Raw genomic sequence first — 114780 nt, forward strand, 5'->3', positions numbered from 1 at the left:
CCCCAGAGCCTTTCGGCCAGCGCTCGCGTACCCGGCGTGGTATGCACGCGCGTCAGCGGCAGCCACAGCACCACCGTCAGCCAGGCGCCCACCAGACCGCAGCCGGCAAATATGGCCATCTGACGCAGCCCCGGCATGGGCGTGAAGGCCTGCACCACGTAGGCCATGACGCTGGTCACCAGCCCGAGTGCCAGCCCCGGCAGCATGCGGCGCAGCCGGAACTCTCGGCCTGCCAGCGTGCGGGCGCACTGCAGGTGCAGCGCATAATCGATCGCCACCCCGATCAGACTGCTGCCAAAGGCAATGGTCAACAGATGAATGCCCTGAAACCACCACAGCGTGATCGCCAGGGCAAACACGCCGCCGGCGACCAGCGGCAGCAGCAGGGTGGCGATCGTGACCGGCGAGCGAAAGACCACCAGCAAAATCAACAGCACGCCGATCAGCGAGCCCAGCCCGATGGTGCTGATCTCGCTTTTGGCCTGATGGGCGCCATCGGCGGCGTGAAAGACCATGCCGGAGCGCCATAGCTGCGCGTCGGGGTGCGCCCCCTGGAAGTCGTTGATGGCGTCGGTCAGGCGATCCTGCAGGCCGGTGTCCCAGGCATTGCCTGAAAGCGTTGCGGTCATGACCACCAGCGACCGGCCGTCCACCTCGAGCGTGACCAGATCGCCCCGGGTATCGAAACGGGTGGAGAGCTGACTGTCGAGCCAGCGATCCAGCAGCCCGAAGGGGTCGCGTACCGGATGCTGATCAAGCCCGGTGGGCATGATCAGTGAGGCCAGCGCCTGACGGCGCAGATCGTCGGTGTCACCACTGTCGATGGTGGCGCGCAGATTCTCGCCCAGCAGGCGATAGCGCGACGGGCCCAGCACCTCCAGCAGATTGTCGAGCTGATAATCGCCGGGGCGATAGCGCAGTTCACTGACTACGTCGGCGTCTTCGAGCGTCTGTGCCAGCGCACCCGATGCCTCGTTCGGCTGCTCGGCCTCCAGCAGCAGCACGAAGCGATGGGTGAAAGGGGCGCTGAGCTGATCGTTGGCGCGATCGACCCCGGGAGACTGGTGGGTCTCGGGCAACAGCGCTGTAATGCGGGTATCAAGGCTTGCCCCACGCAGCAGTTGAACGCTGCTGAAGGCCAGACAGGCCGTCAGGACCATCAGCCACAAAAGGGCTGGCAGGCGCGTGGCGCGCATCATGGTTATGGCGCCTGTCGTGAGGAGGTATCAGCGGTGCCGGGGTCTTCCTCGGGGGGCAGCAGATGGATGTTGAGCCGATCCCCGTCAGCCATGGCCATGTTGATCTGCTCGAGGCGGTTATCGCCGCGCATGTCGATACTGTCGAGATACTCTGCCAGGCCCTGCTGACGCGGCACCAGGGTGGCGTGCCATGCCTGCTGGTTACCTTCAAGCGTGACCTCGAAACGATCTGCCAGCGTCGAGAGCTGACCATTGAGCAGCTGCATGATCAGGGTGGCCACGCCCGCCGGATCATCGTCGAGGCGCTCGCCGTTGCGACGGATGCCGGCTTCGGAAAGCTCCATGGTCTCTTCCACCGGTGATTCCAGCGACCAGGTCACGCGATTGCCCTGCTCGAAGCGGTAGCGACCGCGGCCATCAATCTGCGTATCCAGATCGGCCAGATAACGGGTCTGCTCGAAGCGACCGGCCACGTCGCCCTGGGCGGCCAGATGGTCTGCCAGCGACTCAAGGCTCATGGCGTGGGCCGGCAGGGCCGCAAGCCACAATGGAAGCGTGGCAAGGACAAGGGACAGTGATCGTAAGCGCTTGCGACAAGACATGTAACTCAAGCTCCTGAGCCGACAGGACAGCGGGTGTCCGGGGGTTAACGGGGTGGGCGTGCGTCTGGTTTCTCGGACTGCCAGAACGGGTAAAAGTTGAACCACTGTAGCGGATAACGACAGCAGAAATGCTCAAGGCGGCTGACAAAGTGCGCCATGGTTTCCTGCATCCAGGCATCGCGCTCCCGGCGCGACAGCGCCCCGGCGTCCCCCAGCGATTCGAAGTGCACGTGATGGGTCTGCCCCTCACGCGCGCAGACCAGCAGATAGAGCGGGCAGCGCAATAGCATGGCAAGCCAGAAGGCCCCCTCGGGGAAGGGCGCCTTTTGTCCGAGAAAGTCGATCCAGCGGCGCCTGGCACCTGCTTCAACGGGTTCGCGGTCGGCGGCGATGACCACAAAGCCGCCTTCGGCCACGCGGGCCTGAAGCCGCTGGGCCGTGGCGGGGCCCATGTCGCTGACCTCGATCATCTCCACCGGCATGGGACGGTCAATCCCGGCAAACAGGGAATTAAAGCGTTGCGCATGCTGCGTATGCATGACCACGCTCATCTTCAGGTCGCGGCGCAGGCGGCCCAGCGCCTGACAGACCTCGTGGCTGCCCAGATGCGTGACCACGATAATGCCGCCCCGGCCGGCATCGATGGCGGCTCTGAGTGTCTCGCGCTGTTCGATATGGATGGATTCGGGCGTAATGCGCCCGTAGAGCGCCAGCACCTTGTCCAGAATGGCCGTACCGAAGGTCGTGAAGTGGCGCACGGTGGTCAGGCGCGGCAGCGCCACCGACGGGCAGAAGGCCTTCAGGCGCTGCTGGTACTCCCTGGAGGCGTGCCGCGCGATCGGTCGGCGCAGCCAATAGTAGAGCCCGACCAGAAACAGGACCCCCTGATAGGCGCGCGCGCCGAAGCGGTCGTAAATGGCCAGCATCAGACGAATACCCCTGAGCGAGCCGGATTCGCTGATGGCCGACCAGTGGCGTTTGGCGCGTCTGCGTTGCAGTGATGTCATGAGGAACTCTTGTCTTGCACGTTGTGCGGATGCCGCCAGCGTCTGAGCAGCAGCGTCGGCAGTCGTATCAACATCCCCAGCGTCAGGCGCAGATGCATGCGTGCCATCAGGACGTTGTCGCGAAACATTCGGAAATGGGACACGCCATCCGTGGGATAGGTGACCCGCACCGGCAGATTGTCGACCGGCTGGCCGGTCCAGAACCAGCGCACCAGCACCTCGGTATCAAACTCCATGCGATCGCCACAGCCGTGGCGTGCCAGCAGGGTATTAACCGGGGCCAGCGGGTAAAGGCGCACGCCACACATGGTGTCGCGTAGCGCCGTGGAGAGCGTATTGCACCACACCCACACATGGGTGATATAGCGACTGATAAAGCGGTGCAGCGGCACGCTGTGATCAAAGCGCGGATAGCCAATGAAAAGCCGCTCGGGCTGCTGCCGGGCCGCCTCGATGAAGGGCGGCAGACTCCGGCGATCATGTTGGCCGTCGGCATCCACCTGCAGGGCGTGGGTAAAGCCAAGCGACTGGGCATGGGCAAGTCCGCTGCGCACGGCATGGCCCTTGCCCCGGTTACGCCCAATGCGCAACAGATGTACGTCACTCGCCTGCGCCAGTTGATCAAGCACCGCGGCGCAGGCGGCATGACTGCCATCATCGATGAGCACGATGGGCAGATCCAGCGAGGCCAGCCCTTCGCAGGTCGCCACAATGGCATGTTCATGGTTGTACACCGGCACCAGCACGCAGGGGGAAAACGCAGCGCCGTCGCGGGCATGATTCATGAAGACTCCCGGGGTTCGGTTGCCGGGTCGACACCGAGCAGACGCAGCTGCAGATGCTGACCGCGATGAGATCTGACGCTCACGGTCAGGGCGTCATGCTGGCGACTCAGCGTCATGACGGCGCGATCACCGGGTAAAAGCGGCGCGGGAAAGCGCACTCGTCGCATGTCGCGCCATCGATCCGGCGCGTCGAACAGGCGTTCGGCCTGCTGACGGGCCCAGTGGATGAGCGCGATGCCGGGCACGATCGGCCGTCCCGGAAAGTGGCCCTCCAGCGCTGCCAGACGCTCGGGGATTTCCAGCGTGATCCGGCGCTGATCGGGGTCCGGTGACTCGATGTCCAGCCAGCGCGGCTGGCGGCGATCATCGAGATCATCAAAGAGATGGCGTGCCATGGCCCGGGTCAGCTTGCCCTGGGCGTTGACCGGCAGCCGGTCTACAAAGCGCCAGAAACGCGGCAGCACCACGGGTTCAAAGGCGCCGGCCAGATGGGCGCGCAGGTCACTGATGAGCCGGCGGCGCGTGTCGTGATCATGGGCAATGGCGTCGTGCGCCATGGCGATGACCGCGCCAATACGCCCGCCCGAGTGGTCAATGGTCAGGCAGCGGGCCGCCAGTACGCCGGGGAAGGCTTCAATGTGATGGGCCAGCCCTTCCAGCGACACGCGCTTGCCGGCCACCTTGACGATGCGATCGGCGCGCCCGTGGAGGGTGAAGCGCACCGGGTGCTCGCTGAGCAGCTGGATGTGGTCGGCCTGCTCATGCCACTGTTCGGGCCTGGGCAGCCGCTCTGACTGCAGCAGCGTGCGCGCGCCATCACTACGAAGTCTTACGTCATCAAGCGCCTGCCAGATCGTATCCTGACCGGTCCGGCGCCAGGCGATGGCACCACTTTCCGAGCTGCCGTAGATCTCGATGAGTTCACTGCCCAGCACGGTCTCGGCCTGGGCGGCGGCTTTCTCATCAAGTGGTGCGGCGGCACTGAAGATTCGCCCCGGGCCGCGGCTGGGCATGCCGATGGTGCTGCCGGGCAGGCGTGAGAGCTGCGGCGGTGAGCTGATCAGGGCACTGACCGGCACGTTCGAAAGCCACTCGGCGAGCGTCTCGGGCCAGGTGACGATCTCCAGACCAAAGGGGTGCGAGGTCGCCAGCGCTCTCAAAAGCCCGGCGGTCAGTCCCCAGGTGTGCTGATGGCTGACCTGGCTGATGACGACGCCCTCGGCCAGCGGCCAGTGGCGCTCAAAGGCGGCAACTTCCGCCTCCAGCTGGCCCAGAGTGCGATGGATGGGGGTGGGTTCGCCGCTGGAACCGGAGGTGAACAGCACCACGGCGTCCTGCTCGGGGGAGAGTTCGGGGGCCAGGGTGACGTGCGCGTCAGGCGGCGGTGTCGGCCGAGCGCCCGGCAGCTCGCCGAGCAGAACCAGATGGCGTCGGCGTAGCTGGGCCACGGTCTCGGACAGGGCGTCGCCGGGCAGCCAGACCCGGCGTCCGGCGTGCCAGAGCCCCAGCAGGGCCGCGGTAAAGCGCCAGGGGTCGCTGTCATACAGCGCCACTTCCCGATCCGGTGGCAGGGGCAGATTGGCCCAGGCCCTGATGGCGTCACACAGCTCGCCGCGGGTGCGTCTTTGCTGGCCGGAACGGGCCACGATGTCCGTGGCCTCGCCCGACAGCCACGGGCAGCGCGTCAGCGAGGGCGCAGAGAGAGGGTGAGCGCTCATGCGTTCACCGCCCGGCGCCGGACCCGCTGGCGCACCAGCCACTCACCCGACATCAAAAGGGCCGCCAGGGCGTAGCTGAGGGCGCCGGTCCAGGTCTGCCAGGCGTGTAGTGGCGCATGGAGCGCCAGTACCAGTGCTACCACGGTATTGAAACTCATGAAAATGCCCCACATCCAGGTCACCCGGCGGGTATAACGCACGCCTTCGAGGGGCAGGTCGGGTTCCGACAGGCGTGCCAGACGCTCGATGAGGGGGGTGGTGCGCAGGCTGCCCAGAAAGAGCAGCGCCAGCGACAGGTTGATCATGACCGGGTAAAGGCGCACGCCCAGTTCTGCCTGTCCGCCGGCCAGCAGCGCCAGCAGCGTCAGCACTACCAGCGCCCAGCGCCAACGATGCTCGCCGGCCAGCCACTGGGCGCCTGCCAGTATCACAAATGTGATTAAAAGGGCGTGGGTGCCCCAGAGGGGCAACACAATCCACAGGGCGGCCGGAAACAGCACCATCGACAGCGTCGATGACCAGTGACGTGGGCCGGGGCGTGCGGCTGGCGTGGCTCCCATCATGGACCTCAGTCGCTGCGACGCTCGGCAACCAGTGCGCTGAGCTGTCGCAGACTGGCAAAATGCTCGCGGTTTTCTTCGGCATCGCTGTCCAGGCGGATGCCGTAACGCTTTTGCAGCGCCAGCCCCAGTTCCAGCGCATCGATGGAGTCGAGCCCGAGTCCTTCGCCAAACAGGGGAGCTTCAGGCTCGATATCGTCAGCTGTAATATCTTCAAGCTCCAGCGCTTCGATAATCATGTTGGCGACATCGCGTTCAAGTTCGGTCAATGGGGTATCGGCCATGTGGCGTTCTCCAGGATCCTTGTTGTCGTGCCCGGGCAGACGAGTACGCGGCTGAATCCTCGTCTGCCCCGCAGGTTCGGGCGGCATATGATGCCAGAACCGGACGTTCTTTGGGGCGCTATCCAGCCGGCGTCGTGTCCATCACCTCAAAAGCTTGCCAGCGAAGGACGGGCGTGCGCGCGATCAGATCGCTCCCGCCCATCAGCCAGTCCGTGAGCAGCGGCGGTGTGATGGTCTGCGCCGGTTCGTCGGTCGTGTCGGCAGCGCGGGCCTGTAGACACACGGCATCGGGGGCGGGGGACAGCGACAGCTCCATCAGTATGGCGGAGGGGTGTTGTGGCGCCTGCGTCTGGATGCGATAGCGCTCGGGCACCGGCGAGTCGGTCAAAATCAGCATGACGCTGTCGCATCCCTCCGCCAGATAGCCTCGGGCCTCGCTTAAAAGCGCCTCGAACTCCTCACCGGCGGCGGCCAGCGCGGCCATCGAGGCGTGATTGTCAAAGGCGATCGAGTAGACGCCCAGCACGGCGTTGTGCACCGACAGTCCGAACCGGGCCGGCGAGAGCGGCTCGCCCTCGAACAGCGTGTCGAGCATGTCCAGTGGGCGGTGGCCGTCGCCGTGGCGCGAGGCGTGCAGTATCGGCATGGTGGTGCGCTCATGGGCACTCATCTCGCCCAGCAGCGTGCAGACCGCGCGTCCCAGCGGAGTCAGGCGCCGTCGCAGCAGGGCCGGCACGCTGGGGGCTGGCGGCTTCTCATCGGTGATGACACACGCCGGCACGTCCTCGCCGGCGCGCTCGGGAAGCCAAGCGCGCCAGCGGTTGAGATAGAGCGTGGGTAGTGCGGTATCAGCATGGGGTAAGCAGTCCATGCGAGCCTCCCGGAAAGTGACATCTGATTGTAAGCGGCAGGCGTGGTTTCATAAACCGGGAGTATGACAAACATGACAGACGGTCATGGTAATGCTGCCCGGGCGCTGATCGCCACAATGGCATGGCAGTGTCTGTCCAAAACAGGTGTGATACACCCTGATTCAGGCCTTGTAAGGCTTTATACGGAGTTTTGAATGGCGCTTTCCACAGACGATCGCAATCGCCGACGCTTCATGCGTCGAGCTCTGACCCTGCTGCCTGTTGCCGGCATGGCGAGTGTACTGACGACCCCGGAGCGGGCCCAGGCCAGTGAGTCACGCGAGCGATCCGAAGCGCTCGACATGACCGCCCGCAATAACATTCTTTACTGGGGCGCCGACCCGACCGGCAAGCGTGACAGCTCGGCGGCCTTTATCCATGCCGCGCGCTCCAGCATCGTCAACAGCCTGTACGTGCCGCCGGGAAGCTACGCGATCGGCCAGACGGTCGATCTCAAGGGCAAGAATCTCGTCGGCCCCGGCAGGCGGCGTTTCAAGCACAGCGATCACGCCAGGCTGATGCCGTTTCACTCGCTGGGCGACGGCGTCATGTTCACCAACCATGGCCCGGTGGTGCGTGATCTCAACTTTTCCAATAATCGAGAGGGGCGCTGGAAAGGTACCTTTATCGACAGCAGCGGCTACAACACTGTCATCGAGAACGTCCATTTCACTTCCGCCGAGACGGCCATTCGGGTCAGGGAGATCATGGTCAACTACAACCTGCTGCGCTGTACCTTCATTGGTGTGAGTGTTGGCGTGCAGGTAGACGACGAAAAGGGTGAAAATTCCACCACGGCACGCTTTGTCGGCAACGAGTTCAACTATTCCGATAATGGCATCATTTTCAAGAAAAATGTCTATGGGGCGACCTTTCAGGACAATATCTTCGAGGCCCTGAAAGGGGATGCCATTCGCGCCCGGCTGATCTATCGCTCCAGCTTTATCGGCAACTGGTGGGAAGGCCGCAACGGCGGTGAATCGCCCTGGCCCTGTGTGCGGATCACCGAAAGCCAGCAGTTCATGAACTGCTTCGCCTCGTCCAACACCTGCGTTTACGGCTGGACCAACGTCTTCAAGGACGGCAAGCACAGCGGCAGCATGGGCGGGGTGTCGCTGGATGGCGGTGAGGTGGTGATTCGCAACTCGACCGGCAACGCCCTGCGGCTATCGCCGGATTCGCTGCGCGCCGAGGCGGATGAGTGGAAGCCGGCTACGCCGCTGGTGATTCAGTCGAGCCACTCCGCCAAAACCCGTCAGACCAACCCGATTGTCCTGCGCCACAGCGGCCCCGAGGGCAATGTGGTGTTTGATACCGACACGGAGACCAAAAACAAGGGCGTATGGGACGGTGCCCTGCGCTTTGCCTCCCAGCTCGATGGCGACGACAAACTGTTGTATGACGATTACCGCGTTAATCGTGGTCGCCCGGGCATGGTCGGTAAAACGTCGCTGGTGGACAAGAAGGGAGAGGTGCGTCATGCCCTGACCGGCATCCCGCAGTTTGTCAAATGGCGCAAGGGCGGCGGCCCCGGCTGTGACTTTTTCAGTCGCTGCGAGGCGGTCGATGACGGGAAGGTCGAGTTTTCCTTCCCCGACGGCGAGGTGGAACTGCGTGACCCGATCATTACGGTCACGGTGGAGGATGCCGGCATCGTCCATGACGGCATCGAGTACCTGTCGGCCTATTCCGGGTCGTCCAAATATCAGGCCTGGAAGGGGTTTCGGGTCCGCTTTGTCGAGCGCCAGAGCGGCAAACCAGCGCTGCCCGAGAGCTTCAGCCTGTCGATCTTCCATCCGGGCTGAGGCCCGGCCCGTCCGGCAGCGCCCTTACACACTGTCGCCAACCGGTGCCGGGCGGGGCTGATGACGACGCTCAGGCAGGGCGTCCGGGCGCAGGCGGCGTGAGAGCACATCCACGCCCATGTTGATCAGGGCCGTTATCATCAAAAGGGCGACGGCCTGATCAAACATCAGATACTCAAAGCTTGAGTCAATGTGAAAGCCCAGCGTAACCACGCCCAGCATCCCCAGAAGCGCCGTCTCGCGCATGATGACCTCGGCCCGATAGAACAAAAGCGCCAGAATGCCGGGGTAGATGCGCGGCAGCAGTTCGTGGCTGTACAGATTGATCCCTCGAATGTCGGGCAGTCCCGGCCTTATCTCATCGGCATGGCGGGCGGCCAGAAAGGCGATCAGGGCGCCGTTGTGCAGCGACAGCGCAATCCATGCCGGCAGCAGCGACGGGCCGGTCAGCAGCAGCAGGATAAAGGCCAGCAACAGCTCCGGCGTCGAGCGCATGACAATCAGCGTGCTGCGCCCCAGGGTGCGCGTGGCACGGTTGCCGAAATGGCGGCTGACCAGTGGCCATGCCAGCAGGGCCACCAGCAGTGAGCCGACGGTGCTCATCAGTCCCAGCAGCAGGGTGTTGCCGATGGCAGGCAGCAGATCCGGCAGCCCGGAAAACCACCCCGGAAGCGCAGCGATATCGCCACTCAGCAGCGGCTGGGGCCAGATGTCATGACTTAAAAACTGCCACAAAAGTGTCGGGTTGACGCTGGGCCAGGGCCCGAGCAAAAACGCCGTCCCCAGCAGCCAGGGCACGAGCAGGCGGCGGTGTGCCCACCAGGGCAGCAGTGCAATCAGCAGGTAAAAGGCCCACAGCAGGGCGCCGCCCTCGTGATAACGCCCCTGACGAAAGGCGCTTTCCAGGTAATAACCAAGCGTCGGCAGTCCGACAAACCCCAGCAGCACGCTGGCGCGCAGGGCACATTCAAAGCGATAGCGCGTGTAGCCTGATAGCCTCTGCCAGGCGAGCGGCAGTTCGGTATAGACAAAGCGTGACAGCCGGTCGGTTCTGGATGAGAGCATGCGCGCCGGGCGGCGATCGATCTGGGCCAGGATTTCGGCATAAACCTTGGCAAACGTCGCGGCATAGGGCAGGGCGATGGCGGCCAGTGCCGTAATGGCGGAGAGCCCGAAAACCTGCAGAAACAGCAGCGCCCAGAAGAGCTCGTGGATGGCGCGTACAAAGGCGCACAGCGTGCGCACCAGACGTGAGCGCATGAATATCAGGGCCAGCGGAAATCCGAGCACGATACCCAGCACCACGCCCCACAGGGCAAAGGCGATCGTCAGCAGCAACGCCCGCAGCGGTGATTCGGTGGCCGTGATGTCGGGCAGGAGCATGCCCTTGAGCATACGTCCCAGTTCGCCCCACGGATCGTGGGTGGTGATCGACAGATCTGCCCAGGGCAACAGCAGCAGCGTGATGGCGATCATCGCCAGTGTCAGGCGCAAAAGCCTGGCGCCGACATTGTCGCCTCGAAGCCAGCTGAACCAGCCGGCGGGTGCCTCAGTCCGTGACATAAAGCACGTCAAGATCGCTGGCGCTCAGCTCATTGGCAGGGGCGTCGATAATGATGCGCCCGTCATCCAGACCGATGATGCGATCAAAGTGCGCCAGTGCCAGCTCACGTTGATGCAGGGCCACTACGCAGGTCTGGTGGCGAGCGTTGATCAGGTCAAGAAGACGCACGCCCTGGCGCGGATCAACGCTGGCGACCGGCTCATCGCCGATAAAGACCGGGCGTTTTTGATACAGGGCGCGGGCAATGGCGACACGCTGCTGCTGGCCGCCGGAGAGCTGGTCAACCTGACGCCGCAGTAGTCCGTCAAGGCCCAGCGTATCGGCAAGCTCACTGATCTCCTGCCAGCAGGTTGGGTCGGGTCGCAGCAGATTGATCAGATTCTGCCAGCGTGAAAAATGGGCGAGCCGCCCCATGTAGATGTTGTGATAGGCCGAAAGCGTGGGCACCAGCGCATTGGCCTGCGGGCACCAGGCGCTCTGGTCATCGAGTCGAAGACGCAGGGCCTCCAGCAGGGTCGATTTGCCCACACCACTGCGTCCCAGCAGGGCGATGCGATCGCCCTGCTGGATGCGCAGTGTCAATTCGGGGAAGACAATATGGTCGTCATGGCTCAGGCAGGCGTGATCAAATCCTGCGATCACGCCAGAGGCGCCCGGGTCGACAGTGGCAGTGTCCAGCATGGCCTTATCGCAGCAGCCCCAGCTCCTGACCGACCTTCTCGATGGGCGCATAGTCCTCGTTGGAGGCCGGGATAAAGCCTTCACGCGGGAAACTGGCCAGCAGGTCGGGGGCGGTCATGTTCAGCAGTGCCTTCTGAACGCGTTCCGTGGTGTTATCGCCATAATGGGCATCAACATCACCGCGAATGGTCCACTGGTAGTCCGGATAGGCCGGCGTTGACCAGATCACGTGTACCTTGTCGGTATCCACGCGGCCATCGGCCACGGCGGCTTCCCAGACGGTGTAATTGAGTGCGCCGACATCAAAGGCGCCGGACTCGACCAGCGCCATGGTGCGGGTGTGATCTCCTGAATAGCCCACCCGGGAGAACACCTCTTCGGGCGCTTCGTTGAAACGCTCGCGCAGATAGTAGTCGGGCATCAATCGTCCGGAGGTCGAGGTCTTGGCGCCGAAGGTAAAGGTCCTGCCTTCCAGGGCCTCCGGCAGTTCAGACTGATCCGCTTCAAGCCCCGTATCGGCATTGGCAATGAAGTACGTCTCGAACTCGGCGTCTTCCTTGCCCTGGGCAATCGCCCGGGAGCCCGGCACGATCTGGCGCGCCTGAACGCCGGTCAATCCGCCAAACCAGGCCAGCTGGACCTGATCGTTGCGAAAGGCACTGACTGCAGCGGCATAGGATTTGACCGGGACATACTCGACCTCCAGACCTGTCTGCTCGGAAAGGTAATCAGCGACCTTGTCAAAACGCTCGACCAGCCTTGCTTCGTCTTCATCGGGAATGGCCGTAAACCGGAAGGTGTCGGCAAGGGTGGTGGTGCTGAACAGCACAAGGGAAAGGGCAACGAGCCTGCGCATCGGGGAAACTCCTCAGAAGCGTCGAGTAGGGTTGAACGCGCATGCTAGCACGCCCGAGAACCTATATACGTCACTGCTGATATTTTTATGTTTCTCGTTCGATGCCCTGATGGGTTGGGGCACATGAAAAACCCCTCTCACGGGAGAGGGGTCCTGTTCCAACGAATGGGGCCGATCAGGCGCCAATGTCCTTGAGCGACTTGCCACTCATCAGGTTCTTTTCGATCTTCTCAAGCGAGACACCCTTGGTTTCGGGAATCAGGAGCAGGGTGAAGATGATAAAGACCACGTTGAGTACCGAGAGGATGCCAAACGTCATGGCGCCCCCGATGGCGGCGATCATGACCGGGAAGAACTGGCCGATGGCGAAGTTACCCACCCAGTTGGCGACCGTTGAGCAGCTCAGACCGAAGTCACGGCCGTTGAGCGGCTGGATCTCGGCGCACAGGGTCCAGATCAGCGGGCCTGCAGACATGGCAAAACCGGCCACAAAGATCAGCAGCGAGGCCATGCCGGTATACTGCAGGAAGGTCGTGGTCGGTCCGATGATCAGAATCGAGGACAGGACAGCCATGCTGACGGCCATGACGGTAAAGCCGGCATAGAGGATGGGTTTGCGGCCCAGACGGTCCACAAAGCCGATGGCAATGAAGGTCGCCAGAACGTTGACCAGACCGGTCGCGACCGTGCTCCAGAGCTGGGCGGCGGTGCCTTCAAAGCCCGACATCTGAAAGATCTGCGGGGCGAAGTACATGATGGCATTCATGCCGGTGAACTGCTGTACCAGCTGCAGGCAGATGCCCAGCATCACCGAGCGGCGGAAATTGGGGTTCTCCTTGAACATTTGAAAGCCGCGACTTTGCTGCTCAGCGTTGATGCTCTCCTCGATTTCGCCCATCTCGTAGTCGATTTCGGTCTTGCTGCTGCGCAGTTTGGTGAGCACCTGGCGGGCTTCATCGAAGCGATCGCGCGAGGCCAGCCAGCGAGGGCTGTTGGGCACCATGAGTACCCCGATGAACAGCATGGCGGCCGGAATCATCAGAACGCCGAACATCCAGCGCCAGCTTTCGATATAGCTAAAGGCCAGGTTCGACATGAAGGCCGCCAGAATACCGATGGTCACCATCAGCTGATAAAAGGAGATGGTGGTGCCACGAATACGCTCGGGCGCCACTTCAGAGAGATATAGCGGCGCGGTGAAGGAGGCCACGCCCACGGCCAGGCCCAGCAGGATACGGGCAGCGACCAGCATGTGCGGGCTGGTCGACATGACGGCCACCAGAGCACCGACAAAAAACAGCATCGAGCTGTACATCAGCGCCTTCTTGCGGCCAAAGCGCTGTGACACGGCGCCGGCGCCCATGGCACCCAGAGCCGCACCGACCATCATGGAACTGACGATCCAGCCTTCCATCAGGGTGGAAATCTGAAATTCGTTGACGATAAAGGGCAGGGCACCCGAGATGACGCCGATGTCCATGCCGAACAGCAGGCCGGCCAGTGCGGCCAAGCCACAGCTCAGCCATACCATGGGCACAATATCGGCATTTTTGACGGCGTCCGGTTTCGCCTGAGTGTACTGTGCAGCGCCTGAGCTGCTCCCTGAGTAACCTGCCATGTCATTTCCTTAATACAGCCATGATAAAAGGGGGTTGCTTAATCGTGTCAGCCATAAACTACCAGTGCCCCTGTCGGTGTACTGCGCCATTATGAGCTTTTGTCGCCATGTGCAGAGGGCGGGGCTCGATGAACATGATTCGTTGTCATGAACCCGGGAGATATGGTCACGAAGCGATGATTGGTTGCGTCATGAATCATGCGCACCATAATAAAATTGTTAAGGTAGGGTAAGGCCAGCAAATGTCACGTCTTGTTAGACCAAAGGCCTATGTCCGGGGTGTGGCGTAAGGCGTTTTATCATCCAGGCGTTCTGAAAATCTCATCCCCAAGGCAACAGAGTGCTGATATCATTGAGTCTTCATGCAGCCTCGATGCCGCCGAACTATCCTGTCAAATGACGCATGATCAGGGTTGCGCGCAGCCATGCCTGTGCAACGGTCTGCCCGACATGTCAGATGTATTGGTTCGACAGTGTTTATACCCGCAAGGGCAGACAATGGGGCTGCTACCTGCTGCCCTGATGGAAGCGAAGCAATGTGTTGCGAGGATGATGTCCTGATGTCTAACGTTGTCGGAAATCTACCAAACCGGGAAGGGAGCACGGCATGAGTGTGAATGACGACAACAATACTGCTGTCGATCTGGCGCTTTTCGGTGCGCTGGGCGATCTGGCCCTGCGCAAGCTCTATGTCGCGCTTTACCATCTGGATCGTGAAGCGTTGATGGCGCCGGAAACCCGTATTCTGGGTCTGGCCCGTCAGGAATACGACAATGATGCCTTCCGTGCGCGCGTGCGTGACGCACTGGAAACCCGTGTGCGCCCCGATGAGCGTACCGAGGAGAGCATGAATCGGTTTCTGGCGCGGCTGGACTATATCGAAATCGATTTTGCTGCCCCGGAAAGCTACAACCAGATTGCTCAGTGGCACGGCAACAGCCCGCGGCCGCTGACCATTTATCTGTCGGTGCCAGCCCGTTTGTACGGCGACATCTGCGCCAACCTGTCAACAAGCGGTTGCCTGGACGACGAATCCCGCGTGGTGGTCGAAAAGCCGATCGGCTATTCGCTGCAGACGTCCGAGGAGATCAACGACGCCATAGGTGCCGTTTTTGATGAAAGCCGGATCTATCGCATCGACCACTATCTGGGCAAGGAGACGGTGCAGAACCTGCTGGCCCTGCGTTTTGCCAATCCGCTGTTTGGCAGTCAGTGGAACCAGAGTCATATCTCGCACGTCGAGATTACCGTGGCAGAAACGGTCGGCATCGAGGGGCGCTGGGGGTATTTCGATCAGGCCGGTCAGCTGCGCGACATGGTCCAGAACCATCTGATGCAGCTTCTGTGCATGATCGCCATGGACCCGCCTTCCAACCTTGATGCCGACAGCATTCGCGATGAAAAGGTCAAGGTGCTCAAGGCGCTGCGTCCGTTTGAAGGCGAACGTCTGGATACCGATGTGGTGAGAGGCCAGTACATCGCTGGCACCATTGGCGGCAAGTCGGTACCGGGCTATCTCGAGGAAGAGGGCGCCAATGTCGATTCGCGTACTGAAACCTTCGTGGCCTTCAAGACCGAGATCCAGAACTGGCGCTGGGCGGGCGTACCCTTCTATCTGCGTACCGGCAAGCGCATGCCGGAAAAGCTCTCGCAGATCGTGATTCACTTCCGCCCACAGTCGCACTATATCTTTGATAATGACCAGCGCAGCATGGCGGCCAACAAGCTGATCATCCGGCTGCAGCCCGATGAAGGGATCGCCCTGCAGGTCCTGACCAAGGACAGCGGACTGGACAAGGGTATGCGCCTGCGTACCGGTCCGCTGCATCTGGACTTCCATCAGGCCTTCCCCTCGGCGCGTATTCCCGATGCCTACGAACGCCTGCTGCTCGAGGTCATGAAGGGGCAGCAGTATCTGTTCGTGCGTCGTGACGAGATTGAGTACTCCTGGCGCTGGATTGACCGCCTGATCCAGGGATGGGAAGCACGCGATATCCTGCCCAAGCGCTACCCGGCTGGCTCGTGGGGACCGGTATCCTCCATCGGCATGATCACTCAGGACGGACGCAGCTGGTATGAAGACTACTGAAGCAGGTGATGCGCGCACACGTCTGGCCCAGGATCTGGCCGTCAGTGTGGCCGGTGCGCTCAGAGAGGATCTGGAGCAGCAGGAGCGGGTGACGCTGGTGCTTTCCGGTGGCAGCACGCCGAAACCGTTCATGCAGGCGCTGAGTCAGCTTGAACTGCCGTGGTCACGCGTGGATATTACGCTGGCCGATGAGCGGTGGGTGTCCACCGATCACGACGACAGCAACGATCGCTTCGTGCGTTCCAACATGCTGATCAATGCCGCGGCCGAAGCCCGTTTTCATCCGCTCGTCAATGACGGGAAAACTCCCGAGGAAGGGGCCGAAGAGGTGGAGCAGCGCCTGACCGCGCTTGCCTGGCCTGCCAGTGTCGTGGTACTGGGCATGGGCGGCGATGGTCATACGGCGTCGCTGTTCCCGGACAGTGATCAGCTTGATGACGGGCTTGAAAGCGGGGCGCTGGTCATTGCTGCCCGTGCGCCGAGCGTTGGACAACCGCGCATTTCCCTGACGCGCGATCGCCTCATGCGCTCCCGCCGTCGCTATCTGCATCTCAATGGGGCGGATAAAAAGACCGTGCTGGCCCGGGCCATGGCAGGCAATGATCGTCATGAACTGCCGATTCGGGCTTTTCTTGATGCGCCGCTGGCACTTTACTGGGCGCCATGACACGATAAAGTATGTCCCGGCGCGTCGGAATGCGCCGGGCAAATAACAAGGGGCGGGTCGAGGATGCCTGTTTTCGGCCCGCTTGGTGCGGCGCATACCGCCGGGGTGATGATCAGGAGGTTTCATGGCATCGGACAAGCAGCTACCGTCCACACGTACGACCGAAATTGACAGTATCTGTCAGCGGACCACGGTAATCCCGGTGCTGACCATCCATCGCATTGAAGATGCCGTGCCGCTGTGCCGCGCGCTTTATGAGGGTGGCCTGACCGTACTGGAGATCACCCTGCGAACGGACTGCGCCATGGAAGCGTTGTATCGGCTGCGTGATGAACTGCCCGAGGCCAGTATTGGTGCCGGTACGGTTCTGACGCCGGCCCAGTATCGTCGCGCAGAAGACGCCGGCGTGGATTTCGTGGTCACCCCCGGCACGACCGATCGCCTGTACGAGTACGGTATCCAGAGCCCGGTGCCGCTGCTGCCCGGTATCGCAACCGCGACCGAGCTTCTGACCGGCTGGCAGTACGGCTATCGTCGTTTCAAGTTTTTCCCGGCCGAAGCCAGTGGCGGCGTGTCTGCGCTCAAGGCGCTGGCGGGCCCGCTGGGTGATGTCCAGTTCTGCCCCACCGGTGGCATCACACCCGACAATGCGGAAAACTATCTGCGGCTTCGCAACGTCATGTGCGTGGGTGGTACCTGGGTGGCGCCAAAGGAACTGATCGACAATGAGGACTGGGACGGTATCCGCGCCATCGCTCGCGAGACCGTGGCCACCATCAAGCATTAAGTGATGCGTTCACCGAGTTATCAGACGGCAGGGCATGAATGACCCTGCCGCTACCAGCTCTCTCGGCAGCCTCGGCTGTTGTTTTGCCCGTCTCGTTTTGAGGCGGGCTTTTTTTTGCCTGTGGGTCGAGAAACCGCCTCATGTGATTGATGGGCCGTCGGAGGGCGGCGCTCAGCAGGGCAGGGATGGGATTTGCTGGCCCTGGCCGCCCTGGGCCAACCTGGAGACTAAAAGGGTTGTTGGCGCGTAAAAAAGGCTGCCCATCATGAAACGGGCAGCCTCGGGGGTATCCATGAAGGACAGGGTCAGGGCACGCGACAGGCGCGTACCGCTTCCAGTAGCGCAAACCATTCCGGCCGGCTCAGTGTCAGGCCGGCATCGTGTGCCAGTGACTGTAGCCGTTCGGAGCGCAGTGTCCCCACGACCGCTCTAGGCTGTCCCGGGATGGTGTTGAGCCAGGCCAGAGCGATACCGGCAGGGCTGACCTGGTGCGTGTCGGCCATCGCCTTGAGCACCTGGCCCAGCTGATTTTCAAAGATGCGCCCGCCCCACAGCGGTGAGCCGGCAAGGCCTGCCATGTTGTCCTGCAGCAGGCTGTCCCACATACCGTCAAAAAGCATCTGGCTGCGGGCGATCGACATTTCCATCTGCTGACAGGCCAGCGGGGTCTGCATGGCCCCCTGCAGATGCCGCCACTGGGCCGGCAGAAAATTGGCCACGCCAATCCGGCGCGCCCGACCGCTGTCGATAATGGCATCCAGCGTCCGCCCGGTGGCCTCGACATCCATCAGCGGGTCGGGACGCATGAGCATGAGGGTGTTGAGCTGCGTCAGGCCCAGCTGACTGAGCGCGCGATCCACGACCGCATCAAGATACTCCGGCCGGGTGTCGTAATACTTGGCCCCGAAACGGTCATCATTGTGCTGTGCCGGAACCACGCCGACCCGCATGTCGAACTGCAGCTGTCGTACACGATCATTCGGCAGCTGGTCGATGGCCTGCCCCAGAAGGGTTTCCTGACCCTTCTCGAGATCGCTGTGGTCAAATTCGCAAAGTCCTTCTGCCAGGCGCTGCTGAAACCAGCTCGCCAGGGCCTCGGGCGTTTGCAGGCTGTCATAATACGGTAGCTGACGCAGCCCGATAACGAAGGGCGAAGCTGTCATGCTCATCAGGGTTATTCCTGAGCAGAGGTGTCAAGGCTTACGTGCATCGACAGGACATGCTGCGCCCCGGGGGCGAGCCAGACCGGATCCAGACGTGTACATGCCGGTTCGATGCAGATGAAGTTCAGGCGTTCACGATCGGGAATGTCGCCCGGAAGCTTGTCTCCCGGGTGCCAGACCACGCTAGAGTCGCTGCCCTGCTTGGCGATTCGCAGGCGCCTGTGGCCATCATCGAGCACCAGCGGTCGGCTGGAGTGATGAATGCGATCCAGCGCCCCGCGAACACCCAATGCGCCGGTCTGTTCTGCCTCGGCGTAGTCGGCCAGCTTGTCGAGATAGCGTGCCCCGCCCAGACCTTCTATCCGGCACTGGTGGGTATCCGGCACGGCAAAATAGGCATGTAGTGCCTGGGTCAGACGTATCGGCGTTTCACCGGTGTGCTCGGTGACAAGCTCCATGGCCAGGCGCTGCGCATTGGCATGAATGACCAGGCGAGGTGCCAGCATGTTATGCAACCGCGTTTCGGGGGAAAGATGGATTTCCACCCCGCCTTCCACGTCTTCATCCACGGCGTCGATGCGCCAGTCGGCCGTACGAGCGACACCGTGCATGGGACCATTGCCGTCGTCGGGCTCAGCAAACCAGGGCCAGCACAGCGGGACACCGCCGCGCAGGGCCTCCGGCGGTGCCTTGGGCGTCGAGGTGGTCCAGAGCCAGCCGCGATCACCGGCCGGCGCGTAATGGAGCAGATGGCCGCCATGACGGGAAAGAATCAGCTCACCCCAGTCATCATTGATGACCAGCAGCGAGCGGCCCTCCCAGGTCGCATCACGCTGGCCCTGAGTGGACGACAAAAGCTCGCTCAATGCATCCGGGATCATGTGACTTCCTCATTGTGCAGTGCTTCGGCAGCGCCCAGCAGTCCGGTCCATTTGGCGGTCACTACCCAGGTCGCAATATCGGCATTGTAGGGGCTCATGCGTCCCTTGTCGGCAAAGGCCTTGCGAAAATCACTGATCCGAAGAATATCGAGGATGCGTGGCAGGATGCCTCCACACAGATAAACGCCGCCGCGGGCGCCCAGGGTCAGGGCCGCATCGCCGGTGGCATCCCCGAGGATCTTGCAAAAGCGCAGAACGGCCTGATAGGCGACGGGGTCCTGCTCACCGCGGGCAGCTTCGGTGACGCACGCCGGTGTGGTGAGGGTGCAGTGATGGCCTTCGAATTCACACATGGCCGTATAGATGTCCAGAAGTCCCTGGCCGCACAGAACGCGCTCGATCGAGACGCGGCCGTAGCGGCCTCGAAACCACTGCAGCAGACGAATCTCGAAATCATCGACCGGCGCGAAGCTGGCATGACCGCCTTCGGCCGACAGGGGAATCCAGAAGCGCTGGCTCGGCGCCAGCCCGGCCAGCCCGAGGCCGGTACCCGGCCCAATGACCAGGCGGGCGCGACCGGCTTCGCTGTGGCCGTTGCCCAGATTGACCAGATCCTCATCGGGGATGTGCGGCAGCCCCAACGCCATGGCGGTAAAGTCATTGATGAGCTTGAAATTATCCAGCCCGAGACGCGCTTTCATGGCGGTTTTCGAAAAACGCCATGGATTGTTGGTCATCTTGATTTCGTCATCGTGTACCGGGCAGGCGAAGGCCAGACAGGCTTCGACCGGCCGCTCACCATCGACACTGGCAAGATAGGCGTTGACCGCATCATCAAGGTTGGCGTGATCGGCACAGGCCAGCGTCTGAATATCATGCAGATCGAAGGCGCCGGGGGTCACCAGGGCGAAGCGGGCATTGGTGCCACCGATATCGCCGACCAGGGCGGGGCGTGTCATGGCGAATGATACTCCTGAAGTTCTATAAGTCTTTGAAACATGGCCTTCACATTGATACCGACAGAATATCAGTCATTGTAGCGGCACGCTGATGCGAGGTGTTCACACAGGGTAAAGCATGTCATATAGGCAGGACTTTACCGGGTTGCGCCTGGTTTGACACGATTCACCTGTTTTGCGGAAACAATGCCGGCCGGGCTTTTGGCATGGTCTGCGCTGTCAGGTCAGGGTATGGTCACCCAATGAGGATAGGTTCTGGCGTAATTGTCCGTCCCTGGCCAGACTGGTTCGGGTATCAGGTAACACCAGACAAGCGATATTGATGCACATTTGGTCGATCGGTGACATCAATACAGGCAGTGCTTTACAACAGGCCATTGAGGTCAGGGAAAATGACCCCACGTTAGAAGGTCAGGGGCCGAAAACCGAGAGAATTGCGGCTCATTAACCTGTCGGTGATGAGCTTCATCCAATGTTGCAGGAGGAGAAAACATGACGCTTCGTGTCGCAATCAACGGGTTCGGACGTATCGGACGTAACACCTTTCGCGCACTTTATGAAGGGGGTTATCGTGACCGTATCGAGGTCGTTGCCATCAACGATCTGGGCGACCCGGCGCTGAACGCGCTGCTGCTGGAAAATGACACCACGCACGGCCATTTCAATGCCGACATTACTCATGACGATGAGAGCTTTACCGTCAACGGCGACCGCGTGCGTATCCTCTCCGAAAAGGATCCGGCCAATCTTCCGTGGGGTGACCTGAACGTTGATCTGGTCATGGAATGCACGGGTATCTTCACCAAGCGTGACGCTGCGGCCAAGCATATTGAAGCCGGCGCCAAGCGGGTGTTGATTTCCGGCCCGAGCGGTGATGCCGACGCCACCATCGTCTTTGGCGTCAACGAAAACGTGCTGGAAGCCGGCCACACCGTGGTTTCCAATGCGTCGTGCACCACCAACTGCCTGGCGCCGGTGGCCAAGGCCCTTAACGATACCGTAGGTATCGAGACCGGCCTGATGAACACCATCCACGCCTATACCAACGATCAGAACCTGTCTGACGTCTATCATTCCGACCCGTTCCGTGCGCGCAGTGCGACCCAGTCGATGATTCCGACCAAGACGGGTGCCGCCTCGGCCGTGGCCAAGGTGCTGCCGGAGCTTGACGGCAAGCTGGACGGCTTTGCCATTCGCGTGCCCGTGATCAACGTCTCTGTCGTGGATCTGACCTTTACGGCCTCGCGCGAGACCAGCCGTGACGAGATCAACCAGATCATGCGCGATGCCGCCGAGAAGTCGGGCGTGTTGAACATCAACGAGAAGCCGCTGGTCTCGATTGATTTCAACCACAATCCCAGCTCCTCGACCTTTGACACCAACCATACGCGTGTCAACGGCAAGCTGGTCAAGGTGATGTCCTGGTACGACAATGAATGGGGCTTCTCCAACCGTATGCTGGATACGGCACTGGCCATGGGCAAAACGCTCTAGGTCTCACTTCGTAATATTATTGCGATGATAAAGGGACGCCTTCGGGCGTCCTTTTTTGACGCATTTTTTTGCTACAGCTTTCTCAGGGAGGAGAAATGACACAGACCCTACTGGCCTTTGATGTCTACGGCACACTGATCAACCCGAGCGCCATGGCCGAGGTGCTGCGCCCGACGCTGAATGAGCAGGCAGAGAGCGTTGCCGCCCAGTGGCGTGCCAGTCAGCTGCAGCTGGCCTTTCGCCGCGGCCTGATGGGACGCTATGTCGAGTTCTCGGTCTGTACGCGCGACGCGCTCGACGTTGCCATCGCAGCGCAGGATGTCGAGGTGGATGCCAGCACCCGGGATGAGTGGCTGGCGGCCTATTCCCGACTGCCCGCCTTTGAGGAAGTTGACGCTGCATTGGCCTCACTGGTGGCCTCCGGCTATCGCTGTGTGGCCTTTTCCAATGGCACTGAAAACGCCATGCAGGAGGTGCTGGGCAATGCAGGGCTTGCACATCACTTCGAGGCGCTGGTCAGCGTTGACGACATTAAACGCTTCAAGCCTGACCCGGTGGTCTATCACCATCTGGCGCGGCGCATGAATGTGGCCCATGACAATGCCTGGCTGGTCTCAAGCAATAACTGGGATATTCAGGGGGCTCGCCATGCGGGTTTGAAGGCGGCCTGGATTCATCGAGACAAGACTGCACTGATAGAAGACCCCTCGCTTGCGCCCGATATTGAAGTTGAAAGACTTGACGAGCTGGCGCAGAAGCTGGCCAAAGGGGCCTGATATCGGGTAACGATCAGGGTGTTTATCATGCCTGATTTTCCCGGTTTGACTGGCCTGAAAGGGGCGCTGGTGTCGCATTATGGCGACAATTTAATTGACAAATATCCAGTGTTCTGATCAGTTCGTTATGTTAAGGTTGCGCTTTAAAACGAATGATTTGTCAACCTTGATTTATCCTTTTGCGTGCAGCAATGCACCCGAAATGACTGCCGTTCAATGGCAGCAACAGGTCAGCCAGCCATGCCATATGTATCCAGAAAACAATGTGTCAGCGGTGTGCATCAGCTTCTGGGATCAACACTGAAGGATGCACGTCGGGAGCGGCAGGGGCGTATTGTCGGCATCGATCAGACGCGAGAGCATCCGGTCATTGATGTGATCTGGCAGGGGCAACCCCGCGCAGAACGCATCATCATTACCTGCGACCAGCTTCGTGATCTGGTCCGGGCAAGTCTTGCGCGTGCGGCAGCGCAGACGCAAAAGACGGCATCGACTGACGACTCACAGGAGCAGACGCAGGATGAAAGCCCGGTGCTCCTCGCCGAGCAGCGTCGCGCCTGAGTCATCCCGCCGTTTTCTGTTCGTGAAAGGGGGCTCCGCCATGGCTGGCGGGCCCCCTTTTCGCATGATATGCCTGGACGCAATAATATCGAATTGTGGCAGGTCTTCTTATACTGGCGATAAGCATGGCGCCACCGACATAACGAACAAACAACAGCACAGGGAGCTTTCATGAGAACCATGTTTCTGGGACTCGGCATGGGATTGATGCTGGCCAGCGTCAATACCTGGGGGGAAGAGGGCACACCGGGGCAGATGGGCCCAAGGGTTGAAACGCGGACCCTGACCTACAGTGTGGACGGTGAGCAGTACACCGGTTACCTGGCGCGCGACACGAAAACGGACGGCAAGCGCCCGCTGGTGCTGGTGGTCCACGAGTGGTGGGGGCTGAGCGACTACATTCGCCAGCGCACCGAGCAGCTGGCCGCGCTGGGCTATGTGGCCTTTGCCGTAGACATGTATGGCAGCGGAAAAACGGCCACGCATCCCGATGAGGCCGGCAGCTTTTCAAAGGCCGTGATGAGTGACTGGCCTGGCGCTCAGCACAATCTCGAGACCGCCATCGAGGCGCTCAGGGGCACTCCGGGGGTGGATGAGTCGCGCATGGCGATTATCGGCTACTGCTTCGGGGGTGGTGTGGCGCTCAATGCCGCGCTTGCCGGGATGCCGTTCAAGGCGGCGGTGAGCTTTCACGGCAGTCCCGGGCAGGTGGTCGAAACGCCCGAGCACTTTGATGGACGTGTCATTATCCAGAACGGCCTGAGCGATCAGATGGTAGAGCAGTCAGCGCTCAAGGCTCTGCTGGATACTTATCAGAGTGTGGAGACCAATGCCACGCTGATCCAGTATCCCGATGCCATGCACGCCTTTACCAACCCCTATGTTGACGCGAAGGCCAGCGAATTCGATCTGCCGCTGGCCTACAACGCAGCGGCCGATGCCGCCAGTTGGCAGGTGATGCTCAACGTGTTCAACAAGGTCTTTGCCGCGGCTCCGGCCGCCGCGAAATAGGGCAATGCCTCAGGAAAAGGGGGCCGATGCGGTGTTTACCGCATCGGCCCCTTTGCTTTCGGCCATGTCCCTTACTGAGGCAGGGACAGAATGCGCCGCGCCAGATGAATCATGCCCGGGTCACCGGTGTTCTTGGCCCGAATGTCGGAGAGCTTGACGACCGGCAGCCACTGATCCCCCTCGGGGCGGGTTTCGGTCATCTTGACCACCATGTTCATCGGCTTGAGGCCGACATCGTTGGTGAAGTTGGTACCGATGCCGAACGACATGCCGATGCGGCCTTCACAAAAGCGCGTGATCTTTTCGACCTTGTGGGTGTCCAGCGCATCGGAAAAGATGATGGTCTTGCTGCGCGGGTCGATACCATAGTGCTCGTAGTGGTCGATGGTGGCCTTGGCGAATTCGATGGGATCACCACTGTCGTGACGAATGCCGTCAAACAGCTTGGCAAACATCTTGTCGAAGCTTTCAAAAAAGACCTGGGTGGTAAAGGTATCCGACAGGGCAATGCCCAGATCACCGCGGTAGACCTCCACCCAGTTCTCGAGTGCCAGCGTGTTGGCCATCTTGAAGCCGAAGCGGGCGGCATGGAACATGAACCACTCGTGGGCATGCGTACCCAGCGGCTTGACCCCGTGACGATGGGCCATGTGCACGTTGCTGGTGCCGGTAAAGGTGCTGCCGCCATAGCGCTTGAGGGTGCTCACGACCAGGTCATGCACCTCATAGGAGTGGCGCCTGCGGGTGCCGAACTCGGCAATGCGCACACCCAGCTCGCCGTAGTGCTCGATCTTTTCACGCGTGCGCTGAGTGACCATCTCGTCGCTGTCGCGCTGCTCTTCGAGCATCTCGTACCAGATCTGGCTGATCAGCGTCATTAGGGGCACTTCCCAGAGGATGGTGCGATACCACAGACCCTCGATGGTGACGCTTAACGTCTCGCCGTGCTGCTCGATGGTGACCTCCTGGGGCTTGTAGCGAAAGCCTTCCAGGAAGTCGTGATAGGTCGGGTCGAGATAGGGGCAGGTGACCTCCAGGAAATGACGCTCCTCACCCGTCAGCCGCAGCGCGGCCATGGCGTCTACCTGCTCCCTGAGCCGTTCACCGAAGCCGGGCGGGAAGGCGTGCTCTCCGCGATTGATAAAGCTGTAGCGCGCATAAGCGTTGGGGAACAGTTTCACCACGGCGTTTTGCATGGTGAACTTGTAGAAGTCATTATCAAGGATCGAATGCAGCATTGAGCGAGTCGGCATCTCTGTTGATGGCCATTTAAATAATAGCCTGACAGCATAGCGCAGCAGCTACGCTGACTCCATCCCGAAGCGTAGACACCATCAGGCCTGCCCCGGCACGTCAGTACCTTCTATCCTGTACCCTTATCATGCACCTGGCTGGAGAAGCGCCATGAGTCTCGATATTCGCGATATCGGTGCGATGGCCGATATCGATGCGCAGCAATGGAATGCGCTGGCAGGCTCGGACTACCCCTTTATCCGTCACGAATTTCTCAACGCTCTGGAAGTGACCGGCGCGGTCTCTTCGCACACCGGCTGGACGCCGCATCACCTGACCCTCTGGCAGGGAGACCAGCTGGTAGGCGCCATGCCGCGCTATCTCAAGGATCACTCCTGGGGCGAGTATGTCTTTGACTTTCAGTGGGCCGATGCCTGGGAGCGTGCCGGTGGGGAGTATTATCCCAAGCAGCTCAGCGCCATCCCCTTTACGCCCGCGACCGGCCCACGCCTGTTGCTATCAAGCGAGATTGATGCCGATGAGGCGCTGACGGCCATGGCCGAGCACCTTGAAAGTGCCGGTCTGGTGTCATGGCATCTGCTGTTTCCCGAGGCGGGGCTGGCGCGTCAATGGTGTGAACGCTGGCCCGAACTGCTCCAGCGCAGCGGTATGCAGTATCACTGGTTTGATCGCGGCTATGGTGATTTCGAGGGCTTTCTGGCCGCCATGACCTCAAAGCGGCGCAAGGAAGTGCGTCGTGAACGACGCCGCGTGGCCGAGCAGGGGCTGGTGATGCGCCGCCTGACCGGAGGCGAGATCGACCGGACGGCGATCGAGCACTTTTATCGCTGCTATCAGATCACCTATATGGAGCACGGCCAGCGCGGTTATCTGGAGATCGATTTCTTCTACCAGTTGCTTCAGGACATGCCCGAATCACTGGTGCTGGTTCAGGCGCTGGATGAGACATCGCGACCCGTGGCCGCAGCGCTGTGTCTGCGTGGGTCGACTACGCTCTATGGACGCTACTGGGGCAGTGAGGTCGAGGCCAGCTGTCTGCATTTTGAAGCCTGTTACTATCAGGGCATCGAGCACTGCCTGGCATCGGGTCTGTCCCGTTTTGATCCGGGCACCCAGGGCGAGCACAAGATCGCCCGGGGCTTTGAACCGACGGCCACGCGCTCACTGCACTGGCTGGCTCACGACGGGTTTCGCGAGGCCGTGGCGGACTTTCTGGTGCGCGAGGAGACGGTCATGGCGCAGATGCGTCTTGAGGCGGCGACCATGCTGCCCTTCCGACACGACAGCTGATCCCCGGGTGGCGACCGATTTCCTGTATCCATGTCATGGAGAGATGATGAAAACCTTGTATCGCAGTATGTGGATGGCGGCCTGTCTGGCTCTGGCGGCCGGTGGCATGACGTCGATGGCGCAGGCGCAATCACAGTCGCAGTCGCAGAGTGCGCCTCAGCAGCAGCCGGGCGACCGTACCGATCACGAAGAGCAGACGCTTCTGGAAACGCTCAAGACCAGCGGTGATTTCAACACCCTGGTACAGGCCATCGAGGATGCCGACATGAGCGATATGCTCAGCGACGGCGGTCCCTACACCCTTTTTGCACCGACCGATGAGGCCTTTGCCCGACTGCCGGACAGCGAACGCCAGGCGCTGCTCGGCGGTGAACATGAAGAGTGGCTGAGAAAGGTACTCAAATATCATCTGCTGCCGGGTATTGTGCCGGCCAGCGAGTTCAAGGCGCTGGGGCGCCCCCAGGCACTGGTAGGGCAGCTCAGTCTGCACGTGGACAACGGTCAGTACCGGGTCAACGACATTGCGGTCGACCGCCAGGAAACTCGGGCGAAAAACGGCATTATTCACCCCATCGAAGGCGTGCTGATTCCCTGGGATGCCACCGGTTTGCGGCCGGATTCCTGAGACCCGGCATCTCTAGCCCAGTGGCCCCTGCATCAGCGGTGACAGCGCTGTACCAGGGGTGTTGATCAAAAGGGCAATGCCCAAAAGCGTGATCAGCGCACCGCCCAGCAGGGCAAGAAAATACCCCAGCCCCAGAGGGCGGCGGGCGTCGGCTCGCTGGAAAAGATGCGCCATTCGAACACGGGCCAGTACGGTTAGTGCGGCCAGCAGGGAAGTGGAGAGCGCCGTGCCCACTGACATGGCCAGCACTGCCAGAACCCCGGCCCACCAGAACCCCAGCATGGCCGCCACGCCCAGCACCATGACCGCGCCGCTGCACGGGCGCAGCCCGATCGAGAAGATGGCCGCTGTCATCTCGCGCCAGTGCCTTCCGCTGGTCATGGGGTCGATATGATGCGTCCGGCCGCAGTGACAGGGGCCGCTGGCGACATGATCGAGCGGCGTCACAACACTGGCACCCGTGGAGGGTGCCGGGGTCAGCCGCAGGGCGCCGGGTGATACGCTATTGGCAGGTGAGGGCGACGGAGCCGTCTCGACCCGGAGTCTGCGCAGACCTTGCCCGGCGCGAACCATGAGCCAGATCCCCAGCGCCGTGACGGCGGCAAAGCTTGCCTTCTCGACCCAGGCGGTGCCGGCCATCGCCTCCCGGGTCAGCCAGCCCAGTCCCAGTACCAGTATCGTCACCATGGCAATGGCCACCACACCCTGCAAAAGTGCAGCGCTGGCGGTCATGATCAGCCCGCGGGTCAGGGCGGCGCGGTGGGTGAGCAGATAGGTGGCGACCACGGCCTTGCCATGGCCGGGGCCGAGGGCATGAAAGACGCCGTAGCCCATGCTCAACAGCATCAGATCCAGCCAGTCACCGACCCCTTCGCGCCGGGACAGCGCCATCATGGCGCCGGCCAGACCCCGATGCAGCGTGCGCTGCTGCTGGATAATCCCGGTCACCAGCGAGTGCCAGAGCCCCTGGCCGACAGGGGAGAGCAGCACTGCCGCCAGCAACAGCAGGGCGAGGGCGAGCAGTAGCGGTTTTAGGCGTCCTGACACTTGATCACTCCGGTGTCCGAGAAGAGACGGCCGATGCCCTCGGGCGTCTCGCCGGTAATGTCGATGGCCGAGACTCTGGCCACGACCGCCGGGTCGGGGTCGGCGTGCACTACCTCGCCGTGGCACTGCGGTGGTGCATTGACCAGCTCAACGGGGCGCTCGATCTGATCGTCATACAAAAACTCGATGAAATAGGTGCCATCATAGACCTGCCAGCGCAGCGACTCGCTGAGCGGCTGTGGCTCGGCCAGCGTCACGATAAAGGAGAACTCGACCCGGTTGTCATCCAGGCGGGTGGTGTAGTCCTCGATGCCCCCCAAGGTCAGTTCCTCTTCGCCGTCATACACGTGGGTCAGATAATGCTGGGTCGCCAGATTGGCCGCGATTTCGTGGCCCAGCGCATCCAGGCGCTGCGCCATGCTCTCCTCACCCGTCACGCTTTCCAGACCCTCCACCATGGTCAGGCTCTGAAACGGGTCCATCTTCCATGACTGTTCAAGCGCCGTGACCCGTTGCTGGTCATCGACCATGACGGCAACACGGTAATCGATCCAGCCATGGGGATGCGCCATGGCCGGTAGCGCGACCCATGACATGACAAGCCCTGCCAGCAGGGCCAGACCACGTCTCAAATGTGGAGAATATACGGACACGCGATTGCCTCATCCAGTGATCGACATGGCATGTTGCCCCAGCCCTGCAGGGGTTGCGAGAGGTGCCCATCAAAAGGGCGCATGATTCATCAGCATGAATTAAGCAACTCGGGGTTTCTTTTTTAACCGTGGTTAAATAGGATTTCATGATGATACCACCAGGGGAAGATTCGCCATGAGATCAGGGGTTGCTACAACCATTATCTCGCGTTTTCGCTATCGCATGTCGAGCGCTCGGGCAGTACCGGTCTGGGCTCTTCTGGCGCTGCTTTCGATGCCGGGCACTGTCCAGGCGCAGGAGCGCAAGACCGTGGTGGCAAGCTTCACGATCATGGCGGACATGGCGCGCCAAGTGGCGGGAGAGGCGCTGGACGTGGTGTCCATTGTGCCGCCGGGGGCCGAGATTCATGAGTATGCCCCCACCCCGCGCGATATCCTCAAGGCCCGCCGGGCGGATCTCATCCTGTACAACGGCATGGGACTGGAGCGCTGGTTTCAGCGGTTCTATCAGGGCATGGACAATGTCCCCACGGCCGTTCTGACCGAAGGCATCGAGCCCATCGGACTGAGCGAGGGGCCCTACCAGGGGCGCCCCAATCCGCACGCCTGGATGACCCCTGGCAATGGCCTGATCTATGTCGAAAACATTCGCCAGGCGCTGGTGTCGCTGGACCCCGGGCAGGCGGAAACCTATAACCGCAATGCCAAAGCCTACAGCGAGCGTCTCGAAACTCTGGATCGTGAACTCGGGGACACCTTTGCCCGCATTCCTGACGAGCAGCGAACGCTGGCCACCTGTGAAGGCGCCTTTTCCTATCTGACCCGGGCATATGATTTCCGCGAGCGCTATCTCTGGGCGGTCAACGCCGAGCAGGAAGGCACGCCGCAGCAGGTGCGCCGCCTTATCGATCACCTCAACGCCGATGATATCCCGGTGACCTTCTGTGAAAGCACGGTCAACGACCGAGCCATGAAGCAGGTGACTGCCGAGACCGGCGCGCGCTATGGCGGCACGTTGTATGTCGATTCGCTCACCCGCAGCGACGGTGTGGTGCCCGATTACGAAACACTTTTGCGTTACAACGCCCTGCAGATACAAAAGGGGTTTGACCTTGAGTAACTCTCATCAATACGACGACCCGGTCGTCGACGTGTCGCGCACCAGCGTGCGCTACCCCGATGGCCATCTGGGCATTCGGGATATTTCGCTGACGCTGCCCGCTGGCAGCGTCTGTGCCCTGATCGGCCCCAACGGCAGCGGCAAGTCCACCCTGTGCAAAACCATATTGGGGTTTACGCGTCCCACCAGTGGCCGGGTGCGGCTTATGGGCATGACGGTGCGCCAGGCCCAGAAGCGCAATCTCGTCGCCTATGTGCCCCAGGCCGAGGACGTGGACTGGCAGTTCCCGGTCTCGGTGTGGGATGTGGTGATGATGGGGCGTCAGGGGCAGATGAACTGGCTGCGCATCCCCTCGGCGACCGACCGGCGCTGTGTGGAAGAGGCCATGGCCCGCATGGAGATCACTGACCTGGCCCGCCGCCAGATCGGCATGCTCTCCGGTGGTCAGAAAAAACGGGTGTTTCTGGCTCGCGCGCTGGCGCAGGGCAGCCGTGTTCTGGTGCTCGACGAGCCCTTTACAGGCGTGGATGCCCATACCGAGCAGGGCATCATGGGGCTGATTCGCGGGCTTCGCGACGAGGGCGTGACCGTGTTGATCGTCACCCATGCGTTGTCTAACGTGCCGCAGTACTGTGATCACGTCGCCATGGTCTCACAGCAGCTTGTGGCCTTCGGGCCGGTGGCCACCACCTTTACCCAGCGCCATCTGGCGGCCACCTTCGGCGATGTCATGGCCGACACGGTCCTGTCGGGCGCCGAGACTGCGACGCCTGAGCGCGCCTCGGCATGGAGCCTGTCATGAGTGGTGATCCGATCGCGCTGTTGCTGGCGCCGTTTGATTACGAGTTCATGACGCGCGGCATTCTGGTCGGCACGCTGATCGGCGCCGTGTGTGGCTGGCTCTCCTGCTATGTGGTGCTCAAGGGCTGGTCGCTTTTGGGCGATGCGCTCTCCCACGCCGTGGTGCCGGGTATTGCGATCGCCTACGCGCTCGGCCTGCCGTTCGCGCCGGCCGCCTTTATCAGCGCATTGCTGGCCGTCGGCGGCATCGGCTTGATCAAGGGGCAGGGCGCCCTGAAAAACGATGCCGCCATTGGCGTGGTCTTCTCTGCCTTTCTCGCGCTGGGGCTGGTGCTGATCTCGCTCAACCCGAGCGGTGTGCAGCTCAGCACGATTCTTTTTGGCAACCTGCTGGGCATCGGTAGTGCCGAAACCGTGCAACTGGTCATCATCTCGCTGGTCTGTCTCGTGGCGCTGTCGCTGCGCTGGAAGGATCTGATGCTGTACTGCTTCGATGAGGGGCACGCCCGGGTCATGGGGCTTAACACTGTCTGGCTTAACGCGCTGCTGCTGTCGATGCTTTCGTTGATGACCGTGGGGGCGCTGCAGGCTGTCGGGGCGCTGCTGGTGGTGGCGATGCTGATCACGCCCGGCGCCTGCGCCTGGCTGCTCACCGACCGCTTCGGCCACATGCTGTGGCTGGCGCCGCTGATCGGCGGGGTGTGCGCCTTTATGGGCAGCTGGGCGAGCTACTTCATGGACAGCTCGGTGGGCGGCACCATCGTGCTGCTGCAGACCCTGTGCTTTCTGGTCATTTTCGTGCTGGCACCGCGCCACGGCGTGCTGGCCCGGCGGCGACGTCCAACAGCGGATGTCGCCGGTGAGGAGGGGGCATGAGCGCACTCGACGAATGGCTTGCCGTGCTCTGGCTGCCGCTGACGCTGGATTTCATGCGCCAGGCGCTGTGGATGGGTCTGCTGGTCGGCACGGTCTGCGCCGTCCTGTCCTGTCTGATCGTGCTGAAGGGCTGGTCGCTGGTGGGGGATGCCGCCTCGCATGCCGTGGTGCCCGGCATCGTGCTGGCCTGGCTTGCCGGCATTCCCATGGTGATCGGCGCGCTGGTCAGTGCCCTGTGCTGCCTGCTGGGAGCCGGGCTGATCGAGCGAAACTGTCGCATTCGCCCCGATGCGGTGCTGGGCATCGCCTTTACCGGCTTTCTGGCACTGGGCATGGTACTGGTGGCCATGGTGCCCTCGGATGTGCACTTCATGCATATCCTGCTGGGCAATCTGCTGGGGATCGAGGCCTCAACGCGCTATCAGCTCATCATGACCGGCATTGTCGTGCTGGGCGCTGTGGCGCTGAAATTCAGCGATCTCAGGCTTTACTGCTTTGATCCACAGCAGGCGCAGGTGGTGGGGCTCAATACCCGTCGGCTGCAGCTTTTGCTGACGATCCTTCTGACGTTGACCACCGTGATGGCGCTTCAGGCCGTCGGTGTCGTGCTGGTGATCGCCATGCTGGTCACACCGGGTTGCACGGCCTTTTTGCTGACCCGACGGCTCGCGTCAATGATGATGGTGGCCTCGGCCAGCACCTGGCTTTCAGTGCTCTCGGGCGTCATGGTGAGCTTTCACGTGGATATCGAGACTGGCGGCGTGATCGTGCTCATCCAGGCATTTCTCTTTTTGCTGGCCTTCCTGTTTGCCCCCGGCCGCGGGGTAGTGTTCCAGAAGGTGCGTGTTCGGCGCGCCATTCGCGCCGACCGGGAGGCGGCGCAGGAGCAAGAGGAGGTGTATCGCCGGCATCGTGTCTAGACTGTCACTCCACATGTTCTGCGCTGTACAGGGAGAGTGGCATGCGCTGGTATCCTCTGAAACTGACCTCCTTTTATGCCCCGCACGTGTTTGGCGGGCGGCAGATAGAACAGGTCCTGGGACGTCGTGATCTACCAAAAGGCCGGGTGGCCGAAAGCTGGGAGAGCAGCGATATCGAAGGCAAGGGCGCCAGGGTCACCAACGGTGAGCTGGCAGGCCAATCCCTGCATGCGCTGGTCGAGCAGTACCCCGAGGCGCTGGTAGGTGAGGGCTTTGACGGGCCGCATTTCCCGGTGCTGGCCAAGTTCATTGATGCTACCGGCATGCTGCCCGTCCATCTGCACGCCAACGGCCCCACGGCCCGGCGCAAGCAGACCTGGTCCCATGGCAAGACCGAGGCCTGGCATATCCTGCACGCCGCGCCCGGTGCCACGCTGCTGGCCGGCGTCAGGGACGGCGTGGATCACGACACGCTGCGCACCGCGCTCTGGGAAGAGCGCTTTGATGAGGTGATGCACCGTATCGAGATTCGCCCCGGCGATACGCTTTACGTACAGGCAGGGCTTTTGCACAGCTTTGGCCCGGACACACTGCTGTATGAAGTGCAGCAGCAGGCGGACCATCAGCAGCACGCCATGGCCTGGCAGATGGAGGATGGCAGCGAGATCAGCCATGAGCAGCGCGAAACCAATATCGACGCTCTGCTCGAGGAGATCGATCTGTCGCTGCAGACCGCCCCCTCGACGCCCTTGAGCGTGCACGAGGCGCCGGGCGTGGAGCGACGCTTTTGCTGCGTGGGGCCCTTCTTTGCGCTGGAGCGCGTCGCGATCGACACCACCTATACCCGCACAATCGAGCGCGCCACGCTGGTGTCCAACCTGGGGGCGCCCTTTACCCTTCACGCCAATGGTGAGGCAGTGACCCTTGAGCGCGGTGAATCCGTGCTGCTGCCGGCGGCGCTGGGGGAAGCGACGCTTGAAGGACGCGCCGAGGTACTGATGAGCTATGTCCCCGACCTGGGTGCGGTGAAATCCTTTCTCGAGCATGCCGGTTTTACCGCCGAAGAGCTCGGTCGCCTGGGGGATATCGACGGTGTTGAGTCGTTGTAGGGTCGCCTGAAGCCGGAGGCATGATTGTTTCAACAGACCGGGCAATTGTTCATCAATGGACGGTAAACAGCGTTTTCGTTATCAGAAATTTTAATCCAGATTATCTTGTTTACAGAAGTTACAAAATTGGTGGGCGAGTCCATGAAAGTGCTTTGACGCTGCTTGCCGTTCACGCTATATCTGGCTCATGGTCCGGAATGGTCTTGATGCTCCGGCGCCATTTTTTCTGATGGATTTATCAGTTAGCGGTGGTGCCGGATGCACAGCCGACCATGAGCGATCGTTTATCGATAAGGAATGTCGATAGAAACGATGTTCGTACAGCGTCCATAGGGGTGCCGCCTGCAGGGTCGGCGCCTTACAGGTCTGTCAGCTGTACCGCTTGATGGCTCGAGACACTTCGGCGTCAGCGCACTTCGCGAGGAGGTCGCGCATGTCTCAATCAGCCGTTGATGCCACTTTGGCACACGCCACTCACGCTACAAAAGCGACAACATCCGTTTCACCGGTATCTGCCTCCCTCGCGCACCACGGCGTATCCGCTGGTCAGAGTGAGCCTGCCGACCCCATCCTGTTTGTGACCTCGGAGCTGGCCGATTTCGTCAAGGTCGGTGGTCTGGGCGATGTTTCGGCAGCCCTGCCACGTGCCCTGCTCAATCATTACGACATGCGTGTCCTGATGCCGGCCTACCGTGAGGTCCTTGAAAGCATCTGGCCGGTTCACGTCATTGCCCGACTGCCCGGGCTTGCCGATATTCCTGCCTGCGATCTGGGGCGTATCGAACTGCCCGAAGGGCTGACCGTCTATGTCCTGATCTGTCCGGAGCTCTATGATCGCCCCGGCAGTCCCTATCTTGACGAGCAGGGGCAGGAGTGGGAGGACAACGCCATTCGCTTCGCGCGCCTGTCACTGGCCGCGGCACAGATGGCGATGGTGACGCCCGAAGTGCGTTTTGACGATCAGGGCTGGCACCCGGATCTTTTGCATCTGCATGACTGGCAGACCGGTCTGGCCGCGGGCTATCTGCGCTGGAACAATGATGACACGCCCTGCGTCTATACCATTCACAATCTGGCCTATCAGGGGCTCTACGGCCCTGAATACCTGAGCCGACTGGGCATTCCCGACAGCGCCTTCAATACGAAGGGGCTCGAGTTTTATGACCGGCTTTCCTTCATGAAGGCCGGCATTGTCTACAGCAACCACATCACCACGGTCAGTGAGACCTACGCCCGCGAAATCACCACGCCGGCCTTTGGCTGTGGGCTGGAAGGGCTTTTGTCGGACTGCGCCGGGAAAAAGCGCCTCAGCGGGATCGCCAACGGTATCGATGACAGCTGGGACCCGCAGACGGACGCCTATCTGGCCTGCGCCTTTGCCACCAATGACTGGGCCGGCAAGCGCGCCAATACCGCTCATGTCCGGCGCATGTTCCGTCTGGCGGTGAGCCACGGGCCGCTGTTTGCCGTGGTCTCCCGACTGGTGCATCAAAAGGGGCTGGATCTCACCATCGCGGCGGCCGAATCGATCGTGCGGGCCGGCGGTCAGCTGGTCGTGATCGGCTGCGGTGAGCCCGCCATCGAAAATGCCCTGCGCAATCTGGAAGCACGCTTTCCGGGTGCGATTGGCGTGCACATCGGCTTCAGCGAGCGCGAGGCGCGCTGCATCTTTGCCGGCAGCGACTATCTTTTGATGCCGTCACGCTTTGAACCCTGTGGCCTGTCGCAGATGTATGCCCAGCGCTTCGGGTCCCTGCCGATCGCCCATCGCACCGGCGGGCTGGCGGACACCATCGAGGACGGTGTGACCGGCTTTCTCTTTGATGAGCTCTCGCAGCAGGATTTTCAGAAGGCCATCGATCGCGCCTTTCGCATCTTCGGCTGCACCGAGCTTTTCTATGCCATGCGTCGTGCCGCCATGGCCATCCACTACCAGTGGCGACTGTCAGTTACACCGTATCGACGCCTCTATCATCAGCTGATGGTACCTGCAGGGGTAACGACCCATTCGTTAAGACATGTGAGCATATAATGGTGACAGCACTTTCCAGCGCTTCCCAGGGCGAGCGTGATGCCCTGTCACGCCTTGCGCAGGCGCGACACGACGATCCGTTTCGCTGGCTGGGACCACATGAGCAGGAGGACCAAACGCTGGTACGGCTGCTGTTGCCGGGTGCTGACAGGGTGGAACTGATTGATGTCGTGCATCAGGTGCTGGCCGTGGCCGAACCGGGGGAGAGTGGCATTCACTGTGCGCGTATCCCGACGGGTGCGCGCTATCGCCTGCGTATCACCTGGCCGGATGAGGTGGTACAGATTACCGATGATCCCTACCGGTTTGCGCCGATGCCGGGCGAGCTGGACCTTCATCTTTTCAGTGAGGGCCGTCATCGCGAACTGGCGCGCGTGTTCGGGGCCTGCCCGACGGCGCTCGACGGGGTCGATGGCGTGCGATTTACCCTCTGGGCACCCAATGCTCAGCGTGTCTCGGTCGTGGGCGATTTCAACGTCTGGGACGGGCGTCGACATGCCATGCAGCGCCATGAAGGCAGCGGGATATGGGCCATCTTTGTGCCACATCTCAAGGCCGGCGAACGCTATCGCTTCGAGCTTCTCGACCATGACGGTCAGCTGCGCCACAAGGTGGATCCGCTGGCGCGCCGAACGGAAGCGGCGGCGCTGGACGTCTCCGTCGTGGCCAGCAATCGCGCCTTCAGCTGGCATGACCATGCCTGGCTCAGACGACGCGATGCCAGCAATATGCGCACGGCGCCGCTATCCATCTATGAGCTGCATGTACTCTCCTGGCAGCACGATCACGATGGCAATACGCTGGAGTGGGACGCCCTGGCGTCCCGGCTGATTCCCTGGGTGGCCGATATGGGCTTTACCCATATCGAACTGATGCCCATCAGCGAGCATCCCTTTGTCGGCTCCTGGGGGTATCAGCCCATTGGCATGTTTGCCCCCACGGCACGCATGGGCACGCCCGAGGCCTTTGCCCGTTTCATCAACGCCTGCCACGCCGCCGGCATTGGCGTCATTCTGGACTGGGTGCCGGCGCACTTCCCGGCCGATGAGCACGGGCTGGTGCGCTTTGACGGCACCGCGCTTTATGAGCATGACGACCCGCGGGAAGGGTTTCATCCCGAATGGAACACACTGATCTATAACCTGGGGCGCAATGAGGTCAGAGGCTTTCTGATCGCCAGCGCCCTTGAGTGGCTCGAGCACTTTCATATCGATGGGCTTCGTGTGGACGCCGTCGCCTCGATGCTCTATCGGGATTACAGCCGCAGCGATGATGCCTGGCTGCCCAATATCCATGGCGGGCGCGAAAACCTCGAAGTCGTTGATTTCCTGCGTGAGCTCAACGCCACCATCGCCGAGCGCTGCCCGGGCGTCATGATGATCGCCGAAGAGTCCACTTCCTGGCCGGGTGTTACCGCACCGACTGCTACCGGCGGGCTTGGATTCACCTTCAAGTGGAACATGGGCTGGATGCACGACACGCTGTCCTACATGTCGCGCGACCCGCTGTATCGCGCCTGGCACCACGGCGATCTGACCTTCGGCCTGCAGTACGCCTTCTCCGAGCATTTTGTGCTGCCGCTTTCTCATGACGAGGTGGTCCACGGCAAGGGCTCGCTGCTGTCAAGAATGCCCGGTGACGAAGCGCAAAAGCTGGCCGGGCTGCGCGCCTATCTGGCCTTCATGTGGGCGCATCCGGGCAAGAAGCTTCTGTTCATGGGCACCGAGCTGGGTCAGTGGCGCGAATGGCATCACGACCGTGAGCTCGACTGGGAGCGTCTGGACGAGTCCGGCCCTCGCGGGCTGTCGCGCGCCATTGCCGATCTCAACCGGATCTATGTCGAGGACCCGGCGATGCACGTCTGCGACGGGGAGCCCAACGGCTTTTCATGGGTGGTCGGTGATGACAGCGACAATAGCGTCGTTGCCTTTCTGCGCCATGCTGAAACCGGCCAGGCGCCGCTGCTGGTGGTCTGCAATCTGACGCCGGTGGCTCGTCATCACTATCGTATCGGTGTGCCGGTCATGAGTGTCTGGCGCGAGATATTCAATAGTGACAGTGTCTTCTACGCTGGAAGCAACCAGGGCAACGGCAGCGCCTTGCACGCGCATCCCGACCCCAGCCATGGCCATCCGGCGTCACTGCTGTTGACGCTTCCACCATTAAGTACGCTTTACCTGCGTCAGGGAGACTGGCCGACATGAGTGCTTCCACATCCGACTCCATCAGTGATCGGTTTTCTCACCATTGCCATTACGGTGCGACCGTACTGGATGAGCGGCGCACCCGTTTCACCTTCTGGGCGCCCGGCGTCGAGACGGTCACGCTTGAACTGTCGCGTACTCCCGGTGATGAGCCCGAAAGGCTTGTCATGGAGAAAAGCAGCGACGGCGATTTCACCCTTGAAATCGAGTGCCCGCCGGGCGCGCATTACCGCTATCGCATCAGCGATGAGCTGTCCGTGCCTGACCCGGCGGCGCGCGCTCAGCATGAGGACGTGACCGGGCCCAGCGTGGTGATTGATCCGACCGCGTATGTCTGGGACAACGCGCACTGGCAGGGCCGGCCCTGGCATGAAACCGTCATTCTGGAAATCCATGTCGGCACGCTGGGTGGTTTTGAGGCCATTCGTGAGCGCCTGCAGGACTGGGCCTCCATGGGCATTACCGCCATCGAGCTGATGCCCGTCAACGAGTTTCCCGGTGCGCGCAACTGGGGCTATGACGGCGTGCTGCCCTACGCCGTCGAAGCCTCCTACGGCACGCCGGATCAGCTCAAGGCCATGATTGATCAGGCCCATGGACTGGGCCTGATGGTCTTTCTGGACGTGGTGTACAACCACTTCGGTCCGGACGGCAACTATCTGCCGCACTACGCGGGCGATTTCTTTACCGGCACGAACACGCCCTGGGGGGACGCGATCGATTTCGATCGGTCTCAGGTGAAGGATTTCTTCATCGATAACGCCCAGATGTGGATCGAGGAGTATCGCTTTGATGGTCTGCGCTTTGACGCCGTACATGCCATCAACAACGACGCCTTTCTGCTGGAGATGAGCGAGCGGATCAAGACGCAGGTCAATGACACGCGCCATGTCCACCTGATGCTTGAAAACGAGCGCAATAGCGCCTCGCTGCTGGAAAAGGCCTATACCGCGCAGTGGAATGACGATATCCACAACGTGCTGCATGCGCTGCTGACCGGTGAGCATGAAGGGTATTACGCCGATTACTGTGACCACGCCACCGACAAGCTCGCCAGCGCCCTGCATGGCGGCTTTATCTTTCAGGGGCAGAATGACCGTCGCGGCCATTCGCGCGGCGAGCCCAGCGGCCATCTGCCCACAACGGCCTTTATCGCCTTTTTACAGAACCATGATCAGGTCGGCAATCGGGCGATGGGCGAGCGGCTCATTTCGCTGGTTGATCAGGAGCGTCTCGAGGCGGCAACAGCGCTGTTGCTGCTGTGCCCGATGATCCCGATGCTCTTCATGGGTGAAGAGCGTGGTGAGCGCAATCCGTTTCTCTTCTTTACCGATCACCGCGACGAGCTGGCCGACGCCGTGCGTGAAGGGCGTCGCAGCGAGTTTGCCGACTTTTCTCATTTCAAGGATGAGAAGACACGCGCACAGATTCCCGATCCCAATGCACCGTCCACCCTTGAGCAGTCGCGTTTGAGTACCGGCACGGATGACGAGTCGGAAGCCGCCATGTGGCATACCCGCTACATGACGCTGCTCGATATCCGCCACGCCGAAATCATTCCGCGCCTGCCGGGCACAAGGCCCATGGGTGCCGTGCCCCTGGGGGAAGGCGCGGTGCTGGCGCACTGGCGCATGGGCGATGGCACCGTGCTGGGCATTGCCGTCAACCTGGGCACGCAGCGTGTCAGTATCGACGCCCCGGAAGGGCAACGACTTTATGAACTCGGCGAATCGGACGATGCCAACACGCTGGCACCGGGAGCGATTCGCGCCTGTCTGAGCAGCCATCTATGAACCAGACTCTGAAATCGCTGGCCGAAGCCGCCGGCGTCGTTATCGACTGGCAGGACAGCCAGGACCGTCCGCGCCAGCTGGACGAGGCCACCATCAAGGGCGTGCTGGAAGGACTCGGCTATCGCTGCGACACCTCAAAAGACATCAGGGAGAGTCTGGCCGCCATCGAGCGTCTGCAGGCCCCCGAGAGCGTGGCCGACTGGCCACCGCTGATCGTCGGCGAGATCGAACAGGGCATCGAACTGCCGGGCCCCGTGGACGAAGGCACCGACTACACCCTGACCGATGAAAGCGGGCGCACTCTTGAAGGGCGTGTCGATACCAAAGGCCGGCTGGAAGCCGTGGCCGAGCCCGGCTATTACCAGCTGCAGATCGAGGGAAAAAGGCGACGTCTGGCGGTCGCGCCGCATCGCTGCATGGACGTGGCAACCCTGGCTGGAGACGGTCCACAGTCGATGTCAGGGCTTGGCGTGCAGCTCTACAGTCTGCGCCGTGACAATGACGGCGGGATCGGTGACTGTGAGGCGCTGGGGCGTCTTGCCGAGCGCGCCGGCCAAAACGGGCTGGACGCCATGGCCATCAGCCCGGTGCATGCGCTGTTTCCGCATCAGCCCGAGCGCTTTTCCCCCTATTCGCCCTCGACGCGGCTGGCCTTCAATCCGCTCTATAGCGCCTCGGGTGACAGCGCCCCGGATAACAGCGTATCGGGCAGTACGGCGAGCGGCGATGACGCCACCTCGCTGGTGGATTATGAGCACGTCAGCCGGATGCGCTGGCAGGCGCTCGAGCGCGATTTCGCGGCACTGTCCGAGGCCGGTCGCCAGGCGCTGAACGCCTTTCGCAGGGAAAGCGGCGAGACGCTGGAAAACCATTGCCGTTTCGAGGCCATCAGCGAAGCGCTGGGACCCATGCATACGTGGCCGAGCGACATGCAGGATGTCAAAAGCGAGGCGGTCGCGGATTTCAGTCAGGAACATGGCGACCGCGTGGCTTTTTATGCCTTTGCGCAGTGGCAGATTGCCCTTGAACTGGCCTCCGTGCAGCAGCGCGCTACCGGCGCCGGCCAGCGTATCGGTCTGATTGCCGATATCGCCGTCGGTGTTGACCCGCACGGCAGCCAGGCCTGGAGCCGCCCGGAGGAGATGCTGGGCAAGCTTCGCATCGGCTCGCCGCCGGATGATTTCAATGCCAACGGCCAGGAGTGGGGTGTGACCGGCTTCTCGCCGCAGGGGCTGATCGAGTATGGCTTTGACGGCTTTATCGCCACGCTCAGGGCCTGCCTGCACGGCGCCGGCGGCCTTCGCATTGACCACATCATGGGGCTTTCCCGGCTGTGGCTGATTCCGGAAGGTGCCTCACCGACCGAAGGCGCTTATGTGCGCTACCCCGAGCAGTCGCTGATGCGCCTGATCGCACTCGAGTCCTGGCGCCATCGCGCCCTGATCATCGGTGAAGATCTGGGGACGGTGGAGCCCGCGTTCCGTGAGCGCCTGGATAAAAGCGGCATTCTGGGCATGGGCGTTTTGTGGTTCGAGCGCGAGGAAGAGGACTTCACACCGGCCCGGGACTATCCGGCACGGGCCGTGGCGATGACCAGCACCCATGATCTGCCCACGGTTGCCGGCTGGCGGGTCGGGCGTGATCTGGACTGGCGTATCGAGCTCGACATGCTCGGTGAGGGAGAGACGCCGGAGCAGCAGCGCAAAATGCGCCAGCAGGATATTGCCGCGCTGGCCGACACCTTCGCAATCGCGCCGGATGCTGACCGCGACACCTGGCTTGAGGCCGCGGCACGCCATATCGGCGCCACGCCCTCGCCGCTGGTGCTGCTGCAGCTTGAGGATCTGCTGGGCCTTGAAGAGCAGCCCAATCTGCCGGGGACGCTGGATGAGCATCCCAACTGGCGCCGTCGTCTGCCGCTGAGTGTCGACGAGATGTTTGAAACACCCGGTGTTCTGGCAAGACTCCGGGCCATGACCACCGCACGCGCAGGAGCAGGGCTGCATGAGTGAACTATCCATGGATGCACCATCGAACGTGCCGGGTCAGCAGCCGCTGTTGTCATGTCTGCGCCTGCAGTTTCACCAGGATTTCACACTCGATGATGCCGAGGCACTGGTCGAGTATTTCGCGGGGCTGGGCGTTACCCATCTCTACGCCTCACCGCTGTGGGCGGCACGCAGTGGCTCGACGCACGGCTATGACGGCGTCGACCCCACCCGGCTCAACCCGGAGATCGGTGATGAAGCGGCGCTGACCCGGCTGGTCGGGAAGCTCCGGTCCTTTGGCATGGGGCTGATCGTTGATTTCGTGCCCAACCACCTGGCCGTGGGCGGACGGGAAAACCCCTACTGGCAGGACGTGCTGCGCTGGGGGCCGTCCGGTCGCTTTGCTGACATGTTCGACATCAACTGGCGTGACAACGGCGACCCGACCCTCGAAGGTCGTCTGCTGGTGCCGTTTCTGGGCGAGCCCTACGGGCAGGCGCTGGTGTCGGGCGACATGACGCTGGCGCTGGATGAGACCACCGGGCTGTTTCATGTGGATTATTTCGAGCACTGCTTTCCCATCGACCCGCGCTGCCACGCGCTGATGCTGCTGGAAAACGGCATGGGCGAACAGGCCCGGCTGTTCGAGCAGATCGAAGACGCCGTATCACTGGAAGAGGGCGCCGAACGGGCGGGGCTGGCGCTGGCCGAGCACGTGCGCACCGATGAAGGTCGCGCCGCGCTCAACACCCTGCTGGAGCGTTACAACCCGGAAGAACCGGAAGGCGCCGAGCGCCTGCACGTCCTGCTGGAGCGACAGCACTATCGGCTGGCCTGGTGGCGCACGGCCAATGACAGTCTCAACTGGCGGCGCTTTTTTGATATCACCGAACTCGGCGCCCTGCGCGTGGATGACCCGGCGGTATTTGCCCAGACCCACGTCTATCTGCTGGAGCTGATCGAGCGTGGGCTGGTGGATGGCGTACGCCTTGATCACGTCGATGGACTGGCCGACCCGGCCGGCTACTGCCGCCTGCTGCGCGCTCGTGTTGATGAGGCGGCCACCCGCCGTCCCGGCGGCGCGCCCGAAACGCCAATGCCGATCTTCGTGGAGAAGATTCTGGAGGGCAACGAGTCGCTGCCGCTGGACTGGGGCGTCACCGGCACCACCGGCTACGAGTTCATGAACGCGGTCTCGAAGCTTCAGCATGACCCGGCCGGCGAGGCGCCGCTCAAGGCGTTGTGGCAGTCACTGTCGGGTCGCGAGGACAGCTTTGAAAAGGAGGTGACCCGCGCCCGGCGCGAGATAGCGGATACCGCCCTGGTCACCGAGTTTGAGCGTGCCGTGCGGGCGCTCTGCGATGTGGCACGTCATGACCCCATGACCCGGGACACGACGCCTGAAATGATTCGCCGGGTACTGCGCGCGCTGGCGGTGCAGTTCCCCATCTATCGGACTTATGCCGATGATCAGGGGCTGGCACCGCGGGATGAGAACTTCTTTGCGCACGCCGTGGTGGCGGCACGCGCCGAGCTCACGCCGCCGGATCAGGCGGTGCTGGATCAGGTCTATGACTGGCTGGGCGGTGACGCGCCCGCCAATGATGACGACCTGGGCTGTCGGCTGCGCCGTAACGCCATCATCCGCTTTGCCCAGCTGACCTCGCCGCTGGCGGCCAAGGCCGTGGAGGATACGGCCGGGTACCGCAGCGCCGTGCTGATTTCGCGCAACGATGTCGGCTTTGACGGCGCGCATTTTGCCGCTTCCAGCGAGGACTTCCACCGCTTCAACGCCTGGCAGGCGCGTCACTTCCCCGGCACGCTGGTGACCACGGCGAGCCACGATCACAAGCGCGGTGAAGACGTTCGTGCGCGGCTGGCGGCCCTGTCGGAATGGGGCGATCGCTGGGCGGAGCAGGTGCGCGAGTGGCTGACGACTTCCTCATCACTGCGCCAGCCTGCCCGCGAGGACGGCACGCTTGCCGGCCCTTCCACGGCCGAAGAGATGATTCTCTATCAGATCATCCTGGGGGCCTGGCCGCTGACGCTCTCCCCTGATGACACCCAGGGGCTTGAGCAGTTTGCCAACCGCATCGCCGACTGGCAGGAGAAGGCCCTGCGCGAGGCCAAGCTCAATACGCACTGGCTCTATACCGACGAGGAATACGAGACCCAGTGTCGTGACTTCGTGATGACGCTGCTCACCGATAGCCGCGGCGCGGCCCTGCGTCAGTCGATCTACAACGTCGTGACCACTGTCAGCCCGGCGGGTGCCCTCAATGGTCTGGTACAGACCCTGCTGCGCATGACGGTGCCGGGCGTGCCGGACTGCTATCAGGGCACCGAGCGCTGGGATCTTTCGCTGGTCGATCCTGACAACCGCCGCCCGGTTGACTTCGACGAGCGTCGCGCGCAGCTGGCCGACGATCTGCCGCTCACCGAGCTGATCGAACACTGGCGTGACGGGCGCATCAAACAGGCGCTGATCACCCAGGTGCTGGGGCTGAGACAGCGTCTGCCGGCTGCCTTCCTGCAGGGCGACTATCAGGCGCTCGACTTTGAAGGCGAGCGTGCCGGGCAGCTGATCGGATTCACCCGTGAGCATGAAGGTCAGGCGGTCATGGTCATTGCCGTGCGCCACGCAGGCTCGCTGCTCGACGGTGACACGCTGCAGATCGCCCCGGGACGCTGGGGCAATACCCGCGTGAAAGGCTCAAAAGATGACGCCCGGGGCTGGCAGTCGCTGACCACCGGACAGGCCGTCGACCCGCAGGCGCCGGTAGCTGAGCTCATGGCCTCACTGCCGTTTTGCGTGCTGTTTCGTGACGTCTCCACCGCGACCGCAGACGAACATCAGGCACTGGAAGCCGACATGACACAGGCCGGGGCGAGCCCCGGCGATCGGATGCCGTCGGTATAACCATCACTACAGGCCCCGGGGTACACCGGGGCCTTTCAGATAATACGGGTCTGCCGGGCAACAGGGGCATGGCCCACGCAAGGAGGATGGAATATATGGCAGACGATCAGCTTCGTATTCGCTTGCTGGCCTACCGGATCTGGGAAGCCGAGGACTGCCCTGACGGTCAGGCCGATCGGCACTGGCACATGGCGTGTCGCCTGGTCGCGGCCGAGCGTATTACCGATGTGCCCCAGGATGCGCAGCCGCGAGCAGCGACGCGCAGTACCAGGGCTGCCGAGCCGGCCGCTGATGCCAGCACCAGCGTAGCGTCCGACACAAAGGATGCGCCGGTCGTCGAGGCCGCTGCGCCGACAGCGTCTGAGGCAACGGATGCGCCGGTCGCTGAGGACAGCACCGGGGCAGCGTCCGAGGCGACAGACAAGCCGGCGGCCAAAAAGGCCCCCGCCAAACGCACCAGTACGGCCAAACGGCGCAGCACTGCCGCGAGCGCTGACAAAAAGGCGACGGCTTCCAAAGCCACGGCCTCCAAAACGACAGCCTCCAAAACGACGGCCGGCAAGACAACAGGCACCCGCACGACAGCCGCCAAAAAACAGGGTACTGCCTCGACAGAGACGACGACCAGACGCAAGAAAAGTGACAGCAGCAACGACGATACCTCGAGTCAGTAGTCGTGTTTTGCACGGCCAGCGCTTTTTATTTCCCTTTTGGGAGTGATATATGACGACAACACCGATTCATCCCGGCGCACCAACGCCCGGCATTACCTCGGGTGGGCGTGAAGCCCCGATCAGCTCGTCGACCGGACAGCAAAGCAGCAGGGTTCGTGAAGGTCTGCCCTATCCGCTGGGGTCCACCTGGGACGGACTGGGGGTCAATTTTGCCCTCTTTTCAGCACACGCCACCAAAGTGGAGCTGTGCCTTTTCAGCGACGATGGCCTGGAAGAGGTTGAGCGCATCGAGCTGCCCGAGTTCACCGATGAGGTCTGGCACGGCTATCTGCCCGACGCCCGTCCGGGACAGCTGTATGGTTACCGGGTTCACGGCCCCTACGAGCCGGAAAACGGTCACCGTTTCAACCATAACAAGCTGTTGATCGATCCGTGTGCGCGCCAGCTGGTGGGCGAGCTGCAGTGGGATGATGCCCTGTATGGCTACACCATCGGTCATGAAGATGGCGATCTGAGCTTTGACGAGCGTGACAGTGCGCCGTTTATCCCCAAGTGCCGCGTCATCGATCCGGCCTTTACCTGGGGTCGCTCGCGCGAGATCCACGTGCCCTGGGATCGCACCATCTTCTATGAAGCCCACGTGCGCGGCATGACCATGATGAATCCGAAGGTCAACGAGTCGGTGCGCGGGACCTTCTCGGGCCTGAGTGACCCGGCGGTACTCGATCACCTGCGTACGCTGGGCGTGAGTTCGCTGGAGCTGATGCCGATCCATGCCTTTGCCGATGACCGGCATCTGCAGGAGAAGGGGCTGCACAACTACTGGGGTTACAACACCCTGTCGTTTTTTGCACCACACCCGTCCTACATGGCGACCAACACCATCAGCGAGTTCAAGCAGATGGTGGCCTGCTACCACGCGGTCGGTGTCGAGGTCATTCTGGATGTGGTCTACAACCACACCGCCGAAGGCAACGAGATGGGGCCGACGCTCTCCTGGAAGGGCATCGACAACTTCAGCTATTACCGTCTGATGCCGGAAGAGAAGCGCTACTACATCAACGATACCGGCACCGGTAACACGTTGAACCTGTCGCATCCGCGTGTCCTGCAGATGGTCACCGACTCGCTGCGCTACTGGGCCGACGAGATGCGGGTGGACGGTTTCCGTTTTGACCTGGCCACCATCCTCGGGCGTGAGCCGCACGGCTTTGACGAGGGCGGCGGTTTTCTCGACTCCTGTCGTCAGGACCCGCTGTTGTCGCAGTGCAAGCTGATTGCCGAACCCTGGGACTGCGGCCCCGGCGGCTATCAGGTGGGCGGCTTCCCGCCGGGCTGGGCAGAGTGGAACGACAAGTTCCGCGACAACATGCGCGCCTTCTGGAAGGGGGATGAAGGCCAGCTGGCCGAGTTTGCCACGCGCCTGACAGGCTCTGCGGATCTCTTTAACCACCGCGGACGCAAGCCGTACTCGTCGATCAACTTCATCACCGCGCACGACGGGTTCACCCTGCGCGATCTGGTGACCTACAACGACAAGCACAACGAGGCCAACGGCGAGGACAACAACGACGGTAGCGACGACAACTATTCCTGGAACCATGGGGTAGAAGGCGAGACCGACGATCCGGAGATTCGTGAGCTGCGCCTGCGCCAGATGCGCAACATGCTCGCGACCCTGATGTTCTCCCAGGGCACCCCGATGCTGCTGGCCGGCGACGAGTTCGGACGCACCCAGGGTGGCAACAACAACGCCTACTGCCAGGACAGCGAGATCGGCTGGATCGACTGGGAGTTTTCCCAGGAAGGGCGTGATCTGCTCAACTTCACCCGCCATATCATCGCCCTGCGGCGGCGCTATCCGATGCTGCATCGCAGCCGCTTTCTGACCGGTGAATGGAACGATGAGCTGGAAGTGCGCGATGTCACCTGGCTGACGCCGGAAACCGAAGAGATGGATGTCGGCAACTGGGAGTCGGAACACTCTCGCTCCATCGGGGTACTGCTGGATGGTCGCGCCCAGCCGACCGGCATTCGTCGTGCCGGCTCGCACAGTACGCTGTTGATGATCGTCAACGCCCATCATGAGCCGGTGACCTGGACGCTGCCGGAAGTCTCCTCCGGCAGGCACTGGATCTTCCGGCTCAATACGGCCGAACCTGACAGCAGGGAAGGCGGCCACTACGATTTCAACAGCACCTACGAGGTCGAAAGCCGCTCGATGGTGCTGCTGGAGCTGGTACGTGACGACAGCGGTGCAGGCCGCAACGGGTAGTCCAACCATGCTGCCGATGGCCCGAGGCCATCGGCAGATTGCCGCCAGTCCTGTCCATGAGCGTCAAGGATGAAGGGCTGCGCCCAGGGAAAGGAGCGAGCAGCAATGTCAATGGTGCAACGCAGCACATCCCAACAGAACACGGATACGCAGGAGACACCGGTGATGCAGGCCGCCATGGGCGATCGTATTGCCATCGAGGATATTTACCCGGACGTCGAGCAGGGGCGTTTTGCCGCCAAGGCCATCGCCGGGCAGCCGGTCACCGTCACCGCGGTCATCTTTGCCGATGGCCATGATGTGCTGGCCGCGCGCGTGCGCTGGCGCTGCACGCAGGGCAATGCGCCACACACGGCCGCGGAAGATGACTGGCACAGCGAAACACTGACGCTGGTCAGACCGCTGGGCAACGATCTGTGGGAGGGTACCTTTACGCCCACCGCGACCGGCGCCCACGAGTTCGTGATTGAAGCGTGGTGGGATCTCTACGGCACCTATCACTACGAGCTGAGCAGGAAGCACACCGCCGGCATCTCGATCGCGCTGGAGCTGCGCGAAGGCCACGACCATGTTTCCCGGGCGCTGGAGCGTGTGGCCCCCGGCAGCGAACAGGCCAGTGCGCTTGAAGCACTGCTGGCGCAGCTCAAGGGCGCTGTCGATGAGAGTGAGCAGGTCGCGCTGTTGCTGTCGCGGGATACGCTGTCGCTCATGCAGCAGTGTGATCCGCAGCATCACCTGAGTCGCAGTGCGGCCATGCCGCTGGAAGTTGATCGCGAGCTGGCAGGCTTTGCCAGCTGGTATGAGCTCTTTCCCCGCTCGGAAAGCCCGGAACCCGGTCGCCATGGCACGTTCAACGATGTGCACGCTCGGTTGCCGATGATCCGTGATATGGGCTTTGATGTGCTCTATTTTCCGCCCATTCATCCCATCGGTCACACCCATCGCAAGGGCCCCAACAACACGTTGACCCCCGGCCCCGATGATCCGGGCAGCCCCTATGCCATCGGCAATGAGGACGGCGGTCACGAGGCGATCCATCCACAGCTCGGCGCGGTCGAGGACTTTCGCGCTCTGGTGGCCGCCGCCCGTGAGCATGATCTCGAGATTGCGCTGGATTTTGCCATTCAGTGCTCGCCGGACCACCCCTGGCTTGCCGAACACCCCGGCTGGTTTGCCTGGCGCCCGGACGGCACGATCCGCTACGCCGAAAACCCGCCCAAGAAGTATGAAGACATCGTCAACGTCGACTTCTACGCCGAGGACGCCATCCCCGGGCTGTGGCTGGCGCTGCGCGATGTGGTACAGGGCTGGGTGGATGAAGGCGTGAAGATCTTTCGCGTGGACAATCCGCACACCAAGCCCTTCCCGTTCTGGGAGTGGCTGATCGCCGATATTCGCGGCCGCGACCCGGATGTGATCTTTTTTGCCGAGGCCTTTACCCGCCCGGCCATCATGGCGCGGCTGGGCAAGATCGGCTTCACCATGAGCTACACCTACTTTACCTGGCGCAATACCAAGCCGGAGCTGACCGAATATCTGACCCAGCTCAACGAGTCGCCGCTGCGCGAGTGTTATCGGCCCAACTTCTTCGTCAATACGCCGGACATCAACCCGACCTTCCTGCAGGGCTCGGGGCGCCCGGGCTTTCTGATTCGGGCGGCGCTGGCGACCATGGGGTCGGGGCTCTGGGGCATGTATTCAGGCTTTGAGCTCTGTGAGGCGGCGCCGGTGCCGGGCAAGGAGGAGTATCTCGATTCCGAGAAGTATCAGCTGAAAACGCGAGACTACTTTGCCCCCGGCAACATCAGTGCCGAGATCGCCCGGCTCAACTGGATCCGGCGCCAGAATCCGGCGCTGCAGACCCATCTGGGCATCCGGTTTTACACCATCGACAACGACCGCATTCTTTATTTCGTCAAGTCGACGCCGGACATGAGCAATGTGGTGCTGGTGGCCATAAGCCTTGATCCCTTCCACGAGCAGTCCGGCCATTTCGAACTGCCGCTGTGGGAGCTCGGCCTTGAGGATCATGCCGATGTGCATGGCGAGGATTTGATGACCGGTCATCGATGGACCTGGCACGGCAAGTGGCAGAGCACGCACCTGACGCCGCAAATGCCCTTCGGCATCTGGCGCCTTCGCCCGGCGCAGTAAGTCAGCAGGAGACGCGATGGAGCGCACACCGGTGATCGGTACTTCCGGGATCAACACGGGATAGCCGGTGTCGCTTCTTTCTTCAGGCATGACGCAACACGATCGCCTGCGACCACCGGTCGGGGCGAGGAGGAAAATGTCTCATGATGAATGCCAACAATGTATCCGGTTCGTCCCAGCAGGTCATGGCGGCCGGCGAGGGCGAACCCGCCTTTATCAATGACCCGCTGTGGTACAAGGACGCGGTCATTTATCAGGTACACGTCAAATCCTTTTATGACGCCAACAACGACGGTATCGGTGATTTTCAGGGCCTGATCGAGCGGCTTGATTACATCGCGGGTCTGGGCGTCAATACCATCTGGATACTGCCGTTCTACCCATCGCCGCGCCGCGATGACGGCTATGACATCTCCGAGTACTGCGCGGTGAGCCCGGATTACGGCACGCTGGAGCAGGCGCAGGAGTTTATCAAGGAGGCGCATGCCCGCGGGCTGCGCGTGATCACCGAGCTGGTCATCAACCATACCTCCGACCAGCACCCCTGGTTTCAGCGCGCCCGCCATGCGCCCAAGGGCTCGCCGGAGCGCGAGTTCTACGTCTGGTCGGACAGCGACACGCACTACAGCGACACCCGCATCATCTTTCTGGACACCGAGACCTCCAACTGGACCTGGGACCCGGTGGCCGGGCAGTACTTCTGGCACCGCTTCTACTCGCACCAGCCCGATCTGAACTTCGATAACCCCGTCGTCTTCGACGAGGTCATGAAGGTCATGCACTACTGGCTGGAGATGGGCGTGGATGGCCTGCGCCTGGACGCCATCCCCTATCTGGTCGAACGGGAAGGCACCAACAACGAGAATCTGCCCGAGACCCATGAGGTGCTCAAGCGCATCCGGGCGGTGATTGATGAGCATTTCCCCGACCGCATGCTGCTGGCCGAGGCCAATCAGTGGCCCGAGGACACGCGCCCCTATTTCGGCGAGGGGGATGAATGCCACATGGCGTTTCACTTCCCGCTGATGCCGCGCATGTACATGTCGCTGGCCCAGGAAGATCGCTTTCCGATCACCGATATCCTGCGCCAGACCCCGGAGATTCCCGAAAACTGTCAGTGGGCGGTCTTTTTGCGCAACCATGACGAGCTGACGCTCGAAATGGTCACCGATCGCGAACGCGATTATCTCTGGAACCACTACGCCTCCGACCGGCGCGCGCGCATCAATCTGGGCATTCGACGCCGACTGGCGCCGCTGCTGGAGCGCGACCGCCGTCGCATCGAGCTGCTCAACAGTCTGTTGCTGTCGATGCCGGGCACGCCCACGGTCTATTACGGCGACGAGATCGGCATGGGGGACAACATCCACTTGGGCGATCGCGACGGCGTGCGCACGCCCATGCAGTGGACCATGGACCGCAACGGCGGCTTCTCGCGCGCCGATCCGGCCAGCATGGTGCTGCCGCCGATCATGGACGCGCTGTACGGCTTTCAGACCATCAACGTCGAGGCGCAGACCCGCGACCCGCACTCGCTGCTCAACTGGATGCGGCGCATGCTGGCCGTACGCAGCCAGCAAAAGGCCTTCGGCCGCGGCGTGATGAAGCTTTTGTACCCCGCCAATCGTCGCATTCTGGCCTACGTCCGCGAATATACCCATGAAGAGAGTGGGGAAGTGGATACCATTCTCTGCGTGGCCAACGTGTCGCGTTCGGCGCAGGCGGTGGAGCTGGACCTGTCGAACTGGGAAGGCCATGTGCCGGTGGAAATGCTCGGGGGGAGCACCTTCCCGCCCATCGGGCAGCTCAGCTATCTGCTGACCCTGCCGCCCTATGGCTTTTACTGGTTCCTGCTGGCACCGGAAACCACCATGCCGCACTGGCATGCACCGGCCCAGGAGATGATGCCGGAGCTTTTGACCCTGGTGATCAAGCAGCGCCTGGATGAGATCGGCACCGGCCGGACACGTCGCTCGCTTGAAAACGAGAGCCTGCCGCAATATCTGCCGCGCAGGCGCTGGTTTGCCGCCAAGAACAGCACCATCGATCAGGTCAGGCTGGCCTGGGCGGTGGGCCTGGACAGCGCTGCTGTCGATGAGCGCGCTTCAAGCTCGCCGACGATCCTGCTCGGTGAAATCGAGGTGCAGGCTCGCCAGGAGGGCGCAGAACCGACCTCTCCCGAGCGTTATGTGCTGCCCATGGGGCTGATTGGCGAGGACGAAGGCGCACTGTTGCCCCAGCAGCTGGCCATGGCCCGCATTCGTCGCGGCCGGGACGTCGGGCTTTTGACCGATGCCTTTGCGATGCCGGGCTTCCCCCTGGCGGTGGTACAGGCGCTGCGCATGGGCGTGGTGCTGGATCTGACCCGCAACGCGGTGGAAACGGATGCCGAGGCTGCGCGCCCCGGCGAGCTGCATTTCCGCTCTACCTCGCTTTTAAGCGAGCTGGAGATGGCCCCGCACGAAGCCGAGATGCGCTATCTGAGCGCCGAGCAGTCCAACAGCTCCGTGATCATCGACGATCGCATGGTGCTCAAGCTGATTCGTCGCATCGAAAGCGGCGTCCATCCCGAAGCGGAGATGGGACGGTATCTGACCGAGCGCGGCTTTACCCATATCGCACCCATGCTGGGGGAAGTCACCCGCATCGATGATCAGGGCGTGCCGCACGTGCTGATGGTGCTGCAGGGCTATATCGACAACCAGGGCGATGCCTGGGAGTGGACGCTCAATACGCTCGAACGTGCCATTCGCGATGTCAGCGAAATGGTGCAGGCCGATCAGAATGACGTCTACGACCCGCTGGCCACCATCACTGGTTTTGCCGGTCTGCTGGGGCAGCGGCTGGGTGAAATGCACACCCTGCTGGCCATGGACACGCCGGAGTCCGATTTCGCCCCGGAGATCGCCGATGAGGCCCGAACGCGTGAATGGGCCGACGGCGTGCGCGCCCAGATTGGCCGGGCCATGGAGGTCCTTGAAAGTCACAAGGGCAGCGCCAGCGAAGAGGACCAGCGGCTGGCCGACTGGCTTCTCGAGCGCCGCGAGGCACTTTCGGAGATGGCGGATTCGTTTGCCCATCACGCCCAGGGCAGCCTCTGCACGCGTACCCATGGGGATCTGCACCTCGGTCAGATCCTGGTATCGCATGACGATGCCTACATCATCGACTTTGAAGGCGAACCTGCCCGGCCGCTTGCCGAGCGTCGCATGAAGAGCAGCCCCCTGCGCGATGTGGCAGGCGTGGTGCGCTCCTTTGACTATGCCTCGGCCATGGCACTGGACAACGCTCACCGGGCCGATGTGGCCCATGATCATGAGGCGGTCAGCCAGGAAGTGATCGTCGACTATCGCCACCGGGTCACCCAGTCGTTTTTGCTGGCCTATCGCCAGGCCACGCATCAGGTGGGGCATCAGTGGCAGTTCGAGGATGGTGCCAGTGCGGCGCTGTCGCTCTTCACGCTGGAAAAGGCGGTCTACGAGATTGCCTACGAAGCAGCCAATCGACCGGCCTGGCTGAGCGTTCCCATGCGTGGTCTGGTCGCACTCTTTGACGAACTGAGCACACGCTCGGGCAATGACATGTCCCAATCAGGGGAGGGTCACCATGACGACTCGCAATAAACAGGACGTTCTCGGCGCGTCAACCGACATCACTTTGCTGAACCCTGACGCCGCGCAGGCGCTGGTCGAGGGTTCGCATGGCGACCCCTTTGCCGTGCTCGGGCCACACGAGGAGGATCATGCCATGGTTGTGCGGGCCTTTCTGCCACGCGCCATCGGGGTGGAACTGCTTGAGCGCGACAGTGATCGCGTCCTGACCCGGCTGCAGCCGGGGCAGGTGCCGGATCTTTTCGTCGGCCGCCTTGACCGGCTGGCCCCTTACCGGCTGCGTATTCGCTGGCCGCACGGCGAAGAAATCGTCGAGGACCCCTATGCCTTCGGGCCGCTGCTGGGCGAGCTGGATCTCTATCTGATCGGCGAGGGCAATCATCGCGAGCTGGGCACCTGTCTCGGCGCGCAGATGATGACGGTGGATGGCGTGAAAGGTGTGCGTTTTGCCGTCTGGGCGCCCAATGCCCGCCGCGTCTCGGTGGTCGGCGAGTTCTGCCAGTGGGACGGGCGGCGCTATCCGATGCGCCAGCGCCAGCCCACCGGGGTCTGGGAGATCTTCATTCCCGGGCTGCCCGAAGGCGCCGTCTACAAGTACGAGATTCTGGGGCAGGACGGCCTTCTGCCGCTCAAGGCCGACCCGGTGGCGCGTGCCACCCAGGCGCCACCCGAAACCGGCTCGGTCGTGGCCGCACCGCTGGCCCATGACTGGCAGGACCAGACATGGATGGCCGAGCGCGCCGAGCGTCACGCGGCCGATGCGCCCATTTCGGTCTATGAGGTGCACGCGGCGTCCTGGCGGCGTCACGGGGGCGACGAGGGCGAGCTCTACAGCTGGGATGATATGGCGCAGTGGCTGATCCCCTACGTCAAGGAGATGGGCTTTACCCATATCGAGCTGCTGCCGATCATGGAGCACCCCTTTGGCGGTTCGTGGGGCTATCAGCCGCTGTCGCAGTTCGCGCCCAGCGGCCGATTCGGCAAGCCACAGGATTTCGCTGCCTTTGTGGATGCCTGTCACCAGGCCGGCATTGGCGTCATCCTCGACTGGGTACCGGCGCATTTCCCGACCGACCCGCACGGGCTGGCGCGCTTTGACGGCACGGCGCTCTACGAGTACCAGGACCCCCGTGAAGGCTTCCATCAGGACTGGAACACCTATATCTACAACCTGGGGCGCCACGAGGTGCATGGCTTCATGCTGGCCTCGGCCCTTTACTGGCTCAAGCACTTCCACGTGGATGCCCTGCGTGTGGATGCGGTGGCCTCGATGCTCTATCGCAACTACTCACGCGAGGAAGGCGAGTGGATCCCCAACCGCCACGGCGGCCAGGAAAATCTGGAGACGATCGACTTTCTGACCCATCTCAATGACGTGGTTCATGAAGAGGCGCCCGGCGCCATCATGATTGCCGAGGAGTCCACGGCGTGGCCCGGCGTCAGTCGCCCGGTGTCAGAAGGCGGGCTCGGCTTTGCCTACAAGTGGAACATGGGCTGGATGCACGACACCCTCAACTACATGAGCGAGGACCCGCTGTATCGCAGCTATCATCACGGCGAGCTGACCTTCTCGCTGGTGTATGCCTTCTCCGAGCACTTCATGCTGCCGATCTCGCACGATGAGGTGGTACACGGCAAGGGATCACTGATCAACAAGATGCCCGGTGATCGCTGGCAGCAGTTCGCCAACCTGCGCGCCTGTCTGTCGCTGATGTGGACCCACCCCGGCAAGAAGCTGCTGTTCATGGGCTGTGAGCTGGCACAGTTTCGCGAGTGGAGTCATGACCGCGAGCTGGACTGGTTCCTGCTGGGCCACAGTGAGCATCAGGGCATCTCGGATCTGGTCCGTGATCTCAACGGCATCTATACCCGTGAACCGGCCCTGCATGAGCAGGACTGTGTGCCTGAAGGGTTTGAGTGGGTGGTCGGTGATGATGCCCACAACAGCGTGCTGGCGTGGCTGCGATGGAGCCGCGACGGTCAGCCCGTGCTGGTGGTGATCAATCTCACTCCGCAGGAGATTTCAGGCTATGGCGTCGGCGTGCCCACGGCGGGCCACTGGCAGGAGTGTTTCAACAGCAATGCGCAGCTGTATGGCGGTACCGGCACCGGCAACGATGGCGGACGCGAGGCCGAGGCGCGTGAAAGCCATGGTCATCCGTTTACCCTGTCCCTGCATCTGCCGCCGCTGGGCGCCACTATCCTGAAACCCGGGAATGTAGCGCTGAAGTAGTTTCAAAACGGTGCATATGGCGTAGTGCTGCTACGCCATATGCGACAAAACGTGCATCGCGGCCGAGTTTTAAAACTTCTTTAATATAGGGGCAAGCTTATGAAGACAGGGGCAGCCGCCTTGTAACGTCAGCCGCTGGTGGCTGTGTCCGGTCAATGAGACGGGAGGTCGCCATGCACCATCATCGACATTATCCCCTTGGTGAGATTGCCATCTTCATCCTGGTGATCCTGCTTGCCTTCTTCGTATTGATGGCCGGAGATACTCTGACGCCTGATCGAGGCAGTAGTATGCCCGCCTGGTGCGAGCACCATGACGGGCATTGTCCCGGCGTTTCAGGCGACCCGGCGCGCAGCCTTGATGGCTAGCCGGTACGCCCGGGTTTTCCGGTGAGATCAGTTCTCGAGTGCGTCACCGGCACGCTGCAGCAGATTGGAAGTGGCCTGGCGGGTATCCTGCCAGGCGCTGCTGGCGGCGTCGCTGGTCTGTTGCCAGGTCTGTGAGGCCTGCTGACGCGCATCCTGCCACCAGTCATTGCTCCATGTGGGCTGTTGCTCAAGCGCTTCACGATCGAGATTGACGATAACGCTGTACTCGATCTCGTCGAGATCGGTATCGCTGCTGGTATCGACCGTAAAATCACCGCGCTGGATGACATAGCCATGGTCCTGCGTCGCAGAGCCCTCGTCATCGGCTTCGATCACAATGGCCTGCAGGGTCATGTCATCGCCAAACAGCAGATCTTCCACTTCACCTATGCTCTCTGTGTCACCCTGAAGGTGTACCTGGGCATCCATCAGTCTGTCGGCAGAGTAGAGCCCTTGGGTGGCGGGCTGGTCGTCGGCCTGGGCGATCGCGGCGGCGCTCATCATAACAGCGCCGGCGAGAAGAGAACGTTTAAGCATGGGGGTCATCCTTTTGTCATGTTTGCGTCAGGATCATGGCATCCGGAGGGCGGGCCTGCCTGATGTCCCTACAGGTTGTCAGCTTCTTTTAAGCCGCTACGACGATTTAAGCGGATCGTGCCCCCAGTTCATCAGCGAATAGCGCCAGCGCGAGGTCTTTTTGTCCTCTTTCTGCGGCGGCTGCTTGAGGTGACGGGCCACGTACTGATTGACCTTTTTCATGTGGCTGTAGTCCTCGTCATCAAGCTCGGCCTTGCGCTTTCTCTTGATCTCGACGATGCGCCGGCCGGACTGATGGCCGGTGGATTCTCCCTCGCTGCTGTCACCCACCGATTTTGACTCGTCGCTTTCCAGCCACTCTTCAAGCTCTTTTGGCGCCATATTGACGCTTTCCCTGAAATCCTGGTAGATGGCTTCCCTGTCGTCACTCATGGGGTGCTCCCTGACCCTGATAATGTATCGTCGTCTCTGGCAAGGCTCAGGCCTTGCGCAGTTCCTTGTGCAGCTTGAGCACGCGGTCACCGTCATCCTGCTTGATCATGTAGGCCGGCTCGTCCTCGGTGGCGTTGCGGTTCACGTCGCTGCCCTTGATGCGCCGGGTCACCCTGTCGGTGTATTTGCGGGTGACCTTGCCTTCGGTCCAGTTGTCGCCCCATTTCCATTTCACACGCTGGCGCTGACGGTAGTGTTCGCCCATGAAAACGCTCCCTGTTGAATCATTGCGGTGTGTCCATTCACACACTCTTGAAACGCTGCCCTGCCTGTCTCTGGCTCGGGCAGGGGGAAGGCTCAAGGGGACTAGTCGGTGCGGTCGCTGCGACTGTCGCTTTCCACGCTGCTGGCATCGGTAAAGGCATTCTGGCCGATATCCTTGTCGTCGCGTGCCACGGTGTCGGCCGCCCAGGCGCCGCGCTTGCCCATTGGCCGTGGTTTGCCGGTGGTCGTGTCCTTTTTGGTCTGGCGCTCGAGTTCGCAGTTGAGCGCCGCGCCCAGCAGCACGATAAAGGCCGACAGCCAGAACCACAGCAGCAGTACCATGACCGCGCCGATGGTGCCGTAGGTCTGGTTATAGTTGCCGAAGTTGCGCACGTAAATGGAAAAGCCGATCGAGCCCAGCGCCCAGAGCAGCGTGGCCGTAATGGAGCCGACGCTTAGCCAGCCCACTCGGGAAGGGGCCCGGTCGGGCCCGTAGCGGTAAAGGATGGTGATGGCGCTGATGACCAGCAGCAGCAGGATCGGCCAGCGAATATAGGTTAAAAGGGTGGCCAGGGTGTCACCAAACGGCAGCCAGGCGATCAGCGGCGGCAGTATGGCAATGGTGCCCAGCGTCAGAATGGTCATCACCATCATGGCGCCGGTCAGAAACCAGGTCATCAGGGTGAGCTTGATCAGGCCACGCTCTTCCTTTTCGCCATAGATGATGTTGAGCCCGGCCATCAGCCCGCGCATGCCCTTGGAGGCGCTGTAGACCGTAAAGGCAAGGCCTGCCACGGCCGTAATGCTCATGCCGGCCCCGGCGCTGTTGTTCACCGACAGTGCCTGCTGTCGAATGATGCTGGCGGCGTCTTCGGGGAGCACGCTGCTGAGCATTTCGATCTGGCCCTGCACCTGCTGGGGATCAAAGGCCAGACCCCAGATTGAAATGAAGGCAGCGATGGCCGGAAAGATTCCCAGAAAGGCGTAAAAGGCGATGCTGGCCGCGATCAGGGTGGCGTGATTGGCTTCTACCTGGCGTTTGACGCGAAAGAGCGTGTCCTTCCAGCCGCGCCCCGGCATGGCAAGCGGCGAACCGGAGTCGTGTCCACGGTCCTTGCCGTGAGGCTTGTCGGTGGTGTCCTGCATGATGTGATTACCCCGGTTGAACGATTCAGACAGGCGCTTAATGCTTTCGGGTGCCTGATGTATAAATGAAATACCCTGTGGGGGGCGTCTCCCAGTGTAGTGGCAATAATGCCATCATTGAGATTCGAACCAGGTCGCGATGTGTGAAAAATACATGCGTCAGAAGTGCCGGTGCCTCCGTCATGTCATGCTTCAAGGGTCACGTTCTTGGTCAGTGTAGAGCGCAGGGAAGGTTTCAACATCAAGATCTCGCGCGTGCTCAGGGAGGCTACCGAGCATGGGCTGGATCTGTATCTGTTTGTGCCCGCAGAGATCGATCTGCATCGCAATGTCGTCTCCGAGGGGAGCTTTTATCACAACGCCATACATTTAAAGCGCACCTACTACAGTAACCAGCGCCATCTGCCGCTGGCCCACAGCCGGCTGGCGCGTCGCGATCGTCAGTCGCCCGAGCGTTATCGCCTGAGCCTGAGTCTTTATGCCTATCAGTATGTGGTCGCACTCGAGCGTCTGATCGCCCCGCTGGAAGGGAATCGTGACCGGGTCACCGTAGAGTCACTTGAAGAGGTCGTCGAGCTGGCGCGCAGCGTCCCCAGGCGCATGCGTCGCAATCGTCCCGCTGATGACAGCCAGCTCAAGTACTTCATCAATATCGACAACTATCTCTCCTGGATTACCGAGCAGCGGCTTTTGAAGCTGGTGGCTGCACTGCCCGAGCTCGATGACTCACAGGCCTTCGCGCGCGCCTCGCTGCTGGAGATCTGCCGGTTTGAAAACCGCTACCGCGATGAGCATCAGTACAACTCGACTCGCGCCGCCCAGAGTCCGTCGCGCATTTCCAACAAGATGCGCCTGCTGCGGCGCCTGATCGAATATCCCGTTACCCTCAAGCAGAAAACACGCGAGCTGGGCGCCTGGGAGGAGCGTGGCGTCAAGGCACTGGCGACCGGGGTGGTGATGCTGGTGATTTCGGTGATGATGCTGGAAGCACGCAATCTGGTGGGGGATCTGACCCTGCGCTTTGTGTTGATACTGGCGCTTTTGTACGCCATGCGCGAGGTTTTCAAGGAGGATCTGCGCAACACGCTGTGGCGCTGGCTGCGCCGCGGTCGGGCCAAATGGATGCGCCAGTATTTTGATGTGCACAGCAATGAGATGGTCGGCCAGCAGCGCGAGTGGCTCGACTATGTCCGCTTCAAGCGGCTGGACGACGATATTCGTGTGACCCGGGGGGGCGGCGTCACCCAGCGTGAAGAGGTCATTTTGCAGTATCGAAGCCGCTCGAAAATGTTGCCGACCCGGTTTCTCAGCGGCTATGAAGAGACCCGCGAGATCATGATGCTCGATCTTTCCATGATCGCGAATCTGCTCGAGGACAGCCATCATCATGTCTATCAGCTCAACGATGATGACGTGGAGCGTGAGGTGGTCGAGCGGCGCTATCAGCTCAACCTGGTGGCGCGCGGTATCCGCGGCTCCCAGAAAACGACCGTCCAGCGCTGGAAAATCAACATGAGCCGCTCGGGGATCGTGGACATCGAAGAGTCCACGCCCTGACGCTGACACGCAACCCCGATAAGGAGAACTCGATGCAGGACGATACCGATCAGATGGCCCGAACGCCCGAGGAGCAGGCACAAGTGGATCAACAGTGCCGATCTCTGGCGCTTTACGAGTTTGAAAGCTGCCCCTTTTGCCGTCGCGTACTGCATGAAATCGAGCGGTTGTCGCTCAATATCGAGCTTCGCAACACGCGTGAGGACCCGAGTGCTCGCGAGGAGCTGCTCGAGGGCGGCGGCCGCACCATGGTGCCCTGTCTGCGTATCACTCAGGAGACAGGCGAAACGCACTGGATGTATGAGTCTGCCGATATCGTGGCCTGGCTGCGCCAGCAGTTTGGCTGATATACCGTTAGCGATAACGATAACCTGTGATGAAAACGTTATTCACAATCGTTCACAAAATGATGGCTGACGGCTGGCAGGTAGTGGCTATGCTGTAGATAAGGTACCGATAAACGAGTCAGACAGCATCGGTACACGTCGGACCATCATGCAGAACAGGTCGGACCATCATGCAGAACAGGAGGTTGGCATGTCAGAGTCAAAGGGCGGCAAGGCAGAAGGCATGATCGACAAGCTTGGCGGCAAGATCCAGAAGGAGACCGGCAAGGCTGCAGGCGACAAGGACCAGATCGAAAAGGGTGAAAAGGATCTGGCCAAGGGCGAACGAAAGGCCAACTCCGACAGCAAAAGCAAGGACTGACAAGCGTTTGCCATGTCTTCTGTGCCGATACAGCGATGACATTGGCAAGATGGCATAATCGTCTACACTAATGCATGCGTATCCTGGATACGCAGATATTGCCCGAACAGGCAGATATCATATTTTCTACATGGAGGTAACTGTCATGGCTACAGATTCCAAGTCTGACAAGGCTGAAGGCGCACTCGACAAGGCAAAGGGCAAGGTCAAGGAAGCCGTAGGCAAGGCAACCGACAAGCCTGGCACTGAAGCAGAAGGCAAGGCCCAGCAGTCGAAAGGGCATGCCGAGAGCGCCAAGGGCAACGTCAAGGACGCTGCCAAGAAGTAACGCTTGCACCGTCAAGAGTTAATGAAAGGGCCGCTTTTAAGCGGTCCTTTCTGTGTGTGGTCAGTTTTTGGTATTCAATGTGCTGACGACGCTATGGCCTGCTCCGGCCCCATCGTACAATCACGGTTTTACTCAGGAGAGCCGATCATGGCCCAGGCAAGTGCACGACATATTCTGGTCAACAGCGAAGCCGAGTGCGAAGCACTCAAAAGTGACATCGAGCAGGGCAGGGATTTTGCCGACGTCGCACGCGAACATTCAAAGTGCCCCAGCGGTCGTCAGGGTGGTGATCTGGGTACCTTCGGCCGCGGCCAGATGGTGCGTGAATTTGATGAAGTCGTCTTTACCGGCGATCTCAACAAGGTGCATGGCCCGGTCAAGACCCAGTTTGGCTACCATCTGCTGGAAGTGACCAGCCGCAGCTGAGCGGTGCATGACGGTCACATCAGGGCTGCCTGTCATGGCAGCCCTTTTTCATGTCCGACGCACAAGGGGCTTGCCGATCGGGCGACACTACGCCCCCGCTGGTTTATCCTGCTGGAGCGAAACGACACTGGTCGTATTATTTGATGAATCATCCGGCACTCTGGTGCTGATTGACTGCAGGACTGTGAGGAAGTGCTCATGAAAGACTGGCTACAAACGCTGCCCAAGGCGGAACTGCATCTGCACATCGAGGGCACGCTGGAACCCGAGCTCATGTTCGAGCTGGCCGCCAGAAACGATGTTGCGCTCCCCTATGATTCCATTGAAGAGGTCCGCGCGGCCTATAATTTCGCCAACCTGCAATCCTTTCTCGATCTCTACTATCAGGGCATGAACGTCCTGCATACCGAGCAGGATTTCTTTGACCTGGCGATGGCCTATTTCGAGCGGGCTCACCAGGACGGCGTGGTCCACGTTGAGCTCTCCTTTGATCCGCAACCGCACCTGTCGCGCGGCGTAGCGATGCGCACGCTGTTTGCAGGTCTGGGGCAGGCGCGTGAAGAGGCCTCGCGCCGCTTCGGAATGTCGACGGCCCTGATCATGAGTTTCCTGCGCGATCGCAGCGCTGATGATGCCATGGACGTGCTGGAGCAGGCCGCCCCCTGGTATGACCAGATTGACGCCATCGGCCTGGACAGCGCCGAGCTGGGCAACCCGCCGGAAAAGTTTACTGCCGTATTCGAGCAGGCCCGGATGCTGGGCATCGCAAGGCTTGCTCACGCTGGTGAAGAGGGCCCGGCGGCCTATATCAGTGGGGCACTGGACGCGCTGGACGTGTGTCGTATCGACCACGGCGTGCGCTGTCTGGAAGACGAGGCGCTGACGGCAAGGCTTGCCAACGAACAGATTCCGCTGACGGTCTGCCCGCTGTCCAATGTCTATCTCAAGGTGTTCGAACGCCTTGAGGACCACACCCTGCCGGCGCTTCTGGATCAGGGGCTGTGCGTGACGCTCAATTCTGACGATCCGGCCTATTTTGGCGGCGGCATGCTCAACAACTTCATGGCCTGCCATGACGCCTTTGGCTGGGATGAAGACGCCTTCAGAGTGCTGGCCCGCAACGCCATTGAAGCCGCCTTCATGGACGAAAATCGTCGCGAAACGCTGCTGCAGGCGCTGGCGGACTGCTGATTACGCCCCGCTCTGGTGAATCATCCAGATGGTCGCGCTGATGGTGATAAAGGAGGTGACCGTGGCGGCCAATAGTGCCGCCGCGCAGAGCTTGTCCATCGAAAAGCGCACACCGAAGATGGGGTAAACGCTCAGCATGGGCGCACTGGCAATCAGGAGTGCGCCCGCCATCAGCTCAGTGTTGTCGATGGGAAATATCTGAAAGCACGCCAACACCAGCAGAGGGTGACAGACCAGCTTGGCCAGCGTGATCTGACCGATATCGCGGTACATGCCCTGAACCTTCAGGCCATAAAGCGTCCCCCCGATGACGAACAGGGCGACCGGCGCCGAAGCATCGGCGAGCATGTCCAGTGCCTTGTAGAACGGCGCCGGGATCGACAGCCCCGACAGGGAAATCAGGGCGCCGCTGACGATGGCGATAATGATCGGATTACGCACCAGACGCCTTGCGGTCGTCATGATTGTTTTTCGAATGGAGATGCCCTGCTGGCTGCCCGCTTCCGCCAGCGCCAGTCCCAGCGGGATCATCATCATGTTCTCGATCAGCATGCACAGGGCCAGCGCCACGCCCGCAGTGGGGCCGATCACCATCACCGCAATGGGATAGCCGATAAAACCGCTGTTGGCGGTCGCCATGCCCATCGCCGAGATGGCGGCGTAATCCAGACGATGACGCTGCACGCGCCAGGCCAGAAAAAGCCCTGCTGAAAACGTCAGCAGTGACCCAAGCCCATAGGCCAGCAGATAGTGGGCATCGAACACATCGGCCAGTGCGTTTTCGCTGAGGGCGCGGATAATCAGTGCCGGCAGGGCAAAATTGACCACCAGACGCCCCAGCCCCTGGATATGCTCCCTTGAGACCACGCCCCACATGACGGCAGCGTATCCGAGAGCGATCAGCATGAAGATCGGGGCAGTAATGCTCAGTACATTCAAGAACCTGACTCCAGGGCAAGCGTTTGACCCCGGGTTGTGGGACGTTCACGTTGATCCGTGAGCGGCTGTCGGGGCGTTGAAAGGTTGTATCGAACGGGTGACGGCGTCAAATCAGCGCCATCCATTGTCTAAAGGAGGTTTGCCATGCGCGCACATTCCATCCATCACGGCACACTGCACTGTTTTCCGGCCGGACTGGCCGATGACCGGCAGCAGACGGTTCATGCCGAAGTCTCCGCTGTGGTGTATGACGGTCAGAGGTTAATCCTCGGTAGCGACAAGCCGATTCCCGGCGCCGAACGTTCCTCGGTCTTTGCCGTTGATATCGATGATCAGGGCCATCCGCAGGAAGACACGCTGGCCTACTATACCCAGCCACTGATTCGTCAGGCGATCAAATACGAGGATTTTGCGCTGACCGTGGATGGTCGCCATGTATTGGCCACCACTGGCTTTGATCGCATTCACTCCGAGGATCACTCCCTCAACGATTACAACCATCTGCTGATCTGGCCGCTGGGCGACCCGGACCGGGTGCAGGTCGTTGACCCGGACCCGCGTGACGGTGTGGAAGGTTCACTGGAGCTGCGCCAGCGGCTGACGGCGGCCATCGGCATGCCCTATTACAAGATCGAAGGCCTGGCGGCCATTCCGAGCGATGAAGGCGATGGTCTGCTGCTGTTTGGCGTGCGGGAACAGGGGCAGCATTTTGATGACTTCAACTATGTCTGCCGCGTGGTCGGCGCCCACTACCGGATCAACGAACAGGGGCAACTGGTGTTTCTCGATGAGATGCGCGAGCACTACGCCTTTGATCCGGGTCGGTTTGAGGCCGTTGAGCACCTCTGTGGCCTGTCGAGCCTTGAATATGATCCGTATAACCACCGGCTTTATCTGATGACCAGCTTTGAAAACGAGCAGGGCGGCATCGACAGTATCGGCGGCTATCTCTGGGTGATCAACATGGCCGATTTTGAACGCGGCAGGGCACCCGCGCTGGTGGAAAACGAAGCCGGGGCACCGCTGGTGTTCACCCACAAGGCCGAGGGGCTGGCCGTGCTGGATCACGAGCGCCTGTTCGTCGCCTACGACAATGATCGGGAGCTGGCGCTGGGCGATCATGACCCGGAGCGCGAGCAGAAGTATGCCTGCGAGGCCCCCTGGACGCTTTTACAAATGATCCAGTAACCCCCCGGGGGTCAACCGCGGCGCCCGGGGCTGATATCATGGGCACTGTCCTTTCGTTTTACTTCCCCACGGTGTCGTCATGAAAATACTGGTTCGTTATTTCTTCAAGGGCGTTCGCCTGGTGCTGGCGCCTGTCATGATCGCCCGCGACCGCTTCGGTCGGCCCGAACCGGTCACGCGCACCCAAAGGGCGCAGGCGGAAGTCGACCGCGCCTGCCAGTCGCTGACGCTGTATCAGTTTCGCACCTGTCCCTTCTGCGTGAAGGTCCGCCATGAAATGCATCGTCTGGCCCTGCCGATTGCCCTGCGCGATACCCAGCACGACGATGCTGCCCGGCAGGCATTGAAGGCTGGCGGTGGCCGCGTCAAGGTGCCGTGTCTTGCCATTGAGGAAAATGGCGGGACCGAATGGATGTATGAGTCCGACGCCATCAAGGCCTACCTGCAAAAGCGCTTCGAGCCTGATACCGCGACCGTATGAATGGATGAAACATTTCGCATGAAAGGCCCCGGCTTGCCGGGGCCTTTTGTGTTTGAGGGACACGGGAAATATTACCCTTCATGCGTTTTGACCTTTTCTGCTTCGAGATTTCTGGAGCGTTGCACGGCTCAGGAGTCTGAGTTCAGCAGGATAGAACGTTAGCGATACCTAAAATGTCCGGAATTGTTAGACATTTTATATAAATAGGTAAGACAAATTGCGAATGGTCTCTATCGTTCATGGCGATAGACTCGGTGGCTTCGCGCAAGACCTCTCCGTGTTTCCATAAGGCAACCCCATGAATGCGTTGACCCTGGCCTCGTTTGTCTTTTTTACCGCACTGGTAGCGTTCGTTACCTGGCGCATAACGCGTCACGATGATCATCGCCATTCGAACGGTTATTTTCTGGCAGGGCGCAGTCTGACCTTCCCGATCATTGCGGGCTCTTTGATGATGACCAACCTGTCGACCGAGCAGATGGTCGGGCTCAACGGTGCGGCATTTACCGACGGGCTATCGGTCATGGCCTGGGAGGTGATCGCGGTCGTCACCCTGGTCACCATGGCCATGTTCTTTCTACCGCGCTTTCTTAAAAGTGGTGTCACGACGGTGCCGGAGCTGCTGGCGCTGCGGTTTGATCGCACCACCCGGCTATTGGCCAATATTATTTTCATGGTGGCTTATGCGGCCATTCTTCTTCCCAGCATTCTTTATTCCGGTGCGCTCGGGCTGATGGGACTGCTGGATCTTCAGACGCTGACGGGTATCGAATCCAATGCGGTACTGCTGGTGCTGACCATTGTGGCCGTCGGCGTCGGCGGGTCCATCTACGCCCTGTTTGGCGGGCTGCGCTCGATTGCCATTTCCGACACCATCAACGGCGTAGGACTTTTGATCGGCGGGTTGATGATCGTCTATTTCGGACTCAACGCCATCAGTGATGGCCAGGGCATCCTGGCCGGTTGGGACACGCTCAAGACCAGCCATCCGGAGAAAATGCGCTCCTGGGGGACCGAAGATCAGTCGGTGCCTTTCTCCACCATCTTTACCGGCGTTCTGCTTTTGAACATGTTCTACTGGTGCACCAACCAGCAGATCATTCAGCGTACCTTTGCCGCTAAAACCCTGGCCGAAGGGCAAAAAGGGGTGCTTTTGACCGGGCTGCTCAAGCTGCTTGGACCGCTTTATCTGGTGCTGCCGGGCATTATTGCCTTTCATATGTATGTTGGCGAAGGCGTCAAGGCCGATGCGGCCTATGGACAGCTGGTCCATGACGTTTTGCCGGCGCCGCTGACAGGCTTTTTCGCCGCGGCGATGGTCGGGGCCATCCTGTCGTCTTTCAACTCGGCGCTGAATTCAACGGCAACGCTGTTCAGTCTGGATGTCTATAAGGCGCGACTGAAGCCGAATGCCACGGAAGCTCAGGTGGTGCGAGCTTCCAAGTGGTCGGGCTGGCTGATGGCGATCGCGGCCATGACCATTGCGCCCCTGATGGCCAGTCAGGAGAGCCTCTTTGTCTATGTCCAGAAGGTCAACTCGCTGTATTACGTCCCCCTGCTGTCGGTCATTCTGGTCGGCTTTTTGACCCGGCGTGTGCCGGCGCTTGCCGCCAATCTGGCGCTGGTGCTGGGCTGTGTGGTGATTGCCGCATTTTATTTCGTACCGCCGCTGGCCGGTGTCGTTGATGCCGTGTCCAATTTCCACTTCATTGCGATTGTCATGGTGCTTCTGGTGTTGATGATGCTGGCCATCGGTAAAATGATGCCGCGTGCCGAACCCTGGGTGCAGCAGGATGCCGGGGCCATCGACATGACGCCCTGGAGCAAGGCATGGCCGGCCAGCATTGCACTGCTGGTACTGGTCGTTGCCATCTATCTGGCCTTTATCTAGCCCTTGCCGGTGCCGCGCCTGTGGATCGCAGGCGCTAACCCGCTGTCCATGACGTCCTGTTCATAAAATCGCTGCCCATAACGCACTGTCCCCGCTCGGGAAACCGAAGCGGGGACAGTGCGTTATCCGGTTGTCGAAGCTAGTGCATCATCGACCAGACACTGACCCCGGCAGGAGGCAGTGTCGTGTCACCGATCAGATAGCCTGATGACGGAATCAGGTTGTCCGGCAGGTGACGGGGTTCAGGGGCATAGTTGAAGGCAAAGCAGAGCGCGCCGCGACGGCGCAGCCTGACCCCTTCGGGAAGCGCGGTGGTGGCGATATCGGCTGCGCGACACGCCTCGGCGAATATCGCCATCATGCTGTCCTCATCCAGCCAGGCGGTGAGATAGGCCACGCCCTGATGGTCGGTCACTGCCGGCATGCCGTCCTCGAAGCGGTGCACAACCCGGGCCTTTTGGCGCTTTTCATCCAGCTGTTCGCGCCAGCGCAGGGCATGACCCTGCGGGCTGCCGGGCAGGCTCAGGCGCGGATGGGTGCCCGGGCGCATGCCGTCGATCTGGTCCACCGTCACGCCGGTCAGCGTGGCCAGAGGCCCCGGTGCCAGGTTGGCAGGAATCTGAAAATCGGGGGTGCGTGAGCCGGAGCGCGCGCCGATGATCAATGGGGTGCCCGAGTCGCGGGCGGCCTCAAGCCTTGTCGCAAGGGCGTCGTCGGCAATGACCTGGCAGGGGAGCACGACCAGGGCGTAGCCGTCGAGCTCGGTGGTCGGGGAGACGATGTCGACATCAAGGCCCAGCCGGCGCAGGGCGCTGTACCAGCTCAGGTGCAGCTCCAGCGCATCGAAATCGGCGGCATGGGGCTGAATCTGACAGGCCCAGATGGCGCTGTAGTCAAACATCAGCGCGACCGATGCCGAGGCCGTGGTGATGTTTTCCCGGGCCAGGTCAGGAAGCTCGTCACGCACGGCCAGCAGCTCCGGCCAGGCGTTTGATTCACTGCCGTCGGGGCGCAACAGGCCCGCGTGCATCTGCTCCTGGGCGAAGGGTGCCTGACGCCAGCGGAAATAGGACACTACCTCGGCGCCGTGGGCGAAGGCTTCATGGCTCCATAGGCGCACCATGCCGGGCAGCGGGGCGGCGTTGCTGATCGCCCAGTTGACCGGCCCGGGCTGCTGTTCCATCACCCACCAGCGACCGCGGCACATGGCGCGGTAGAGATCGTGGTGAAAACCGGCAAAATCCGGATGGCCCTGCCGGCGGTAGTGATCACGAGTGGCCTCATCATGGGCGCCGCGTTCCAGAAAGCCCAGCGGATAGCTGTCCCAGCTGGCGATATCGAGATCACGGGCAACATCGAAATGATCGAACTCGGTAAAAAGCCCCATGAAGTTGTGAACGATATCCACGGATACTCCGGCGGTGCGCAGGGTATCGACCTGCAGGCGGTTGTAGGTCACCACCAGATCCGAACAGTAGCGGCGGTAATCGAGCACGATGGCCGGGTGGGGCTCGGTCACGGTGCCAACCGGTGCTTCCACCTGGTCAAACTCGGTGACCTCCATGCTCCAGAACACGCTGCCCCAGGCGTTGTTGAGCGCCTCAACATCGCCGTAGCGCTGCTGGAGCCAGTCGCCGAAGCCGGCGCGCGCCGCCGGCGAGTAGCTGAGAATGGTGTCGTGACAGCCGTATTCGTTGTCGGTCTGCCAGGCGATGATGGCGGGGTGGCCCGCGTAGCGCTCGGCCATCAGCCGGATGATGCGCTCGCTTTGCGTGCGATAGACCGGCGAGGCAAAGCAGTAGTGGCGGCGCGACCCAAAACCTCGTGGTCGACCATGTTCGTCCACGGCGAGAATCTCCGGATGTGTATCGACCAGCCACTTGGGCGGGGTCGCGGTGGGGGTACCCATCACGATGGAAAGGCCGGCCTCGGCCAGTGTTGCCACGGCCTCATCAAGCCAATCAAACTGCAGCTCCCCCGGGCGCGGCTCCAGCCGACTCCAGGCAAATTCACCGATACGCACAACGCTGATGCCGGCCTCGACCATGGCTCGCGCGTCGTCGGCCCAGCGCTCTCGGGGCCAGTGTTCCGGGTAATAACAGACACCTAATTGCATGGCTTGCTCCTGGGGTGTGGGTGTCGAGGGCAGGGCGTGCTCATCATGTATCGCCATGAGGAGCAGTAGGTGACGAGGCGGCAGTGCCTTGTCGGCACAAAATCCGTTCGGGGGTCACCTCACGGGATTCATTCACAGGGGCGTTAGCGGGCCGGGGCGCAGCGCGGTCGGTCTGCCGGAGAGCTCAAGGTCGGCTGCCGTACGGGCCAGAACATGCTCGGTGGCTTCGCGGGCCGCTGCCGGTTGTCGCATCCGGATGGCCTCCAGGACCCGGCGGTGGCGCTCCAGGCTGTCGTCGAGTCGGTCAACACGATGATGAGAGCGCTGGATCAGCGCTACAATCGAGGGGCGAAGCAAAAGCCCCATCTGGCGCCACACCAGGTTATGACCGGCACTGTAGATGGCTTCATGGAAGGCGATGTCGTAATCAATGTGAGCGTTGCGCTGTTCCGGATCATCCGCCGTCTCACACATGCCGTTAAAGGCGCTTTCGATCTTTGCCAGATCCTGGGCCGTGGCGGCCAGTGCTGCCAGCTCGCTGACATAGGGTTCGGCGGCCAGTCGAAAGGCAAACACCTCATGCACCAGCTGGGGGTGTGGTGTGTCCAGTCCGGCAAGCCAGAGGCTCATGTTCGGGTCAAGCAGATGCCAGTCGGCAATATCGCGCACGATGGTGCCACGCCCGGCAGTGCGCTCTATGAGCCCGCAGCTGCTCAGGGTCGCCAGGGCATTGCGTATCCGGTTGCGGCTGGCGTCAAAGTGACGACATAGATCCAGCTCTCGGGGGAAGATGTCACCGCTGGCCCACTGGCCCGACAAAATGGTATGTGCCAGCACCAAGGCAAGCGTATCGGCATCAGCGTCGGCAGCAGCATGAGGTAGATGCTCGAGCTCGGTCACAGGCATGTCTCCAAATATCAGATATAAATATAATAATGTCTGATATTTAGCTCAACGGCTGCCTGACCATCGGCCTATAGACATTGGTCGCGCAGGGGTGGGCCCTTGTCACCGGTGGCGGGAGACGCTACGGCAGGCCCATGAAAGGCCCCGGTTTGCCGGGGCCTTTTGCGTTGGCGGGTCAAACTTCCTTGTAGAGTTCGCTGCCGCTGTCGCGAAACTTCTCCGCCTGCTCGGCCATACCGCGTCGCATGGCGTCTTCATCGCCCTGAAGCCCACGGTCGCGCGCGTATTCACGGACTTCCTGACTGATTTTCATCGAGCAGAACTTCGGCCCGCACATGGAGCAAAAGTGCGCCACCTTGGCCGAGTCCTTGGGCAGGGTTTCGTCGTGGTATTCCCGCGCGGTGTCCGGGTCGAGCCCCAGGTTGAACTGATCCTCCCAGCGAAACTCGAAGCGCGCCTTGGACAACGCGTTGTCGCGTCGCTGCGAGGCGGGGTGGCCCTTGGCGAGATCGGCGGCGTGGGCGGCGATCTTGTAGGTGATGATGCCGGTCTTCACATCGTCGCGGTTGGGCAGGCCCAGATGCTCCTTGGGCGTGACGTAGCAGAGCATCGCGCAGCCGTACCAGCCGATCATCGCCGCGCCGATGCCGGAGGTGATGTGGTCATAGCCCGGCGCGATGTCGGTGGTCAGCGGCCCGAGGGTGTAGAAGGGCGCCTCGTCACAGCACTCGAGCTGCTTGTCCATGTTCTCCTTGATCAGGTGCATCGGCACGTGGCCGGGCCCTTCGATCATCACCTGCACGTCGTGACGCCATGCGATTTGCGTCAGCTCGCCCAGGGTTTCGAGCTCGGCAAACTGGGCGGCGTCGTTGGCATCGGCAATCGATCCCGGGCGCAGGCCGTCGCCCAGCGAGAAGGCGACGTCATAGGCCGTCATGATCTCGCAGATCTCTTCAAAGCGGGTGTAGAGAAAGCTTTCCTCATGATGAGCCAGACACCACTTGGCCATGATCGAGCCGCCACGCGAGACAATGCCGGTGGTGCGTTCAGCGGTCATCGGCACATGGTGCAGCCTGACGCCGGCGTGGATGGTGAAGTAGTCCACGCCCTGTTCGGCCTGCTCGATGAGCGTATCGCGAAAGATCTCCCAGGTGAGGTTTTCGGCCACGCCACCCACCTTTTCCAGCGCCTGATAGAGCGGCACCGTGCCGATCGGCACCGGCGAGTTGCGCAGTATCCACTCGCGGGTCTCGTGAATGTTCTGACCGGTGGAGAGATCCATGATGGTATCGGCGCCCCAGCGGATGCCCCAGGTCATCTTGTCGACCTCTTCCTCGATCGAGGAGGTCACCGCCGAGTTGCCCAGGTTGCCGTTGATCTTCACCAGGAAATTGCGCCCGATGATCATCGGCTCGCTTTCGGGGTGGTTGATGTTGTTGGGAATGATCGCCCGCCCGCGGGCCACTTCCTCGCGCACGAATTCGGCCGTGATCTCCTCCGGCAGGCGGGCGCCAAAGGATTCGCCCGGGTGCTGATGACCCAGAATGCGCTCGACTTCCTCATTGCCGATCTGCTGTCGGCGCTGGTTCTCGCGCAGGGCGATGAATTCCATTTCCGGGGTGATGATCCCCTGTCGGGCGTAGTGCATCTGGGTCACGTTGCGTCCCGGCTTCGCGCGCCGCGGGGTGCGTTTCAAATCAAAACGCAGGGTCGCCAGACGCGGGTCCTCGGAGCGGCGCTTGCCGTATTCAGAGGTGGGGCCGTCCAGCCACTCGGTGTCACCGCGCTCATCGATCCAGGCCCGGCGCAAATCCGCCAGACCGCGGCGGATGTCGATATCGGCGCCCGGGTCGGTGTAGGGGCCGGAAGTGTCATAGACCAGCAGCGGCGGGTTCTCTTCGATGCCATCACGGGTCGTGGTGGGGGAAAGGCTGATTTCGCGCATCGGCACGCGGATGTCCGGGCGCGAGCCTTCAATGAAGACCTTGCGAGACGCGGGCAGTGGCGACACGGAGGCGCTGTCGACGCGGGCACTGTCGGCCAGAAAGGTGGGTTGCTTACTGCCGCGACGCGGGGCGTGCGATTCCTGAGAGATCGTGCTTTCGGTCATGTGTTGTGCTCCAGAGCGTGACGTCAGTCAGCCGGCGCACAGCGTAGGCAGGAAGGGGAGGTGTTGCAGGGCGCCGGAACGGCAGCGCGGACCCTTCGCTTGAATCCCTACGCCGGTATTAGCCGGATCAGGTTCATCGGGATCCACCGTGGTATCGCACAGCGATACAAGGTGATCTCAGCCGGTTCCACCGGCACCCCGTCAAGCAAGCGATGGCCAGGCCATCGCGGGTTCAGTCTGTTCTGTTCGGCGCCAGACGGTCAAGCCCTGTCCGGCGCCTTGCCTCGCAAAAGGGGCATCGAGTGTGAAAGATGTCTGAAAATGCCCATGATCTCTTGATGGAAAAGCTCCCCAAGTAAGCGCTGCGGGCGTTTGGTTCAACTAAAAATGTCAATCTTCCCTAAAGTTTCCTCTAATAAATGGCGATAGAGAAAAAATGATCACGTTCAATGGCTGAATCTACGTGGTTGCTGGCGCGTGCTTTTATCGCCGGATGCTCCAGAAACTGCTACACCTCTACCTCGCATAATGGCGGGGTTATGCATGATATGAGTACGAAGAAAGAATCGAATTCAAGGGCAGCAAACTTTCTCGATGTGTAGGTTGTAGCGCTTTGCCAGTGATGTAGCCTTGAATCGCATGTTTATCGCGATTTTAATCTGGGTATGTGATCACTGTTCTTTGAATTTATGAAATCGGATTTTCTATGTCGGCAAACGATAGAAATAGATATGCTTTCAGTTATGTGAATCACGACGTTCGGGAGAGGAGGTTTATCTACAAAAATTTCAACAGGTCATCAAGTTATCGTTCTAATTTCTCAAGTTCAAGTTTCGTGGGATCATCTTTTGTTGGGGTGAAGTTTAAATTCTGTAGCTTTTATAAAGCAGATTTCAAGGACTGTTTGATACGTGGTACATTGTTCAGAAAGTGCAATTTTCAAATGGCTACATTCACTAACTGTCTGATGGAGGAGAATATATTTAATGGAACGAAATTAGAAAGCTGTAAGTTCGTAAATTGCAAGATTATTGGTTCGCCTAAAATTTTCCAAACTGTTCCCGAGGAAAATTTTGAGCATACAGAAATATTAAACTTCTACTCGAATGAAAAAATTTTTTCTGATGCTCTTGTCCAGAGAGTCGAACAATTAAGATCTCACGATTATATTCGGCGTTCCTCAGTCTTGCACAGGAAAAAGGGGAAAATTAACGCTTTAGCATTAAAGGTGTTGGTTGAGGAGTTTGATGCCGACTTTTTAATTAAAGCTCTTTCAGAGGTAGAAGGGTTAGTGACAAGGGAGTTTTACACTCTGTCATATATTCAGAGCATATTGCGCAAATTGAGTATTGGTGATAAGTTTTAATCCCGCGGTTTTGTCACCCATGGGGCTCTAGAAACTAACGACCATATGCTTGTCTACGGACTGATGCGGGGTTAAGGCTTTAATGGTCACAAAGTTAGTGGAGGTATTGCCTATGGTAATGGATATGTTAACAATCCTATCTTTTGCAGTTTTGATATTGTACAAAGTGGTTTTGGCTATCAGTTCCATGTTTGGTGGCAAGATTCAAAAATTCCCGCAAGATATCGTATCTGATCTACTCCAGCTTGCATCGCCAAGTGCTTTATCGAGTAATAGCGCCTCGCTCGTAAGGTAGCCTTGACGCTGCTCATCAACTCCATCGGGACCTATCGTGATCCCGCTTGGCGATACAGGGTGATCTCGGCTGGTGCCATCGTCACCCCGTCAAATCCTCAGCGCGCCGCATCAAGCCCCATCTGCCAGAAGGCCGCTTCAAGGCGCGTGGCATCACGAAAGGTCGTGGTCAGCTGGGCAAAGCGCTGCGGGGAGAGCTCGGCGAGGCGTTCGTCCAGCCACAGGTGCTCGCGGTGGGCGGCCTGTTGGTACTCCTCGTCGCGATACATGTCGATCCACGCCTGGTAGGGGTTATCCACGCTAACGGTCTGCGACCGCGTGCTAATCCAATCGGCAATCTCGGCGTAGCCGATCAGACACGGGGCCAGCGCCACGTGCAGATCCAGAAGCTCGCCCCGGTGGCCGCAGTCCAGCACGAAGCGGGTGTAGGCCAGCGTTTCCTGCGCTTCAGGCAGATTCTGAAGCTCCTCTTGATCGATGCCCCATGCCCGGCAGTAGTCCACGTGCAGGTCCATCTCGGTGTCCACGATGGTCTTGAGATTGTCCAGCGAGTGGCGAAGTTCACTCATGTCGCGGCTTTTATAGACCGCCAGGCCCCAGGCGCGGGCAAAATGCACCAGAAACAGATAATCCTGCTGCAGGTAGTGGCGAAAGGCCGCTGCGGGCAGCGTCGCCTCGCTGACGCCGGCCACGAAGGGGTGCTGGATGTAGGCCTGCCATTGATCACGGCAGGCCTGTTTGAGGCTGTCGAAATTCTGAGCCATGTCGAAGTCTCCATAGGGGCTGGTCGGGTATCTCCAGGATAAACCATCGATGGGTGTGTCCGACATCAGCAGTCAGGCAGGGATACGTAGGATCTGGCGAGTCGTCTTATAATATGGGCGATAACGATTCACGTTCTGACGCCATCGATCGGCGCCAGAGTCCACAGGGAGACATCATGTCCCGCACAAGTCATCCGGGCAGTGACGCATCAGCCACACCCGGTGAAGAGGTTCCGTTCATCGAGCGCGGGGGCCGCGATTACCGCCCGACCATGCTGGCGCTGTTTCTGGGCGCCTTTTCCACTTTTGCACTGCTCTACTGCGTGCAGCCGATGCTGCCGATCCTGTCCGAGGCCTTCGGGATTGACCCTGCCAGCACCAGCCTGGTGCTGTCGGTCTCGACCGGCATGCTGGCGGTGGGGCTTTTGATGACCGGCCCCATTTCCGATGCCGTTGGGCGCAAGAAGATGATGTCACTGGCGCTTTTGAGCGCCTCTGCGCTGACCATCGGTGCGGCGTTCATGCAGCACTGGGGCGCCATTCTGGTCATGCGCGCGCTGGCCGGGCTTTCGATGGCCGGGCTGTGCGGCGTGGCGATGGCCTATCTCAACGAGGAGATTCACCCGAGCTTTATCGGCGTCTCGATGGGGCTCTATATCGGTGGCAACGCCATCGGCGGCATGAGCGGGCGTTTGATCAGCGGCGTGATGGTGGATTTCGTCCACTGGCGGGTGACGCTGGCCACCATGGGGATCATCTCGTTGATCACGGCGATCGCCTTTATGAAGATGCTGCCGGCCTCACGTCATTTCGAACCGCGCAAGCTCAGTGTGGCCAATCTGGTGGGCGCCTTTCGGCTGCACTTTCGCGATGCCGGACTCCCCTGGCTTTTCCTGGAAGCCTTTTTGCTGATGGGCAGCTTTGTGACGCTGTTCAACTACATCGTCTATCGGCTGCTGGAGGCCCCGTATCACTTCAGCCAGACGGTGATCGGGCTGTTGTCGATTGTCTATCTCTCCGGCATCTACAGCTCGGCCTGGGCGGGTGGGCTTGCCGACCGGCTGGGGCGGCCGCGCGTCTTCTGGGTGTTCATCGTCGTCATGCTTGCAGGGCTTGCCTTGACGCTGGCCTCGCCGGTGGCGCTGATTCTGGCCGGCATGCTGATCTTTACCTTTGGCTTTTTTGCCGCGCATTCGATTGCCAGCGGCTGGGTCGGACAGCGCGCCACCCAGGCGCGGGGGCAGGCCTCGTCGCTGTATCTGTTCAGCTACTATCTCGGCTCGAGTCTGGCCGGTACGCTGGGCGGCGCCTTCTGGGCACTGGGGGGCTGGAACGGCGTGGCGGCCTTTATCGCTGCGCTGCTGGTACTGGCGCTACTGGTGGGACTGCGACTGCGCCGGCTGACCGCTCAGCCCTCGTGAGATCAGAGCGGGCGTTCTTATAATATGTTCACGGCACGCTGCAGGGATGTGTCTTATACTTGTTCGTATCAGTGTTTCATTTGCATACAGGACAAGGCACCGATGACAGCTCGAAAAGTACGGCACTTGCACACCGCCATTCGCGATGACATCGGCGATCTGATTACGCATCGCCCGTTGCCTGGTCCTTCCATCGATTATCTCGACCCTTATCTGTTTCTCAATCACCATGGGCCGCAGGTCTATGAGCGTGATAACAAGGGCCTGCCGTTCGGACCGCATCCGCACCGTGGTTTTGAAACCGTGACCTTCATTCTTGATGGCTCGCTGGCCCACGCCGACAGTGATGATCACAAGAGCATTATCAACACCGGCGGCGTGCAGTGGATGACCGCTGGACGTGGACTGGTGCACTCGGAAGTCTCCCCCGAGGCCTTCCGCCGTGACGGTGGGCGCATGGAGATTCTCCAGCTCTGGATCAATCTGCCTGCCGAACTCAAGATGACCGAGCCCCGCTATACTGGGCTTCAGGCCGATGATCTGGTGCAGGTCGAACTCGATGAAGGGCGCGGTCACCTGACCCTGATTGCCGGCGAGTTTGACCAGCAGGACAGCACCTTCCGCGGCCCCATCGAGACGCCGACGACCAGCTTCATGTCGATCATCACCATCAAGGAAGGGTCACTAATCCAGCTGCCGGTACCCGAGGATCACGAGATATTTTGCTACGTGGTACGCGGTAATATCATGATTTCGGAGCAGGCGATTCGCCCTTGTCACCTGATCGAGTTCGACACCAAAGGCGACTACGTCGAGATTCGCGGCTCGGGTGACGCCACGCTGATTTTCGGCCATTCGCCGCGGCTGAAGGAACCCATGGTCTCCCATGGTCCCTTCGTGATGAATACGCGCGAAGAGATCGATCAGGCCGTCAGCGACTACCAGAACGGCCGGTTTGGCGGGCTTGCCGCCAACTGATGCGCTAAATCCCGAGCGCTCGTAAAAACGCCCGCAGCCATGGCTGCGGGCGTTTTTATGGCCTGAAGGCAACGACAAACGACCAGAGCACTGACAAATGGTCAGGGCACTACCAGGCCCAGTTCATCAGTGGCGAGGGCGTGCGCTGGCGCTCCAGTTCTCGCCAGCCGCGCACGCAGCGTACGATGAGCCACACCGTAATTAACGGAAACAGCAGCACGCCGACGCCCAGCACCGACAGCATCGTCGCCAGCACCATGTAGAGCAGGCCAATCCAGAAGGTGCGAATCAAAAAGGTGTAGTGATCGGCCAGCCATGCCGGCGAGCGGCGGCGGTAGATATAGGCAATGACCAGTCCGGCCAGCGCCGTAATACCGGTCAGAATGCTGCCCAGATAAAGGGCATAGCCGATGCGCACCATCATCGGATCGTCATCGGGGGCCGGGTCTTCATGAACTATCGGGTCCCTGTCGGTCACTCAGTGCTCCTCGGGATAGTGGGATGGTCTCATCATAACCCGACAGGGAAGGGGCTGTCCGCGCCGGTTCGGCTCGGGCAATCCGTGGCGCGAGGATGCCCCGGCCGATATCGCACGCCAGCTCATCGGCGGTCATGGCGTGCGCCGGTGCTATCCATGTCAAAGGCTATCCATGTCGAAGGCGAGAAGAGCGAGGGTGCGCACCGCCAGCGGCAGTACGGCCTCGTTGAAGTCAAAGCACTGGTGGTGGTGGCCGGCGGCAAGCTCCGTGCCGAAGATCATGTAGGTGGCCAGGCCGCCGCGCTCCTGAACCCGACGCATCATGCAGGTGGCATCCTCCGACCCCGATGGCTCGCTGATGCTTGGCGTGACCACGTCAATGCCCGGCAGCCCTTCAATGCGGCGCTGAATGTAGTCGACCAGCGCCGGGCTTGCGGTGCAGGTGTCCGCCTCGCCGGCCAGACTGTATTCGACGCTGACGCCGTGCATCTGTGCGGCACCTTCGATGACCTCGATGGCACGCCGGCGCATCTCCTCGTTGATGGTCGTGTTCTCGCCGCGGGTTTCGATTTTCATGCTGGCACTGGCGGGCACCACATTGCGGCCGCTGCCGGCGTTGAGTACACCCACATTGATGCGTGAGGCACCGCCGCTGTGACGGGGGATGGCGTGCAGCCCCACGGCGGCCTGAGCGGCGGCCAGCAACGCGTTGCGGCCCTCTTCGGGACGGCCGCCGGCGTGGGCCGGCACGCCGGTGTAGCGCACGTCGAGTTTGGTGGTGGCCAGGTAGCCATCCTGGGCGCAGACGACTTCGCCGCAGGGGATGTCCATGCCGATGTGGGTGGCAATAAAGACATCGACGTCATCAAGCACGCCGGCATCCACCATGGAGCGCGCGCCACGCACGCCTTCCTCGGCGGGCTGGAAGATCAGCTTGATGCGACCGGAGAGGTCGGCCTCGAGCGCCTTGAACAGTCGGGCCAGCCCCAGCCCGATGGTGGTGTGCCCGTCGTGGCCGCAGGCGTGCATCATGCCGGCATTTTGTGAGCCAAATCCTTCCTGAGCGGGGCGATGCGTCTGTTCATTGGACTCCTCGAGATCCAGCGCATCCAGGTCGATGCGATAGCCGATGGTCGGCCCGGGGCGGCCGGTATCGAGCACGCCCACCACGCCGGTAAAACCGCCGGAAAGCTGCGGCAGCCAGCGCTCGATGGCCCCCTGGGTTCGGGCGCGCGCCTCTTCGCGCGTCAGGGTGTCGGCGTCCGGTACGCCCATGCGGGCAGCCTCGTCGACGACGTCGCGCCCCAGGGTGACCTGATAGCCCAGCCGGTCGAGCTCCTCGGCCACGATCGAGGCGGTGCGAAACTCGACCCAGCCCGATTCGGCATGACGATGGAAGTCGCGCCGCCAGACCGTCAGCTGTGGCTGGAGTTCTTCAAGATGGCTCTCAAGCGTGTGGGCAGGCATCTGTGACATGACAACACTCCTTTCATGACGGGGCAGATCACGAGCTGCCACCGATAAATTAATCGATTACATCAGGCCGTGAACACCCGGGCCGAAAGGCAGTCCCAGCAGGTAGAAGCTCACCAGCATGATGATCCAGACGGTCAGAAAGGCCAGCGAGTAGGGCAGCATCAGCGAGATCAGCGTGCCCAGACCCGCCTCGCGGTCATATTTTCGAATGAAGGTCAGCACCACCACCATGTAGGGATTGAGCGGTGAAATGATGTTGGTCGAGGAGTCCGCCACGCGATAGGCCATCTGGATGAAACCCGGGTGGTAGCCCAGCTGCATGAACAGCGGCACGAAAATGGGCGCTTCAAGGGCCCATTTGGCCGAGCCCGAGAAGATCAAAAGGTTCATGAACCCGGTAAAGACGATATAGCAGATGATCACCGGCAGCCCGGTGAAGTTGATCGAGGTCAGCATCTCGGCGCCGTTGACCGCCAGCCAGCTGCCGATATGGGTCCAGCCAAACCAGGCAATGAACTGCGAGGCGGCAAAGATCAGCACGATATAGCCGCCCAGATCGCGCATGGCATCGGCCATCTTCTCCGAGATGTCCCGCGAGCTTTTGATTTTGCCGGTGGTCACGCCGTAGGCCACGCTGACCGTAATGAAGAAAAACAGGATGATGGGGATGATGCCGGACAGAAATGGCGAGGGGATCAGGCCGCCGTCGTCATTTTTCAGCGGTGAATCGGGCCAGAAGACCAGCGTGGCGAGCCCACCCACATACAGAAGTGCGGCAATGCCGGCATTGCGCAGGCCACGCCCGGCGTTGGCCGGCTCGTCATGCTCGACCTGTTCGACATCCCCTTCATAGGTGCCCAGGCGGGGCTCGGTAAGGCGCTCGCTGATCTGGGCGGCAAGAATGGTCAGCACCACCACGGAAAGGCAGTTGAAGTACCAGTTGTCGACCGGGGTCACCACCATGGTGGGATCGATCAGGCGGGCGGCTTCCGTGGAAATGCCGGACAGCAGCGCATCGGTGCCCACGATCAGCAGATTGGCGGTAAAGCCGGCACCGGCGCTGGCAAACCCGAGCGCCAGACCTGCCACCGGATGACGCCCCAGCGTGTGATAAACCATCGCGGCCAGCGGTGGCAGCAGAATCAGCGAGGCATCGGAGGCCACGTTCATCATGATGCCGGTAAAGGCGACCGTATAGGTCACCAGCTGCCGCGGGGCCGACATCACCGTGCGCCGGATCAACACATCCAGCAGGCCGATCTTTTCGGCAAGGCCGATGCCCAGCATCATCGACAGTACCAGCCCCAGCGGTGCAAAACCGGTGAAGTTGGTCAGCATGGATTCGAGAATGAAGCGGATACCGTCACCGGAGACCAGACTGCGGATCGGCTGCGCTTCACCGGTGGCGGGCAGCACGACGCTGGCGCCGCTGGCGGCAAAGAGGGTTGAGGCGATCAGGACCACGACGGCGAGCATGACGAACAGCATGAAAGGGTCGGGCAGGCGATTGCCGATGCGCTCGATGGCATTGAGGAGACGTGCCGAACGACGCGGAGATGCCTTCGGGGATTGCGTGGTGGCCACCATGGTGGAGACTCCCGAGTAACGTATTATTGTGTGCCGTCTTGAACCGGCGTTGTTATCGGCTTCCTGGGCCTGACGTGTGCCACTTTTTATTTGTGAGGGTCGGCAACGTCAGGGTAAGCAGGTCATTACACTGTAGAGAAAAGCGGCGCTTGATCAATGGATATCGCTGCGCTGTGTCTGATAATCGCACTGTGATGCCCCTTGAGTACGAAAGCCGCGCCGGATGCATGGGCCTTGCCCCCGGACTCGGCTAGAATCAGCCCTTTTGGTGCATTCAGGAGATCATGCCATGCCCTCTTTCGATATCGTGTCCGAATTCGACAAGCATGAAGCGACCAACGCCGTGGATCAGGCCAACCGCGAGGTGCAGACACGCTTTGACTTTCGCGGCGTGGACGCCAGCTTCACTCTGGAAGGCGAGAAGGTATCGCTGGAAGCCGACGCCGATTTTCAGCTCAAGCAGATGCTCGACATCCTGCGGGCCAAACTGATTGCCCGGGGCATCGATGCGCGCTGCATGGACGAGCAGGAACCCGTGCTGTCCGGCGTCAAGGCGCGTCAGGAAGTGCAGCTCAAGCAGGGTCTGGAGCAGCCCGACTGCAAGGCAATCGTCAAGCAGCTCAAGGAGTCAAAGCTCAAGGTGCAAAGCGCCATTCAGGGCGACAAGGTGCGGGTCACCGGCAAAAAGCGCGATGACCTTCAGCAGGCCATCGCTCTTTTGAAAAGTGAAGAGGGGCCGGACCTGCCGCTGCAGTATGACAATTTCCGCGACTGACCCGGCGTTTGGTACTCAGAGCTTGCGACCGCTGCGGCCCTGCTTGTAAAACCGCCGTTCGCGCCAGCCGGGCACGTTTTCAAGCTGTCCGGGGGTGCGCCGGTAGCGCTTGTATTCCCACTGATACTGCATGGGGTCCAGCGCGATGGCGGCTTCAACGCTTGCATTGACGCCGCGTGCAGACAGGGCCTCATCTTCCTGGGCATAGACCCGCTCATCGGCCTGCAGAAAGTGGATGTCAAAGCCCGTGCGATCCTCACGGCGTTTGGCCACCCCCGTGACCACGCGGGCGTCGGTGCGCGATACCAGCCGCGGCAGCAGGGTGGCGGTATAGGCCGGGTAGCCGAAAAAATCGGCAAACTCGCCGCTGCCCCAGCCAGGTACCTGGTCCGGCAGGATGCCGATCGCTTCGCTGCGCTTGAGCGCCTTCAAAAGCGCCGCCACGCCGCGGGAGGTGGTGGGCACCAGCTGCGCGCCCATGCGCTCGCGGCCGTTTCGAATGATCGGGTCCAGCGCGCTGATCTTGGGCGGCTCATACATGGCGGTGAACGGAAAGTGGCTGGAGAGCCAGAAGTTGAGGATCTCCCAGTTGCCAAAGTGGGGCGCCAGCACAATCACGCCGCGACCATTGGCCCGCGCCTCATCGAGCAGCTCGCGGCCGTGCACCTCAACAATTGAATGCTCTACCGCCTCGGGGTCGCCCTGCCAGGCAAACCCCAGCTCCATCATGGTGGCGATCGAGTGGCGCAGGCTGTCATGAATCTGCGCTCGGCGCGCCTCGTCGCTGACCTCCGGAAAGGCCTGCCGCAGATTCATGCGCGTCACACGGCGTTCGCGCATCCCGATCAGGGTGTAGAAGGGCTCAAGGCGTGAGGCCAGATGCCAGAGCGAGGCCGGCTGGCGGCGTGAGAGCACTTTCCAGAGGCGCGCGATGGCTCGCGCCTGCCAGTTGTCTTTCATCGTCATTGCTGCGCTTTAGTAATGGCAAGATCGACGGGGAGTATACCCGGATGCACCGATGGCTTCATGGTCAGCACTGACTGCGCCTTCCCAAGGACCGGTATTTCAGCCTCGTGATGGATGTCTTTGGTGACGGGCGGGCGTATAGTCCGCACCGCTGGCATCATCGGTACTTGAGTCTGTCGCTGCATTTTTTATGCTCAACGTTATGAGAAAGCGAGGTTACCTGCAGGGTACCCCGTCCTTTGACGTTGATCGATTCGTGAGGAAGGTATGGCACGTCAACTGCTGGCCCTGGTGTTCCCACCGCTGCTGGGGCTTTTCATTCTGGCCCTGGGCAACGGGTTTCTCTCCACACTGGTCACGCTGCGGCTGGATAACGCCGGTGCGTCGGTGGAAACCATCGGCTGGGTGTCGTCGGCCTACTATGTGGGGCTGGCGCTGGGGGCGGTGCTCAATGACCGTCTGCTGCTGCGTATCGGCCACATCCGGGCCTATGCCTGCTTTGCCTCACTGGTGGCGGCGGCCGCACTGGCGCAGGCGCTGTGGCTCGACGCCGGCTGGTGGTTTGCCATGCGTCTGATCGGTGGCTGGGCCACGGTGGGTGTCTATCTGGTGATCGAGAGCTGGCTGTTGACCAGCAGCGATTCGACCCGCCGCGGTCAGATACTGGCCTTCTACATGATCTCGCTCTATGCCGCCCTGGCGCTGGGGCAGCTGTTGCTGGGGCTTTTCGAGGCGCCCTTTGATGCCACGCCCTATGTGGTGATCGGCATGCTGGCCACGCTGTCGGTACTGCCGCTTTGCATCATTCCCCGCGTGACGCCGCTGCTGGAACATGCCGTGCCGCTGTCGCCCTGGCGGCTGGTGCGGGTGACACCGACCGGGGTGATGGGCGTGTTCGGTTCGGGACTGATCGTGGCGGCGCTCTATTCGCTGCTGCCGCTGTATCTGCAGCAGTCGGGACTGTCGGTCGAGCGACTGGGACAGTTCATGGCGGTGGTCATTGTCGGCGGCATGGCATTGCAATACCCCATGGGACGCTGGTCGGATCGCAACGATCGCCAGATCGTGCTGATTGCGCTGGGCATGGCCCTGATTGCGCTGGCACTGGCACTGCCGATGGCGGCGGCCATCAGTGAACTGGCGCTGGGTGGCGTTCTCTTCGTGTTCGGTGGGGTGGCGTTTTCACTTTATCCGGTCGCCATGAGTCACGCCGCCGACCGGGCACCGCCTCAGGCGCTGGTGGGCATGAGCCAGGGGCTGTTGCTGATCAATGCCGTGGGCTGCACGCTCAGCGCGCCGATGCTCACCGGTGTCATGGGCCAGACCGGCGAGAATGGCCTTTTCTATGGCTTTGCGATTATTTCAGCAGTCATGGCGCTTTTCTTCATGTGGCGCCGCAGCGTGCGCCCGGCACCACAACCGCTGGCCCCCTTCGCCGCGCACCCGGTGCAGTCCGTGGTCGGTGCCGAGCTTGAAGTGACCGAAGAGATGGTCGCAGGTGCCGAGACTCAGGCAGAAAAGGAGGAAGCCGAGGAGGCCGCACATCAGGACAACGCGCGCTTTGACAGCGCCGCGCAGGGCGGGGATGAGGCGCGCCCGTCGTCCTGACGCGTGCGGTGATCAGCTCTCGAGCGTGATGTTCGGGTCATGACAGCGCCAGGTGTTACGGCCCTCGCGCTTGGCCCGGTACATCGCCTGATCGGCCAGCTGGATCAGGGTCTGAACATCGCGGGTGTCGCGGCCCAGCACCGCGATGCCGATACTAACGCCCAGGCGCACCTGCTGGCCGCTTGCCAGTATCAGGGGACGGTTGATGCTGTCGATCAACCGCTGCGCCAGCTCGGTCAGATCCGTCAGAGGCGTTCGATGATCAAGCAGCAGCACGAACTCGTCGCCGCCCAGGCGGGCCGGATAGTCATGCTGGCGTGAGGTCGCAAGCAGCATGCCGGCAATCTGTCTGAGCACTTCGTCACCGGCATGGTGGCCATACACGTCATTGACCTGCTTGAAGTGATCGAAGTCGAGCACCATCAGCGCATGCTGACGATCAGGGTGCAGGCGCTGATAGCGCTGGATCACGTCAAGGCGTCGCTCGAACCCCAGCCGGTTGCCCAGCCCCGTCAGGGGATCGGTGACGGCAAGTTTTTCAGCTGCCTCGGCGGCGCGGCGACGCTCGGTAATATCATGCGCCACGCCCTGCAGGCGGCCCTCTTCCAGCCGGCTGACCATGACACTGACCCAGCGACGGTACTTCCCGTCGCCCACGGCCATCTCCCACTGGCGAGGACTGTCCCGGCGTGCCCGACGACTGGTCAGCTCCTGCATCGTGGGGCCGCCTTCACCCGAAAGCGCTGTAAAGGCAATGGGTGGCCCGGCAGGGTCCAGCGGTCTGCCTCCCAAAAACAGGCGACAAAAAGCCGGGTTGGCCGATAGCAGCTGCCCCTGGTCGTCAAGTTCAAAAATGCCGGCCTCGACGTTATCAAAGAGAGTGCGGTAGCGCCGCTCCTCGATTTCCCGCGCCAGCCGCTGTCGGCGCTCTTCGCTCAGGCTGCTGACCAGCCGATCGATCATGGCATTGACGCTCAGCACCAGGCGGCCGATCTCATCCTTGTAGTGCCCGCTGGGCGATGACAGCTTCTGTCCCGTTTCCGCCTCCAGGGCATGGAGCTTTTGGGAGATATCGCTGATGGGGCGGGTGACGAAATAGAACACCACCAGAATGACGCTCACCCCCAGCCCCAAAAGCTGCAGGACAAGGGCGACGGACAAAAACCGTGTAGCGTCATTGACCATGCTGTCAATCCAGTCCTGATCCGGCACCAGCGTCAGCTCACAGACCTGCTGGCCGGGCTCGAAGGGGGACTCGATCGCCCGGGTCAGTGGGGCGCCGCTGTCATGATCGATGGCCGTCACCCGGTCGGCCAGCGCGCTGCCATCGTGGCGAATCAGACGCGCCTCACGGACAATGCGATTGCTCAAAAGCCCTTGGGTGACCTCGCCGGCCAGCTGAGCGTCATCCAGAAAACAGGCGATCTGTGCCGTGCGCTCGACCGTGGCAATCAGGCCTTCAAGGCGCATCTGCTGGACGCTCTTTTCGGATTCGGCGCGCAGGTGTACGGCCGTGAGCAGAAAGGCGATGCCCAGTACACCCACGATGGCCACGATGCTGGCGGCCGCCCGCAGGGCCAGACGACTGCGAAAGCGCGTCATAAGGCTTGCCATGGCTATTCGCTCAGCGTCAGGAGAACACGCATGTGCGGCGGCGTCCGGGCGGCGTCCACGTAGCCGAGCGCATTGTTGTTGTGCGTCATGATGTCGAGGAAATCCTCAGAGTTCCCGGCCTGCTGCGGCGGCGAGGCGCGGCCGGAGAAGACTAGTCTTGCCCAGTAGGAGTTGATCTCGGCCATGTCCTTTTGCACCAGTGCCCTGTAAAAGCGGGCCTTGATAGGCGCCTGGTCGATCGGCAGGGCGACGCTGTCGTTGGGCAGCCGGCGATAGCGCCCCATGAAGATATTGACGGCCTCGCTGTGGCTGATCTGGCGCACCGTACTGGCATCGTTGATGACAATGGCAATATCGGCCCGGGCCGTGGTGCCGATGAATAGCAGAGCTATCGTGGTGACGCGTATCCAACGCGTGAAGCGGGTCATGGACATATCCTTAAAAGATGAAATCCAGCCCGAGGCTGACAAGGTTTGATTGATCGTCCTTCCAGCCGTCATCGATACCGCGCCACAACAGTCCCGGTGAGCGCGTGTGGATACGGTCAAACTGGGCCTTGAGGGCCAGGTGAGTGGTGACGTCGTAGCGAAGGCCCAGCGACCAGGTATTCTGCTCGATATTGGAACCTATCGGGTCCTCGCGACTGTCATGCGTTCTTGTGCCTGATGCCATGGCATAGGGCGTCCAGCGATCCATGCGCCATGCCGCAGAGACGAATCCGGTATCCAGCCAGGTGTCGCCATCGGCAAGGATGTCGCGATTCCAGATCGCCTGCAGCTGCAGCGGACCCGAGCTGTAGGCCGCCCCCAGCGAGTAGACCTGCAGCTCGTCGAAACCGGTCAGATAGTTCAGATAACGATTGGCATCGATGTTAAACATCTGGTCGATCAGGTCAGCATCGCCGCCGCTGAAACTGACCTCTGAGCGAACTCGGGTATAGCCGGCGCGAAACCGCCAGGGGCCGGTCTCATAGTTAAGGTGCCCGCCAAGCACATTGTGGGCATCAAAGTCGGCCTCCAGCGCATCCGACATGAAAAACCGGCTGTCGGAGCGACCGGCAACCAATCGGGCCCAGACCAGATCATCGCCGACCGGCCGGGTAAAGGTCACATCGGCGCCATCGATATAGGTCAGCTGCAGCACGCCAAAGTGGTCCACCGGTGGGCGAATCCAGGGATAGGCGAAGCCGACGTAGCGTGACTCCGAGATCAGATCGACATCCCAGCCCAGACGCCCGACACGTAGCTGAAAGCCCGGATCGGGGGCGTAGCGCACAAAGGCCAGCATCAGTTCGGGGCTGAAGTCCCCCGAGCTGTGATACTGGCTCATGCCCTGTACCACGGTGTCGAGTTCGTCGGTCAGGCGTACACTGGCCTGCAGGCCCAGGCGCGTATCGGTTCGAGCACTCCATCCCTTTTCGGCGCCCTTCGGCTGGCCGGTATCGCGCACAAAATCGGCTCTATCCTGATCGCTGTGGATCAGCCCCAGCGTGCCGAAACCGCTGAGCGTCACCCGGTCATCCAGAAGGCGGGTCTGCGCCTGTGCACCGGCACTGCACGCCAACAGGAGTGCCATGAGCAGAATGGGCAGGGATTTCATCAGGAGGCGATCTCGCGGGGTAAAGGAGGTCGGGCAATCCATTGGGCACCACAGTGCTTTTGGGTTGCGATCACCTCATGATGTCGGCCGCGCGGCGCGAGACTTTAATGACAGGGAGAAGCGGGCAGGGGTAATACGACGCCGGGGCCGCGGACTGAGCGCCGCGGCCGAAGGGAGTGATGGCTCAGCGGGCCGGGTCGACCACGCCGTTGATGGAGGCGTTGCGTCGAAACCAGCCGGCGATACTGGCACGCGGCAGGCGGGTCGGCAGTACTTCATGGGGCACGCTGTCCGACAAAAAGCAGGCCAGGGTGCCGGCCTCGGGCAGTACCCTGGCCATTTCGCGAATGGAGGCATCGGGATTAAACCCGTCCGGGCCCTGCTGCTGGCTCTCAAACAGCACCATCTCGCCGCCACCATCGACGGGCCAGTCGCGATTGAGATAGGTCACCGTCGAGATGATGCGGTTGGCGCGACCCTGAAAGCTGTCCACGTGACGCTTGTAAAAGGCGCCCGGTGGGTAGCGGGCAAAGTGGGCCTCGAACTCGAAAAGGCCGATAAAAAGCGCCCGGTTGATCTGTTCACGCAGCTCCTCCAGACGCTGAAGGTAGACCTGCTGTGCCGGACTCTCCCGGTTCAGCCAGCGAATGGCATCCCCCCTAATGCTGGTGGCCAGCTGATGCTCATTGAGTCGGCCGATGCCGGCGCTGGCCAGGGCGTCACAGGCCTCAAGGCGTTCAAGGTCGGCCAATAAGGCATCAATCAGCGCCGATGAAAAGAAGTCGCGCTGGTAGCTGAAGCCCTGATGGATCAGATCCTCAATCAGGGCGTCGATGCGTTCGGGCGCGAGCGGAGAGGCAGCCAGCAGGGCACGGGCCTCGCGATCGAAATCAGCAGTGACAGAGTTCATGACGGGCGCCTTCGTGACGGTCGAGGGGGCAAATGGCGAAGGGTTGAGGTTTCAGGGTAACGATCCAGTCCGATATCCACCTGAAAGGCCACATTGAGGAGCTCGACGACCATCATTGCCGACAGGCCCCAGAGCGTGTGCTCCAGAATCGTATAGCTGGGCACGTACCAGCGCTCGTCGTCATCCTGGATCACATCGGTGTGCTGGCGTGGGTCGGTCATCAGACGGGCCAGCTCGACCTCGAAAATGGTATCGATCTCGTCGGGGTTGGGGGTGAAGGGCGTGTCGGGTTCGATCAGTCCCACAAAGGGCGTCACGATCATGCCGTTGGCAGAAAAACGATCGGACAGCCGACCCAGCAGACTGACCTGCGCAGGCGGCAGGCCGATCTCCTCCAGGCTTTCACGCAGGGCGCAGGCTTCAAGACTTGCATCATCGGGGTCCAGCTTGCCGCCGGGAAAGGCGACCTGGCCGGCGTGGGAGCTCAGACGGGCATTGCGGCGTGTCAGCAAGAGCGTCGGCGCCTCATGATTGATGATCGGCATCAGCACGGCCGCGCGCGGATGGCTGCCGCCAAGCTGTGCCGGCCGGTAATCCTTGAGTCGATGTTGTGCCTTTAGCAGCATAAGGAGCACGTTCCAGCAGAAAGACCAGGTATCATGGCGAAATCGCCAATCGACACATGAGGTGATCAGACGTAGTGTAAAGCGTTCGGTCACTCGCCGTAAGCGACGAGGAAAGCATGAATTTTTGCAGCCATTGCGGCGCGCCGGTGCGCTTTGCCATTCCATCGGACGATGATCGTCCGCGCTATCTGTGTGATAACTGCGGCACCATCCACTATCAGAATCCACGTATCGTGGCCGGCAGTCTACCGATTCTTGGCGATCGGGTATTGCTGTGCCGCCGTGCCATCGTCCCGCGTGAAGGGTGCTGGACCCTGCCGGCCGGGTTCATGGAAAACGGAGAAACCACGCCCGAGGCGGCCATCCGCGAAACCCGCGAGGAAGCCTGTGCCGAGATCGAGCTGGGCGGGCTCTATACCATGGTCGACCTGCCCCATATCAATCAGGTCTACATGATCTATCTGGCGCGCCTTCGCGATGATGTGGCGCCGGCCTTTTCGGCAGGACCCGAAAGCCTTGAAGTGCGCCTTTTCCGGGAAGAGGACATCCCCTGGTCAGAACTTGCCTTCTCGACCATCACGAAAACCCTTGAATGCTATTTTCGCGATCGTGCGCGTCTTGAAAGGGAAGCACGCGACGTGCAGACCCTGGATCTCTATTCACTGCACTCTGATGTGATCCGCCGCTGGTAGCACGGGGCGAGAGAAGCGCGGGGCGCTCCGTGGCCTTTACGGGGCAGGGGCGCTCCATTTGCTCGCGCCGTGTCTGCTGGACGATCCACTGCCTGGTAATGGCATAATTGTGGCTTTCCCGAGGGCCGGTTCGGCCGACAACGGTATAGATCACGATGCTCAAATGGATTTCAATCGCGCTGGTGGTAGTGCTGGCGGCGCTGCAGTATCAGCTCTGGCTGGGAGAGGGCGGCCTTCTGGAGCACAGCCGCGTCAAGGTGCGGGCCGATGAGCTGCAGGAAAGCAACGAGCTGCTGACCGATCGCAATGACCGTCTTGCCGCCGAGGTTGTGGATCTGAAAAACGGTCTGGATGCGATCGAGGAGCGCGGGCGCAACGATCTGGGCATGGTCCGCAACGACGAACAGTTTTTCTGGGTCCCCAGTGAAAAGGCCAGCCGCAACCCCACCCGGGTGGCCCCGCCGGGTGCCGACCAGAGCGCCGATGAAGCCCGTGATGAACTTGCCGGGAGAGAGCCATGAGCGCCCCGCAGTGGTTGATCGTGCCGGCGGCCGGACGCGGTACCCGCATGCGCGCGGCCTGCCCCAAGCAGTACCTGCTGCTCGATGATCGGGCGGTGCTCGCCTGTACGCTGGCGCGGCTGCATGAGGCCTTTCCCGAGGCGACCCTGCTGCTGTGTCTGGACGCCGAGGATCAGTGGTTTCATGAGTCCATGGTGCCCTTTGCGCGCTGGCAGCGTCTCGATGGCGGCGATGAGCGGGTGGATTCGGTGCGTGCCGGCATCGACTGGCTGGCCGCGCATGCCCACAGCGATGACTGGGTGCTGATCCACGACGTGGCGCGCCCCTGTGTCACCGTGGCGGATCTGCACCATCTGCTGGAAACCATCCGCCATGACCCGGTGGGCGGGCTGCTGGCCGCGCCGGTCACCGACACCCTGAAGCGTCAGGACACCCATCAGCGCGTCGAGGCGACCGTGGCACGTCAGGGGCTCTGGCGGGCGATGACGCCGCAGGGCTTTCGTTACGGCGTTCTGCGCGAGGCCTTTGAACAGGCCGCAAGCGAACACTTTTTGATGACTGACGAGGCCTCGGGCGTCGAGCAGCTCGGTCATGCGCCGCTGCTGGTCACCGGGCGCAGCGACAATCTGAAAATCACCCATCCCGAGGATCTGGCGCTGGTCGCGCAGATTCTGCGTGCCCAGCAGGACACCTCCCGGTTATATCTTTCGGACAAGGAACCCGGCCATGAGCCTATCTGATCCTTCTACCCTGGCTCGGCTGCGTATCGGTCACGGCTTTGACGTTCACCGCTTCGGCGAGGGCGATCATCTGATGCTGGGCGGCGTGCGCGTGGATTTCGATCATGGCTTTGTGGCGCACTCCGATGGCGATGTGGTGCTGCATGCCCTGAGCGATGCCCTGCTGGGCGCGGCGGCGCTGGGCGACATCGGCCAGCACTTCCCGGATACCGATGAGCAGTGGCGCGGCGCCGACAGTCGCGCGCTGCTGCGTCATGTGGTGTCGCTGATCCAGCGCGAAGGCTTTGCCCTGATCAACGTGGATATCACCATTCTGGCCCAGGCCCCCAAAATGGCGCCGCACATTGGCGCCATGCGAGACGTGATCGCCGAGGACATCGGACTGGCGCTGTCGTGTGTCAACGTCAAGGCCACGACCACCGAGAAGCTCGGCTTTACCGGCCGCGGTGAGGGCATTGCCGTGGAAGCCGTGGCGCTGTTGATGCGCCATGACGAGGCGGCATGACACAGGACATGAGCGAGACATCTGGCTCACCGCTGCCTGACTGGGCCAGAAGCCTGGGGACGCCGCCTCACTCAGGGCGGTTTCGTGAATTTCCCGAAGCCTTTCGGGTCGAAGAGCAGATGGCCTTTACCCCGGAGGGGGAGGGCGAGCATCTCTGGCTGCACTGTGAAAAGCGCAATCTGTCCACGGCGCAGCTGATTCGCCATCTATCTCACAGCCTTGAGGTTGCGCCGCGCGATATCGGGGTCAGCGGCCTCAAGGACCACACCGCGCTGACGCGTCAGTGGGTGTCAATTGCTCTGGCAGGCCGCCCCACACCGTTGGGCCTGGCCGAGCAGATCGAGATGGAGGGGGTGCGACTTTTGAGCTTCGGCCGGCATCCGCGCAAGCTGCGTCGCGGCGTGCATCGCGCCAATCGCTTTGCCCTGTATGTCACCGGCGAGGCCGTCACCCAGGGCTCGCTCGAGACGCGCTGGAACGCGCTGGTCACGCACGGGGTGCCGAACTATTTCGGCCCGCAGCGCTTTGGTCATCAGGGCAGCAATCTCACGCGTGCCCGAGCGCTGATGGCACGTGGCTGGAAAAAGAAGCAGGACCGTGACGGTTTCCTGCTGTCGAGCGCGCGCAGTTTCCTGTTCAATCAGGTGCTGAGCGAGCGCATCGAGCAGGACAACTGGGCCAGCGGACTGGCCGGTGATGTGTTCAATCTCGAGGGCAGCGCCAGCCAGTTTGCCGGGCAGGCGCTGGATGAGCAGCTGCGAGCGCGACTGACGGCACTGGATATTCATCCCACCGGCCCGCTATGGGGGCGTGGCGAAAGCGATGTCAGCGGTGAAGCCTGCGCTCTTGAGCAGGCCATCGCCGAGCACGAGCCAGTACTGGTCGAGGGCATCGAAAAGGCGGGCGCTGCGCCCATGCGCCGCGCCCTGCGGCTTTGCCTTCAGGCACCGGCGCTTGAGCGTGAGGGCGAGGGTATCTGGCTGCATTTCTCTCTGGCGCGCGGTGGATTTGCCACGGCCGTGCTGCGCGAGCTGTTTCAACACCCGGCGCTCTAGCGCGTCGGGACAATGGCCTGGATCGGGGTCATTTCATCCATTTTCTTACTGACATGAACAGGGACGTCCAATGCGCAGACTGCTTCTATCCAACGATGACGGCGTTCATGCGCCGGGGCTCAGGGCGCTGCATGACGCGCTGGTGGATCAGGCCAGACTGCGGGTCATTGCTCCGGACCGCGACCGCAGCGGAGCGAGCAACTCGCTGACGCTGTCCTATCCGCTGTCGCTGACGCCGCTGGACAGCGGGTTTTACAGCGTGGATGGCACACCGGCGGACTGTGTCTATCTCGGGGTGAGCGATATCTTCGATGAGACGGTGGATATGGTGATTTCCGGTATCAATCACGGCGCCAATCTGGGCGACGATGTGCTCTATTCCGGCACCGTTGCCGCCGCGATGGAAGGCCGCTCGCTGGGGCTTTCCGCCATTGCCATGTCGCTGGCGGGTCATCAGTATTTTGAGACAGCCGGCCGCGTGGCCGCAACGCTTGTCAGTGCGGTCGAGCAGCTGGCCCTGCCGCCTCGCAGCCTTTTGAACGTCAACGTGCCGGATGTGCCCTGGGAAGAACTCAAGGGGTTTCGGGTGACCCGACAGGGCCAGCGTGGCCAGGGCAGCCAGCCGCTGCGTCTGCAGGATCCGCGGGGGCGTACCCGCTACTGGATTGCGGCCTCCGGTGCCAGCGCCGATATGGGCGAGGACACCGATTTCGCCGCCATCGAGGCCGGTTATGTGTCGATTACACCGTTGCAGACGGATCTTACCCGTCACGCCTCGATCAGCGATGTCCACGGCTGGCTTGAGGCGCTGACCAGTCAGCGCCACCAGTCCGGGGACCTGCTCTGATCCACCCCTGGTGAACACCCCGGGGCAGACAGCTGCAAGGGGCGATGCGATACTCGCGCCCCTCGAATTGACAGGGATATGACAGGCACCGACTCCGGGTCAGTGCCGTTTCCCTGCAAGCATCCCGCGTCGGTCTTTGTACCGCCCATTTATCTGGAGTAGAACAAGTGAAAAGGCATGTAACGCTTTTTCTGAAAGGCATGGGCATGGGGGCTGCGGATTCCGTGCCCGGTGTGTCCGGCGGTACCATCGCGTTTGTGACGGGCATCTATGAAGAGCTGATCGAAACCATTCGCCGGTTTGGTCCGAGTGCCATCGGCGCGCTGCGCGAAAACGGTCTGAAAGGGCTGATCGTCCATCTCAATCTGGGCTTTCTGATCCCGCTGCTGGCCGGTGTGGCCGCCAGCGTACTGAGTCTGGCGCATGTAGTGAGCTATTTGCTGGAACACCAGACCCTGCTGCTCAATGCCTTCTTTTTCGGGCTGGTGGTCGCCTCGGCGATCGTGGTAGCACGGCGGCTGGATCGCTGGCGACTGGTGTTTCTGGTGCCGCTGGCACTGGGCGCGCTGCTGGCCCACTTTCTACCGGCGCTGCTGCCCAGCGGCGGCGGCGCGCTGATGCTGTTCGTGGCAGGCGCCATCGCGATCAGCGCCATGCTGCTGCCCGGCGTCTCCGGCAGCTTTCTGCTGTTGACCATGGGCATGTATCACACCGTGATCGACGCCATCAAAGCGTTTGATCTTGTGACCATGGCGCAGTTTGCGCTGGGCTGTCTACTGGGGCTTTTCACCTTTTCACGCGTGCTGTCGTGGCTTTTCAGGCATCACTACTCCACCACGCTGTATCTTCTGATCGGCTTTATTCTGGGCTCGCTGCCGGTGCTGTGGCCCTGGCGTTCGCTGGAGAGCTACACGATGTCGCCGGATGGCGAAGTGGTGCCGCTGCAGTACCAGCTGCTGTCGCCGGAAGCCTATACGGCCGTGACCGGTGAGCCCTCGCACCTGTGGATGGCGCTGGCACTGGCGCTGATTGGATTTGTGATGGTAGTGGCCGTGGGAGAGCGCTCCGGTGCGGCCTCATCACGGATATCGACAGACAGTCAATCAATGTCAAAGGAGCACGACAGGACATGATTCGATTTCATCCGCGCATGCGCCAGGTCACGCTGGGCAGCAGCGTTGTACTCATGGCGGTTCTGGGAGGCTGTGCCCAGATCAACAATCCTCCTGCCGTGGAGGATGCCTCGTTCAATCAGAGCTCGATGGCCAACGGGATCTATCACGTCCAGCGTGGCGATACGATCTACTCGATCGGCTGGAAAACGGGCATTGATTTTCGTCGGCTGGCGTCACTGAACAATCTCGAGCCGCCCTATGGCCTCGAGCCCGGCCAGGCGCTGCGGCTTAACGACGGCGTTAGTGCGCCCTCGGGCCCGGCATCTTCGCCGGCATCGTCCTCGGGTGGCAGTGGTACGCATGCCACCGCGCTCAGCGGTGCTCAGGGCAGCGACAGCAGCGGGAATGATGACAGCTGGCTGTCACCGGATGAGGACACCATTAATCGCAACCGCACGAGCGGTGCCGGTACAGGTGGCGGTACGCAGCAGCAGGTTTCCCAGAGCGCGATCGGGGCAGCAACGGGCGTGGGTGCCGCGGCCGGCAGCGCCGGTGGCAGCGGTAGTTCCGGAGGTGGTCAGAGCTCGGGAGGCGGCCAGAGTTCCGGCAGCGGCTCGGCGCCGTCACAGGGCAGCGATTCATCATCTACCGGCAATACCGGGACGTCGGACAATGGCGGCACGGCCGTGGCCGGCAAGACCACCAGCGAAGACCGCTCTGATCGCACCTACACGCCTGCCAGCAATATCCAGTGGCAGTGGCCGACACAGGGCGATGTTGTCGGCAATTTCGGCGACAAGACAAATCTGACGGCCGGGATTGATATTGCTGGTCAAAAGGGGCAACCTGTCAAGTCAGCCGGCCCCGGTATTGTCGTCTACGCCGGTGATGGCGTTCGCGGCTATGGCAATCTCATCATCCTCAAGCACAACGATCACTTCCTCAGCGCTTACGCGCATAATGACGCCCTGAACGTCAAGGAAAACGATGTTGTCCGTCAGGGAGAGACGATTGCGACCATGGGGTCGACGGACGCCGACAGCGTCAAGCTGCATTTTGAAATACGCCAGGATGGCCAACCGAAGGATCCGATGCAGTATCTACCGGATCGCTGAGGCACCAGGGAGACCGCTCATCCCTATCGATATGAGCGTGGTTGAACAGGGATTGCACGACGACGTTGAAGTGGAAGAGAGCGAAAACGAACTCTCGCTTGATGATAATAATGACAAGGAAGTGGCCAACGAAGACGCGTTCGAAAAGGCCCTGAACAGGGAAGAACGCCAGCAACAGCATCAAAGTCTTGATGCCACCCAGATTTATCTCAATGAAATTGGATTTTCGCCGCTTCTGACACCGGAAGAGGAAGTCCATTACGGCCGTCTGGCACGCCAGGGTGATCCTGCCGGGCGTCAGCGCATGATCGAATCCAACCTGCGCCTGGTCGTCAAGATTGCGCGGCGCTATCTCAATCGTGGCCTGACCCTGCTGGATCTGATCGAGGAGGGCAACCTGGGTCTGATTCGTGCGGTGGAGAAGTTCGATCCCGAGCGCGGCTTTCGCTTCTCGACCTACGCCACCTGGTGGATTCGCCAGACCATTGAACGGGCGCTGATGAATCAGACCCGGACCATTCGTCTGCCCATTCATGTGGTCAAGGAGCTCAACGTCTATCTGCGTGCTTCGCGCGAGCTGACGCAAAAGCTTGATCATGAGCCCACGGCCGATGATATCGCGTCCCATCTGGACCGCCCGGTCGAGTCGGTCAAGCGGATGATGGGGCTCAATGAGCGCGTTTCCTCGGTGGACTACCCGGTCGGCAGCGAGAATGACAAGCCGCTGCTCGACACGCTGGCCGATGAAAACGAGGCCGGTCCGGAGTCCGAGCTGGTCGACTTTGACGTCAAGGCGCATGTCGATGAGTGGCTCGGCGAGCTGACCGAAAAGCAGATGGAAGTGGTGGTACGTCGCTTCGGTCTGCGTGGTCATGAGGCGGCCACGCTGGAAGAGGTGGGCGAAGAGATCGGCCTGACGCGCGAGCGCGTTCGCCAGATTCAGGTCGAAGCGCTCAAGAAACTGCGACGCATGCTGGAAAAGCAGGGCCTGTCGCTGGATGCCATCTTTGAGTAAGCCACAAAAGGCCTGATGCTGTCAGGCAACCTGTCCTCTGACCTGCGCAGAGGATGATCAAAACGGCGCCAACTCTGGCGCTGTTTTTTTAATCAAATACTCTGTCATGGTAGATCAGCGGGCACTTCCCGCCTTTAAACATTCAGGGATGTATGTAAAATCCTGCAATATGCTAAGCTCGCCACCCGATGAGACAGCTGCATTGTTATCCTGACAGTGCGCTTGATAGTGCCACAAGGTTGCCAGCCGGTCGCAAGAGGCTGACCAGAGACGGCCATAACCGTTTTAGACAGGGAATCATTTGATGCGTAAGTTCAGAGTACTGCCACTGGTGCTTGCCGTCTCGCTCGCGGGCCAGGCTCAGGCCGCTGACCTGATGACCATCGCGCGCGATGCGCTGGTCAATAATGCCGATCTTGCCGCCTCAAGGGCCGGCTACAGCAGCGTGCAGGCGGGTGAGGATATCGAGCGGGGCGATCTGTTGCCTCAGGTCAGCGCCAACGGCACCGTCACGCGCAACAATATTACCTCCGGAGGGGGAGTCGCGGGAGGTAATGGGGCCGAAGGCGGTGGCCCGGGCGGCGACAATCACTACACCGATACTTCAGTGCAGGTGCAGGCCACCCAGGCCCTGTTTGATGCCACCAACTGGTATCAGCTGGAAGCCTCGAAGCGCCAGACCGCTCAGGAAGCCCTGAACCTGCGCGCGGATCGCCAGCAGCTTCTCTATAACGTGGCTCAGGCCTATTTCGATGTGCTGCGCGCCAAGGAGCAGCTCGATACCCTGCGCGCCGAAGAACAGGCCGTTGACCGCCAGCTCGAGCAGGTTCGCCAGCAGTTTGATGTCGGCATCGTGGCCGCCACCGATGTCTATGAAGCTCAGGCCTCCTATGACCTGACCCGCTCGCAGCGTATTTCCCAGGAAAGCACGCTGCAGGTCAATTTCGAAGCGCTCGAGCAGCTGACCGGCAAGCAGTATCCCAGTATCGATGGTCTGGCCGACGATATGCCCATCGAGCGTCCGACGCCTGCCAGTCAGCAGGCGTGGGTGGAGATGGCCTCCAGCCAGAATCTGGATCTGCTGGCCGCTCGCGCTGGTGTTGATGTGGCACGCGCCAACCTCGACACCTCGCGTGCCGGCCATTTGCCGGTACTGTCTGCCTTCGCCAACTATCAGTACGGCGACAGCAGTCGGGACAATCTGCGCGGGCACAACGAGCAGAATCAGCTCGGGCTGGAAGCGACCATTCCCATCTATACCGGTGGTTCGACCAGCGCCCAGGTACGCCAGAGCACCTTCTCGCTGGAACAGACCCAGTACCAGCAGGAGTCCCAGCTGCGTACGGCCGTTCAGCAGGTACGCTCCTACTACGCCCAGGCGCTTAACAACGTCTTGAGCGTACAGGCGCAGCAGCGCTCCATCGAGTCCAACCGCAGCGCACTGGAAGCCACGCGCAACGGCTATGAAGTCGGGACGCGTAACATCGTCGATGTCCTGCAGGCTCAGCAGAATCTCTTTACTGCCATCTCCAACTACGCCGATGCGCGTTATGATTATGTGCTCAACATGCTGAGCCTGCGCCAGGAGGCCGGTATTCTGGATGTCGACACGCTGGAAGTCCTCAACAGCTGGCTGCGTGCCGAGCAGGCCGTATCGCTGAACTTCCAGTCCCAGAGCACGACCGGCCTGGGCATCGGCGACGACCAGCCGGATCCCGGCATGAACGGTCCCAGCCCGCTGGAGGGCAGTCAGGGACGCAGCGGCCAGCGTGAGCTGCCGCCGCCCAATCGCACCGCCATGCCGGACAACAACGATCTCAACGGACTGGGTCGTGGCGGCATGGGTGGCGGCATGCCCGGCGGCAATACCGGCTACTGATCTCCATTCCTTTGCACGGGGCATGATTACATGAGGCCGCTGACGGCGCATATTGATCTGGATGCGCTGCGTCACAACTACCGTCAGGCGCGCCGCTATGCGCCTGATGCTCGCGCCATGGCCGTGCTCAAGGCCAACGCCTATGGGCATGGCAGCCTCGCCTGCGCCCATGCGCTGGCAGACCGGGCCTCGGCCATGGCGGTGGCCTGTCTTGAGGAGGGGCAGGCGCTGCGTAACAGCGGCATTCAATGCCCGATCGTGCTGCTGGAAGGCTTCTTTGAGCTCGGCGAGCTCGATACCGTCATCACCGACGGCTACTGGAGCGTGCTGCATACGCGCTGGCAGGTAGAGGCACTGCTGGACCGGCTCGAGCGCTGGCCGCAGCACCGGGTCACCGTGCTGGTCAAATGCGACAGCGGCATGCACCGGCTGGGTTTTGCCCCCGAAGAGGTTGGCGAGATCTGTCGTCTTCTGCGCTCGCATCCCGGAGTCGAGCAGACGCTGCTGATGACCCATTTTGCGACCGCCGACACGCCTGACAGCCCGCTTTTGACGTCGCAGCTGGACACGATCACTACCCTGCAACGCCAGCTCGATCTGCCCGGCTGTTTTGCCAATTCTCCTGCGACCCTGAGCGTGCCCGCGTCCCGCCATGACTGGGTACGCCCGGGCGTCATGCTCTATGGCGTCAATCCGCTCGAGCCCGACCATGCGCTGCATGGCGAGATCGATCAGGCGTTAAAGCCTGTCATGACGCTGGAAAGCCGAATCATCGCCGTACGCGAACTGGCGGCCGGCGAGCCCATCGGCTACGGTGCGCGCCATGTGACCCGACATCCCACCCGGGTCGGTGTGGTGGCCTGTGGCTATGGCGATGGCTATGATCGCCATGCCCGAGAAGGCACCCCGATCCTGGTCGACGGCCAGCGTGCCGCCATTGCCGGGCGTGTCTCGATGGACATGCTGACCGTGGATATCACCGGCATACCTGACGCCGATATCGGCTCACGGGTGACCCTGTGGGGGCGCGACGTCAGCGGGGCGGTGCTCAACGTCAGTGAAGTGGCGCAGTGGTGCGATACCATCGCCTATACGCTGTTGACCGGTATACTGCCGCGGGTGCCGCGCCAGTATCATCAGGTTGGCGCCCCTGATGCATTGTCAGATGATCCATTGCCGGATGCCGGTGCTACCGGCACGCCGTCCTGAGCGAGGCTCGTTCCCCATCGCAGGCGCCTCGTCACCCTTGATCCCTTGTTGCGTCTGCACGCAGGAAGTTACACAGGCCGATTGATGAGTAAACGCAAACGTCACGAATATCCCGAGTCCTTCGCGCACCCGCGCTACTGGCCGACCTGGTGTGCGATCGGCATGATGCGCGTGGGGGCCTTTCTGCCCTGGCGGCTCAAGCTGTGGATCGGCACCGCCATCGGCGAGCTGGTCTGGCGCTTCGTCAAGCGCCGTCGTCACATCACCGAGACCAATCTGCGGCTGTGCTTTCCGGAGCTGGATGAGCGCGAGCTCGCCAGGCTGGTGCGCCGCACCTTTCACGCCAATGGCATCGGCATTCTGGAAACCGCCACCGGTTGGTGTCGCGATCCCGAGCACCTGCGCCATCGGGTCAGCTTCAAGGGCACCGAGCACATGGAAGCAGCGAAGGCCCAGGGCAAGGGGGTGCTGATCATCGGTATCCACTTCTCGACGCTGGATCTGGGCGGGGCGCTGCATTCACTCTTCTTTGATGCCGACGTGGTGTATCGCCCACACAACAACCCGCTGTTCGAGCGCTTCATGACGAAGGCGCGGCGTGGCATCTTCGGTGCGGCCATTGATCGTCATGATCTACGCGGCGTGGTCCGGCGCATCAAGGGTGGTCATGCGGTCTGGTACTCGCCGGATCAGGATTTCGGTCGCGATGCGAGCGTCTTCGCGCCGTTTTTCGGCATTGATGCCGCCTCGATCCGGTTGACCTCCAAGATCGCGCGCATGACCGGCGCCCCGGTGATGCCGCTGATGTTTCACCGCAATCCGGACAACCGCACCTACACGCTCGAGTACCTGCCGGCGTTGGAAAACTTCCCCAGCGGCGATGAAGTGGCCGATGCCACTCAGGTCAATGCCTTTATCGAGGCGGCCATTCGCAAGCATCCCGAGCAGTATCTCTGGCTGCATCGACGCTTCAAGACCCGCCCGGAAGGGGAAGCCTCCTTCTACAACTAGCCTGTCGAGCAACAGAATGAAAAAGGGCCACCCCGATGGGGTGGCCCTTTTGATGGCTGCAGGCGCCGATGAAGATCAGGCGTCGATGCGCTTGTACTTCATGCGTTTGGGCGTGTCGCTGCCCACGCGCTTGTGGTAATCCGCTTCATATTCGGTGTAGTTGCCCTCGAAGAACTCCACGTGGGAGTCGCCTTCGTAGGCCAGAATATGAGTGGCCACACGGTCCAGGAACCAGCGGTCGTGGCTGATGACCATGGCGCAGCCCGGGAAGGCCAGCAGCGCCTCTTCCAGCGCGCGCAGGGTCTCGATGTCCAGATCGTTGGAGGGCTCATCGAGCAGCAGCACGTTGGCGCCCTGCTTGAGGGTCTGGGCCAGCTGCAGGCGACCACGTTCCCCGCCGGAGAGATCCTTCAGGTACTTTTGCTGATCGTTGCCCTTGAAGTTGAAACGACCCACGTAGGCACGCGAGGAGACCTCGTAGCCGTTGATGCTGAGCATGTCCTGGCCGCCGGAAACGGCTTCCCAGACGGTCTGGCGATCATCCATGGCATCGCGCAGTTGCTCGACGTAGGCGATATCGACGGTCTCGCCGACCACCACGTCACCACTGTCGGGCTGCTCCTGACCGGTGATCATGCGAAACAGGGTCGACTTGCCGGCGCCGTTGCCGCCCACAATGCCCACGATCGCACCCGGCGGTACGGACATCGACAGATCCTCGATCAGCATCCTGTCGCCAAAGCGCTTGGTGACGTTGTGCAGCTCGATGACCTTGTCGCCCAGACGCGGTCCCGGCGGAATATAGATCTCGTTGGTCTCGTTGCGCTTCTGGAAGTCGCCGGACTGCAGCTCGTCGAAGCGGTTGAGACGCGCCTTGTTCTTGGCCTGGCGCCCCTTGGGATTCTGGCGAACCCACTCGAGCTCCTGCTTGATGGCCTTCTGGCGGGACGCCTCCTGCTTGGCTTCCTGCTCCAGACGCTTCTCCTTGCCCTCAAGCCAGGTGGAGTAGTTGCCTTCCCAGGGGATGCCCTGACCGCGGTCCAGCTCGAGGATCCAGCCGGCGGCGTTGTCGAGGAAGTAGCGGTCGTGGGTGACCGCCACGACCGTGCCGTCGAACTCGGTCAAAAAGCGTTCCAGCCAGCCGACCGACTCGGCGTCCAGGTGGTTGGTCGGCTCATCGAGCAGCAGCATGTCGGGGCCTGACAGCAGCAGCCGGCACAGGGCCACGCGGCGGCGCTCGCCGCCGGAGAGATGCTCGATTTGGGCATCCCAGGGCGGCAAACGCAGCGCTTCAGCGGCCACTTCCAGCTTGCGCTCCAGATTGTGGGCGTCGCTGGCCTCGATCATGTTTTCAAGGCGTGCCTGTTCGGCGGCCAGCGCATCAAAGTCGGCATCCGGCTCGGCGTAGGCCGCGTAGACGGCATCCAGCTTCGTCTGGGCCTCGGTAATCTCGGCCAGCGCTTCCTCGACGGTCTCGCGAACCGTCTTGCTGTCGTCGAGCTCCGGTTCCTGCGGCAGGTAGCCCACGTTGAGATTGGGCATGGCCCGGGCTTCGCCGTGATAATCCTGATCGACGCCCGCCATGATTCTCAGCAGTGAGGACTTGCCTGAACCGTTAAGTCCGAGGACACCGATCTTGGCGCCGGGGAAGAACGACAGGGAAATATCCTTGAGGATGTCACGCTTGGGGGGCACGGTCTTGCCCACCCGATTCATGGTATATACGTATTGCGCCATGGAGTGGATTCAGCCTCGTAGTCAATGGTGATAGGCAGGGTATCAGAGGCAGTTGTCTGCCAGTACCGTGATGATAGAGATCAGGGGAGGTCACGGCCAGTGCCAGGCGGCGGGGAATGTCATCTTCAGAGACAGACAGGGCGCCACACGGGCGCCCTGTAAGAGGAGGCAATGGGCGGTGGAAAAACTACTCCTCCTCGTCCCACGCCTCCCAGCCATCGATCAGATCGCGCTCGAGTCGACGCGCTTCCAGCAGCGTTTCAAGCCGCCTGCGGGCACAGATTCCGCCCTTTTTGGGACGTGCATTGGGCGTCCAGGTGTCATCGTTGACCGCGTCCTGCTCATCGGGTGCTTCTTCAAACAGCTCGGTACTCATGGGGCTGCCCTTCGCTGTAAAAAAGGCTATATAGCGCCGTTTGTGGCCCCGGGCAAGCGGTTTTGTTCGACCCCGGCCATCGATTGTCGATGGCCGGGGGCAAGGGCGAAAATCAAAGGGGCCCGCACATGGCGGGCCCCGAAGCGTGTCGCTGGTACACGATGGCAGACGCGGGATCAGGATATCTCTTCAACGCGAGCACGCAGGCGCTCGAGCTCCTGCTGTGCCTCGACCAGGCTGGTCACGTCCTTCTGGACACCGATAAAGTAAAGCAGCTGGTCTTCTTCATCGTGTACGGGCGTGATGGAGAGCTCGTTCCAGAACAGGGCGCCATCCTTTTTGTAATTGCGAATGACTTCGCGGCAGGCCTGTCCTTCCTTGAGGGCGTCACGAATGCGGTCAAGGCCGGGCTGCTGGTTGTCGCCGTTTTGCAGAAAGCGGCAGTCCCGATAGAGGATTTCGTCGGCGCTGTAACCGGTCAGTGCCTCGAATCCGCCGTTGACGTAGATCAGAATGTTCTCGTTGCCTTCCTGTTCTGCCACGACAATACCGTCACCCGAGGCATTGACGACACGTTCGAGCAGCTCGGGGCTGATCATCCGCTGTGTTTGCATGATCGGTGCTTCCTCAAATAAAAATGCTGCCCTGACGCGCAGGTAGCGGCTTTTCGGTCATGAAGGATAGGCTTGCATGATATGAAGTCAGACCAGCGTGATGCCAGCATAATGAGTAGTAAAAACGGATTATCCGTGCCCCTCTATTAGTTGAACTAATGAGGAGCAGGGGTTTTTAAGGTCACCTGTTGCTCGATATAACCCTGGTTATGCGTAACAGACGCTCGGCATCAAGGCGGTGCCAGCAATAAAGGAGTGATTCATGAAGGTTGTCATCCATTACTGCACTCAGTGTCAGTGGCTCCTGCGGGCCGGATGGTACGCGCAGGAGTTGTTGTCCACCTTTGGCGAGAGCCTTGAGCAGGTGGCGCTCGCGCCTGGCCACGGGGGGCATTTCGAGGTCGTGATCACCGCAGACGAGCAGAGTGCGCCGGAAGTGATCTGGGAACGCAAGCGCGATGGCGGCTTCCCCGACATCAAGGAGCTCAAGCGCCGGGTGCGTGACCGGCTCGATCCCGAGCGCGATCTGGGCCATATCGACCGCTGAGCCAGTGGATCGGGGCCACTCGAGTGACTACCACCAGCGCCACTTTTTCAAAAGCGCCATGACACCGGCGCCGACCAGCATGGAAAGCAGCACGACCACCGCAAAGCCGGCCGGGCTTTCGGCGCCGGGAATACCGCCAACGTTGATCCCCAAAAGCCCGGTCAGAAAGGTCAGGGGCAGAAATACGGCGGTCATGATGGCCATCAGGTACATGCGTTCGTTGAGCCGCTCGTTGTGCGAGTTCCAGATCTGCTCCTGCAGGATCAGGGCGCGCTCCTGCATGGCGCGAAAGTCCTCAACATAGCGGTAAAGCTGATTGGAGGCTTCACGCAGCCACAGGCGCGCGGTCTCATCGAAGATGTCATCTTCTGCCAGCCGTGCCAGGCAGTGATACTGCGGCTCCATGAAACGGCGCAGCGTGATCAGGGGTTGGCGGATCTCGGTCAGGTCCTCGCTGGTAATGGCAGCGGCATTTTTGAGGGTCTGGCGCTCTTCCAGTTCGCCCAGCGATTCATCGAGCTGATGGGTCAGGTCGCCGACGCGATCCACCAGGGTGTCGGCCATGCCGGCCAGCAGCTCGCCCACGTTGCGGGCGCCTTCGCCGGCCTCAAGATAGGCGCGCACTCGCGTAATCGACTGCAGTGGTCGTCGGCGCACGGTGATCAAGCGGTTGTCGGCCAGCCAGACACGCAGCGAAATCAGATCGTCCGGATCGGCTCCCGGGTTCAGGTTGATACCGCGCAGGGTGGTGATTCTCCCGCCCTTGAAAACGGCCACGCGCGGACGCGTGTCTTCTTCCGTCAGCGCCTCGATGACGTCTTCGCTGAGTTCGGCGATGGTGGCGAGAAAGTGGTCAACATCCTTGTGGGTAAAGTCCAGATGCATCCAGAGCTGCGCCTCGTCGTGATGCCAGACGCGCGCAAGCTCCTCGGGATCCAGGGGCATACCGCTGCCCTGGCCATCCAGACGATAGGCCACCACAAAGGAGGAGAGAGAAGCAGAGGACATGACAGGTTTTCCACCATGAGTCGGGGTAAGAAACAAAAGACACGGCGGCCGGCCGCCGTGCTTGAACCAGTACTTAATGGCGGCTGGCAGGGGCCATGTCACCTGATGATACTTCATCGAGCATGGAAGCCACGGTCGGCCAGATATTATCGAGAATGATGGGCTGACCCTGAGCGTTGGGATGAATTTGATCGTCCTGCATCAGATCATCGTTCAACGCCACCCCTTCAAGAATAAAGGGCACCAGCGGCACATCGTACTCACTGGCAAGCGTCGGGAAAACGTCGGCAAAGGCTTTCGTGTAGGCCTGACCGTAATTGGGCGGGATCAGAATGCCCAGCAGCGCAACCCGGGCACCGCTGGCCTGGCTCTTCTCGATCATCTGCGCCAGGTTATTGTGCATGCGACCCGGTGGCAGCCCCTGCAGGCCATCGTTGCCACCCAGTTCCAGCAGCACAATATCGGGATGGTGCGTCTCAAGGGCTTCGGGCAGCCGCTCAAGGCCGCCTGCCGTGGTGTCACCGCTGATACTGGCGTTGATGACCGTATACTGGTCGGGCGCCTCGGATTCCAGCCGCTGACGCAGCAGGTTGACCCAGCCCTCATCGCGATCGATGCCGCGGGCAGCGCTGAGGCTGTCGCCCAGAACCATCAGTGTTTCGGCATGCACCGGCGCCACGGCCGTCGCCAGCACAACCAGCAGCATCCCCAGCGTGCGTCGGGCACTTGAGCCGATGCGGCATGACACATTCATCCAATTCAGGTAGCGCAAGATGTCGACTCCAGAAGCCAGGAAAGATGACGTTGAGCACCCCGGACAGGACGGCAGCCCTGAGGCCGGCCACGCACGAAGCGCTCGCCAACAGAATAGAACACCGATACTGATGGCGCGCCAGCTTGAAAAGACGGTCGACAGCGGCTCGGGCAGGATCACCATCCTCAATGCCCTGGATCTGGAGATTCATGCCGGTGAAAGCGTGGCGATCGTGGGCAGTTCGGGGGCGGGGAAGTCCACGCTGCTGGCACTGCTGGCGGGGCTGGATACGCTCACCCGCGGCGAGCTTGCGCTGTTTGGCACATCCCTGTCATCGCTGGATGAAGACGGCCGCGCCCGGCTGCGCTCGGGGCAGGTCGGCTTCGTGTTCCAGAACTTCCAGCTGCTGCCGACCCTGACGGCGCTGGAGAACGTGCTGCTGCCGCTGGAGCTCAGTGATAGCGACGTCGATACCCAACAGGCAAGCCAGTGGCTGGCGCGCGTGGGCCTTGAAGCGCGCGTGCAGCACCTGCCCAAACAGCTGTCCGGCGGTGAGCAGCAGCGCGTGGCGATCGCGCGCGCCTTTGTGACCCATCCGGCGCTGGTCTTTGCCGATGAGCCGACCGGCAACCTTGACCGTGCCACCGGGGATCGGGTCGCGGATCTGCTCTTTACGCTCAATCGTGAGTCGGGCACCACGCTGGTGGTGGTCACGCACGATCCGCAGCTGGCGGCGCGCTGTGACCGGACCCTGACGCTTGATGAAGGCCGGCTGCACGAGCGCATCAATCCCCACGGCTCAAGTCATGCACCTGACGGAGCCGATCGCCGATGAGTGCCCGATCGATCCCTGCACAATCCGTCTCACGCCGACCGCTGGCCGGTCTTGTTCATACGCTGCGTCTGGGATGGGCCGGGCTGCGGCGTGACCTGCGCGCCGCGGATGTACGCGCGCTCTTTCTGGCTCTGGTGCTGGCGGTGGCGGCCACCACCATGATCGGTTTCTTTCTGGATCGTATCGGTAGCGCGCTGGAGCGTCAGTCCGGGCAGCTGCTGGGCGGTGATCTGGTGCTGGTGCAGGGCAATCCCTTCGACACCGAGATACTCGACACGCTGGAAGACGCCGGGATGACCACGGCGCGCCAGGTCAATACGGTCTCGATGGCCGGCTTCAATGACCAGTTCCAGCTGGCAAGTCTCAAGGGCGTGGCACCCGCCTATCCGCTGTATGGCAGCTTTCAGGTCGATTTCGGCGAGGGGGCCGAAACCACCACCCGATTGCCCGAGCGACACACCCTCTGGGTCGAGCCAAGGCTGGGCACTGCGCTGGGGCTGTCGCTGGGAGACTCCTTGACGCTGGGGGATGAGTCGTTTCGGGTCAGTGGCTGGATTCTCGAGGAGCCGGATCAGGATGTGGGGCTGGCCAGCTTCAATCCGCGCGTCATGATCAATCTGCCGGATCTGGAACACTCGGGGCTGATTGCGCCCGGTGCGCGCCTGACCTGGCGTTTGCTGGCCGCCGGCCCGCCGGAGGCGGTGAGTTCGCTGGATGATCAACTGGAAACCTGGCAGGACCGCGGTATCCGCGTGATCGACGTGCGCAAGGACAGTCCGCGCATTGGTCGGGCGCTGGAGCGCTCCCAGCAGTATCTGAGCCTTTCAGGGCTTGCCGCCGTGCTGCTGGCCGGTGTGGCAGTGGCGATGGCGACCCGGCGCTATGTCGAGCGGCATCTGGATACGGCGGCGCTGATGCGCTGCTTCGGCGCCAGTCAGCAGCAGCTTGCACGCATCTTCGCCGCCCAGCTGGCCATGCTGGCCCTGACGGCCGCGGCGGCCGGGGCCGTGCTGGGACTGGTCGGCCAGTGGGCGCTGTTGAAACTGCTGGTGCAGTTCCTGCCGCTGGAGCTGCCGCCGCCGGGCGTTTTGCCGCTGCTGCTGGGCATGCTGACGGCCGTGGCGATTCTGATCGGGTTTGCCGGGCCGACGCTATTGCGTCTCAAACAGGTCAGCGCGCTCAAGGTGCTGCGTCGGGAGCTGGCACCGCTGCCGGCCGCCGCCTGGGTGATCATTGCCTGTGCCAGTCTCATGTTCGGCGCGTTGCTGTGGCTCTATAGCGGTGATCCTGTGCTGTCAGCCGGGTTGCTGGTCGGCGGGCTCATCACGCTGGTCGTGCTGTGGGTCGTGGCGCAGGGAATGCTGTCACTGCTGCTGTGGGGGGCAAGGCTTTTGCCGCAGCACTGGCGCATGGGCAGTCGACAGCTGGCGCGGCGGCGGCAGTCCAGCATTGGCCAGATTCTGGCCTTTGCCGTCACCTTTGCGCTGATGGCCCTGATTGCACTGGTGCGTACCGACCTGATCGATGACTGGCAGTCAAAGCTGCCGGCCGATGCGCCCAATCAGTTCGCCATCAATATTCAGCCCAGCCAGCGCGACGGCTTTATCAGCGCGCTGGATAACATTACCGAGAGCCGTTCGGCGGTCTATCCCCTTGTTCGCGGGCGGCTGGTCGAGATTAACGACGTCACCGCGCGGGATGCGGTCCCTGAGGAGGCCCGCAACGATGGCAACCTGCGCCGCGAGATCAACCTGACCTGGGCGGACACCATGCCCGACAACAATACCATCACCGAGGGCACCTGGTTTGCCGATGGCGACGAGCGGGCAGGGCAGGCGGCCACCCCGAGCGAGCCGGTGGGTGTTTCGGTGGCGGAAAGCATGGCGCAGGATCTGTCACTCGGCATCGGCGACAGACTGACCTTCGACATCGGCGGGCGTGAGGTCACGGCTGAAATTACCAGCCTGCGCCAGGTGGACTGGGAGTCGTTCCAGCCCAATTTCTTCGTGATCTTCCCGCCCGGCGTGCTGGAGCGCTTCAGCCACAGCTTCATTACTGCCTTTCATCTTCCCACCGATGAGCAGCAGGCGCTGGGGCCGCTGGTCCAGCAATATCCGTCGGTCTCGCTGCTTGATATCGACGCCATCCTGCAGCAGGTACGTGACCTGCTGAGCCAGGTCTCCAGAGCCGTGGAGCTGGTGCTGCTGTTCGTACTGCTGGCGGGCGTTGCCGTGCTGTATGCCGCGCTGACGGCCTCACGACCGGCGCGTGCTCATGAATGGGCGCTGCTGCGGGTATTTGGTGCCGGGGACAAACGGCTGGTGCGCACCCAGCTGGCGGAGTTCGGCTGGCTCGGCTTTGCAAGCGGCCTGCTTGGCGCGATGCTGGCGGAAGGGGTCAGTGCGCTGCTGTATGGCGTCTGGCTTGACCTCGATGTGCGCGTGCACCTGAGCGTATGGCTTTTGATGCCGCTGGGCGGCGCGCTTTTGATTGGAGCCATTGGCTATCTGCTCAGCACGCCGCTGCGACGTCAGGCGCCAATGGAAAGCCTGCGATTGCTGGGGGAGGGCTAGCAGGCAAAGCGCTTTTAAACACCGCCCTCATTTCCAGGCTTCCGGTCAGCGATGGCCGGAAGCTTCTCGCCTCAATGCGCTTTCAACGGGGTAATCATTGGGTGCCCCGGCATTTGTGCTGGAAGGGCTGTCATCCCCGTGCTTCCAGTATTTCAATTTTTACTGATTCATTGTTTTTATCGTCAATCAAAAAAATGATGCAGGTTAGTAATATCGTTTTAGCTACATGCGAATTTCCTGTCATCACCAGTAATGGAAAAAGCTGATAGAGATGCAAAGTTCCCTACTTTAGTGCGTATCTGCGTCTTTTTAGCGCTAAAAAGACGCTTCTGCATAGTCGATGCAGGCACGCATGGATACATTCCCCTCGCTTAGCACGCTTCCCTCGTCAAATTTCAGCTTTTCAACAAGCAAGGCACTGAAAATCTGTCGAGTCGCTACATCGGCAGATCGTTCAAGCCGGTCAATAAAGGCAGGAACGACGATCTGACATGACATCCAGACGGATAGTCGTTATTAGCGTTGATATCACCAGGGGGACATGAAGCATGAGAAAGCTGCGAAGCTTGATGTATCAACTATTCAAGAAAACGCCGGACGCCATTTATTTCAATCTGAATTACCTGCGTCTTCATGGTCGATTTTGTAATTTCAGCGCCCCGAAAAGGGTCAGCGAGAAAATATTTCATCGCATGCGCTATCCGCATCCGTGCTTTTCGACCCTGGCCGACAAGGTCGCGGTGCGCAACTACATTAGCGAGCGAGCCGGCGAACAGTATCTGGTCCCCTTCGTTGGTGTTTATGACACGATCACGGAACGTCAGCTGAGCCGGATCAAGGAGCCGTTTGTCATCAAGGCCAACCACAGCGCCGGTCAGGTAAAAGTGGTTAAAAAACCCTGGCATACGGACATGTTCAAGCTGGCCTGCGAGGCCAATCAGTGGCTGAGCCATGACTATGCCGGTCTGCATCGTGAAAAACATTACCGTGATATCAAACCGCAGCTGGTGATCGAAAAGGCGTTACTGGTCGATGGCGAAGTTCCGGCGGATTACAAGGTGCTGGTGCTCAATAACGGTGATGAACAGGAAGTTTATATTCAGCTGATTGCCGGGCGTTTTACCGATATTCGCTGTCAGTTCTTTACCGAAGACTGGCAGATTGCACCGTTCAACCGCCGCGGCTACAAGCCCCTGCAGGGAGACGATCTCAAGGCGCCTGGCTGTCTTGATGAAATGGTCCAGGTCGCCAGGGCGCTTTCCGAACCGTTCAGTTTCTGTCGCGTGGATTTCTTTGTGGTCGGTGAGCGCTGCTATGTGGGCGAACTGACCTTTACGCCCGTGGCAGGGGAGTTCGTGCTTGACCCGGTCAGCGCAGATGTCGAGCTGGGCAGTAAGATCGGTTTTCCGGAAAACATCGACCTGACGAAACCGCCCAGGCAATCGATCAAGGCCACGGCGCCCACCGCTGAAAGCGTTTCGGCGTAAGCACCACATTTCAGGAAACAAAAACGGCAGCCCACGGGCTGCCGTTTTTTATGGTCGGTACATCAGCGTTAATGCTGGTTTTGCCACTGTATGTGATGGCCAAGACGCCGCCGCATGCTATAGGTATAGGCCATGCCGCCCACGGCGCCAATGACATACACGCCAGTGCGGTAGGCCATATAGCTTTCAAACAGATTGACGATGGCCCAGAAAATAAAAAACAGTGACAGAAAGATCATCACATCACTGGGCATATCCCCGCGCCGCCAGCTGCGATAGGCGGATACTCCGATAGTCACAACGGTTGCCAGAAACACCGTAAACCCGGTTATGCCGTTGGCAACCAGTACTGTGAAATAACTGCTATGGAAATGCGTCAAATTATGCCGTGCCGAAATGGCGCCCAGTGTGGTGCTTTCAACTGGATTGGTGCTCTGTAGCAGTAACGGGATATGGCTCTTGGGTCCCCAGCCAAACCAGGGCTGTTCGGCAATCAGTTGAAGCGCATAGTGCCAGGCATGGATGCGAAAGCCGATGCTGGAAGGCGGAACATTTGAAAGATCGCCATCAAGTATCTCAAGCAGGACATTGTGCTCTACCAATATGCGCGAAACGACCTGAGAACCAAAAAGTAGTCCCATCAATAGTATGGCAAGAACGCTTAAAGTCAGTGCCCAGGCAATACGTTTTTTGGCCGTTGCCGAATTCAGATGCCCCTTGGCCAGCAATACCAGCAAGCCCGCAAGTGCTACCAGACTCACTACGCCGATACCCAGCCATGCCGAGCGTGTCATGGTAATCGCCCAGGCAGTCAGCGCCCAGAAAGCCACAAGCACAAACAGGGCTCTTGTCAGCCATCGCTGCCATGGCGACCAGTCATCGGTTTGAATGAAAAAACGCCAGCCAAAACAGGCCTGGGCAATCAGAATAACGCCTGCACACACGCCGGCATGCTGCCAATTCTTGAATCCCAGCGTAGGGCGGGTGCCTGCCTCGATATAGTGGGCAAGCGTCGCTGGTGACTCGCCTGTCAACATTGACCCCACCATCATGCCCACTATCAGAGCGCTTAATGTCCAAAGTGCAATCCGGGTGCTTCCGGCCATCAGCCAAGCAATGGGTAAAATCAAAAATACCTTGCTCAGCCCGCGCATGCTCTTGATCTGATCCTCGGCATAATCAGGGAACATGGCCATGGCTGGGGGTAGGGTAATCAACTGCAGTGCTAGCCAAAGCCCGAACAGCAACCACAACGGATCACGGAAAGATTGTAGACGCTGTGGCTGAACCAATAGGGCAATCAGATAGGTGAGCATTAAAAGGGGCTCGAGGGAGCGCGAGACATCCAGGCTCAATACCCAGGTAAACATGTAAAGCAACAGCGCGGCAATGCCAATGCGGTGACACCAACGAGTGGTCGTGCTGTGTGACCAGACGGGAAAGGAAGCAGTATTAACCATGCTACGCCCTGGTTGTGGATGGTTTTAATGATGGCCGGCGCAATGTAACGAAATGCTTAAGCTTTTCACAGAATTTTATAAAAGGATTTTCTGAAAAAACTTGCCAAGTCATGTCGCCCTCAAGACCAACATGGCCGCGTTTCAAGTGAAAGCCAAAAGGGCGTTGTGTATCATGATGGCAACGTATTTCCCCCGCGCACCTGTTCAGTCCGTCCGGTGCGTTCTCCACCTTCTGGTATCGAGGAAGTTCATGTTCACACGCGATATGACCATTGCCGGCTATGATGATGTGCTCTGGCAGGCCATGCAGCAGGAAAACGATCGTCAGGAAGATCACATCGAGCTGATCGCCTCAGAAAACTACACCAGCCCGCGTGTACTGATCGCCCAGGGTTCACAGCTGACCAACAAGTACGCCGAAGGCTACCCGGGCAAGCGCTACTACGGTGGCTGCGAGTTTGTTGACAAGGTTGAAGAGCTGGCTATTGCTCGTGCCTGCGAACTGTTTGACTGCGACTATGCCAACGTACAGCCGCATGCCGGCTCCCAGGCCAACAGTGCCGTGTTTCAGGCACTGGTCAAGCCGGGTGAGACCATTCTGGGCATGAGCCTGGATGCCGGCGGCCACCTGACCCACGGTGCCAAGCCCAACTTCTCCGGCAAGCACTACAACGCCGTCCAGTACGGGCTCAACGAGCAAGGCCTGATCGACTACGACGAAGTGGCACGCCTGGCCCGTGAGCATCAGCCGAAAATGATCATCGCCGGTTTCTCGGCCTACTCACAGATCATCGACTGGGCACGTTTCCGCGAGATCGCCGACGAAGTTGGCGCCTGGTTCTTCGTTGACATGGCTCATATTGCGGGTCTGGTCGCGGCAGGCGTCTACCCCAGTCCGCTCAAGCATGCTCACGTGGTGACCACCACGACCCACAAGACCCTGCGTGGTCCGCGCAGCGGCCTGATTCTCTCGGCCTTTGGCGACGCCGATCTCTATAAAAAGCTCAACTCCGCCGTGTTCCCGGGCGGGCAGGGCGGCCCCTTGATGCATGCCATCGCCGGCAAGGCCGTCTGCTTCAAGGAAGCACTGGAGCCCGAGTTCAAGGCCTACCAGCAGCAGGTTGTCAAAAACGCCAAGGTCATGGCCGGTGTGTTCATGGAGCGCGGGTTTGACGTGGTCTCCGGCGGTACAGAAGATCACCTGTTTCTGCTCTCATTGGTCAAGCAGGGCCTGACCGGCAAGGATGCCGACGCCGCCCTCGGCCGTGCCCACATCACAGTTAACAAGAACGCCGTACCGGGGGATCCGCAAAGCCCGTTTGTTACCTCCGGCCTGCGCATCGGCACACCTGCCGTCACAACGCGTGGCTTCAAGGAAGACGAATGTCGCGAGCTTGCTGGCTGGATCTGCGATATCCTTGATGCCATGCAAAAGGGTGGCAGCGCTAATGCAGAAGAGACGGTGAAGAACCAGGTCGCCAAGGTTTGTGAAAGGCTGCCTGTCTATTCTTGAAACTTGAGCATTAATTTCTTAAGACCATGCTTTCAAGCATGGTCTTTTGTTTGGAATGCCACTTGATTTCTCCGATTTAAAAATTATGGCGCGTGATGGTATCAATAAGTAGCGTGGCATTTGAAAATAATTCATTTGGCAAGTTTAGGGTTGAGTATCGTATGCAGCTAAAATACTTTTTAGAGATACATTTTTGAATGTTTAATGTTTCTCCAGGTTAGAGCGATGCTGTCATGTCAAGAAGTTTTTTTTCCAATGCATCCATTTATCTTATTTCTAATATCATGGTGTCATCGATACCATTTTTATTTCTACCTTTGCTTACACGTTTGTTTACAGTTGAGGAGTACGGGCAAATAGCCATGTTTCAAACGCTGGTGTCTGGATTGTCAGCGTTTGTTGGTTTGAATACTGTTGGGGCAGCAAATAGAAAGTATTATGATGAAGAAAGTGCCACAGATCTTGCGGACTATCTCGGTGCGTGCCTACAAATAATTTTAACGAGTACTTTGGCTATTGCTGTTTTTTTTACTTTCTTGGGCGAGAGTTTGTCCAATATTTTAAATATTTCCGTTTTTTGGGTTTTTCTGGCAATAGTCAATGCCTTCTCTGTTCAGGTGATTAACCTTCGTTTAGGTCAATGGCAAGTTAGAAAGAAAGCAAAAAGATATGCGCTCATGCAGGTTTCAGTAGGGCTTGCTAATGCAGCCTTGACTGTCGGATTCGTAGTTTTTTTAGAGTGGGGACCTTTGGGTAGAGTGGTTGGTCAGACCTCAGCTCCTATCCTTGTGGCGATAATAGCACTCTTCTCTCTTCTTTCTAGTCAACTTGTATCTGTTTCTTATAAACCAAAACTGATAAAAGATGCTTTGAAATTTGGTGTGCCACTTATTCCTCATATTGGTGGGATGTTTTTGCTGACTATCGCGGATAGATTTTTAGTAAACAAGTATTTAGGATTGAAAGAGGCTGGTGTGTATATGGTTGCCTCTCAGCTCGCAATGACAATGGGAATAATATTTGATGCTTTCAACAAAGCTTATGTGCCTTGGTTATACGAGCGTCTTAAAAGAAATAGAGAAAATGAAAAGCGAACAATCGTCAAGTGGACATATATTTACTGTCTGATTGCCTTGTGTATGGCCGGGCTGGCATTTTTAGTGGCCCCTTCCGCTGTAAATTTTTTGGCTGGAGAAAAGTATAGTAAAGCGTCTCAAGTTGTTGGTTTTTTAGCCTTGGGCCAATCCTTTCAAGGTATGTATCATATGATGTCTACCTATATTTTCTATGCTAAAAAAACAGGAAGACTGGCTTTTTCTACTATTGTATGTGGGTCCCTAAATATTTGCTTGGCTATCATTTTGATTAAGTATTATGGCGTATTAGGTGCCGCAGCCTCTTTTCCTATTACCATGTTTTTAAGAATATGTTGGGTGTGGCACTTGGCGCAATCTAGCTTTCCTATGCCTTGGTTTTCCATATTTAAAAAAATTAAATAAGTCCAGATAAGAAGGTGGGTTATGAGATTTAAATTCGCTGGTTTTTTTGTCAATGTTAAAAAGATC

101 protein-coding genes and 1 riboswitch (2 of these 102 only partly in view) are annotated in these 114780 nt (G+C 60.9%); of the genes, 59 read left to right on the forward strand and 42 right to left on the reverse strand.

Annotated features, from left to right (window positions below; all coding sequences use genetic code 11):
- From C8D72_RS12595 to C8D72_RS12630, 8 genes are all read right to left on the reverse strand, one after another.
- Positions 1–1199: the 5' portion of an MMPL family transporter gene (locus C8D72_RS12595; protein WP_115854773.1), read on the reverse strand. The gene continues 1123 nt to the left of window position 1, outside the view; the window shows 1199 of its 2322 coding nt (coding positions 1–1199); its start codon is at positions 1197–1199; the stop codon falls past the left edge of the window.
- A 2-nt stretch (positions 1200–1201) separates the two neighbouring features.
- Entirely contained in the window at positions 1202–1801 is a 600-nt protein-coding gene (locus tag C8D72_RS12600; RefSeq protein WP_115854774.1) for a LolA family protein, read from the reverse strand.
- 44 nt (positions 1802–1845) lie between these two features.
- Positions 1846–2808, reverse strand: a complete 963-nt coding sequence (locus C8D72_RS12605) for a lysophospholipid acyltransferase family protein (protein ID WP_115854775.1) — start codon at positions 2806–2808, stop codon at positions 1846–1848.
- On the reverse strand, positions 2805–3593 hold the full coding sequence (locus C8D72_RS12610) for a glycosyltransferase family 2 protein (protein WP_115854776.1): 789 nt from the start codon (positions 3591–3593) through the stop codon (positions 2805–2807). The genes C8D72_RS12605 and C8D72_RS12610 overlap by 4 nt, the downstream gene beginning before the upstream one ends.
- Entirely contained in the window at positions 3590–5311 is a 1722-nt protein-coding gene (locus tag C8D72_RS12615; protein ID WP_115854777.1) for an ApeI family dehydratase, read from the reverse strand. Before C8D72_RS12615 ends, C8D72_RS12610 begins: the two co-directional genes overlap by 4 nt.
- On the reverse strand, positions 5308–5874 hold the full coding sequence (locus tag C8D72_RS12620) for a COG4648 family protein (protein WP_147301534.1): 567 nt from the start codon (positions 5872–5874) through the stop codon (positions 5308–5310). Before C8D72_RS12620 ends, C8D72_RS12615 begins: the two co-directional genes overlap by 4 nt.
- A 5-nt stretch (positions 5875–5879) precedes the next feature.
- Positions 5880–6155 carry a phosphopantetheine-binding protein gene (locus tag C8D72_RS12625; protein WP_245955253.1) on the reverse strand — a complete coding sequence of 92 codons (276 nt, stop codon included), beginning with the start codon at positions 6153–6155 and terminating at the stop codon, positions 5880–5882.
- A 118-nt stretch (positions 6156–6273) separates the two neighbouring features.
- Entirely contained in the window at positions 6274–7026 is a 753-nt protein-coding gene (locus tag C8D72_RS12630) for a beta-ketoacyl synthase chain length factor (protein ID WP_115854779.1), read from the reverse strand.
- 195 nt (positions 7027–7221) lie between these two features.
- On the opposite strand from C8D72_RS12630, the gene C8D72_RS12635 reads away from it, so the two are divergent.
- Positions 7222–8871, forward strand: coding sequence for a right-handed parallel beta-helix repeat-containing protein (locus C8D72_RS12635; RefSeq protein ID WP_115854780.1), 1650 nt, complete (start codon positions 7222–7224; stop codon positions 8869–8871).
- Between the two features lie 24 nt (positions 8872–8895).
- Here the strand turns inward: C8D72_RS12635 and C8D72_RS12640 are convergent, their stop codons facing one another.
- The 4 genes from C8D72_RS12640 to C8D72_RS12655 form a co-directional block, all read right to left on the reverse strand.
- Entirely contained in the window at positions 8896–10434 is a 1539-nt protein-coding gene (locus C8D72_RS12640) for a PhnE/PtxC family ABC transporter permease (protein WP_115854781.1), read from the reverse strand.
- Positions 10421–11116 carry an ATP-binding cassette domain-containing protein gene (locus C8D72_RS12645; protein WP_115854782.1) on the reverse strand — a complete coding sequence of 232 codons (696 nt, stop codon included), beginning with the start codon at positions 11114–11116 and terminating at the stop codon, positions 10421–10423. Before C8D72_RS12645 ends, C8D72_RS12640 begins: the two co-directional genes overlap by 14 nt.
- Before the next feature lie 4 nt (positions 11117–11120).
- The gene (locus C8D72_RS12650; protein ID WP_115854783.1) at positions 11121–11972 is read right to left on the reverse strand and encodes a putative selenate ABC transporter substrate-binding protein; all 852 of its coding nucleotides are present in this window, start codon (positions 11970–11972) and stop codon (positions 11121–11123) included.
- A gap of 175 nt (positions 11973–12147) precedes the next feature.
- Positions 12148–13590, reverse strand: coding sequence for a sugar porter family MFS transporter (locus C8D72_RS12655; RefSeq protein WP_281271626.1), 1443 nt, complete (start codon positions 13588–13590; stop codon positions 12148–12150).
- A gap of 607 nt (positions 13591–14197) precedes the next feature.
- Between C8D72_RS12655 and zwf the strand changes: the two genes are divergently transcribed.
- From zwf to C8D72_RS12670, 3 genes are all read left to right on the forward strand, one after another.
- A complete protein-coding gene (gene zwf, locus C8D72_RS12660) occupies positions 14198–15679 on the forward strand; it encodes a glucose-6-phosphate dehydrogenase (protein WP_115854784.1) in 1482 nt (493 codons plus the stop codon).
- Entirely contained in the window at positions 15666–16346 is a 681-nt protein-coding gene (pgl, locus tag C8D72_RS12665) for a 6-phosphogluconolactonase (protein ID WP_115854785.1), read from the forward strand. Before zwf ends, pgl begins: the two co-directional genes overlap by 14 nt.
- A gap of 124 nt (positions 16347–16470) precedes the next feature.
- Complete coding sequence (locus tag C8D72_RS12670; RefSeq protein WP_115854786.1) at positions 16471–17133, forward strand: bifunctional 4-hydroxy-2-oxoglutarate aldolase/2-dehydro-3-deoxy-phosphogluconate aldolase; 663 nt, start codon at positions 16471–16473, stop codon at positions 17131–17133.
- A 305-nt stretch (positions 17134–17438) separates the two neighbouring features.
- Here C8D72_RS12670 and C8D72_RS12675 read toward each other — a convergent pair whose 3' ends face one another.
- The 3 genes from C8D72_RS12675 to glk are packed head-to-tail and all read right to left on the reverse strand — an operon-like array spanning position 17439 to position 20136.
- Positions 17439–18302 (reverse strand): aldo/keto reductase, encoded by an 864-nt coding sequence (locus tag C8D72_RS12675; protein ID WP_115854787.1) that lies wholly within the window; start codon positions 18300–18302, stop codon positions 17439–17441.
- A 5-nt stretch (positions 18303–18307) separates the two neighbouring features.
- Complete coding sequence (locus C8D72_RS12680; RefSeq protein WP_115854788.1) at positions 18308–19177, reverse strand: D-hexose-6-phosphate mutarotase; 870 nt, start codon at positions 19175–19177, stop codon at positions 18308–18310.
- A complete protein-coding gene (glk, locus tag C8D72_RS12685; RefSeq protein ID WP_115854789.1) occupies positions 19174–20136 on the reverse strand; it encodes a glucokinase in 963 nt (320 codons plus the stop codon). Before glk ends, C8D72_RS12680 begins: the two co-directional genes overlap by 4 nt.
- A 492-nt stretch (positions 20137–20628) precedes the next feature.
- Between glk and gap the strand changes: the two genes are divergently transcribed.
- From gap to C8D72_RS12705, 4 genes are all read left to right on the forward strand, one after another.
- Positions 20629–21630 carry a type I glyceraldehyde-3-phosphate dehydrogenase gene (gap, locus tag C8D72_RS12690; RefSeq protein ID WP_115854790.1) on the forward strand — a complete coding sequence of 334 codons (1002 nt, stop codon included), beginning with the start codon at positions 20629–20631 and terminating at the stop codon, positions 21628–21630.
- A 95-nt stretch (positions 21631–21725) separates the two neighbouring features.
- Complete coding sequence (locus C8D72_RS12695; protein WP_115854791.1) at positions 21726–22406, forward strand: haloacid dehalogenase type II; 681 nt, start codon at positions 21726–21728, stop codon at positions 22404–22406.
- 276 nt (positions 22407–22682) lie between these two features.
- Complete coding sequence (locus C8D72_RS12700; protein WP_115854792.1) at positions 22683–22967, forward strand: hypothetical protein; 285 nt, start codon at positions 22683–22685, stop codon at positions 22965–22967.
- A gap of 171 nt (positions 22968–23138) precedes the next feature.
- Positions 23139–23978, forward strand: coding sequence for a dienelactone hydrolase family protein (locus C8D72_RS12705; protein WP_115854793.1), 840 nt, complete (start codon positions 23139–23141; stop codon positions 23976–23978).
- Positions 23979–24049: 71 nt separating this feature from the next.
- Here the strand turns inward: C8D72_RS12705 and pncB are convergent, their stop codons facing one another.
- Entirely contained in the window at positions 24050–25216 is a 1167-nt protein-coding gene (gene pncB, locus C8D72_RS12710; RefSeq protein ID WP_115854794.1) for a nicotinate phosphoribosyltransferase, read from the reverse strand.
- Between the two features lie 166 nt (positions 25217–25382).
- On the opposite strand from pncB, the gene C8D72_RS12715 reads away from it, so the two are divergent.
- On the forward strand, positions 25383–26522 hold the full coding sequence (locus C8D72_RS12715; RefSeq protein ID WP_115854795.1) for a GNAT family N-acetyltransferase: 1140 nt from the start codon (positions 25383–25385) through the stop codon (positions 26520–26522).
- A 46-nt stretch (positions 26523–26568) separates the two neighbouring features.
- Positions 26569–27147: a fasciclin domain-containing protein gene (locus C8D72_RS12720; RefSeq protein WP_170140596.1), complete on the forward strand. Its 579-nt coding sequence runs from the start codon at positions 26569–26571 to the stop codon at positions 27145–27147.
- 12 nt (positions 27148–27159) lie between these two features.
- On the opposite strand, the gene C8D72_RS12725 is transcribed toward C8D72_RS12720, so the two are convergent.
- Positions 27160–28194: a nickel/cobalt transporter gene (locus C8D72_RS12725; protein ID WP_115854797.1), complete on the reverse strand. Its 1035-nt coding sequence runs from the start codon at positions 28192–28194 to the stop codon at positions 27160–27162.
- A complete protein-coding gene (locus C8D72_RS12730; protein ID WP_245955254.1) occupies positions 28179–28847 on the reverse strand; it encodes a DUF1007 family protein in 669 nt (222 codons plus the stop codon). The genes C8D72_RS12725 and C8D72_RS12730 overlap by 16 nt, the downstream gene beginning before the upstream one ends.
- Positions 28848–29022: 175 nt before the next feature.
- On the opposite strand from C8D72_RS12730, the gene C8D72_RS12735 reads away from it, so the two are divergent.
- From C8D72_RS12735 to C8D72_RS12810, 16 genes are all read left to right on the forward strand, one after another.
- Positions 29023–29967 carry a metal ABC transporter substrate-binding protein gene (locus tag C8D72_RS12735; protein WP_115854798.1) on the forward strand — a complete coding sequence of 315 codons (945 nt, stop codon included), beginning with the start codon at positions 29023–29025 and terminating at the stop codon, positions 29965–29967.
- A complete protein-coding gene (locus tag C8D72_RS12740) occupies positions 29960–30769 on the forward strand; it encodes a metal ABC transporter ATP-binding protein (protein ID WP_170140597.1) in 810 nt (269 codons plus the stop codon). The genes C8D72_RS12735 and C8D72_RS12740 overlap by 8 nt, the downstream gene beginning before the upstream one ends.
- Positions 30766–31644, forward strand: a complete 879-nt coding sequence (locus tag C8D72_RS12745; RefSeq protein ID WP_115854800.1) for a metal ABC transporter permease — start codon at positions 30766–30768, stop codon at positions 31642–31644. The genes C8D72_RS12740 and C8D72_RS12745 overlap by 4 nt, the downstream gene beginning before the upstream one ends.
- Entirely contained in the window at positions 31641–32564 is a 924-nt protein-coding gene (locus C8D72_RS12750; protein WP_115854801.1) for a metal ABC transporter permease, read from the forward strand. Before C8D72_RS12745 ends, C8D72_RS12750 begins: the two co-directional genes overlap by 4 nt.
- Before the next feature lie 41 nt (positions 32565–32605).
- The gene (locus tag C8D72_RS12755) at positions 32606–33673 is read left to right on the forward strand and encodes a class I mannose-6-phosphate isomerase (RefSeq protein ID WP_115854802.1); all 1068 of its coding nucleotides are present in this window, start codon (positions 32606–32608) and stop codon (positions 33671–33673) included.
- Between the two features lie 433 nt (positions 33674–34106).
- Entirely contained in the window at positions 34107–35705 is a 1599-nt protein-coding gene (gene glgA, locus C8D72_RS12760) for a glycogen synthase GlgA (protein WP_115854803.1), read from the forward strand.
- Complete coding sequence (glgB, locus tag C8D72_RS12765) at positions 35705–37909, forward strand: 1,4-alpha-glucan branching protein GlgB (RefSeq protein WP_115854804.1); 2205 nt, start codon at positions 35705–35707, stop codon at positions 37907–37909. The genes glgA and glgB (C8D72_RS12765) overlap by 1 nt, the downstream gene beginning before the upstream one ends.
- Positions 37906–39702: a malto-oligosyltrehalose trehalohydrolase gene (gene treZ / locus C8D72_RS12770; protein ID WP_115854805.1), complete on the forward strand. Its 1797-nt coding sequence runs from the start codon at positions 37906–37908 to the stop codon at positions 39700–39702. The genes glgB (C8D72_RS12765) and treZ overlap by 4 nt, the downstream gene beginning before the upstream one ends.
- Positions 39699–41714 carry a 4-alpha-glucanotransferase gene (gene malQ, locus C8D72_RS12775; RefSeq protein ID WP_115854806.1) on the forward strand — a complete coding sequence of 672 codons (2016 nt, stop codon included), beginning with the start codon at positions 39699–39701 and terminating at the stop codon, positions 41712–41714. The genes treZ and malQ overlap by 4 nt, the downstream gene beginning before the upstream one ends.
- Complete coding sequence (treY, locus tag C8D72_RS12780) at positions 41707–44610, forward strand: malto-oligosyltrehalose synthase (RefSeq protein ID WP_211308848.1); 2904 nt, start codon at positions 41707–41709, stop codon at positions 44608–44610. Before malQ ends, treY begins: the two co-directional genes overlap by 8 nt.
- 95 nt (positions 44611–44705) lie before the next feature.
- Entirely contained in the window at positions 44706–45284 is a 579-nt protein-coding gene (locus C8D72_RS12785; RefSeq protein ID WP_170140598.1) for a DUF2934 domain-containing protein, read from the forward strand.
- A gap of 49 nt (positions 45285–45333) precedes the next feature.
- The gene (gene glgX / locus C8D72_RS12790) at positions 45334–47559 is read left to right on the forward strand and encodes a glycogen debranching protein GlgX (protein WP_115854808.1); all 2226 of its coding nucleotides are present in this window, start codon (positions 45334–45336) and stop codon (positions 47557–47559) included.
- A gap of 105 nt (positions 47560–47664) precedes the next feature.
- The gene (locus C8D72_RS12795) at positions 47665–49713 is read left to right on the forward strand and encodes an alpha-1,4-glucan--maltose-1-phosphate maltosyltransferase (protein WP_115854809.1); all 2049 of its coding nucleotides are present in this window, start codon (positions 47665–47667) and stop codon (positions 49711–49713) included.
- A gap of 143 nt (positions 49714–49856) precedes the next feature.
- A complete protein-coding gene (gene treS, locus C8D72_RS12800; RefSeq protein ID WP_115854810.1) occupies positions 49857–53336 on the forward strand; it encodes a maltose alpha-D-glucosyltransferase in 3480 nt (1159 codons plus the stop codon).
- Positions 53320–55557, forward strand: coding sequence for a 1,4-alpha-glucan branching protein GlgB (glgB, locus tag C8D72_RS12805; RefSeq protein WP_115854811.1), 2238 nt, complete (start codon positions 53320–53322; stop codon positions 55555–55557). Before treS ends, glgB (C8D72_RS12805) begins: the two co-directional genes overlap by 17 nt.
- Positions 55558–55730: 173 nt before the next feature.
- A complete protein-coding gene (locus C8D72_RS12810) occupies positions 55731–55925 on the forward strand; it encodes a hypothetical protein (protein WP_115854812.1) in 195 nt (64 codons plus the stop codon).
- Positions 55926–55952: 27 nt separating this feature from the next.
- On the opposite strand, the gene C8D72_RS12815 is transcribed toward C8D72_RS12810, so the two are convergent.
- The 4 genes from C8D72_RS12815 to C8D72_RS12830 all read right to left on the reverse strand — a co-directional run bounded on the left by C8D72_RS12815 (position 55953) and on the right by C8D72_RS12830 (position 58304).
- The gene (locus C8D72_RS12815; RefSeq protein ID WP_115854813.1) at positions 55953–56462 is read right to left on the reverse strand and encodes a PRC-barrel domain containing protein; all 510 of its coding nucleotides are present in this window, start codon (positions 56460–56462) and stop codon (positions 55953–55955) included.
- 96 nt (positions 56463–56558) lie between these two features.
- The gene (locus C8D72_RS12820) at positions 56559–56894 is read right to left on the reverse strand and encodes a DUF3140 domain-containing protein (protein ID WP_115854814.1); all 336 of its coding nucleotides are present in this window, start codon (positions 56892–56894) and stop codon (positions 56559–56561) included.
- 46 nt (positions 56895–56940) lie between these two features.
- Positions 56941–57159: a hypervirulence associated TUDOR domain-containing protein gene (locus tag C8D72_RS12825; RefSeq protein ID WP_115854815.1), complete on the reverse strand. Its 219-nt coding sequence runs from the start codon at positions 57157–57159 to the stop codon at positions 56941–56943.
- A gap of 101 nt (positions 57160–57260) precedes the next feature.
- Positions 57261–58304, reverse strand: a complete 1044-nt coding sequence (locus tag C8D72_RS12830) for a YihY/virulence factor BrkB family protein (RefSeq protein ID WP_115854816.1) — start codon at positions 58302–58304, stop codon at positions 57261–57263.
- 207 nt (positions 58305–58511) lie between these two features.
- Between C8D72_RS12830 and C8D72_RS12835 the strand changes: the two genes are divergently transcribed.
- The 6 genes from C8D72_RS12835 to C8D72_RS12860 all read left to right on the forward strand — a co-directional run bounded on the left by C8D72_RS12835 (position 58512) and on the right by C8D72_RS12860 (position 62514).
- Entirely contained in the window at positions 58512–59861 is a 1350-nt protein-coding gene (locus C8D72_RS12835) for a hypothetical protein (protein WP_115854817.1), read from the forward strand.
- A gap of 32 nt (positions 59862–59893) precedes the next feature.
- Entirely contained in the window at positions 59894–60208 is a 315-nt protein-coding gene (locus C8D72_RS12840; protein ID WP_115854818.1) for a glutathione S-transferase N-terminal domain-containing protein, read from the forward strand.
- Positions 60209–60398: 190 nt separating this feature from the next.
- Positions 60399–60569 carry a CsbD family protein gene (locus tag C8D72_RS12845; protein WP_115854819.1) on the forward strand — a complete coding sequence of 57 codons (171 nt, stop codon included), beginning with the start codon at positions 60399–60401 and terminating at the stop codon, positions 60567–60569.
- 145 nt (positions 60570–60714) lie between these two features.
- On the forward strand, positions 60715–60897 hold the full coding sequence (locus C8D72_RS12850) for a CsbD family protein (RefSeq protein WP_115854820.1): 183 nt from the start codon (positions 60715–60717) through the stop codon (positions 60895–60897).
- 147 nt (positions 60898–61044) lie between these two features.
- Positions 61045–61323 (forward strand): peptidylprolyl isomerase, encoded by a 279-nt coding sequence (locus tag C8D72_RS12855; RefSeq protein ID WP_115854821.1) that lies wholly within the window; start codon positions 61045–61047, stop codon positions 61321–61323.
- Positions 61324–61521: 198 nt separating this feature from the next.
- The gene (locus C8D72_RS12860) at positions 61522–62514 is read left to right on the forward strand and encodes an adenosine deaminase (protein ID WP_115854822.1); all 993 of its coding nucleotides are present in this window, start codon (positions 61522–61524) and stop codon (positions 62512–62514) included.
- Here C8D72_RS12860 and C8D72_RS12865 read toward each other — a convergent pair whose 3' ends face one another.
- On the reverse strand, positions 62515–63453 hold the full coding sequence (locus C8D72_RS12865; protein ID WP_245955255.1) for an AEC family transporter: 939 nt from the start codon (positions 63451–63453) through the stop codon (positions 62515–62517).
- A 144-nt stretch (positions 63454–63597) separates the two neighbouring features.
- Between C8D72_RS12865 and C8D72_RS12870 the strand changes: the two genes are divergently transcribed.
- The 3 genes from C8D72_RS12870 to C8D72_RS12880 all read left to right on the forward strand — a co-directional run bounded on the left by C8D72_RS12870 (position 63598) and on the right by C8D72_RS12880 (position 67013).
- Complete coding sequence (locus C8D72_RS12870; RefSeq protein ID WP_115854823.1) at positions 63598–64641, forward strand: hypothetical protein; 1044 nt, start codon at positions 63598–63600, stop codon at positions 64639–64641.
- A gap of 79 nt (positions 64642–64720) precedes the next feature.
- Complete coding sequence (locus C8D72_RS12875) at positions 64721–65122, forward strand: glutaredoxin family protein (protein WP_115854824.1); 402 nt, start codon at positions 64721–64723, stop codon at positions 65120–65122.
- A 298-nt stretch (positions 65123–65420) separates the two neighbouring features.
- Positions 65421–67013 (forward strand): solute:sodium symporter family transporter, encoded by a 1593-nt coding sequence (locus C8D72_RS12880; RefSeq protein ID WP_115854825.1) that lies wholly within the window; start codon positions 65421–65423, stop codon positions 67011–67013.
- A 139-nt stretch (positions 67014–67152) separates the two neighbouring features.
- Here C8D72_RS12880 and C8D72_RS12885 read toward each other — a convergent pair whose 3' ends face one another.
- The 3 genes from C8D72_RS12885 to thiC form a co-directional block, all read right to left on the reverse strand.
- The gene (locus C8D72_RS12885) at positions 67153–69129 is read right to left on the reverse strand and encodes a beta-galactosidase (protein ID WP_115854826.1); all 1977 of its coding nucleotides are present in this window, start codon (positions 69127–69129) and stop codon (positions 67153–67155) included.
- A gap of 132 nt (positions 69130–69261) precedes the next feature.
- The gene (locus C8D72_RS12890) at positions 69262–70035 is read right to left on the reverse strand and encodes a FadR/GntR family transcriptional regulator (RefSeq protein WP_115854827.1); all 774 of its coding nucleotides are present in this window, start codon (positions 70033–70035) and stop codon (positions 69262–69264) included.
- 175 nt (positions 70036–70210) lie between these two features.
- On the reverse strand, positions 70211–72145 hold the full coding sequence (gene thiC / locus C8D72_RS12895) for a phosphomethylpyrimidine synthase ThiC (RefSeq protein WP_115854828.1): 1935 nt from the start codon (positions 72143–72145) through the stop codon (positions 70211–70213).
- An 86-nt stretch (positions 72146–72231) separates the two neighbouring features.
- Positions 72232–72356: riboswitch (TPP riboswitch) on the reverse strand.
- A gap of 495 nt (positions 72357–72851) precedes the next feature.
- Between thiC and C8D72_RS12900 the strand changes: the two genes are divergently transcribed.
- Complete coding sequence (locus C8D72_RS12900) at positions 72852–73511, forward strand: pentapeptide repeat-containing protein (RefSeq protein WP_115854829.1); 660 nt, start codon at positions 72852–72854, stop codon at positions 73509–73511.
- A gap of 392 nt (positions 73512–73903) precedes the next feature.
- Here C8D72_RS12900 and tenA read toward each other — a convergent pair whose 3' ends face one another.
- The gene (gene tenA, locus C8D72_RS12905; RefSeq protein ID WP_115854830.1) at positions 73904–74569 is read right to left on the reverse strand and encodes a thiaminase II; all 666 of its coding nucleotides are present in this window, start codon (positions 74567–74569) and stop codon (positions 73904–73906) included.
- A 176-nt stretch (positions 74570–74745) separates the two neighbouring features.
- Between tenA and C8D72_RS12910 the strand changes: the two genes are divergently transcribed.
- Together C8D72_RS12910 and C8D72_RS12915 are read left to right on the forward strand one after the other, a co-directional pair.
- Positions 74746–75990 carry an MFS transporter gene (locus C8D72_RS12910; RefSeq protein ID WP_115855131.1) on the forward strand — a complete coding sequence of 415 codons (1245 nt, stop codon included), beginning with the start codon at positions 74746–74748 and terminating at the stop codon, positions 75988–75990.
- A gap of 102 nt (positions 75991–76092) precedes the next feature.
- Complete coding sequence (locus tag C8D72_RS12915) at positions 76093–76968, forward strand: pirin family protein (protein WP_115854831.1); 876 nt, start codon at positions 76093–76095, stop codon at positions 76966–76968.
- Positions 76969–77077: 109 nt separating this feature from the next.
- On the opposite strand, the gene C8D72_RS12920 is transcribed toward C8D72_RS12915, so the two are convergent.
- From C8D72_RS12920 to C8D72_RS12930, 3 genes are all read right to left on the reverse strand, one after another.
- The gene (locus C8D72_RS12920) at positions 77078–77446 is read right to left on the reverse strand and encodes a DUF4870 family protein (protein WP_245955256.1); all 369 of its coding nucleotides are present in this window, start codon (positions 77444–77446) and stop codon (positions 77078–77080) included.
- Positions 77447–77605: 159 nt separating this feature from the next.
- Positions 77606–78922: an amidohydrolase gene (locus C8D72_RS12925; protein ID WP_281271627.1), complete on the reverse strand. Its 1317-nt coding sequence runs from the start codon at positions 78920–78922 to the stop codon at positions 77606–77608.
- Between the two features lie 57 nt (positions 78923–78979).
- A complete protein-coding gene (locus C8D72_RS12930; RefSeq protein WP_115854833.1) occupies positions 78980–80509 on the reverse strand; it encodes an AbgT family transporter in 1530 nt (509 codons plus the stop codon).
- Positions 80510–80798: 289 nt separating this feature from the next.
- Here C8D72_RS12930 and C8D72_RS12935 point away from each other — a divergent pair, with 289 nt between their 5' ends.
- Positions 80799–81284, forward strand: coding sequence for a YajQ family cyclic di-GMP-binding protein (locus tag C8D72_RS12935; protein WP_115854834.1), 486 nt, complete (start codon positions 80799–80801; stop codon positions 81282–81284).
- A 15-nt stretch (positions 81285–81299) separates the two neighbouring features.
- Here C8D72_RS12935 and C8D72_RS12940 read toward each other — a convergent pair whose 3' ends face one another.
- The gene (locus tag C8D72_RS12940) at positions 81300–82250 is read right to left on the reverse strand and encodes a lysophospholipid acyltransferase family protein (protein ID WP_115854835.1); all 951 of its coding nucleotides are present in this window, start codon (positions 82248–82250) and stop codon (positions 81300–81302) included.
- A 267-nt stretch (positions 82251–82517) separates the two neighbouring features.
- Here C8D72_RS12940 and C8D72_RS12950 point away from each other — a divergent pair, with 267 nt between their 5' ends.
- Entirely contained in the window at positions 82518–83858 is a 1341-nt protein-coding gene (locus C8D72_RS12950) for an MFS transporter (protein WP_115854837.1), read from the forward strand.
- Positions 83859–83870: 12 nt separating this feature from the next.
- Here the strand turns inward: C8D72_RS12950 and C8D72_RS12955 are convergent, their stop codons facing one another.
- The 5 genes from C8D72_RS12955 to C8D72_RS12975 form a co-directional block, all read right to left on the reverse strand.
- Positions 83871–85472: a sensor domain-containing diguanylate cyclase gene (locus C8D72_RS12955; RefSeq protein ID WP_115854838.1), complete on the reverse strand. Its 1602-nt coding sequence runs from the start codon at positions 85470–85472 to the stop codon at positions 83871–83873.
- Between the two features lie 2 nt (positions 85473–85474).
- Positions 85475–85900: a hypothetical protein gene (locus C8D72_RS12960; RefSeq protein WP_115854839.1), complete on the reverse strand. Its 426-nt coding sequence runs from the start codon at positions 85898–85900 to the stop codon at positions 85475–85477.
- Positions 85901–85910: 10 nt separating this feature from the next.
- A complete protein-coding gene (locus tag C8D72_RS12965; protein WP_170140600.1) occupies positions 85911–87071 on the reverse strand; it encodes a porin in 1161 nt (386 codons plus the stop codon).
- A gap of 184 nt (positions 87072–87255) precedes the next feature.
- Positions 87256–87981, reverse strand: a complete 726-nt coding sequence (locus C8D72_RS12970) for a 2OG-Fe(II) oxygenase (protein ID WP_115854841.1) — start codon at positions 87979–87981, stop codon at positions 87256–87258.
- The gene (locus C8D72_RS12975) at positions 87978–88607 is read right to left on the reverse strand and encodes a CoA pyrophosphatase (protein ID WP_115854842.1); all 630 of its coding nucleotides are present in this window, start codon (positions 88605–88607) and stop codon (positions 87978–87980) included. Before C8D72_RS12975 ends, C8D72_RS12970 begins: the two co-directional genes overlap by 4 nt.
- A gap of 116 nt (positions 88608–88723) precedes the next feature.
- Here C8D72_RS12975 and C8D72_RS12980 point away from each other — a divergent pair, with 116 nt between their 5' ends.
- From C8D72_RS12980 to lpxL, 12 genes are all read left to right on the forward strand, one after another.
- Positions 88724–89299, forward strand: a complete 576-nt coding sequence (locus C8D72_RS12980) for an NUDIX hydrolase (RefSeq protein WP_115854843.1) — start codon at positions 88724–88726, stop codon at positions 89297–89299.
- A 155-nt stretch (positions 89300–89454) separates the two neighbouring features.
- A complete protein-coding gene (gene ftsB / locus C8D72_RS12985; protein ID WP_115854844.1) occupies positions 89455–89820 on the forward strand; it encodes a cell division protein FtsB in 366 nt (121 codons plus the stop codon).
- Complete coding sequence (gene ispD / locus C8D72_RS12990) at positions 89817–90560, forward strand: 2-C-methyl-D-erythritol 4-phosphate cytidylyltransferase (RefSeq protein ID WP_115854845.1); 744 nt, start codon at positions 89817–89819, stop codon at positions 90558–90560. Before ftsB ends, ispD begins: the two co-directional genes overlap by 4 nt.
- A gap of 19 nt (positions 90561–90579) precedes the next feature.
- Complete coding sequence (gene ispF / locus C8D72_RS12995; protein ID WP_115855133.1) at positions 90580–91065, forward strand: 2-C-methyl-D-erythritol 2,4-cyclodiphosphate synthase; 486 nt, start codon at positions 90580–90582, stop codon at positions 91063–91065.
- An 8-nt stretch (positions 91066–91073) separates the two neighbouring features.
- A complete protein-coding gene (truD, locus tag C8D72_RS13000; RefSeq protein WP_115855134.1) occupies positions 91074–92120 on the forward strand; it encodes a tRNA pseudouridine(13) synthase TruD in 1047 nt (348 codons plus the stop codon).
- 70 nt (positions 92121–92190) lie between these two features.
- Positions 92191–92967 carry a 5'/3'-nucleotidase SurE gene (surE, locus tag C8D72_RS13005; protein ID WP_115854846.1) on the forward strand — a complete coding sequence of 259 codons (777 nt, stop codon included), beginning with the start codon at positions 92191–92193 and terminating at the stop codon, positions 92965–92967.
- Between the two features lie 167 nt (positions 92968–93134).
- On the forward strand, positions 93135–94100 hold the full coding sequence (locus C8D72_RS13010) for a DUF368 domain-containing protein (RefSeq protein WP_115854847.1): 966 nt from the start codon (positions 93135–93137) through the stop codon (positions 94098–94100).
- Complete coding sequence (locus C8D72_RS13015) at positions 94097–95197, forward strand: peptidoglycan DD-metalloendopeptidase family protein (RefSeq protein WP_245955257.1); 1101 nt, start codon at positions 94097–94099, stop codon at positions 95195–95197. Before C8D72_RS13010 ends, C8D72_RS13015 begins: the two co-directional genes overlap by 4 nt.
- 31 nt (positions 95198–95228) lie before the next feature.
- Entirely contained in the window at positions 95229–96212 is a 984-nt protein-coding gene (gene rpoS / locus C8D72_RS13020) for an RNA polymerase sigma factor RpoS (protein ID WP_115854848.1), read from the forward strand.
- A gap of 304 nt (positions 96213–96516) precedes the next feature.
- A complete protein-coding gene (locus C8D72_RS13025) occupies positions 96517–98091 on the forward strand; it encodes a TolC family outer membrane protein (protein ID WP_115854849.1) in 1575 nt (524 codons plus the stop codon).
- Positions 98092–98121: 30 nt separating this feature from the next.
- A complete protein-coding gene (alr, locus tag C8D72_RS13030) occupies positions 98122–99300 on the forward strand; it encodes an alanine racemase (RefSeq protein WP_115854850.1) in 1179 nt (392 codons plus the stop codon).
- An 84-nt stretch (positions 99301–99384) separates the two neighbouring features.
- Positions 99385–100311: an LpxL/LpxP family Kdo(2)-lipid IV(A) lauroyl/palmitoleoyl acyltransferase gene (gene lpxL, locus C8D72_RS13035; protein ID WP_115854851.1), complete on the forward strand. Its 927-nt coding sequence runs from the start codon at positions 99385–99387 to the stop codon at positions 100309–100311.
- A gap of 75 nt (positions 100312–100386) precedes the next feature.
- On the opposite strand, the gene ettA is transcribed toward lpxL, so the two are convergent.
- The 3 genes from ettA to C8D72_RS13050 form a co-directional block, all read right to left on the reverse strand.
- Positions 100387–102048: an energy-dependent translational throttle protein EttA gene (gene ettA, locus C8D72_RS13040; RefSeq protein WP_115854852.1), complete on the reverse strand. Its 1662-nt coding sequence runs from the start codon at positions 102046–102048 to the stop codon at positions 100387–100389.
- A gap of 187 nt (positions 102049–102235) precedes the next feature.
- Positions 102236–102424: a PA3496 family putative envelope integrity protein gene (locus tag C8D72_RS13045; RefSeq protein WP_115854853.1), complete on the reverse strand. Its 189-nt coding sequence runs from the start codon at positions 102422–102424 to the stop codon at positions 102236–102238.
- Positions 102425–102600: 176 nt separating this feature from the next.
- The gene (locus tag C8D72_RS13050) at positions 102601–103038 is read right to left on the reverse strand and encodes a PAS domain-containing protein (RefSeq protein ID WP_115854854.1); all 438 of its coding nucleotides are present in this window, start codon (positions 103036–103038) and stop codon (positions 102601–102603) included.
- Positions 103039–103300: 262 nt separating this feature from the next.
- On the opposite strand from C8D72_RS13050, the gene C8D72_RS13055 reads away from it, so the two are divergent.
- Positions 103301–103585 (forward strand): Rdx family protein, encoded by a 285-nt coding sequence (locus tag C8D72_RS13055; protein WP_115854855.1) that lies wholly within the window; start codon positions 103301–103303, stop codon positions 103583–103585.
- Positions 103586–103612: 27 nt separating this feature from the next.
- Here the strand turns inward: C8D72_RS13055 and C8D72_RS13060 are convergent, their stop codons facing one another.
- Together C8D72_RS13060 and C8D72_RS13065 are read right to left on the reverse strand one after the other, a co-directional pair.
- A complete protein-coding gene (locus C8D72_RS13060; RefSeq protein ID WP_115854856.1) occupies positions 103613–104593 on the reverse strand; it encodes a zinc transporter ZntB in 981 nt (326 codons plus the stop codon).
- A gap of 73 nt (positions 104594–104666) precedes the next feature.
- Positions 104667–105365, reverse strand: a complete 699-nt coding sequence (locus tag C8D72_RS13065; protein WP_425453285.1) for an arylesterase — start codon at positions 105363–105365, stop codon at positions 104667–104669.
- Between the two features lie 112 nt (positions 105366–105477).
- Between C8D72_RS13065 and C8D72_RS13070 the strand changes: the two genes are divergently transcribed.
- The 3 genes from C8D72_RS13070 (at position 105478) to C8D72_RS13080 (ending at position 110242) form a co-directional block, all read left to right on the forward strand.
- Entirely contained in the window at positions 105478–106182 is a 705-nt protein-coding gene (locus C8D72_RS13070) for an ABC transporter ATP-binding protein (protein WP_245955277.1), read from the forward strand.
- Positions 106179–108755, forward strand: coding sequence for an ABC transporter permease (locus C8D72_RS13075; RefSeq protein ID WP_115854858.1), 2577 nt, complete (start codon positions 106179–106181; stop codon positions 108753–108755). Before C8D72_RS13070 ends, C8D72_RS13075 begins: the two co-directional genes overlap by 4 nt.
- Positions 108756–109303: 548 nt before the next feature.
- Positions 109304–110242, forward strand: coding sequence for an ATP-grasp fold amidoligase family protein (locus C8D72_RS13080; RefSeq protein ID WP_115854859.1), 939 nt, complete (start codon positions 109304–109306; stop codon positions 110240–110242).
- A 68-nt stretch (positions 110243–110310) separates the two neighbouring features.
- On the opposite strand, the gene C8D72_RS13085 is transcribed toward C8D72_RS13080, so the two are convergent.
- Positions 110311–111702, reverse strand: coding sequence for an O-antigen ligase family protein (locus C8D72_RS13085; protein WP_115854860.1), 1392 nt, complete (start codon positions 111700–111702; stop codon positions 110311–110313).
- A gap of 250 nt (positions 111703–111952) precedes the next feature.
- On the opposite strand from C8D72_RS13085, the gene glyA reads away from it, so the two are divergent.
- From glyA to C8D72_RS13100, 3 genes are all read left to right on the forward strand, one after another.
- Positions 111953–113215 carry a serine hydroxymethyltransferase gene (gene glyA / locus C8D72_RS13090; RefSeq protein ID WP_115854861.1) on the forward strand — a complete coding sequence of 421 codons (1263 nt, stop codon included), beginning with the start codon at positions 111953–111955 and terminating at the stop codon, positions 113213–113215.
- Between the two features lie 233 nt (positions 113216–113448).
- The gene (locus tag C8D72_RS13095; protein ID WP_115854862.1) at positions 113449–114714 is read left to right on the forward strand and encodes a lipopolysaccharide biosynthesis protein; all 1266 of its coding nucleotides are present in this window, start codon (positions 113449–113451) and stop codon (positions 114712–114714) included.
- Between the two features lie 21 nt (positions 114715–114735).
- A protein-coding gene (locus C8D72_RS13100; RefSeq protein WP_115854863.1) for a phytanoyl-CoA dioxygenase family protein crosses the window boundary here: on the forward strand, positions 114736–114780 show its 5' end (the start). Its footprint extends 864 nt past the window's final position; the window shows 45 of its 909 coding nt (coding positions 1–45); its start codon is at positions 114736–114738; its stop codon lies beyond the right edge, outside the window.

The sequence above is a fragment of the Kushneria indalinina DSM 14324 genome (assembly GCF_003385845.1).
GTDB classification, from domain to species: domain Bacteria; phylum Pseudomonadota; class Gammaproteobacteria; order Pseudomonadales; family Halomonadaceae; genus Kushneria; species Kushneria indalinina.

What these genes read in the sequence shown, in the direction of transcription:
- C8D72_RS12940 (WP_115854835.1), bottom strand. Translation starts at nt 82,250, where the DNA reads ATGACGATGAAAGACAACTGGCAGGCGCGAGCCATCGCGCGCCTCTGG.
- C8D72_RS13095 (WP_115854862.1), top strand. Translation starts at nt 113,449, where the DNA reads ATGTCAAGAAGTTTTTTTTCCAATGCATCCATTTATCTTATTTCTAAT.
- ispD (WP_115854845.1), top strand. Translation starts at nt 89,817, where the DNA reads ATGAGCGCCCCGCAGTGGTTGATCGTGCCGGCGGCCGGACGCGGTACC.
- alr (WP_115854850.1), top strand. Translation starts at nt 98,122, where the DNA reads ATGAGGCCGCTGACGGCGCATATTGATCTGGATGCGCTGCGTCACAAC.
- C8D72_RS12820 (WP_115854814.1), bottom strand. Translation starts at nt 56,894, where the DNA reads ATGAGTGACGACAGGGAAGCCATCTACCAGGATTTCAGGGAAAGCGTC.
- C8D72_RS12600 (WP_115854774.1), bottom strand. Translation starts at nt 1,801, where the DNA reads ATGTCTTGTCGCAAGCGCTTACGATCACTGTCCCTTGTCCTTGCCACG.
- C8D72_RS12935 (WP_115854834.1), top strand. Translation starts at nt 80,799, where the DNA reads ATGCCCTCTTTCGATATCGTGTCCGAATTCGACAAGCATGAAGCGACC.
- glk (WP_115854789.1), bottom strand. Translation starts at nt 20,136, where the DNA reads ATGACACGCCCCGCCCTGGTCGGCGATATCGGTGGCACCAATGCCCGC.
- C8D72_RS12840 (WP_115854818.1), top strand. Translation starts at nt 59,894, where the DNA reads ATGCAGGACGATACCGATCAGATGGCCCGAACGCCCGAGGAGCAGGCA.
- C8D72_RS12680 (WP_115854788.1), bottom strand. Translation starts at nt 19,177, where the DNA reads ATGATCCCGGATGCATTGAGCGAGCTTTTGTCGTCCACTCAGGGCCAG.
- C8D72_RS12845 (WP_115854819.1), top strand. Translation starts at nt 60,399, where the DNA reads ATGTCAGAGTCAAAGGGCGGCAAGGCAGAAGGCATGATCGACAAGCTT.
- C8D72_RS12870 (WP_115854823.1), top strand. Translation starts at nt 63,598, where the DNA reads ATGCGCGCACATTCCATCCATCACGGCACACTGCACTGTTTTCCGGCC.
- truD (WP_115855134.1), top strand. Translation starts at nt 91,074, where the DNA reads ATGAGCGAGACATCTGGCTCACCGCTGCCTGACTGGGCCAGAAGCCTG.
- C8D72_RS13025 (WP_115854849.1), top strand. Translation starts at nt 96,517, where the DNA reads ATGCGTAAGTTCAGAGTACTGCCACTGGTGCTTGCCGTCTCGCTCGCG.
- C8D72_RS12750 (WP_115854801.1), top strand. Translation starts at nt 31,641, where the DNA reads ATGAGCGCACTCGACGAATGGCTTGCCGTGCTCTGGCTGCCGCTGACG.
- C8D72_RS12645 (WP_115854782.1), bottom strand. Translation starts at nt 11,116, where the DNA reads ATGCTGGACACTGCCACTGTCGACCCGGGCGCCTCTGGCGTGATCGCA.
- C8D72_RS12695 (WP_115854791.1), top strand. Translation starts at nt 21,726, where the DNA reads ATGACACAGACCCTACTGGCCTTTGATGTCTACGGCACACTGATCAAC.
- C8D72_RS12810 (WP_115854812.1), top strand. Translation starts at nt 55,731, where the DNA reads ATGCACCATCATCGACATTATCCCCTTGGTGAGATTGCCATCTTCATC.
- glgB (WP_115854804.1), top strand. Translation starts at nt 35,705, where the DNA reads ATGGTGACAGCACTTTCCAGCGCTTCCCAGGGCGAGCGTGATGCCCTG.
- C8D72_RS12630 (WP_115854779.1), bottom strand. Translation starts at nt 7,026, where the DNA reads ATGGACTGCTTACCCCATGCTGATACCGCACTACCCACGCTCTATCTC.
- C8D72_RS13070 (WP_245955277.1), top strand. Translation starts at nt 105,478, where the DNA reads ATGGCGCGCCAGCTTGAAAAGACGGTCGACAGCGGCTCGGGCAGGATC.
- C8D72_RS12815 (WP_115854813.1), bottom strand. Translation starts at nt 56,462, where the DNA reads ATGCTTAAACGTTCTCTTCTCGCCGGCGCTGTTATGATGAGCGCCGCC.
- C8D72_RS12675 (WP_115854787.1), bottom strand. Translation starts at nt 18,302, where the DNA reads ATGAGCATGACAGCTTCGCCCTTCGTTATCGGGCTGCGTCAGCTACCG.
- C8D72_RS12655 (WP_281271626.1), bottom strand. Translation starts at nt 13,590, where the DNA reads ATGGCAGGTTACTCAGGGAGCAGCTCAGGCGCTGCACAGTACACTCAG.
- pgl (WP_115854785.1), top strand. Translation starts at nt 15,666, where the DNA reads ATGAAGACTACTGAAGCAGGTGATGCGCGCACACGTCTGGCCCAGGAT.
- thiC (WP_115854828.1), bottom strand. Translation starts at nt 72,145, where the DNA reads ATGACCGAAAGCACGATCTCTCAGGAATCGCACGCCCCGCGTCGCGGC.
- C8D72_RS12755 (WP_115854802.1), top strand. Translation starts at nt 32,606, where the DNA reads ATGCGCTGGTATCCTCTGAAACTGACCTCCTTTTATGCCCCGCACGTG.
- C8D72_RS12670 (WP_115854786.1), top strand. Translation starts at nt 16,471, where the DNA reads ATGGCATCGGACAAGCAGCTACCGTCCACACGTACGACCGAAATTGAC.
- C8D72_RS12965 (WP_170140600.1), bottom strand. Translation starts at nt 87,071, where the DNA reads ATGAAATCCCTGCCCATTCTGCTCATGGCACTCCTGTTGGCGTGCAGT.
- C8D72_RS12745 (WP_115854800.1), top strand. Translation starts at nt 30,766, where the DNA reads ATGAGTGGTGATCCGATCGCGCTGTTGCTGGCGCCGTTTGATTACGAG.
- C8D72_RS12890 (WP_115854827.1), bottom strand. Translation starts at nt 70,035, where the DNA reads ATGCCTGTGACCGAGCTCGAGCATCTACCTCATGCTGCTGCCGACGCT.
- C8D72_RS12970 (WP_115854841.1), bottom strand. Translation starts at nt 87,981, where the DNA reads ATGAACTCTGTCACTGCTGATTTCGATCGCGAGGCCCGTGCCCTGCTG.
- C8D72_RS12855 (WP_115854821.1), top strand. Translation starts at nt 61,045, where the DNA reads ATGGCCCAGGCAAGTGCACGACATATTCTGGTCAACAGCGAAGCCGAG.
- tenA (WP_115854830.1), bottom strand. Translation starts at nt 74,569, where the DNA reads ATGGCTCAGAATTTCGACAGCCTCAAACAGGCCTGCCGTGATCAATGG.
- surE (WP_115854846.1), top strand. Translation starts at nt 92,191, where the DNA reads ATGCGCAGACTGCTTCTATCCAACGATGACGGCGTTCATGCGCCGGGG.
- C8D72_RS12650 (WP_115854783.1), bottom strand. Translation starts at nt 11,972, where the DNA reads ATGCGCAGGCTCGTTGCCCTTTCCCTTGTGCTGTTCAGCACCACCACC.
- gap (WP_115854790.1), top strand. Translation starts at nt 20,629, where the DNA reads ATGACGCTTCGTGTCGCAATCAACGGGTTCGGACGTATCGGACGTAAC.
- treY (WP_211308848.1), top strand. Translation starts at nt 41,707, where the DNA reads ATGAGTGAACTATCCATGGATGCACCATCGAACGTGCCGGGTCAGCAG.
- C8D72_RS12915 (WP_115854831.1), top strand. Translation starts at nt 76,093, where the DNA reads ATGACAGCTCGAAAAGTACGGCACTTGCACACCGCCATTCGCGATGAC.
- C8D72_RS12640 (WP_115854781.1), bottom strand. Translation starts at nt 10,434, where the DNA reads ATGTCACGGACTGAGGCACCCGCCGGCTGGTTCAGCTGGCTTCGAGGC.
- glyA (WP_115854861.1), top strand. Translation starts at nt 111,953, where the DNA reads ATGTTCACACGCGATATGACCATTGCCGGCTATGATGATGTGCTCTGG.
- C8D72_RS12860 (WP_115854822.1), top strand. Translation starts at nt 61,522, where the DNA reads ATGAAAGACTGGCTACAAACGCTGCCCAAGGCGGAACTGCATCTGCAC.
- malQ (WP_115854806.1), top strand. Translation starts at nt 39,699, where the DNA reads ATGAACCAGACTCTGAAATCGCTGGCCGAAGCCGCCGGCGTCGTTATC.
- C8D72_RS12925 (WP_281271627.1), bottom strand. Translation starts at nt 78,922, where the DNA reads ATGTCACAGATGCCTGCCCACACGCTTGAGAGCCATCTTGAAGAACTC.
- C8D72_RS13075 (WP_115854858.1), top strand. Translation starts at nt 106,179, where the DNA reads ATGAGTGCCCGATCGATCCCTGCACAATCCGTCTCACGCCGACCGCTG.
- C8D72_RS12795 (WP_115854809.1), top strand. Translation starts at nt 47,665, where the DNA reads ATGTCAATGGTGCAACGCAGCACATCCCAACAGAACACGGATACGCAG.
- C8D72_RS12955 (WP_115854838.1), bottom strand. Translation starts at nt 85,472, where the DNA reads ATGGCAAGCCTTATGACGCGCTTTCGCAGTCGTCTGGCCCTGCGGGCG.
- treS (WP_115854810.1), top strand. Translation starts at nt 49,857, where the DNA reads ATGATGAATGCCAACAATGTATCCGGTTCGTCCCAGCAGGTCATGGCG.
- C8D72_RS12880 (WP_115854825.1), top strand. Translation starts at nt 65,421, where the DNA reads ATGAATGCGTTGACCCTGGCCTCGTTTGTCTTTTTTACCGCACTGGTA.
- C8D72_RS12900 (WP_115854829.1), top strand. Translation starts at nt 72,852, where the DNA reads ATGTCGGCAAACGATAGAAATAGATATGCTTTCAGTTATGTGAATCAC.
- C8D72_RS12950 (WP_115854837.1), top strand. Translation starts at nt 82,518, where the DNA reads ATGGCACGTCAACTGCTGGCCCTGGTGTTCCCACCGCTGCTGGGGCTT.
- glgX (WP_115854808.1), top strand. Translation starts at nt 45,334, where the DNA reads ATGACGACAACACCGATTCATCCCGGCGCACCAACGCCCGGCATTACC.
- C8D72_RS13045 (WP_115854853.1), bottom strand. Translation starts at nt 102,424, where the DNA reads ATGAGTACCGAGCTGTTTGAAGAAGCACCCGATGAGCAGGACGCGGTC.
- C8D72_RS12960 (WP_115854839.1), bottom strand. Translation starts at nt 85,900, where the DNA reads ATGACCCGCTTCACGCGTTGGATACGCGTCACCACGATAGCTCTGCTA.
- C8D72_RS12830 (WP_115854816.1), bottom strand. Translation starts at nt 58,304, where the DNA reads ATGCAGGACACCACCGACAAGCCTCACGGCAAGGACCGTGGACACGAC.
- C8D72_RS12715 (WP_115854795.1), top strand. Translation starts at nt 25,383, where the DNA reads ATGAGTCTCGATATTCGCGATATCGGTGCGATGGCCGATATCGATGCG.
- C8D72_RS13050 (WP_115854854.1), bottom strand. Translation starts at nt 103,038, where the DNA reads ATGCAAACACAGCGGATGATCAGCCCCGAGCTGCTCGAACGTGTCGTC.
- C8D72_RS12885 (WP_115854826.1), bottom strand. Translation starts at nt 69,129, where the DNA reads ATGCAATTAGGTGTCTGTTATTACCCGGAACACTGGCCCCGAGAGCGC.
- C8D72_RS12875 (WP_115854824.1), top strand. Translation starts at nt 64,721, where the DNA reads ATGAAAATACTGGTTCGTTATTTCTTCAAGGGCGTTCGCCTGGTGCTG.
- zwf (WP_115854784.1), top strand. Translation starts at nt 14,198, where the DNA reads ATGAGTGTGAATGACGACAACAATACTGCTGTCGATCTGGCGCTTTTC.
- C8D72_RS12620 (WP_147301534.1), bottom strand. Translation starts at nt 5,874, where the DNA reads ATGATGGGAGCCACGCCAGCCGCACGCCCCGGCCCACGTCACTGGTCA.
- C8D72_RS13085 (WP_115854860.1), bottom strand. Translation starts at nt 111,702, where the DNA reads ATGGTTAATACTGCTTCCTTTCCCGTCTGGTCACACAGCACGACCACT.
- pncB (WP_115854794.1), bottom strand. Translation starts at nt 25,216, where the DNA reads ATGCTGCATTCGATCCTTGATAATGACTTCTACAAGTTCACCATGCAA.
- C8D72_RS12720 (WP_170140596.1), top strand. Translation starts at nt 26,569, where the DNA reads ATGAAAACCTTGTATCGCAGTATGTGGATGGCGGCCTGTCTGGCTCTG.
- C8D72_RS13080 (WP_115854859.1), top strand. Translation starts at nt 109,304, where the DNA reads ATGAGAAAGCTGCGAAGCTTGATGTATCAACTATTCAAGAAAACGCCG.
- C8D72_RS12735 (WP_115854798.1), top strand. Translation starts at nt 29,023, where the DNA reads ATGAGATCAGGGGTTGCTACAACCATTATCTCGCGTTTTCGCTATCGC.
- C8D72_RS12930 (WP_115854833.1), bottom strand. Translation starts at nt 80,509, where the DNA reads ATGGTGGCCACCACGCAATCCCCGAAGGCATCTCCGCGTCGTTCGGCA.
- lpxL (WP_115854851.1), top strand. Translation starts at nt 99,385, where the DNA reads ATGAGTAAACGCAAACGTCACGAATATCCCGAGTCCTTCGCGCACCCG.
- ftsB (WP_115854844.1), top strand. Translation starts at nt 89,455, where the DNA reads ATGCTCAAATGGATTTCAATCGCGCTGGTGGTAGTGCTGGCGGCGCTG.
- ettA (WP_115854852.1), bottom strand. Translation starts at nt 102,048, where the DNA reads ATGGCGCAATACGTATATACCATGAATCGGGTGGGCAAGACCGTGCCC.
- C8D72_RS12975 (WP_115854842.1), bottom strand. Translation starts at nt 88,607, where the DNA reads ATGCTGCTAAAGGCACAACATCGACTCAAGGATTACCGGCCGGCACAG.
- C8D72_RS12910 (WP_115855131.1), top strand. Translation starts at nt 74,746, where the DNA reads ATGTCCCGCACAAGTCATCCGGGCAGTGACGCATCAGCCACACCCGGT.
- C8D72_RS13015 (WP_245955257.1), top strand. Translation starts at nt 94,097, where the DNA reads ATGATTCGATTTCATCCGCGCATGCGCCAGGTCACGCTGGGCAGCAGC.
- glgA (WP_115854803.1), top strand. Translation starts at nt 34,107, where the DNA reads ATGTCTCAATCAGCCGTTGATGCCACTTTGGCACACGCCACTCACGCT.
- C8D72_RS13060 (WP_115854856.1), bottom strand. Translation starts at nt 104,593, where the DNA reads ATGTCCTCTGCTTCTCTCTCCTCCTTTGTGGTGGCCTATCGTCTGGAT.
- rpoS (WP_115854848.1), top strand. Translation starts at nt 95,229, where the DNA reads ATGAGCGTGGTTGAACAGGGATTGCACGACGACGTTGAAGTGGAAGAG.
- C8D72_RS12850 (WP_115854820.1), top strand. Translation starts at nt 60,715, where the DNA reads ATGGCTACAGATTCCAAGTCTGACAAGGCTGAAGGCGCACTCGACAAG.
- C8D72_RS12625 (WP_245955253.1), bottom strand. Translation starts at nt 6,155, where the DNA reads ATGGCCGATACCCCATTGACCGAACTTGAACGCGATGTCGCCAACATG.
- C8D72_RS12615 (WP_115854777.1), bottom strand. Translation starts at nt 5,311, where the DNA reads ATGAGCGCTCACCCTCTCTCTGCGCCCTCGCTGACGCGCTGCCCGTGG.
- C8D72_RS12980 (WP_115854843.1), top strand. Translation starts at nt 88,724, where the DNA reads ATGAATTTTTGCAGCCATTGCGGCGCGCCGGTGCGCTTTGCCATTCCA.
- C8D72_RS12610 (WP_115854776.1), bottom strand. Translation starts at nt 3,593, where the DNA reads ATGAATCATGCCCGCGACGGCGCTGCGTTTTCCCCCTGCGTGCTGGTG.
- C8D72_RS12825 (WP_115854815.1), bottom strand. Translation starts at nt 57,159, where the DNA reads ATGGGCGAACACTACCGTCAGCGCCAGCGTGTGAAATGGAAATGGGGC.
- C8D72_RS12605 (WP_115854775.1), bottom strand. Translation starts at nt 2,808, where the DNA reads ATGACATCACTGCAACGCAGACGCGCCAAACGCCACTGGTCGGCCATC.
- C8D72_RS13055 (WP_115854855.1), top strand. Translation starts at nt 103,301, where the DNA reads ATGAAGGTTGTCATCCATTACTGCACTCAGTGTCAGTGGCTCCTGCGG.
- C8D72_RS12705 (WP_115854793.1), top strand. Translation starts at nt 23,139, where the DNA reads ATGAGAACCATGTTTCTGGGACTCGGCATGGGATTGATGCTGGCCAGC.
- C8D72_RS12785 (WP_170140598.1), top strand. Translation starts at nt 44,706, where the DNA reads ATGGCAGACGATCAGCTTCGTATTCGCTTGCTGGCCTACCGGATCTGG.
- treZ (WP_115854805.1), top strand. Translation starts at nt 37,906, where the DNA reads ATGAGTGCTTCCACATCCGACTCCATCAGTGATCGGTTTTCTCACCAT.
- C8D72_RS12635 (WP_115854780.1), top strand. Translation starts at nt 7,222, where the DNA reads ATGGCGCTTTCCACAGACGATCGCAATCGCCGACGCTTCATGCGTCGA.
- glgB (WP_115854811.1), top strand. Translation starts at nt 53,320, where the DNA reads ATGACGACTCGCAATAAACAGGACGTTCTCGGCGCGTCAACCGACATC.